This is a genomic window from Mycobacterium kyogaense (assembly GCF_003254575.1).
GTDB lineage: Bacteria > Actinomycetota > Actinomycetes > Mycobacteriales > Mycobacteriaceae > Mycobacterium > Mycobacterium kyogaense.
Window position 1 is genome coordinate 57104 of sequence record NZ_QJUA01000001.1, and the last position, 113504, is coordinate 170607.

General features: G+C 68.4%; 112 protein-coding genes and 1 pseudogene (1 of these 113 cut by a window edge). 64 read left to right on the forward strand and 49 right to left on the reverse strand.

Annotated elements, in window-relative coordinates:
• A protein-coding gene (locus DMB80_RS00285) for a 2-oxo-4-hydroxy-4-carboxy-5-ureidoimidazoline decarboxylase (protein ID WP_111508049.1) crosses the window boundary here: on the reverse strand, positions 1 to 442 show its 5' portion. It extends 80 nt beyond the left edge of the window; only the first 442 of its 522 coding nucleotides appear in the window; the start codon lies at positions 440 to 442; the stop codon falls past the left edge of the window.
• A 135-nt stretch (positions 443 to 577) separates the two neighbouring features.
• The gene (locus tag DMB80_RS00290; RefSeq protein ID WP_111508050.1) at positions 578 to 1063 is read right to left on the reverse strand and encodes an inorganic diphosphatase; all 486 of its coding nucleotides are present in this window, start codon (positions 1061 to 1063) and stop codon (positions 578 to 580) included.
• Between the two features lie 111 nt (positions 1064 to 1174).
• Here DMB80_RS00290 and dacB point away from each other — a divergent pair, with 111 nt between their 5' ends.
• From dacB to DMB80_RS00315, 5 genes are all read left to right on the forward strand, one after another.
• Entirely contained in the window at positions 1175 to 2545 is a 1371-nt protein-coding gene (gene dacB, locus DMB80_RS00295) for a D-alanyl-D-alanine carboxypeptidase/D-alanyl-D-alanine endopeptidase (RefSeq protein WP_111508051.1), read from the forward strand.
• Positions 2542 to 3621 carry a zinc-dependent metalloprotease gene (locus tag DMB80_RS00300; protein ID WP_111508311.1) on the forward strand — a complete coding sequence of 360 codons (1080 nt, stop codon included), beginning with the start codon at positions 2542 to 2544 and terminating at the stop codon, positions 3619 to 3621. The genes dacB and DMB80_RS00300 overlap by 4 nt, the downstream gene beginning before the upstream one ends.
• Positions 3600 to 4553 carry a tRNA lysidine(34) synthetase TilS gene (gene tilS / locus DMB80_RS00305; protein WP_111508052.1) on the forward strand — a complete coding sequence of 318 codons (954 nt, stop codon included), beginning with the start codon at positions 3600 to 3602 and terminating at the stop codon, positions 4551 to 4553. The genes DMB80_RS00300 and tilS overlap by 22 nt, the downstream gene beginning before the upstream one ends.
• A gap of 20 nt (positions 4554 to 4573) precedes the next feature.
• Positions 4574 to 5149, forward strand: coding sequence for a hypoxanthine phosphoribosyltransferase (hpt, locus tag DMB80_RS00310; protein ID WP_111508053.1), 576 nt, complete (start codon positions 4574 to 4576; stop codon positions 5147 to 5149).
• Between the two features lie 85 nt (positions 5150 to 5234).
• Positions 5235 to 7466, forward strand: coding sequence for a molybdopterin-dependent oxidoreductase (locus DMB80_RS00315; RefSeq protein WP_111508054.1), 2232 nt, complete (start codon positions 5235 to 5237; stop codon positions 7464 to 7466).
• Here DMB80_RS00315 and DMB80_RS00320 read toward each other — a convergent pair.
• The 3 genes from DMB80_RS00320 to DMB80_RS00340 form a co-directional block, all read right to left on the reverse strand.
• Positions 7463 to 8197 (reverse strand): SIMPL domain-containing protein, encoded by a 735-nt coding sequence (locus DMB80_RS00320; RefSeq protein ID WP_111508055.1) that lies wholly within the window; start codon positions 8195 to 8197, stop codon positions 7463 to 7465. The two genes, DMB80_RS00315 and DMB80_RS00320, sit on opposite strands and share 4 nt — an antisense overlap.
• 36 nt (positions 8198 to 8233) lie before the next feature.
• Positions 8234 to 9571: a PE-PPE domain-containing protein gene (locus DMB80_RS27935; protein ID WP_162938352.1), complete on the reverse strand. Its 1338-nt coding sequence runs from the start codon at positions 9569 to 9571 to the stop codon at positions 8234 to 8236.
• 71 nt (positions 9572 to 9642) lie between these two features.
• Positions 9643 to 10596: an alpha/beta fold hydrolase gene (locus DMB80_RS00340; RefSeq protein WP_240430957.1), complete on the reverse strand. Its 954-nt coding sequence runs from the start codon at positions 10594 to 10596 to the stop codon at positions 9643 to 9645.
• Positions 10597 to 10778: 182 nt separating this feature from the next.
• Between DMB80_RS00340 and ftsH the strand changes: the two genes are divergently transcribed.
• The 16 genes and pseudogenes from ftsH (at position 10779) to DMB80_RS00420 (ending at position 26827) form a co-directional block, all read left to right on the forward strand.
• Positions 10779 to 13103, forward strand: coding sequence for an ATP-dependent zinc metalloprotease FtsH (ftsH, locus tag DMB80_RS00345; RefSeq protein WP_111508059.1), 2325 nt, complete (start codon positions 10779 to 10781; stop codon positions 13101 to 13103).
• A gap of 14 nt (positions 13104 to 13117) precedes the next feature.
• The gene (gene folE, locus DMB80_RS00350; RefSeq protein ID WP_111508060.1) at positions 13118 to 13726 is read left to right on the forward strand and encodes a GTP cyclohydrolase I FolE; all 609 of its coding nucleotides are present in this window, start codon (positions 13118 to 13120) and stop codon (positions 13724 to 13726) included.
• Positions 13727 to 13770: 44 nt separating this feature from the next.
• Positions 13771 to 14616, forward strand: coding sequence for a dihydropteroate synthase (folP, locus tag DMB80_RS00355; protein ID WP_111508312.1), 846 nt, complete (start codon positions 13771 to 13773; stop codon positions 14614 to 14616).
• Positions 14609 to 14977, forward strand: a pseudogene (gene folB, locus DMB80_RS00360) (dihydroneopterin aldolase); the annotation flags it as partial. The gene folP and the pseudogene folB, both read left to right, overlap by 8 nt.
• A gap of 86 nt (positions 14978 to 15063) precedes the next feature.
• Complete coding sequence (folK, locus tag DMB80_RS00365; RefSeq protein WP_111508062.1) at positions 15064 to 15588, forward strand: 2-amino-4-hydroxy-6-hydroxymethyldihydropteridine diphosphokinase; 525 nt, start codon at positions 15064 to 15066, stop codon at positions 15586 to 15588.
• Entirely contained in the window at positions 15588 to 16064 is a 477-nt protein-coding gene (locus DMB80_RS00370) for a DUF3180 domain-containing protein (protein ID WP_111508063.1), read from the forward strand. The genes folK and DMB80_RS00370 overlap by 1 nt, the downstream gene beginning before the upstream one ends.
• Before the next feature lie 76 nt (positions 16065 to 16140).
• Entirely contained in the window at positions 16141 to 17358 is a 1218-nt protein-coding gene (locus DMB80_RS00375; protein WP_111508064.1) for a DUF6779 domain-containing protein, read from the forward strand.
• 84 nt (positions 17359 to 17442) lie between these two features.
• Positions 17443 to 18381, forward strand: coding sequence for a Rossmann-like and DUF2520 domain-containing protein (locus tag DMB80_RS00380; protein ID WP_111508313.1), 939 nt, complete (start codon positions 17443 to 17445; stop codon positions 18379 to 18381).
• Positions 18382 to 18383: 2 nt separating this feature from the next.
• Positions 18384 to 19325 carry a pantoate--beta-alanine ligase gene (gene panC, locus DMB80_RS00385; protein WP_111508065.1) on the forward strand — a complete coding sequence of 314 codons (942 nt, stop codon included), beginning with the start codon at positions 18384 to 18386 and terminating at the stop codon, positions 19323 to 19325.
• A complete protein-coding gene (locus DMB80_RS00390; RefSeq protein ID WP_046362845.1) occupies positions 19326 to 20141 on the forward strand; it encodes a type III pantothenate kinase in 816 nt (271 codons plus the stop codon). It begins immediately after the preceding gene.
• A 91-nt stretch (positions 20142 to 20232) separates the two neighbouring features.
• Positions 20233 to 21732, forward strand: coding sequence for a lysine--tRNA ligase (lysS, locus tag DMB80_RS00395; protein ID WP_162938375.1), 1500 nt, complete (start codon positions 20233 to 20235; stop codon positions 21730 to 21732).
• A gap of 95 nt (positions 21733 to 21827) precedes the next feature.
• Entirely contained in the window at positions 21828 to 22169 is a 342-nt protein-coding gene (gene lsr2 / locus DMB80_RS00400) for a histone-like nucleoid-structuring protein Lsr2 (RefSeq protein WP_111508067.1), read from the forward strand.
• A 299-nt stretch (positions 22170 to 22468) separates the two neighbouring features.
• Positions 22469 to 24994, forward strand: a complete 2526-nt coding sequence (gene clpC1, locus DMB80_RS00405; protein ID WP_046362847.1) for an ATP-dependent protease ATP-binding subunit ClpC — start codon at positions 22469 to 22471, stop codon at positions 24992 to 24994.
• Positions 24995 to 25278: 284 nt separating this feature from the next.
• Positions 25279 to 25494 carry a CbtB domain-containing protein gene (locus DMB80_RS00410; RefSeq protein ID WP_111508068.1) on the forward strand — a complete coding sequence of 72 codons (216 nt, stop codon included), beginning with the start codon at positions 25279 to 25281 and terminating at the stop codon, positions 25492 to 25494.
• The gene (locus DMB80_RS00415) at positions 25494 to 26282 is read left to right on the forward strand and encodes a CbtA family protein (protein WP_111508069.1); all 789 of its coding nucleotides are present in this window, start codon (positions 25494 to 25496) and stop codon (positions 26280 to 26282) included. The genes DMB80_RS00410 and DMB80_RS00415 overlap by 1 nt, the downstream gene beginning before the upstream one ends.
• Positions 26279 to 26827, forward strand: coding sequence for a histidine phosphatase family protein (locus DMB80_RS00420; protein ID WP_111508070.1), 549 nt, complete (start codon positions 26279 to 26281; stop codon positions 26825 to 26827). The genes DMB80_RS00415 and DMB80_RS00420 overlap by 4 nt, the downstream gene beginning before the upstream one ends.
• A 12-nt stretch (positions 26828 to 26839) precedes the next feature.
• Here DMB80_RS00420 and DMB80_RS00425 read toward each other — a convergent pair whose 3' ends face one another.
• Both DMB80_RS00425 and mhuD read right to left on the reverse strand, forming a co-directional pair.
• On the reverse strand, positions 26840 to 28198 hold the full coding sequence (locus DMB80_RS00425) for a serine hydrolase (protein ID WP_111508071.1): 1359 nt from the start codon (positions 28196 to 28198) through the stop codon (positions 26840 to 26842).
• Positions 28173 to 28514, reverse strand: coding sequence for a mycobilin-forming heme oxygenase MhuD (gene mhuD / locus DMB80_RS00430; RefSeq protein ID WP_111508072.1), 342 nt, complete (start codon positions 28512 to 28514; stop codon positions 28173 to 28175). Before mhuD ends, DMB80_RS00425 begins: the two co-directional genes overlap by 26 nt.
• Positions 28515 to 28554: 40 nt before the next feature.
• On the opposite strand from mhuD, the gene DMB80_RS00435 reads away from it, so the two are divergent.
• Positions 28555 to 29319, forward strand: a complete 765-nt coding sequence (locus DMB80_RS00435) for an alpha/beta fold hydrolase (RefSeq protein WP_111508073.1) — start codon at positions 28555 to 28557, stop codon at positions 29317 to 29319.
• On the opposite strand, the gene DMB80_RS00440 is transcribed toward DMB80_RS00435, so the two are convergent.
• Entirely contained in the window at positions 29293 to 29547 is a 255-nt protein-coding gene (locus tag DMB80_RS00440) for a hypothetical protein (protein ID WP_046362854.1), read from the reverse strand. The genes DMB80_RS00435 and DMB80_RS00440 overlap by 27 nt on opposite strands.
• Positions 29548 to 29619: 72 nt before the next feature.
• Between DMB80_RS00440 and DMB80_RS00445 the strand changes: the two genes are divergently transcribed.
• Positions 29620 to 30600 (forward strand): helix-turn-helix domain-containing protein, encoded by a 981-nt coding sequence (locus DMB80_RS00445; protein WP_111508074.1) that lies wholly within the window; start codon positions 29620 to 29622, stop codon positions 30598 to 30600.
• Here DMB80_RS00445 and DMB80_RS00450 read toward each other — a convergent pair.
• Positions 30543 to 31496, reverse strand: a complete 954-nt coding sequence (locus DMB80_RS00450) for an HhH-GPD family protein (RefSeq protein WP_111508075.1) — start codon at positions 31494 to 31496, stop codon at positions 30543 to 30545. The two genes, DMB80_RS00445 and DMB80_RS00450, sit on opposite strands and share 58 nt — an antisense overlap.
• Between DMB80_RS00450 and DMB80_RS00455 the strand changes: the two genes are divergently transcribed.
• Together DMB80_RS00455 and DMB80_RS00460 are read left to right on the forward strand one after the other, a co-directional pair.
• Positions 31495 to 32115 (forward strand): carbonic anhydrase, encoded by a 621-nt coding sequence (locus tag DMB80_RS00455; RefSeq protein ID WP_046362857.1) that lies wholly within the window; start codon positions 31495 to 31497, stop codon positions 32113 to 32115. The two genes, DMB80_RS00450 and DMB80_RS00455, sit on opposite strands and share 2 nt — an antisense overlap.
• Before the next feature lie 59 nt (positions 32116 to 32174).
• Complete coding sequence (locus tag DMB80_RS00460; RefSeq protein ID WP_198529206.1) at positions 32175 to 32945, forward strand: hypothetical protein; 771 nt, start codon at positions 32175 to 32177, stop codon at positions 32943 to 32945.
• Between the two features lie 2 nt (positions 32946 to 32947).
• On the opposite strand, the gene disA is transcribed toward DMB80_RS00460, so the two are convergent.
• Genes disA through DMB80_RS00475 form a run of 3 tightly spaced genes read right to left on the reverse strand, consistent with a single transcriptional unit; the run spans position 32948 to position 36132 of the window.
• Positions 32948 to 34066 (reverse strand): DNA integrity scanning diadenylate cyclase DisA, encoded by a 1119-nt coding sequence (disA, locus tag DMB80_RS00465; RefSeq protein WP_046362858.1) that lies wholly within the window; start codon positions 34064 to 34066, stop codon positions 32948 to 32950.
• Positions 34067 to 34087: 21 nt separating this feature from the next.
• Positions 34088 to 35473 carry a DNA repair protein RadA gene (gene radA / locus DMB80_RS00470; RefSeq protein ID WP_111508076.1) on the reverse strand — a complete coding sequence of 462 codons (1386 nt, stop codon included), beginning with the start codon at positions 35471 to 35473 and terminating at the stop codon, positions 34088 to 34090.
• 59 nt (positions 35474 to 35532) lie between these two features.
• The gene (locus DMB80_RS00475) at positions 35533 to 36132 is read right to left on the reverse strand and encodes a copper chaperone PCu(A)C domain-containing protein (protein ID WP_111508077.1); all 600 of its coding nucleotides are present in this window, start codon (positions 36130 to 36132) and stop codon (positions 35533 to 35535) included.
• A 230-nt stretch (positions 36133 to 36362) separates the two neighbouring features.
• Here DMB80_RS00475 and carD point away from each other — a divergent pair, with 230 nt between their 5' ends.
• The 4 genes from carD to rlmB are packed head-to-tail and all read left to right on the forward strand — an operon-like array spanning position 36363 to position 39716.
• The gene (gene carD, locus DMB80_RS00480) at positions 36363 to 36851 is read left to right on the forward strand and encodes an RNA polymerase-binding transcription factor CarD (RefSeq protein WP_046362860.1); all 489 of its coding nucleotides are present in this window, start codon (positions 36363 to 36365) and stop codon (positions 36849 to 36851) included.
• Between the two features lies 1 nt (position 36852).
• Positions 36853 to 37335 (forward strand): 2-C-methyl-D-erythritol 2,4-cyclodiphosphate synthase, encoded by a 483-nt coding sequence (gene ispF, locus DMB80_RS00485; RefSeq protein WP_048421885.1) that lies wholly within the window; start codon positions 36853 to 36855, stop codon positions 37333 to 37335.
• A gap of 47 nt (positions 37336 to 37382) precedes the next feature.
• The gene (cysS, locus tag DMB80_RS00490; protein WP_111508078.1) at positions 37383 to 38774 is read left to right on the forward strand and encodes a cysteine--tRNA ligase; all 1392 of its coding nucleotides are present in this window, start codon (positions 37383 to 37385) and stop codon (positions 38772 to 38774) included.
• Entirely contained in the window at positions 38775 to 39716 is a 942-nt protein-coding gene (gene rlmB, locus DMB80_RS00495; RefSeq protein WP_111508079.1) for a 23S rRNA (guanosine(2251)-2'-O)-methyltransferase RlmB, read from the forward strand. It begins immediately after the preceding gene.
• Here rlmB and DMB80_RS00500 read toward each other — a convergent pair.
• On the reverse strand, positions 39713 to 40951 hold the full coding sequence (locus tag DMB80_RS00500; protein ID WP_111508080.1) for an SLC13 family permease: 1239 nt from the start codon (positions 40949 to 40951) through the stop codon (positions 39713 to 39715). The genes rlmB and DMB80_RS00500 overlap by 4 nt on opposite strands.
• Positions 40942 to 41856, reverse strand: a complete 915-nt coding sequence (locus DMB80_RS00505) for an MBL fold metallo-hydrolase (RefSeq protein WP_111508314.1) — start codon at positions 41854 to 41856, stop codon at positions 40942 to 40944. The genes DMB80_RS00500 and DMB80_RS00505 overlap by 10 nt, the downstream gene beginning before the upstream one ends.
• A gap of 110 nt (positions 41857 to 41966) precedes the next feature.
• Here DMB80_RS00505 and DMB80_RS00510 point away from each other — a divergent pair, with 110 nt between their 5' ends.
• Positions 41967 to 42242 carry a type B 50S ribosomal protein L31 gene (locus tag DMB80_RS00510; RefSeq protein ID WP_111508081.1) on the forward strand — a complete coding sequence of 92 codons (276 nt, stop codon included), beginning with the start codon at positions 41967 to 41969 and terminating at the stop codon, positions 42240 to 42242.
• Here DMB80_RS00510 and DMB80_RS00515 read toward each other — a convergent pair.
• Positions 42206 to 42940 carry a TIGR03943 family putative permease subunit gene (locus tag DMB80_RS00515; RefSeq protein ID WP_111508082.1) on the reverse strand — a complete coding sequence of 245 codons (735 nt, stop codon included), beginning with the start codon at positions 42938 to 42940 and terminating at the stop codon, positions 42206 to 42208. The two genes, DMB80_RS00510 and DMB80_RS00515, sit on opposite strands and share 37 nt — an antisense overlap.
• Positions 42937 to 43884 carry a permease gene (locus tag DMB80_RS00520; RefSeq protein ID WP_111508315.1) on the reverse strand — a complete coding sequence of 316 codons (948 nt, stop codon included), beginning with the start codon at positions 43882 to 43884 and terminating at the stop codon, positions 42937 to 42939. The genes DMB80_RS00515 and DMB80_RS00520 overlap by 4 nt, the downstream gene beginning before the upstream one ends.
• 114 nt (positions 43885 to 43998) lie before the next feature.
• Between DMB80_RS00520 and DMB80_RS00525 the strand changes: the two genes are divergently transcribed.
• Together DMB80_RS00525 and DMB80_RS00530 are read left to right on the forward strand one after the other, a co-directional pair.
• Positions 43999 to 44283, forward strand: coding sequence for a DUF1490 family protein (locus DMB80_RS00525; protein WP_111508083.1), 285 nt, complete (start codon positions 43999 to 44001; stop codon positions 44281 to 44283).
• A gap of 4 nt (positions 44284 to 44287) precedes the next feature.
• Positions 44288 to 46441 (forward strand): heavy metal translocating P-type ATPase, encoded by a 2154-nt coding sequence (locus tag DMB80_RS00530; RefSeq protein ID WP_111508084.1) that lies wholly within the window; start codon positions 44288 to 44290, stop codon positions 46439 to 46441.
• Here the strand turns inward: DMB80_RS00530 and DMB80_RS00535 are convergent.
• A complete protein-coding gene (locus DMB80_RS00535) occupies positions 46427 to 47623 on the reverse strand; it encodes an MFS transporter (RefSeq protein WP_048421880.1) in 1197 nt (398 codons plus the stop codon). The two genes, DMB80_RS00530 and DMB80_RS00535, sit on opposite strands and share 15 nt — an antisense overlap.
• A gap of 103 nt (positions 47624 to 47726) precedes the next feature.
• Between DMB80_RS00535 and DMB80_RS00540 the strand changes: the two genes are divergently transcribed.
• The gene (locus DMB80_RS00540) at positions 47727 to 48047 is read left to right on the forward strand and encodes an ArsR/SmtB family transcription factor (protein WP_111508085.1); all 321 of its coding nucleotides are present in this window, start codon (positions 47727 to 47729) and stop codon (positions 48045 to 48047) included.
• A 5-nt stretch (positions 48048 to 48052) separates the two neighbouring features.
• On the opposite strand, the gene DMB80_RS00545 is transcribed toward DMB80_RS00540, so the two are convergent.
• Both DMB80_RS00545 and DMB80_RS00550 read right to left on the reverse strand, forming a co-directional pair.
• Complete coding sequence (locus DMB80_RS00545) at positions 48053 to 48817, reverse strand: LamB/YcsF family protein (RefSeq protein WP_111508086.1); 765 nt, start codon at positions 48815 to 48817, stop codon at positions 48053 to 48055.
• A 38-nt stretch (positions 48818 to 48855) separates the two neighbouring features.
• Positions 48856 to 50004: a GTP-binding protein gene (locus DMB80_RS00550; RefSeq protein WP_240430942.1), complete on the reverse strand. Its 1149-nt coding sequence runs from the start codon at positions 50002 to 50004 to the stop codon at positions 48856 to 48858.
• Positions 50005 to 50078: 74 nt separating this feature from the next.
• Here DMB80_RS00550 and DMB80_RS00555 point away from each other — a divergent pair, with 74 nt between their 5' ends.
• The 4 genes from DMB80_RS00555 to DMB80_RS00570 all read left to right on the forward strand — a co-directional run bounded on the left by DMB80_RS00555 (position 50079) and on the right by DMB80_RS00570 (position 53808).
• Complete coding sequence (locus DMB80_RS00555) at positions 50079 to 51050, forward strand: metal ABC transporter solute-binding protein, Zn/Mn family (RefSeq protein ID WP_111508087.1); 972 nt, start codon at positions 50079 to 50081, stop codon at positions 51048 to 51050.
• Positions 51037 to 51822: a metal ABC transporter ATP-binding protein gene (locus DMB80_RS00560; RefSeq protein ID WP_111508088.1), complete on the forward strand. Its 786-nt coding sequence runs from the start codon at positions 51037 to 51039 to the stop codon at positions 51820 to 51822. The genes DMB80_RS00555 and DMB80_RS00560 overlap by 14 nt, the downstream gene beginning before the upstream one ends.
• Before the next feature lie 62 nt (positions 51823 to 51884).
• Positions 51885 to 52763, forward strand: coding sequence for a metal ABC transporter permease (locus tag DMB80_RS00565; protein WP_240430959.1), 879 nt, complete (start codon positions 51885 to 51887; stop codon positions 52761 to 52763).
• A complete protein-coding gene (locus DMB80_RS00570; RefSeq protein WP_111508090.1) occupies positions 52708 to 53808 on the forward strand; it encodes an Rv3575c family transcriptional regulator in 1101 nt (366 codons plus the stop codon). Before DMB80_RS00565 ends, DMB80_RS00570 begins: the two co-directional genes overlap by 56 nt.
• A gap of 3 nt (positions 53809 to 53811) precedes the next feature.
• Here the strand turns inward: DMB80_RS00570 and DMB80_RS00575 are convergent, their stop codons facing one another.
• From DMB80_RS00575 to kstR, 3 genes are read right to left on the reverse strand one after another with little or no spacing between them, the layout of a single operon-like run.
• The gene (locus tag DMB80_RS00575; RefSeq protein ID WP_111508091.1) at positions 53812 to 54693 is read right to left on the reverse strand and encodes a metal ABC transporter solute-binding protein, Zn/Mn family; all 882 of its coding nucleotides are present in this window, start codon (positions 54691 to 54693) and stop codon (positions 53812 to 53814) included.
• A gap of 5 nt (positions 54694 to 54698) precedes the next feature.
• Positions 54699 to 55442: a trehalose-phosphatase gene (gene otsB / locus DMB80_RS00580; protein WP_111508092.1), complete on the reverse strand. Its 744-nt coding sequence runs from the start codon at positions 55440 to 55442 to the stop codon at positions 54699 to 54701.
• A 19-nt stretch (positions 55443 to 55461) separates the two neighbouring features.
• Entirely contained in the window at positions 55462 to 56076 is a 615-nt protein-coding gene (gene kstR / locus DMB80_RS00585) for a cholesterol catabolism transcriptional regulator KstR (protein ID WP_172835681.1), read from the reverse strand.
• A 297-nt stretch (positions 56077 to 56373) separates the two neighbouring features.
• Here kstR and DMB80_RS00590 point away from each other — a divergent pair, with 297 nt between their 5' ends.
• Positions 56374 to 58485 carry an acyl-CoA dehydrogenase family protein gene (locus DMB80_RS00590; protein WP_111508094.1) on the forward strand — a complete coding sequence of 704 codons (2112 nt, stop codon included), beginning with the start codon at positions 56374 to 56376 and terminating at the stop codon, positions 58483 to 58485.
• Here DMB80_RS00590 and DMB80_RS00595 read toward each other — a convergent pair.
• Together DMB80_RS00595 and DMB80_RS00600 are read right to left on the reverse strand one after the other, a co-directional pair.
• Entirely contained in the window at positions 58482 to 59060 is a 579-nt protein-coding gene (locus DMB80_RS00595; protein WP_111508095.1) for a hypothetical protein, read from the reverse strand. The two genes, DMB80_RS00590 and DMB80_RS00595, sit on opposite strands and share 4 nt — an antisense overlap.
• Before the next feature lie 22 nt (positions 59061 to 59082).
• Positions 59083 to 60138 carry a ferredoxin--NADP reductase gene (locus DMB80_RS00600; RefSeq protein ID WP_111508096.1) on the reverse strand — a complete coding sequence of 352 codons (1056 nt, stop codon included), beginning with the start codon at positions 60136 to 60138 and terminating at the stop codon, positions 59083 to 59085.
• 158 nt (positions 60139 to 60296) lie between these two features.
• Between DMB80_RS00600 and hsaA the strand changes: the two genes are divergently transcribed.
• Genes hsaA through hsaB form a run of 4 tightly spaced genes read left to right on the forward strand, consistent with a single transcriptional unit; the run spans position 60297 to position 63838 of the window.
• A complete protein-coding gene (hsaA, locus tag DMB80_RS00605; protein WP_111508097.1) occupies positions 60297 to 61481 on the forward strand; it encodes a 3-hydroxy-9,10-secoandrosta-1,3,5(10)-triene-9,17-dione monooxygenase oxygenase subunit in 1185 nt (394 codons plus the stop codon).
• Positions 61481 to 62365, forward strand: a complete 885-nt coding sequence (gene hsaD, locus DMB80_RS00610; RefSeq protein WP_111508098.1) for a 4,5:9,10-diseco-3-hydroxy-5,9,17-trioxoandrosta-1(10),2-diene-4-oate hydrolase — start codon at positions 61481 to 61483, stop codon at positions 62363 to 62365. Before hsaA ends, hsaD begins: the two co-directional genes overlap by 1 nt.
• A 4-nt stretch (positions 62366 to 62369) precedes the next feature.
• Positions 62370 to 63269, forward strand: a complete 900-nt coding sequence (gene hsaC, locus DMB80_RS00615) for an iron-dependent extradiol dioxygenase HsaC (protein ID WP_111508099.1) — start codon at positions 62370 to 62372, stop codon at positions 63267 to 63269.
• Between the two features lie 2 nt (positions 63270 to 63271).
• Complete coding sequence (hsaB, locus tag DMB80_RS00620; RefSeq protein WP_111508100.1) at positions 63272 to 63838, forward strand: 3-hydroxy-9,10-secoandrosta-1,3,5(10)-triene-9,17-dione monooxygenase reductase subunit; 567 nt, start codon at positions 63272 to 63274, stop codon at positions 63836 to 63838.
• A 24-nt stretch (positions 63839 to 63862) separates the two neighbouring features.
• Here the strand turns inward: hsaB and DMB80_RS00625 are convergent, their stop codons facing one another.
• Positions 63863 to 64645: an alpha/beta fold hydrolase gene (locus tag DMB80_RS00625; RefSeq protein WP_111508101.1), complete on the reverse strand. Its 783-nt coding sequence runs from the start codon at positions 64643 to 64645 to the stop codon at positions 63863 to 63865.
• Positions 64646 to 64653: 8 nt separating this feature from the next.
• The gene (locus DMB80_RS00630) at positions 64654 to 65613 is read right to left on the reverse strand and encodes a LysR family transcriptional regulator (RefSeq protein ID WP_111508102.1); all 960 of its coding nucleotides are present in this window, start codon (positions 65611 to 65613) and stop codon (positions 64654 to 64656) included.
• Positions 65614 to 65681: 68 nt separating this feature from the next.
• Between DMB80_RS00630 and DMB80_RS00635 the strand changes: the two genes are divergently transcribed.
• From DMB80_RS00635 to DMB80_RS00645, 3 genes are read left to right on the forward strand one after another with little or no spacing between them, the layout of a single operon-like run.
• Complete coding sequence (locus DMB80_RS00635) at positions 65682 to 67037, forward strand: MFS transporter (protein WP_111508317.1); 1356 nt, start codon at positions 65682 to 65684, stop codon at positions 67035 to 67037.
• On the forward strand, positions 67034 to 67795 hold the full coding sequence (locus DMB80_RS00640; protein WP_111508103.1) for a 3-hydroxybutyrate dehydrogenase: 762 nt from the start codon (positions 67034 to 67036) through the stop codon (positions 67793 to 67795). The genes DMB80_RS00635 and DMB80_RS00640 overlap by 4 nt, the downstream gene beginning before the upstream one ends.
• Complete coding sequence (locus DMB80_RS00645) at positions 67792 to 69693, forward strand: acetoacetate--CoA ligase (RefSeq protein ID WP_240430943.1); 1902 nt, start codon at positions 67792 to 67794, stop codon at positions 69691 to 69693. The genes DMB80_RS00640 and DMB80_RS00645 overlap by 4 nt, the downstream gene beginning before the upstream one ends.
• Here DMB80_RS00645 and DMB80_RS00650 read toward each other — a convergent pair.
• Positions 69674 to 70957, reverse strand: coding sequence for an HNH endonuclease (locus tag DMB80_RS00650; protein ID WP_111508105.1), 1284 nt, complete (start codon positions 70955 to 70957; stop codon positions 69674 to 69676). The two genes, DMB80_RS00645 and DMB80_RS00650, sit on opposite strands and share 20 nt — an antisense overlap.
• Positions 70958 to 71095: 138 nt before the next feature.
• On the opposite strand from DMB80_RS00650, the gene DMB80_RS00655 reads away from it, so the two are divergent.
• Entirely contained in the window at positions 71096 to 71353 is a 258-nt protein-coding gene (locus tag DMB80_RS00655) for a hypothetical protein (protein WP_111508106.1), read from the forward strand.
• A gap of 11 nt (positions 71354 to 71364) precedes the next feature.
• On the opposite strand, the gene DMB80_RS00660 is transcribed toward DMB80_RS00655, so the two are convergent.
• Positions 71365 to 72525, reverse strand: a complete 1161-nt coding sequence (locus DMB80_RS00660; RefSeq protein WP_240430944.1) for an ROK family transcriptional regulator — start codon at positions 72523 to 72525, stop codon at positions 71365 to 71367.
• A gap of 86 nt (positions 72526 to 72611) precedes the next feature.
• Between DMB80_RS00660 and xylA the strand changes: the two genes are divergently transcribed.
• From xylA to DMB80_RS00680, 4 genes are all read left to right on the forward strand, one after another.
• Complete coding sequence (gene xylA / locus DMB80_RS00665) at positions 72612 to 73847, forward strand: xylose isomerase (RefSeq protein WP_111508318.1); 1236 nt, start codon at positions 72612 to 72614, stop codon at positions 73845 to 73847.
• A 70-nt stretch (positions 73848 to 73917) separates the two neighbouring features.
• Positions 73918 to 74997, forward strand: a complete 1080-nt coding sequence (locus DMB80_RS00670; RefSeq protein WP_111508108.1) for a sugar ABC transporter substrate-binding protein — start codon at positions 73918 to 73920, stop codon at positions 74995 to 74997.
• Positions 74998 to 75003: 6 nt separating this feature from the next.
• Positions 75004 to 75798, forward strand: a complete 795-nt coding sequence (locus tag DMB80_RS00675) for an ATP-binding cassette domain-containing protein (protein ID WP_111508109.1) — start codon at positions 75004 to 75006, stop codon at positions 75796 to 75798.
• 23 nt (positions 75799 to 75821) lie between these two features.
• On the forward strand, positions 75822 to 77087 hold the full coding sequence (locus tag DMB80_RS00680) for a sugar ABC transporter permease (RefSeq protein WP_111508110.1): 1266 nt from the start codon (positions 75822 to 75824) through the stop codon (positions 77085 to 77087).
• A 3-nt stretch (positions 77088 to 77090) separates the two neighbouring features.
• Here the strand turns inward: DMB80_RS00680 and DMB80_RS00685 are convergent, their stop codons facing one another.
• Genes DMB80_RS00685 through fadD3 form a run of 5 tightly spaced genes read right to left on the reverse strand, consistent with a single transcriptional unit; the run spans position 77091 to position 82816 of the window.
• Positions 77091 to 78245, reverse strand: coding sequence for a pyridoxal phosphate-dependent aminotransferase (locus tag DMB80_RS00685; protein WP_111508111.1), 1155 nt, complete (start codon positions 78243 to 78245; stop codon positions 77091 to 77093).
• A 9-nt stretch (positions 78246 to 78254) separates the two neighbouring features.
• On the reverse strand, positions 78255 to 79214 hold the full coding sequence (gene ipdE2 / locus DMB80_RS00690; protein WP_111508112.1) for an acyl-CoA dehydrogenase IpdE2: 960 nt from the start codon (positions 79212 to 79214) through the stop codon (positions 78255 to 78257).
• A complete protein-coding gene (locus DMB80_RS00695; RefSeq protein ID WP_111508113.1) occupies positions 79211 to 80164 on the reverse strand; it encodes an acyl-CoA dehydrogenase family protein in 954 nt (317 codons plus the stop codon). The genes ipdE2 and DMB80_RS00695 overlap by 4 nt, the downstream gene beginning before the upstream one ends.
• 7 nt (positions 80165 to 80171) lie before the next feature.
• Positions 80172 to 81296, reverse strand: coding sequence for an acyl-CoA dehydrogenase family protein (locus DMB80_RS00700; RefSeq protein ID WP_111508114.1), 1125 nt, complete (start codon positions 81294 to 81296; stop codon positions 80172 to 80174).
• Positions 81296 to 82816 carry a 3-((3aS,4S,7aS)-7a-methyl-1,5-dioxo-octahydro-1H-inden-4-yl)propanoate--CoA ligase FadD3 gene (gene fadD3, locus DMB80_RS00705; protein ID WP_111508115.1) on the reverse strand — a complete coding sequence of 507 codons (1521 nt, stop codon included), beginning with the start codon at positions 82814 to 82816 and terminating at the stop codon, positions 81296 to 81298. Before fadD3 ends, DMB80_RS00700 begins: the two co-directional genes overlap by 1 nt.
• A 56-nt stretch (positions 82817 to 82872) precedes the next feature.
• On the opposite strand from fadD3, the gene ipdE1 reads away from it, so the two are divergent.
• Genes ipdE1 through fadA6 form a run of 4 tightly spaced genes read left to right on the forward strand, consistent with a single transcriptional unit; the run spans position 82873 to position 86590 of the window.
• Entirely contained in the window at positions 82873 to 84021 is a 1149-nt protein-coding gene (ipdE1, locus tag DMB80_RS00710; protein WP_111508116.1) for an acyl-CoA dehydrogenase IpdE1, read from the forward strand.
• 31 nt (positions 84022 to 84052) lie between these two features.
• Complete coding sequence (ipdF, locus tag DMB80_RS00715) at positions 84053 to 84844, forward strand: (5R,7aS)-5-hydroxy-7a-methyl-1-oxo-2,3,5,6,7,7a-hexahydro-1H-indene-carboxyl-CoA reductase (protein WP_111508319.1); 792 nt, start codon at positions 84053 to 84055, stop codon at positions 84842 to 84844.
• Positions 84841 to 85449: a TetR family transcriptional regulator KstR2 gene (kstR2, locus tag DMB80_RS00720; RefSeq protein ID WP_073682833.1), complete on the forward strand. Its 609-nt coding sequence runs from the start codon at positions 84841 to 84843 to the stop codon at positions 85447 to 85449. Before ipdF ends, kstR2 begins: the two co-directional genes overlap by 4 nt.
• A complete protein-coding gene (gene fadA6, locus DMB80_RS00725) occupies positions 85442 to 86590 on the forward strand; it encodes a steroid 3-ketoacyl-CoA thiolase FadA6 (RefSeq protein WP_073682832.1) in 1149 nt (382 codons plus the stop codon). Before kstR2 ends, fadA6 begins: the two co-directional genes overlap by 8 nt.
• A gap of 55 nt (positions 86591 to 86645) precedes the next feature.
• Here fadA6 and DMB80_RS00730 read toward each other — a convergent pair whose 3' ends face one another.
• Together DMB80_RS00730 and DMB80_RS00735 are read right to left on the reverse strand one after the other, a co-directional pair.
• A complete protein-coding gene (locus tag DMB80_RS00730; RefSeq protein ID WP_111508117.1) occupies positions 86646 to 89354 on the reverse strand; it encodes a molybdopterin-dependent oxidoreductase in 2709 nt (902 codons plus the stop codon).
• Positions 89351 to 90175 (reverse strand): FAD binding domain-containing protein, encoded by an 825-nt coding sequence (locus DMB80_RS00735; protein ID WP_111508118.1) that lies wholly within the window; start codon positions 90173 to 90175, stop codon positions 89351 to 89353. Before DMB80_RS00735 ends, DMB80_RS00730 begins: the two co-directional genes overlap by 4 nt.
• An 84-nt stretch (positions 90176 to 90259) precedes the next feature.
• On the opposite strand from DMB80_RS00735, the gene DMB80_RS00740 reads away from it, so the two are divergent.
• Entirely contained in the window at positions 90260 to 91606 is a 1347-nt protein-coding gene (locus tag DMB80_RS00740; protein ID WP_111508119.1) for a guanine deaminase, read from the forward strand.
• Here DMB80_RS00740 and hpxO read toward each other — a convergent pair.
• From hpxO to echA20, 11 genes are all read right to left on the reverse strand, one after another.
• Positions 91593 to 92753: an FAD-dependent urate hydroxylase HpxO gene (gene hpxO / locus DMB80_RS00745; protein ID WP_111508120.1), complete on the reverse strand. Its 1161-nt coding sequence runs from the start codon at positions 92751 to 92753 to the stop codon at positions 91593 to 91595. The two genes, DMB80_RS00740 and hpxO, sit on opposite strands and share 14 nt — an antisense overlap.
• Before the next feature lie 5 nt (positions 92754 to 92758).
• Positions 92759 to 93076 carry a hydroxyisourate hydrolase gene (gene uraH, locus DMB80_RS00750; RefSeq protein ID WP_111508121.1) on the reverse strand — a complete coding sequence of 106 codons (318 nt, stop codon included), beginning with the start codon at positions 93074 to 93076 and terminating at the stop codon, positions 92759 to 92761.
• Between the two features lie 24 nt (positions 93077 to 93100).
• Entirely contained in the window at positions 93101 to 93601 is a 501-nt protein-coding gene (gene uraD, locus DMB80_RS00755) for a 2-oxo-4-hydroxy-4-carboxy-5-ureidoimidazoline decarboxylase (RefSeq protein WP_111508122.1), read from the reverse strand.
• Positions 93598 to 95502 (reverse strand): solute carrier family 23 protein, encoded by a 1905-nt coding sequence (locus DMB80_RS00760; protein WP_111508123.1) that lies wholly within the window; start codon positions 95500 to 95502, stop codon positions 93598 to 93600. The genes uraD and DMB80_RS00760 overlap by 4 nt, the downstream gene beginning before the upstream one ends.
• Positions 95503 to 95650: 148 nt before the next feature.
• Complete coding sequence (locus DMB80_RS00765) at positions 95651 to 96763, reverse strand: NDMA-dependent alcohol dehydrogenase (RefSeq protein ID WP_111508124.1); 1113 nt, start codon at positions 96761 to 96763, stop codon at positions 95651 to 95653.
• Between the two features lie 56 nt (positions 96764 to 96819).
• Complete coding sequence (locus tag DMB80_RS00770) at positions 96820 to 97566, reverse strand: hypothetical protein (RefSeq protein ID WP_111508125.1); 747 nt, start codon at positions 97564 to 97566, stop codon at positions 96820 to 96822.
• Positions 97566 to 98213: a SatD family protein gene (locus DMB80_RS00775; RefSeq protein ID WP_111508126.1), complete on the reverse strand. Its 648-nt coding sequence runs from the start codon at positions 98211 to 98213 to the stop codon at positions 97566 to 97568. The genes DMB80_RS00770 and DMB80_RS00775 overlap by 1 nt, the downstream gene beginning before the upstream one ends.
• Before the next feature lie 90 nt (positions 98214 to 98303).
• Positions 98304 to 99377 (reverse strand): (3aS,4S,5R,7aS)-5-hydroxy-7a-methyl-1-oxo-octahydro-1H-indene-4-carboxyl-CoA dehydrogenase, encoded by a 1074-nt coding sequence (gene ipdC / locus DMB80_RS00780; protein ID WP_111508127.1) that lies wholly within the window; start codon positions 99375 to 99377, stop codon positions 98304 to 98306.
• Positions 99374 to 100120: a cholesterol ring-cleaving hydrolase subunit IpdB gene (gene ipdB, locus DMB80_RS00785; protein WP_111508128.1), complete on the reverse strand. Its 747-nt coding sequence runs from the start codon at positions 100118 to 100120 to the stop codon at positions 99374 to 99376. Before ipdB ends, ipdC begins: the two co-directional genes overlap by 4 nt.
• Positions 100117 to 100995, reverse strand: a complete 879-nt coding sequence (ipdA, locus tag DMB80_RS00790) for a cholesterol ring-cleaving hydrolase subunit IpdA (RefSeq protein ID WP_111508129.1) — start codon at positions 100993 to 100995, stop codon at positions 100117 to 100119. Before ipdA ends, ipdB begins: the two co-directional genes overlap by 4 nt.
• A 58-nt stretch (positions 100996 to 101053) precedes the next feature.
• Entirely contained in the window at positions 101054 to 101809 is a 756-nt protein-coding gene (echA20, locus tag DMB80_RS00795; protein WP_111508130.1) for a (7aS)-7a-methyl-1,5-dioxo-2,3,5,6,7,7a-hexahydro-1H-indene-carboxyl-CoA hydrolase, read from the reverse strand.
• Between the two features lie 53 nt (positions 101810 to 101862).
• On the opposite strand from echA20, the gene DMB80_RS00800 reads away from it, so the two are divergent.
• Both DMB80_RS00800 and DMB80_RS00805 read left to right on the forward strand, forming a co-directional pair.
• Positions 101863 to 102645, forward strand: a complete 783-nt coding sequence (locus DMB80_RS00800) for an SDR family oxidoreductase (protein WP_111508131.1) — start codon at positions 101863 to 101865, stop codon at positions 102643 to 102645.
• A 14-nt stretch (positions 102646 to 102659) separates the two neighbouring features.
• Positions 102660 to 103565 carry an SDR family oxidoreductase gene (locus DMB80_RS00805; RefSeq protein WP_111508132.1) on the forward strand — a complete coding sequence of 302 codons (906 nt, stop codon included), beginning with the start codon at positions 102660 to 102662 and terminating at the stop codon, positions 103563 to 103565.
• Positions 103566 to 103578: 13 nt separating this feature from the next.
• Here DMB80_RS00805 and DMB80_RS00810 read toward each other — a convergent pair whose 3' ends face one another.
• Genes DMB80_RS00810 through DMB80_RS00820 form a run of 3 tightly spaced genes read right to left on the reverse strand, consistent with a single transcriptional unit; the run spans position 103579 to position 105639 of the window.
• A complete protein-coding gene (locus tag DMB80_RS00810) occupies positions 103579 to 104079 on the reverse strand; it encodes a nitroreductase family deazaflavin-dependent oxidoreductase (protein ID WP_111508320.1) in 501 nt (166 codons plus the stop codon).
• Positions 104080 to 104089: 10 nt separating this feature from the next.
• On the reverse strand, positions 104090 to 104476 hold the full coding sequence (locus DMB80_RS00815) for a DUF8021 domain-containing protein (protein WP_073683861.1): 387 nt from the start codon (positions 104474 to 104476) through the stop codon (positions 104090 to 104092).
• Positions 104476 to 105639: a steroid 3-ketoacyl-CoA thiolase gene (locus tag DMB80_RS00820; RefSeq protein WP_046365914.1), complete on the reverse strand. Its 1164-nt coding sequence runs from the start codon at positions 105637 to 105639 to the stop codon at positions 104476 to 104478. Before DMB80_RS00820 ends, DMB80_RS00815 begins: the two co-directional genes overlap by 1 nt.
• Before the next feature lie 121 nt (positions 105640 to 105760).
• On the opposite strand from DMB80_RS00820, the gene DMB80_RS00825 reads away from it, so the two are divergent.
• From DMB80_RS00825 to DMB80_RS00855, 7 genes are all read left to right on the forward strand, one after another.
• Complete coding sequence (locus DMB80_RS00825) at positions 105761 to 107023, forward strand: cytochrome P450 (RefSeq protein ID WP_111508133.1); 1263 nt, start codon at positions 105761 to 105763, stop codon at positions 107021 to 107023.
• Between the two features lie 27 nt (positions 107024 to 107050).
• Positions 107051 to 108052, forward strand: a complete 1002-nt coding sequence (locus DMB80_RS00830; protein ID WP_111508134.1) for an acyl-CoA dehydrogenase family protein — start codon at positions 107051 to 107053, stop codon at positions 108050 to 108052.
• Complete coding sequence (gene fadE29 / locus DMB80_RS00835; RefSeq protein ID WP_111508135.1) at positions 108053 to 109216, forward strand: acyl-CoA dehydrogenase FadE29; 1164 nt, start codon at positions 108053 to 108055, stop codon at positions 109214 to 109216.
• Positions 109213 to 110163, forward strand: coding sequence for a bifunctional MaoC family dehydratase N-terminal/OB-fold nucleic acid binding domain-containing protein (locus DMB80_RS00840; protein ID WP_111508136.1), 951 nt, complete (start codon positions 109213 to 109215; stop codon positions 110161 to 110163). The genes fadE29 and DMB80_RS00840 overlap by 4 nt, the downstream gene beginning before the upstream one ends.
• Positions 110160 to 110573, forward strand: coding sequence for a MaoC family dehydratase (locus DMB80_RS00845; protein WP_111508321.1), 414 nt, complete (start codon positions 110160 to 110162; stop codon positions 110571 to 110573). Before DMB80_RS00840 ends, DMB80_RS00845 begins: the two co-directional genes overlap by 4 nt.
• Positions 110570 to 111736: a lipid-transfer protein gene (locus DMB80_RS00850; RefSeq protein ID WP_111508137.1), complete on the forward strand. Its 1167-nt coding sequence runs from the start codon at positions 110570 to 110572 to the stop codon at positions 111734 to 111736. Before DMB80_RS00845 ends, DMB80_RS00850 begins: the two co-directional genes overlap by 4 nt.
• A 545-nt stretch (positions 111737 to 112281) precedes the next feature.
• Complete coding sequence (locus DMB80_RS00855) at positions 112282 to 112995, forward strand: LuxR C-terminal-related transcriptional regulator (RefSeq protein ID WP_240430945.1); 714 nt, start codon at positions 112282 to 112284, stop codon at positions 112993 to 112995.
• The last annotated feature ends 509 nt before the right edge of the window (positions 112996 to 113504 follow it).

Consider the following 113504-nt stretch of genomic DNA (forward strand, 5'->3'; position numbering starts at 1 on the left):
CGATCTTGCGTTCGGTCTCGTAGTCGTTGAGCAGCCGGTCACCCATCGTGGCCAGCACGGTGTCGGCGCTGTAGCCGTTGACGTACATGACGAAGCCGAAGCCGAAGTGGTCCAGGTAGGTCTTCGAGGCGTCGGCCAGTCGCGCCATCATCTCGGGCCGCGCGTCGGCGATCGCGCACTGCTCTGCCTGGGACTTCTCGCTGCCGGGCCGGCGGCCGATGTCGGGGTAGGCCTGCAGGATCGAGTCGATCGAGTCCTCGCCGAGGGCGAAGAGCAGCGAGTCGGCGCAGCGGAACAGCTGGTCGTGGGTGGTGAAGGGGCGCTGTCGGGCCAGGTCGGCGGCCAGCGGCACGCTGGAGCAGCATTCGTAGACGGCGTGCACGGCGCGGCGCATCGGCAGCGCGTTGAACGCGTCCAGTCCGATTCCCTGATGCAGTAGCACACCGCCATGATCGAACGGTCAAACGGCGAGCACGTAACGCCGTGTTACAGGCAGGTCAATTCCCGCGAGCAGACGCAATCTCGAGTGTTCTCACGGCGTGTCCGCTCGAGTTCGCGTCTGGTCGCGGGGAGAAAACTAGTGGCCCTCGGTCTTGAAGCGCTCGATCGACCGGTTCACCTCGGCCTCGGCTTCCTCGCGGCCCACCCAGTCCGCGGCGTGCACGAACTTGCCCGGCTCGAGGTCCTTGTAGTGCACGAAGAAGTGCTTGATCGCGTCGAGCTCGAACTCCGACACGTCGCCGATGTCCTGGATGTGGTCCCACCGCGGATCGGCGAGCACGCACAGCACCTTGTCGTCGCCGCCCTTCTCGTCGGTCATACGGAACATGCCGACGGGGCGGGCCTCGACGATGCAGCCGGGGAACACCGACTCGGGCAGCAGCACCAGCGCATCCAGCGGATCGCCGTCCTCGCCGAGGGTGTCCTCGATGTAGCCGTAGTCGGTCGGATAGCCGAACGCGGTGAACAGGTAGCGGTCCAGCTTCACCTTGCCGCTGTCGTGGTCGACCTCGTACTTGTTGCGGGAACCCTTCGGGATCTCGATGAGAACGTCGAACTGCACCGGGGAGGCTCCTTCGCATGACGGGCGATCAACAGGCCGGAACCACCTTAGTGGGGAGCGATACCCTGCACTACAGGGGTGGCGTCGGAGTAATCGAGTGACAGGGGAACTATGCGGCCGACTCGGTGGCGGCGGTCCACCTATGTCCTGGTCGGCCTCGCCGTGGTCGTCGTGGTGGCCGGTCTGGTTCTGACGGCGGCGCTGATCGCAGGCCGTCAGCCGTCGGCGGCGGTGGCCGTCAAGCCTGCACCGGCGCCTGCGACCGCTGACCCCGGCGTCGTCCCGGTGCCCGACACCGCCGACATGCCGACCGCCGCCGGGCTGGCCAACGCATTGCGCGGGGTGGTGGCCGATCCGAACCTCGGTCAGTTCACCGGGCGTATCACCGACGCCCTCACCGGCGACGAGCTGTGGTCGCAGGGCCCGCATGTGCCGATGCAGCCCGCCTCGGTGAACAAGATGCTGACCACCGCCGCGGCGTTGCTGACGCTGGACCGCGACGCCCGCCTGACGACGCGGGTGGTGGCCACGTCGCCCGGGACCGTGGTGCTCGTCGGCGGCGGCGATCCGACGCTGTCGGCAGCCCCGCGCGGCACCGACACCTGGTACCGCGACGCCGCCCGGATCGTCGACCTCGCCGACCAGGTGCGCCGCAGCGGGACCACTGTTCGCACGGTCGCGGTCGACGTCAGCGCCTACAACGGCCCGACGATGGCGCCGGGCTGGGACCCGCTGGACATCGACGGCGGCGACATCGCCCCGATGGAGGCGGTGATGCTCGACGGCGGCCGCACCCAGCCCGTCACCGTGGACTCGGCGCGCTCGCGCACTCCGGCACTCGACGCCGGGCGTGCGCTGGCGATCGCGCTCGGCGTCGACCCGCAGAAGGTGACGGTGCTGCCGTCGGCTGCGCGGGGCCGCGAGATCGCCTCGGTGCAGTCTCCGCCGCTGATCCAGCGGCTGCGCGACATGATGAACGCCTCGGACAACGTGATGGCCGAGTCGACGGGCCGGGAGGTCGCCGACGCGACGGGCCGACCGCAGAGCTTCGCCGGCGCGGTCAGCGCGGTGCTCGCCGCCCTCGACGACGCCGGGATCGACACCGGCGAGGCGCGGCTGCTGGATTCCAGCGGCCTGTCGGTCGACGACCGGCTGACCGCCGAGACCCTCGACGAGGTCGTCGGCGCGGCCGCCGGCGATGACCACCCCAAGCTGCGGCCGCTGGTGGATCTGCTGCCGATCGCCGGTGGCAGTGGCACGCTGTCGAATCGCTACCTCGACAGCGCCGGCCGCGGCGCCGCCGGCTACCTGCGCGCCAAGACGGGATCGTTGACCGCGACCAACTCGCTGGCCGGCATCGTGACCGACACCAGCGGCCGGGTGCTGACCTTCGCGCTGCTGTCCAACCAGGCCGGCCCCAGCGGGCGTACCGCGCTCGACGCGTTCGCCGCGACCCTGCGCACGTGCGGGTGCCGCACATGAACCAGACGTTCTCGGTCGGCAGCGCGGTGGATTGGAACCTGGCGGCCTCGTTCGGCGGCAAGCTGGCCCGCCCCGAGCCGCCGTCCACCGACTACACCCGCGACCAGGTGATCGCACAGCTCGCCGACTCGGCGCGGGCGGCCGAGGTGCCGGTGCGCGAGGTGACCGGTCTCGCCGAAGGGGCGGACATCCCCGAGGCGCGGATCGTGAACCGGCCGGAGTGGATCCGCGCGGCCGCCGGTTCGATGCGGGCGATGACGGGCGGGGGTGACGGCGCGAAACCCCGTGCCATCAGCGGGCGCATCGCCGGCGTGCAGACAGGCGCGGTGCTGGCGTTCGTGTCGTCGGGGATTCTGGGGCAATACGATCCGTTCGCTTCCGGTGGGCAGGAGCGAAGCGACCCGGGAAATGACACAGCCGGCGGTGAGCTGCTGCTGGTCTACCCGAACGTCATCGCGGTGGAGCGGCAGTTGCACGTGCAACCGGCCGACTTCCGGATGTGGGTCTGCCTGCACGAGGTCACCCATCGGGTGCAGTTCCGCGCCAACCCGTGGCTGGCCGGCCACATGTCCGACGCCCTCGGCGTGCTCACCCAGGACGCCGGCGACGACGTGACGCAGGTGGTGGGGCGGCTGGCGGAGTACGTCCGCGAGAAGCGTTCCGGCCATGTTGCAGACGCCAATTCGGCGGGCATCCTCGGGCTGGTGCGCGCGGTGCAGTCCGAGGCGCAGAGCGAAGCGCTGGACCGGCTGCTGGTGTTGGGCACGCTGCTCGAAGGGCACGCCGACCACGTGATGGATGCCGTGGGGCCCGCGGTGGTCCCGTCGGTGGCCACCATCCGTCACCGGTTCGACCAGCGCAGGCACCGCCGCCAGCCCCCGGTGCAGCGGCTGCTGCGGGCACTCCTGGGGATCGACGCAAAGATGGACCAGTACACGCGCGGCAAGGCGTTCGTCGACGCCGTGGTGTCGACGGTCGGGATGGCGCGGTTCAACACGATCTGGACCGGCCCGCACACCCTGCCGCTGCCCGACGAGATCGACGAGCCGCAGCGATGGATCGACCGGGTGCTGTAGCGCAGCTGCGCGCGGCACTGCGCCGGTTCGCAGCCGAGTACGGGCTCGACGGGCCCTGGTGCGTCGCGCTGTCGGGCGGGCCGGACTCGCTGGCCTTGACCGCGGTCGCCGCAGCGCTGCGGCCGACGACGGCGCTGATCGTCGACCATCGGCTCCAAGCCGGCTCCGGGACCGTCGCAGCGACCGCCAAAGAGCAGGCGCTTGCGCTGGGATGCGTTGACGCTCAAGTGCTTTCGGTGGACGTCGGCACTCAGGGCGGGCCCGAGGCGGCCGCCCGCGCGGCGCGCTACGGCGCTCTGAAGCAGGCTCGCGACGGGTCACCGGTGCTGCTCGGGCACACGCTCGACGACCAGGCGGAGACGGTGCTGCTGGGCCTGGGCCGTGGATCGGGCGCACGCTCGCTCGCCGGGATGCGGCCCCACGATCCGCCGTGGTGCCGGCCCCTGCTGGGGGTGCGACGCAGCGTCACCCACGCCGCATGCGCCGAACTCGAGCTGACCCCGTGGCGCGATCCGCACAACGAGGACCCGCGCTTCACCCGGGTGCGGCTGCGCGCCGAAGTGCTGCCGCTGCTCGAGGATGTGCTGGCCGGCGGCGTCGCGGAGGCGCTGGCACGCACCGCCGCGGCGCTGCGGGAGGACACCGACGCGCTCGACGGGATCGCCGCCGAGATCGTCGTCACTCCCGAGCTGGCGGTGGCGACACTCACAGCACTGCCCGCCGCGGTGCGCCGCCGCGTGCTCCGGCGGTGGCTGCTCGACGGCGGCGCCGTGGGCCTGACCGATGCGCAGATCCGGTCGGTCGACGCGCTGGTGACGGCGTGGCGCGGGCAGGGCGCAGTGGCGGTACCGAGCGCGATGGCGCGGCGCCGGCTCTTCGCCGGCCGGCGCGGCGCGGTGCTGACGCTCTACCGGGAGCCGGTCGCCGACTGAGCACCAGTAGGCTCTAGGGCGTGCCTGCGCATGGGGAGTTGTATCCCGGGGACATCAAGTCGGTGTTGCTGTCGGAGGAGCAGATCCGCTCCAAGACAGCTGAGCTCGCCGGCCTCATCGCCGCCGACTACCCGACGCCGGGGGAGGGGCAGCAGGATCTGCTGCTGATCACGGTGCTCAAGGGCGCGGTCATGTTCGTCACCGACCTGGCCCGGGCCATCCCGCTGCCCACGCAGCTGGAGTTCATGGCGGTCAGTTCGTACGGCTCGTCGACGTCGTCGTCGGGGGTGGTGCGCATCCTCAAAGACCTCGATCGCGACATCAACGATCGCGATGTGCTGATCGTCGAGGACATCGTCGATTCTGGGCTGACGCTGTCGTGGCTGCTGCGCAACCTGGCCACCCGCCGGCCCCGGTCGCTGCGGGTGTGCACGCTGCTGCGCAAGCCCGAGGCGGTGCGTGCCGACGTCGACATCGAATACATCGGCTTCGACATCCCCAACGAGTTCGTCGTCGGCTACGGCCTGGACTACGCCGAGCGTTATCGCGATCTGCCCTTCATCGGCACGCTCGACCCCAAGGTCTACACGGACTGACGTCTCACCCGCCCATACCGACGTTTGGGCGCGAAAGCGCGAGAAGTTCTCGCCATTTCGTCGATCTGGACGCAGGATCGAAGCCATGACCGAGACCGCGCTCCGCATCTGCCCCTTCTGCGAGGCCACCTGCGGCCTGACGCTGACCATCGACGCCGGCCGAGTGGTCGGTGCGCGGGGCGATCGTGACGACGTGTTCAGCGCCGGGTTCATCTGCCCCAAGGGCGCCAGCTTCGCCGAGCTCGACAACGATCCCGACCGGTTGCAGGCTCCGCTGGTCCGCCGTGACGGCGTGCTGACCGAGGCGACGTGGGAGGAGGCGTTCGCGGCGGCCGCCGACGGCCTCGGCGCGGTGATCCGCGAGCACGGGGGCGCCGCCGTCGGGGCGTACCTGGGAAATCCCAACGCGCACACGGTCGCCGGTGCCCTGTACCCGCCGCTGATCATCCGCGGCCTGGGCACCCGCCAGGTCTTCTCGGCGAGCACGCTGGACCAGATGCCCAAGCACGTGTCGCTGGGTCTGATGTTCGGCAGTCCGGTCGCGTTCACGGTGCCCGACCTCGACCGGACCGACTACCTCGTCATCATCGGGGCCAATCCGCTGGTCTCCAACGGCAGCGTGACCACCGCCCCCGACTTCGGCGGCAAGATGCGCGACATCCGCAAGCGCGGCGGCCGGATCGTGGTCATCGACCCGGCCCGCACCCGCACCGCGGAGCTCGCCGACCGGCATCTGGCGCCACGCCCCGGCACGGACGCGGCGCTGCTGTTCGCCGTCGTCCACGTGCTGTTCGACGAGAACCTGGTCACCCTCGGTGACCTGGCGGAGCATGTCGCCGGTCTCGACGAGGTGCGCGCGGCGGCGCGCGACTTCACCCCCGCCGCCGTCGCCGAGTACTGCGGCGTCGACGCCGCTGAGATCGAGACGCTGGCGCGGGAGCTCGCCGCGGCATCCAGCGCGGCCGTCTACGGCCGTATCGGGACGTCGACGGTCGAGTTCGGCACGTTGGGCAGCTGGCTCGTCGACGTCGTGAACATCCTGACCGGCAACCTGGACCGGCCCGGCGGTGCGATGTTCCCCTGCTCGCCGGTGGCGCCGGCGCCGCGCGGGCACCGGCCCGGCAAGGGGTTCCGCACCGGCCGCTGGCACAGCCGGGTGTCGGGCCGTCCCGAGGTGCTCTCCGAACTGCCGACCCCAGTACTGGCCGAGGAGATCGAGACGCCGGGCGACGGTCAGATCACCGCCATGATCACGATCGCGGGCAACCCGGTGCTGTCCGCCCCCGACGGCGACCGGCTGGACAAGGCATTGGACAGCGTCGCGTTCATGATCAGCGTCGACCCCTACCTGAACGAGACGACCCGCCACGCCGACGTCATCCTGCCCCCGCCCCCGCCGTCGCGCTCGCCCCATTTCGACGTCGCGCTGAACGCGCTCGCGATCCGCAACAACGCCCGCTACTCGCCGCCGGCGCTGCCGCTGGACGGCAGGCCCAGTGAGGCCGAGATCCTGTCCCGGTTGGCGCTGGTCGTGTTCGGCATGGGCCAGGACGCCGATCCGGCGCTGGTCGACGAGCAGGTCATCGCCACCACCCTGGCCAAGGAGACTGCCGACCCCTCGTCGCCGGTCGCCGGCCGCGCCGTCGACGAACTGACGGCGATGCTGCCCGCAGGGCCCGGTTACGAGCGCCGGCTCGACATGATGCTGCGCCTCGGTGCGTACGGCGACGCGTTCGGGGCGCGCCCCGACGGGTTGACGTTGCAGCGGCTCAAGGACGCACCGCACGGCGTCGATCTGGGTCCGCTGCAGCCCCGGCTGCTCGAGGTGCTGCGCACGCCGTCAGGCCAGGTCGAGCTCGCGCCGCCCGCCCTGATCGACGACGCGGCGCGGCTGCTGGAGGCGATGGCGCGGCCCGCCGAGGGTTTCGTGCTGATCGGGCGTCGGCACCTGCGCAGCAACAACAGCTGGATGCACAACCTGCCCGCGCTCGCGGGCGGCACCAACCAGTGCACGCTGCGGATGCACCCTGACGACGCCGCCGATCTGGGCGTCACCGACACCGCCGTCGTCAAGGGCGCCGGCGGCGAGCTGGTGGTGCCCGTCGAGATCACCGACGGCATCCGGCGCGGGGTGCTGTCCCTGCCGCACGGCTGGGGTCATGACCGGCCCGGCACCGGGCAGCACCTGGCCGCCGGTCAGCCGGGTGTCAACGTCAACCAGCTCAACGACGGCTCCCTGCTCGATCCGCTGTCGGGCACCGCGGTGCTCAACGGCGTCCCGGTCACCGTCGGGCCCACCGGCTCTGATTCGGCCTAGCCGAGCTGCCACACCACCGTCACCGAGAACCCGACGGTTTGCTGACCCGGCTCCAGCGGCACCGCGGCCTCCATCGCGCGCGGCATCGCGGGCATCGGCACCGGCGGCGTGGGGGAGGCCGTCTCGGAGATCGAGATCACGTCGCCGAGGTCGAGTCCGGACAGTTGCGCGTACTGGTTGGCGCGGTCCTTGGCGTCGTTGAACGCGCGGGCGCGGGCATCACGGACCAGTTGGGAATCGTCGTCGATCGAGTAGTTGATCGAGTTGATGCGGGAAGCATTTCCTCCGGTGCTGACGATCAGACCGATCGCGTCCGATGCCTTGGCCAGATCGCGGATCGTGACGGTGATCGAGTTGGTGGCGCGATACGCCGAGATCGTGGTGCTGTCGCTGCCGTACTGCGGCTGCAGATCGGCTGCGGTGGTGGCGATGTCCTTGCGGTCCACGCCGGCGCCGACGAGCGCGTCGATGACGGCCTGCTGGCGCTCGTTGGTCTGGCTCATCGCGCCGGTGGCGTCGGCGGCCTGGAATTCCATGGATGCGTTGACGGTCAACGTGTCCGGGGTGCCCTTGACCTGACCTTCACCGACGACGGTGACCTGACGGGCGTCCGTGCCTGGCGACGCGGTGGGTCCCGACTGTGCGTCGCAGGCGGCTGCCGAGGCCGCGACGACGCCGGCGGCGGCCACGGCCAGAGCGATGCGGACGGGTCTGCGGGGTGAATGAGGCATGGCTGGCACAGTAACCCGCCGCGCCCGGCAATCGGGTCACTCGGCGCGGTGGCGTCCCCAGCCCTTGTGGGTCTTCTTCGCCGGCTTCGGTGTGCTCGCTGCGGCCCCGTCGTCTGCGGGCGGCGCGGTGACGGTCGGTGTGTCGGCCTGCTGCCGGTCGTCGTCGGACCGGGCCGCGTTCCGTGCCGGCGTCGTGTCTGAGTCCTCTTCGGCGACAGTGCGTTTCGAGAACAGGGTGCGACGTTCGGGCGTGGCTTGCTCGGTCTCCTGGGTCGACGCCGCGAGTACCTTCTGCTCGGGTTCGGGCGCGACGGCCGGCGCGGGGGCGGGCGAGTCCAGATACGGCCGGTCGTAGGCCTTTTCGATGATGTCGGTGAGCGGACCGTTCAGCTTCGCGGCCAGCTCGTCGAACCCCAGGGCGCGCAGGGGTTTGAGCAGCGGGAGCTCCGTCGTCGGGACGAACACGTAGGTGGTGTTGCCCTCGGTCCACACCACGTTGTTCGGATCGTCGAGGTCCACGCCGCGGTAGTCCAGATGCATCGGCGAGAGCATGCCGGCCGCGACGTTGGCCAGCGCCAACAGGTTCAGCGGCCGGTCGGGGAAGTCGGCCATCGGATCGTATTGGCGGACCACGTCGATCACGTGATAGTCGGTCGGCTCGATCGGCGGCATGAGACCGCCGTAGGCCCGCCGCGGGTTGCCGATCAGGACGAAGGACACCTCGTCGGGCGAGGGTGCGCCGGCGACCCCGGAGTGCTGGGCCATCCACTCCTCGGCCACGCCGGCGCCGTTGCTGAAGCCCAGCACGACGGTGGGTCCGCTGCCGATGGCCTGCGCTCCGGTCGTGATGTGCGACAGGCGCCTGTCCAGGGCACGCACCCCGTTGCCCGTCGCGAACGGCACGTAGTCCAGCCGGGAACATTCGCCGGTGGCGCAGAGAGATCCCTGCAGTGCGGTGTCCAGGGACCACACCGGCCAGAGCGGGCTGATCGTCACCACGGAGCTCGCTGGGGGCGGGTCCGCCGCGGCGGCGGACGACGGGGGTGCGGTGCCCAACGACAGCACCGCGCTCGCCGCGACCACCGGCGGGACGAGGTACCGCGCAGACAACCGCGGCAGGCCGAGCGACGGCCGGGCTATAGGTTCGGGCTCACGCAGGGAGTGTTCGAGGTCGTCGAGAACCGCGACGAGCAGTCCGTCCCGGTCGCCGAAGTGGCCGTACAGGTCGTCGGCGCTCACGCCTGCCGCCTCGGCGACGTCGGCCATGCTGGCGGTCGGCCCGAGATCGGCGAACGTCTGACGCGCTGACGTCACCAGGACATCGCGATCGGACCGGCCCTCAGACGCGCAGCGACGCTTTGCTGTGAAGTTCACGTCAATTTCCCCCCGGTCGCGTGCCGCCCCAACCCGCAGCAAACGTACCCGGGAATGGTCCGAATCACACCTCAAACCGCGAGGAACTCGATCAACAATCGGCTCAGCTCCTCCGGCCGCTCCTCGGTCAGCCAATGCCCGGCATCCTCGAGCAGCACCTCCTGGTATGGCCCGCTGACCAGTTCGCTGGCGCGGTGCCGCGGGGTGTAGGCCAGAGTTGCGTCGGCGGTGCCGCCGATGAACAGTGCCGGCACGCTGATCGTGGCCGCCGCAGGGTCTGCGGTGAGCTCCCAGTTGCGGTCGAAACAGCGGTACCAGTTCAGCGGCGCCGTGAACCCGCCTCGCGTGAACGCCGCGACGTAGACGTCGAAGTCCTCGGGGGAGATCCAGTCCGGCAGAGCGCCCGGATCGCCGATGCGGTCGAGGAACCCGGCCGGGTCCGGGGCGAGCATCCGCAGAGCCGCAGCCTCGTCTCCGGCGGGCGGTGTGGCGAACAGTGTGCGCAGCGTGGTCGCGGGATCGCGGTCGAGCTCGTCGTCGGCGGGACCCGGCTCCTGGAAGTAGAGAATGTAGAAGAAGTGGTCGCCGAACAGTTTCCGGAACGCCTGCGTGGTCGGCACCCGGGGGCGCGGCACCGGGGGCAGGCTCACGCCGGCCACCGCGCTGAACCGGTCCGGCGCGAGCAGCGGCGCCGCCCAGGCCACTACTGCGCCGAAGTCGTGGCCCACCACTGCGGCCTGTTCGGCACCGACCGCATCGAGCAGGCCCACCACATCGCCGACCAACGCGTCGACGGCGTAGGCCTCGACGGCGGCAGGCTTGTCCGAGTCGCCGTACCCGCGCTGATCGGGCGCCAGGACGTGGAAGCCGGCGTCGGCCAGCGCTCGCACCTGATGCCGCCAGGAGTGGGCCAGCTCGGGAAACCCGTGCAGGAGCACGACGGCGGGCGCGCCCGGTTCCCCGGCCTCGGTCACCTGCAGCGTCACCCCGTTGGTCCGGACTCTTCGCGTGCGCACGGCGTCCAGTGTGAGTCTGGATCGCGAGTTCGGCGGCGATTCCGATCTGCGCGCACACCAGCCCGGGAACTCCAGAGGCCGCCGAACGTTGGTCTAGCGGTAGCCTTGAGGTTTCCAGCTGCGCGTATTGGAAGGATTTTGGCCGGGGTTCTCTCGCCCAGGCCGCACACATCGATGAACCGGACCGATGCATGAACCGTAAAAATGTGATCCGCACGCTCACGGTGATCGCCGTGGTCCTGTTGCTGGGGTGGTCCTTCTTCTACTTCAGCGACGACACCCGCGGCTACAAGCCCGTCGACACGTCGGTGGCGATGTCGCAGATCACCAGCGGCAACGTGACCAGCGCGCAGATCGACGACCGCGAGCAGCAGCTGCGGCTGGAACTCAAAGACGGCAACGGCGACACCGAGAACAGCGACAAGATCATCACCAAGTACCCGACCGGGTACGGCGTGACGCTGTTCGAGGCGCTGCAGGGCAAGAACGTCAAGACCAACACCGTGGTCAACCAGTCCAGCGTGCTGGGCTCGCTGCTGATCTACATGCTGCCGCTGCTGTTGCTGGTCGGCCTGTTCGTGCTGTTCTCCCGGATGCAGACGGGCGGCCGGATGGGGTTCGGCTTCGGCAAGTCGCGCGCCAAGCAGCTGTCCAAGGACATGCCCAAGACCACGTTCGCCGACGTCGCCGGCGTCGACGAGGCGGTCGAGGAGCTCTACGAGATCAAGGACTTCCTGCAGAACCCGAGCCGCTATCAGGCGCTCGGCGCCAAGATCCCCAAGGGCGTGCTGCTCTACGGCCCACCCGGCACCGGCAAGACGCTGCTCGCCCGCGCCGTGGCCGGCGAGGCCGGGGTGCCGTTCTTCACGATCTCCGGCTCTGACTTCGTCGAGATGTTCGTCGGCGTCGGCGCCTCTCGCGTGCGTGATCTGTTCGAGCAGGCCAAGCAGAACAGCCCGTGCATCATCTTCGTCGACGAGATCGACGCGGTCGGCCGCCAGCGCGGCGCCGGCCTGGGCGGCGGGCACGATGAGCGCGAGCAGACGCTGAACCAGCTGTTGGTCGAGATGGACGGCTTCGGCGATCGCCAGGGCGTCATCCTGATCGCCGCGACCAACCGGCCCGACATCCTCGATCCCGCGCTGCTGCGGCCCGGCCGCTTCGACCGCCAGATCCCGGTCTCCAGCCCCGATCTGGCCGGCCGCCGCGCCGTGCTGAAGGTGCACTCGCAGGGCAAGCCGATCGCCCCCGACGCCGACCTCGAGGGGCTGGCCAAGCGGACCGTCGGCATGTCCGGCGCCGACCTGGCCAACGTCATCAACGAGGCCGCGCTGCTGACCGCCCGCGAGAACGGCACCGTCATCACCGGTCCGGCGCTGGAAGAGGCCGTCGACCGGGTGGTCGGCGGGCCGCGCCGCAAGAGCCGCCTGATCAGCGAGCACGAGAAGAAGATCACCGCGTACCACGAGGGCGGCCACACGCTCGCGGCATGGGCGATGCCCGACATCGAACCCATCTACAAGGTGACGATCCTGGCCCGCGGCCGCACGGGCGGCCACGCGATGGCCGTGCCCGAGGACGACAAGGGTCTGATGACCCGCTCGGAGATGATCGCGCGTCTGGTGTTCGCGATGGGCGGCCGCGCGGCCGAGGAGCTCGTGTTCCGTGAGCCCACCACCGGCGCGTCCTCGGACATCGACCAGGCGACCAAGATCGCCCGCGCGATGGTCACCGAATACGGCATGAGCTCCAAGCTGGGCGCGGTGCGTTACGGCAGCGAGCACGGCGACCCGTTCCTCGGGCGCACCATGGGCAACCAGGCCGACTACAGCCACGAGGTCGCCCAGATCATCGACGACGAGATCCGCAAGCTGATCGAGGCCGCCCACACCGAGGCGTGGGAGATCCTCACCGAGTACCGCGACGTGCTCGACGTGCTGGCCGGCGAGCTCCTGGAGAAGGAGACGCTGCACCGCAAGGAGCTGGAGCAGATCTTCGGCGACGTGAAGAAGCGCCCGCGGTTGACGATGTTCGACGACTTCGGTGGCCGCGTCCCCTCGGACAAGCCGCCGATCAAGACGCCGGGCGAGCTGGCCATCGAGCGCGGTGAGCCGTGGCCCAAGCCGGTGCCGGAGCCCGCGTTCAAGACCGCGATCGCCCAGGCGTCCAAGGCTGCCGCCGAGGCGGCCCACCGTAACGGTGGAAACGGCACCAACGGCGCGAACGGTGCGCATGGCGGCCAGACCCAGCCCGACTACGGCGCCCCGGCAGGCTGGCATGCCCCCGGTTGGCCGCCTCCGCCGCAGCAGCAGGGTGCGCCCCAGCAGCAACCGCAGCCGGGTTACTGGTACCCGCCGTCGGGTTATCAGGGCCCACCGCCAGGGCCCCAGCCGCCGTACTATCCGCCGTATCAGCAGCAGTACCCGCAGCCCGCGCCGCCGGACCACGATCGTGGTCCGGACCAGGAGAACGGCCGCGGGGACAACGGACGCGGCACCGCGCCGGGCAACGGATAACGGAGGAGACCTCGATGACGCGGTCGCAGGACGATACGGCGACGCTCACCACCCCGGAATTCGATCAGGCCCGCGCGGAGGCCGCTGTGCGCGAGCTGCTGCTCGCGGTCGGCGAGAATCCTGAGCGGCCCGGCCTGCTCGATACCCCGGCGCGCGTGGCTCGCGCGTACCGGGAGATGTTCGCGGGTCTCTACACCGACCCGGACGAGGTGCTCAACACGACGTTCGACGAGCAGCACGACGAGCTCGTGCTGGTCAGGGACATCCCGATCTACTCCACGTGTGAGCACCACCTGGTGTCCTTCCACGGTGTCGCGCACGTGGGATACATCCCGGGCAAGGACGGTCGCGTGACGGGCCTGTCGAAGCTGGCCCGCGTCGTCGATCTCTACGCCAAGCGGCCTCAGGTGCAGGAGCGGCTGACCTGCCAGGTAGCCGACGCGTTGATGCGCAAGCTGGATCCGCGCGGGGCGATCGTGGTGATCGAAGCCGAGCATCTGTGCATGGCGATGCGCGGTATCCGTAAGCCCGGGGCCCGCACCACGACGTCGGCGGTGCGCGGGGTGTTCAAGACCAACACGGCATCCCGCGCCGAAGCTCTGGACCTGATCCTGCGGAAGTGACAGCCGCCGACCTCCCGCCCTCCCCACCGGCGAGCGTGGCCGTGATGGGGGTCGTCAACGTCACCGATGACTCGTTCTCCGACGGTGGGTTGTTCCTCGATCGGGACCGTGCCGTCGCGCACGGGATCGAGCTGGTCGCCCAGGGCGCGGCGATCGTCGACGTCGGTGGGGAATCCACCCGTCCCGGTGCCACCCGCGTCGACCCGGCGGTGGAGACGGCGCGGATCCTTCCGGTGGTCGCCGAGCTGGCTGGCCGCGGCATCACCGTCAGCGTCGACACGATGCACGCCGGCGTCGCCGCCGCGGCGTTGGAGAACGGGGCCCGCATCGTCAACGACGTCTCGGGCGGTAGGGCCGATCCGGACATGGTGCGGGTGGTCGCCGAGGCGGGGGTGCCGTGGGTGTTGATGCACTGGCGCTCGGTGGACAGCGAGCGGCCACACGAGGCGCCGGTCTACCGCGACGTGGTGGCCGAGGTACGCGACGAGCTGATGGCCGGCGTGGACGCCGCCGTGGCGGCCGGGGTGGCTCCCGACCGGTTGATCCTCGATCCCGGGCTCGGTTTCGCGAAAACGGCCGAGCACAACTGGGCACTGCTGGCGGCGCTGCCGGAGTTCGTCGCCACCGGTATCCCCATCCTGGTCGGAGCGTCGCGTAAACGGTTCCTCGGGACACTGCTTGCTGACGCGCACGGATCTCCGCGGCCGCCGGGCGGCCGGGAGACCGCGACCGCGGCGATCTCGGCGCTGGCCGGCTGGCACGGGGCGTGGGGGGTGCGGGTGCACGACGTGCGCGCGTCGTGCGACGCGCTCGCGGTGGCGTCGGCTTGGAAGTCGGCGGGGCAGTCGGCGGGGCAATCGGCGGGGCAGGGAGCGGAGCGGCATGGCTGATCGAATCGAGTTGCGCGGCTTGCGGGTTCGCGGCAACCACGGGGTCTTCGAGCATGAGCGCCGGGACGGGCAGGACTTCGTCGTGGACATCACGGTGTGGATCGACCTGGCCGACGCCGCGGCCAGCGACGACCTCGCCGACACCCTCGACTACGGCGCACTCGCGCAGGGGGCCGCCAACATCGTCGCGGGCCCACCACGGCAGCTGATCGAGACCGTGGCCGGTGAGATCGCCGAGGACGTCATGGGCGACGAGCGTGTACACGCGGTCGAGGTGGTCGTGCACAAGCCGGCGGCGCCGATCCCGCTGGATTTCGCCGACGTCGCGGTGGTCGCACGCCGCTCACGCCGTGGTGGTCGCGCGGCAGAGCCGCCCACCCGTCGCGCGGCGGAGCCGCCCACCCGTCGCGCGGCGGAGCCGCCCACCCGTCGCGCGGCGGAGCCGCGATGACGTCGGTGGTGCTGTCCATCGGGTCCAACCTCGGGGACCGGCTGGCGCATCTGCAGTCGGTGCTCGACGGGCTCGGCGATGCGGTCACCGCGGTGTCGCCGGTCTACGAAACGGCCGCGTGGGGCGGCGTCGAGCAGGGTGCCTTCCTCAATGCCGTCGTGCTGGCCGACGCCGCGCACGGGCCGCACGAGTGGCTGCACCGCGCCCACGAGTTGGAGGCCGCAGCCCAGCGTGTACGCGAACAGCATTGGGGGCCAAGGACACTCGACGTCGATCTGGTGGAGGTGCGCGACGGCGGCCGGGAGGTGGCCGTCGACGACGACGTGCTGACACTGCCGCACCGCTACGCGCACGCCCGCGCGTTCGTCCTCGTCCCCTGGCTCGCCGTCGCCCCGTCGGCCACGCTGACGGTGCAGGGCCGGCCGACCCCCGTGGCGGGGCTGCTGGCCTCCCTCGACCCGGCCGAGCGTGCCGGCGTGCACCGCACCGACCACAGCTTGACGCCGCGGGTCGCGCGCTGATGGGGCTGACTCGCGCCCGCGACCTCGTCGCCGGGGCCGTCGCGGCCGCGGTGCTGGGATATCTGCTGGTGCGGGCCACCTACCGGTATTTCCCGCCGATCACGGTGTGGACGGGCATGTCGCTGCTCGGCGTCGCGGTCGCCCTCGCGGGCTGGGGCTTCTACGTGCGGGCGCGCGTGCGCGACGGCGAGATCGGGGTGGGTCGCGGGCGGCTGCATCCGCTGGCGGTGGCCCGCTCTGTGGTGATCGCCAAGGCGGCGGCGTGGATGGGCGCGGTCGTGCTGGGCTGGTGGGTGGCCGTGGCGGCGTACGTGCTGCCGCGCCGCGACGCCCTGCGGGTGGCCGCCGCCGACAGTCCCGGAGCCGTCGTCGCGGCGCTCTGTGCGCTCGCGCTGGTCGCGGCGGCGCTGTGGCTGCAGCATTGCTGCCGGTCCCCCGAGGACACCCCGCCCGACGCCGATCCGGCGACCGGCTGAGGGGCCGCGCGGCTTCGTGACCGAATCGCCGCAAGGGTCGACACGCGTGACGACCTGTGGCGGGTACAGTCGCCCCATGACCGATCCGACCCGCGGCGCCAGGATGCGTCGGGGCGGTCGGCGGCCCGGCTGGATCTTGATGTCGGCGTTGCTGGTGCTGGCCATTGCGGCCAGTTCTGCCCTGGTTTTCACCGATCGCGTCGAGTTGCTCAAGCTTGCTGTGATCCTCGCGCTGTGGGCGGCGGTGGTCGCGGCATTCGTGTCGGTGATCTATCGCAGACAGAGTGACAGCGACCAGGCCAAGGTGCGGGATCTGAAGCTGGTGTACGACCTGCAACTGGAGCGTGAGATCTCGGCGCGCCGCGAGTACGAACTGACCGTCGAGAGCCATCTGCGCCGCGAATTGGCGAGTGAACTGAAGGCCCAGTCGGCCGACGAGGTGGCTGCGCTACGTGCCGAGTTGGCTGCGCTGCGGGCGAATCTGGAGTACCTGTTCGACGCCGACCTGTCGGAGCGCCCGGCGCTGGAGCGCGATCGGGCCGCGGCGCCGTCGTTGCCCTCGGCCGGACGGGTCAGCAGCAGCCGCATCGACACCGAGGACGCCGACGCGCGCCGCGCCGCCATGGCGGTCGACAGTGACGAGCACTCCCCGGACACCGAGGAGAGCCCGATCATCGACGTGCCCGCCGAGCCCCACCCGGACGACAGCTGGCCTCAGGTGCGCGAGCCGGCCGAGCCGGCAGGTGGTGCGCACCGGCGCGCCGGGGCGCCGACCGGGCCGTGGAGTCCGACACCCACGCCTGCGACCCCTCACACTCCGCCGCAGGTGCCGTGGTTGCCACCGCAGACGGCACCACAGAGCCCGCCGCCACCGCCTCGCCCGGCGGACACTCGCAGCTCGGCGGGTTCCTGGCAGCCGGCACCTGCCGAAGGCCGTTTCATCCCTGCGGGCCAACCCGGTTCGCACTGGTCCTCGCCACCGCCGTCGCCACGGCCGGCCCCTCCGCCGCCACGCCCGGAGCCCGAGCCGACCCCGGAGCCGGAGCGTGACGCCGAGTCCGAATACGTGGGGCGTCGACGCGCTCCGGAGACGACCGAGGCGCCCGGGCCGCCTCGGGGCAAGCACTCGTCGGCATCGGAGCCGGAGCCGGAGCCGCCCGCCGAGGAGACCCCCGCCGCGCCCGACGACGAGGACGGCGGCGCGCACACCGGTGGTCAGTCGGTGGCCGAACTGCTGGCGCGGTTGCAGGCGAGCCCGTCGGGTGGTGGCGGGCGCCGCCGCCGCGAGGACTGATTTTCTCGCTGGGTTAGGCTGTGCGCGACCGGTACCCGCTCGCGGGACCGGACCGACAGAGAATCAGCGAGGGCGATGGTGGCGATGGTCCAGCCCCCGATCGGTGGGGCTCCTCACGACGGACTCCGCCCCGCTCGGCTGACCGTCGGCGTCGTCTCGGCGGGCAAAGTGGGGGCCGCGCTGGGTGCGGCGCTGGAACGGGCCGAGCACGTGGTCGCCGGGTGCAGCGCGGTGTCGCGCGCGTCCCGGGCACGGGCGGCCCGCTGGCTGCCGGACACCCCGGTACTGGCGGTCGACGAGGTCGCCGCGCGCGCCGAGTTGCTCCTGTTGGCCGTTCCCGATGCTGCGCTGGCCGAGCTCGTCGCCGGGCTCGCGGCCACCGGCGCGGTGCGGCCCAACACGATCGTCGCGCACACGTCCGGGGCCAACGGCATCGGCATCCTGGCGCCACTGGCCGAGCGCGGCTGCATCACGTTGGCGATCCATCCGGCGATGACGTTCGCCGGCACCGACGAGGACGTGGATCGGTTGCGCGGCACGTGTTTCGGGATCACCGCCGCCGACGAGATCGGTTATGCGATCGCCCAGTCGCTGGTTCTCGAAGTGGGAGGCGAGCCGTTCCGGGTGCGTGAAGACGCCCGCACGCTCTATCACGCGGCGCTCGCGCACGGCAGCAACCACGTCGTCACCGTCGTGCTCGATGCACTGGAGGCGTTGCGGGCTGCGCTGTCCGGTCAGGAGCTGCTCGGCCAGGACATCGTGGCCGACGCCCCGGGAGGGCTGGCCGAACGGATCATGGGTCCGTTGGTGCGGGCGTCGGTGGACAACGCATTGCGGGCGGGTCAGCGTGCGCTGACGGGGCCGGTGGCCCGCGGGGACGCCGCCGCGGTGGCTGGCCACCTGCACGCTTTCGAAGAGGTCAATCCTGCTCTGGCGCAGGCATATCGAACGAATTCCCACCGGACGGCGCAGCGAGCGGACGCACCCCGCGCCGTCTTCGAGGTACTGGCGGAGGCCGAGTGACGATGAACACGGGGAAACTGAAATTCGCGGCGGGCGAACTCAACGTCTACACGCGCCCGCAGGAGGTGTCCGACGTGACCCGCGCGCTGCGGACCACCGGGCGCCGCGTCATGCTCGTCCCCACGATGGGGGCGCTGCACGAGGGTCATCTGACGCTGATCCGCACCGCCAAGCGCGTGCCGGGCGCGGTGGTCGTGGTCTCGATCTTCGTCAATCCCTTGCAGTTCGGCGTCGGCGAGGACCTCGACGCCTATCCCCGCACGCTGGCCGACGACCTCGACGCGCTGCGCGCCGAAGGGGTGGAGATCGCCTACACCCCGACGGCTGCCGACATGTACCCGCAGGGCCAGCGCACCACCGTGGTGCCGGGGCCGCTGGGCGCTGAGCTCGAAGGTGCCGCGCGGACAACACATTTCGCCGGTGTGCTGACCGTCGTCGCCAAGTTGTTCAACATCGTTCGGCCTGACCGGGCGTACTTCGGCGAGAAGGACTATCAGCAATTGACGCTGATCCGGCAGATGGTCACCGACCTCGATCTGGGCGTGCAGATCCAGGGGGTGCCGATCGTGCGGGAAGCTGACGGTCTGGCCATGTCGTCGCGCAACCGCTATCTCGATGCCGTTCAGCGGGAGCAGGCCGGCGCGCTCTCGGCCGCGCTGCTGGCCGGTATGTACGCCGCGGCCACCGGGGTGCCCGCCGCGCTGGATGCGGCCCGGGCCGTGCTCGACGAGGTGCCCGCGCTGGAGGTCGACTACCTCGAGGTGCGCGACCCGATGCTGGGCCCCGCACCCGTCGAGGGTCCGGCGCGAATGCTGGTGGCAGCCAGGCTGGGAACCACCCGGTTGCTCGACAACATCGCGATCGACGTCGGCGCCAGCGCCGGCATCGACGGTCATCCGCGCACCCCGAGTGGTGAGAGCCACGAACTGCCTTGGAGAAACTGAGTGCTGCTCGTCATCGACGTTCGTAACACCCACACCGTCGTCGGGTTGATCTCGGGGGTCGGCGATCACGCGAAGGTGGTGTCGCACTGGCGTATTCGCACCGAATCCGAGGTGACCGCCGATGAACTCGCGCTCACCATCGACGGTCTGATCGGCGACGACGCCGAGCGGCTCACCGGCGCAGCGGGCCTGTCCACGGTGCCGTCGGTGCTGCACGAGGTCCGCGTGATGCTGGAGCAGTACTGGCCCGCGGTGCCTCATGTGCTGATCGAGCCCGGGGTGCGCACCGGTATCCCGCTGCTGGTCGACAATCCCAAAGAGGTGGGCGCCGACCGGATCGTCAATTGCCTTGCGGCGTATCAGAAGTTCGGTACCGCCGCGATCGTGGTCGATTTCGGGTCGTCGATCTGCGTGGATGTGGTGTCGGCCAAGGGCGAGTTCCTGGGCGGCGCGATCGCCCCCGGTGTGCAGGTGTCCTCTGACGCGGCGGCCGCCCGCTCGGCGGCGTTGCGTCGGGTGGAGCTGACCCGGCCGCGGTCGGTGATCGGCAAGAACACCGTCGAATGCATGCAGGCGGGCGCGGTGTTCGGGTTTGCCGGTCTGGTCGACGGTCTGGTCAGCCGGGTGCGCTCGGACGTCGACGGCTTCGGCGGCGACGACGTCGCGGTGGTCGCGACCGGACACGGCGCGCCGCTGGTGCTCGCCGATCTCACGACCGTGCAGCACTACGACCGTCATCTGACGCTGGACGGGCTGCGCCTGGTGTTCGAGCGCAACCGCGACGGCCAGCGCAGCAAGCCCAAGGGCGCCCGCTAGCCGCTGTGAGCGACTTCGGACCTGCTGGGCTGGTCATTTAAGCTGGCACGTCGTGACCGACGAATCCGGCAGCGCCGACTCCGACCGTGACATTTCCAGTGACATTTCGGAGGACATCCCCGAGCAGTTCCGGATCCGTCAGGCCAAGCGTCAGAAGCTGCTCGACGAGGGCCGGGAGCCCTATCCCGTCGAGGTCCCCCGCACACACAGCCTCGCCGAGGTGCGCGCCGCCTTCCCCGAGCTGGCCGCCGACGAGACGACGGGCCAGTTCGTCGGGGTGTCGGGCCGGGTCATCTTCGCCCGTAACTCCGGCAAGCTGTGCTTCGCGACGCTGCAGGACGGCGACGGCACCCAGCTGCAGGCGATGATCAGCCTGAACCAGGTCGGGCAGGAATCCCTGGACGCGTGGAAGGCCGACGTCGACCTCGGCGACATCGTGTTCGTCCACGGTGAGGTGATCAGTTCGCGGCGCGGAGAGTTGTCTGTGCTGGCGGACTCGTGGCAAATCGCCTCCAAGTCACTGCGCCCGTTGCCGGTGGCCCACAAGGAGATGAGCGAGGAATCGCGGGTCAGGCAGCGGTACGTCGACCTGATCGTGCGCCCGGAGGCCCGCACCGTCGCCCGGCAGCGCGTCGCGGTCGTGCGCGCCGTGCGCTCGGCGCTGGAGCGGCGCGGCTTCCTGGAAGTGGAGACGCCGATTCTGCAGACTCTGGCCGGTGGCGCCGCCGCGCGGCCGTTCGTCACACACTCCAACGCCCTCGATTCCGATCTGTATCTGCGGATTGCGCCGGAGCTTTTTCTCAAACGGTGTGTGGTGGGCGGATTGGACAAGGTTTTCGAGTTGAATCGGGTGTTCCGAAACGAAGGCGCCGATTCCACGCATTCTCCCGAGTTCGCGATGCTCGAGACATATCAGGCGTACGGCACTTACGACGATTCTGCGACCGTCACGCGCGAACTCATTCAAGAAGTCGCCGACGAGGCGATAGGTACGCGGCAGGTGACATTGCCGGACGGCAGCATCTATGACCTAGACGGTGAATGGGACTCGATTGCGATGTATCCCTCATTGTCGGAGGGCCTCGGTGAAGAGATCACGCCCGCGACGAGTGCGCAACAATTGTGGCAGATCGCCGACCGGCTCGGTGTGGAAATTCCGCGCGACCGCGGTTACGGACACGGGAAATTGGTCGAGGAACTGTGGGAGCACGTGGTCGGTAACACGTTGTGGGCGCCCACTTTCGTCCGCGATTTCCCGGTGGAGACCACGCCGTTGACCCGCGCGCACCGCAGCATCGAGGGCGTCACCGAGAAATGGGATCTCTACGTGCGGCATATCGAGTTGGCCACCGGATACTCCGAATTGATCGACCCGGTCATCCAGCGCGAGCGATTCGAGGCCCAAGCCCGGGCGGCCGCCGCAGGCGATGACGAGGCCATGCTGCTCGACGAGGATTTTCTCGCCGCGTTGGAGTACGGAATGCCCCCGACGACGGGGACGGGAATGGGCGTGGATCGCTTGTTGATGGCGCTGACCGGGTTGTCCATTCGCGACACAGTTTTGTTCCCCATTGTTCGGCGTCACACATAGCATCTGTGCGTTGTTGAATGAAAAGCGCATTTATGGCACATTGATGCCGGGGTTCGGGGTCAGACGAGTAGCGGGGCAGAGAAGGGCATTGGGCCATGGCGAAAAAGGTCACCGTCACTCTTGTCGATGATTTCGACGGTGAAGGCGCCGCTGACGAGACCGTCGAATTCGGTCTCGACGGAGTGACTTACGAGATCGATTTGTCGGCCAAGAACGCCGCCAAACTCCGCAATGATCTGAACAAGTGGGCCGAGGCGGGCCGTCGGGTCGGTGGCCGTCGCCGCGGCCGAGCGGCCGCCACCGGCCGGGGCCGCGCCGCCATCGACCGCGAGCAGAGTGCCGCGATCAGGGAATGGGCGCGCCGCAACGGCCACAACGTGTCCACCCGGGGTCGCATCCCGGCCGACGTCATCGACGCGTTCCACGAGGCCACCTAGCATCCTTCTGCCCGGCAATGGCGCAGGCCGTTGCCGGGCCCATCCCGGCCGGTTCGTTCGCTGTCGGCGTAGCCGCCGACCCTGCTCGCTCGAAACGATTCCGCCCGCCGCGGCGTTGCACTGGACAGCGTCAGGCCGTCACCCGCCGTTAAGCCCATGGAGAACAGACCCCGGAACCGACCGGGAACGGGCCGACAGGCGGGGCACCTGAAGCCGCCGCCCATTACAGTGGACGGCAGGTGCGGGCACGTCTTTTGCGTGCGGCACCCATCTATGCGATGGAGAGCAGGTAACCACGGATGTTCGAAAGATTCACCGACCGTGCACGTCGGGTTGTCGTCCTGGCTCAGGAAGAAGCCCGGATGCTCAACCACAACTACATCGGCACCGAGCACATCCTGCTGGGACTCATTCACGAGGGTGAGGGAGTGGCCGCCAAGTCACTCGAATCGCTGGGCATCTCCCTGGAGGGTGTGCGCAGCCAGGTCGAGGAGATCATCGGTCAGGGCCAGCAGGCGCCGTCCGGGCACATCCCCTTCACCCCGCGTGCCAAGAAGGTGCTGGAGCTGAGCCTGCGCGAGGCGCTGCAGCTCGGCCACAACTACATCGGCACCGAGCACATCCTGCTGGGGCTGATCCGCGAGGGTGAGGGTGTGGCCGCCCAGGTGCTGGTCAAGCTCGGTGCGGAACTGACCCGGGTGCGCCAGCAGGTCATCCAGCTGCTGAGCGGCTACCAGGGCAAGGAGACCGCCGAGGCGGGCACCGGCGGGCGCACCGGCGAGGCCGGCAACCCGTCGACGTCGCTCGTGCTCGACCAGTTCGGTCGCAACCTGACCGCCGCCGCGATGGAGGGCAAGCTCGATCCCGTCATCGGCCGCGAGAAGGAAATCGAGCGGGTCATGCAGGTGCTGAGCCGCCGCACCAAGAACAACCCGGTCCTCATCGGTGAGCCCGGCGTCGGCAAGACCGCCGTCGTCGAGGGGCTGGCCCAGGCGATCGTGCACGGAGACGTGCCCGAGACGCTGAAGGACAAGCAGCTCTACACGCTGGACCTCGGTTCGCTGGTCGCGGGCAGCCGCTACCGCGGTGATTTCGAGGAGCGCCTGAAGAAGGTGCTCAAGGAGATCAACACCCGCGGCGACATCATCCTGTTCATCGACGAGCTGCACACGCTCGTCGGAGCCGGTGCCGCCGAGGGCGCGATCGACGCGGCCAGCATCCTGAAGCCGAAGCTGGCCCGCGGTGAGCTGCAGACCATCGGCGCGACCACGCTCGACGAGTACCGCAAGTACATCGAGAAGGACGCCGCGCTGGAACGCCGCTTCCAGCCGGTGCAGGTCGGGGAGCCGACGGTGGCGCACACCATCGAGATCCTCAAGGGTCTGCGCGACCGCTACGAGGCGCACCACCGCGTCTCGATCACCGACGGCGCGATCGCGGCGGCCGCCACGCTGGCCGACCGCTACATCAACGACCGCTTCCTGCCGGACAAGGCGATCGATCTGATCGACGAGGCGGGCGCCCGGATGCGTATCCGCCGGATGACCGCGCCGCCGGACCTGCGCGAGTTCGACGAGAAGATCGCCGATGCGCGCCGGGAGAAGGAGTCCGCGATCGACGCGCAGGACTTCGAGAAGGCCGCGAACCTGCGCGACAAGGAGAAGCAGCTGGTCGCGCAGCGCGCCGAGCGTGAAAAGCAGTGGCGCTCAGGCGATCTCGACGTGGTTGCCGAGGTCGACGATGAGCAGATCGCCGAGGTGCTGGGCAACTGGACCGGTATCCCGGTGTTCAAGCTCACCGAGGAGGAGACCACCCGTCTGCTCCGCATGGAGGACGAGCTGCACAAGCGGATCATCGGCCAGGAGGACGCCGTCAAGGCGGTCTCGAAGGCGATCCGCCGCACGCGCGCCGGTCTGAAGGACCCCAAGCGTCCGTCGGGCTCGTTCATCTTCGCCGGTCCGTCCGGCGTCGGGAAGACCGAGCTGTCCAAGGCGCTGGCCAACTTCCTGTTCGGCGAGGACGACGCGCTCATCCAGATCGACATGGGCGAGTTCCACGACCGCTTCACCGCGTCGCGGCTCTTCGGTGCCCCTCCGGGGTACGTCGGGTACGAGGAGGGCGGCCAGCTCACCGAGAAGGTGCGCCGCAAGCCGTTCTCCGTGGTGCTGTTCGACGAGATCGAGAAGGCCCACCAGGAGATCTACAACAGCCTCCTGCAGGTCCTCGAGGACGGCCGTCTCACCGACGGTCAGGGTCGCACGGTCGACTTCAAGAACACCGTGCTGATCTTCACGTCGAACCTCGGAACGTCCGACATCTCCAAGGCGGTGGGCCTCGGCTTCACCCAGGGCGGTGGCGAGAACAACTACGAGCGGATGAAGCAGAAGGTCAACGACGAGCTGAAGAAACACTTCCGCCCGGAGTTCCTGAACCGTATCGACGACATCATCGTGTTCCACCAGCTGACACAGGACGAGATCATCAAGATGGTCGACCTGATGATCGGCCGGGTCGGCAACCAGTTGCGGGCCAAGGACATGACGATGGAGCTGACCGATCGGGCCAAGGCCCTGCTGGCCAAGCGTGGCTTCGATCCGGTGCTGGGTGCACGGCCGCTGCGGCGCACCATCCAGCGCGAGATCGAGGACCAGCTGTCGGAGAAGATCCTCTTCGAAGAGGTCGGACCCGGTCAGCACGTGACCGTCGACGTCGAGAACTGGGACGGCGAGGGTCCGGGCGAGGATGCGGTGTTCACCTTCCACGGTGGGCCGAAGCGCTCCGAGCCTGCTGAGGCTGATCTGGCGCAGGCCGGCGCAGCCGAGTAGAAGCAACCGACGAACGGGCGGTCACCTTCGGGTGGCCGCCCGTTCTGGTGTCCGGACCCCGCGAGTGTGCGGTTTCATCCGCAAATCGCCGCCCGAGGCGTATGGCGATGCACACTCGCGGCACGGTCGGCGCCCATGGCCACGCTGCGCCCTCTATGATCCGAATGCAATCGACGGTTGTCGGAATCTGGTGAGACTCCAGAACGGTCGCGCCACTGTGACAGTCAGACCCGATGCCGTCGGCACCCACCAACTGGGACGCGACATCCCGGAAAGGACCCCTCATGACCACTGGTGAATCCCGCAGAGGACGCGCGACAGCCATCGACTTCTCGGCCACCAAGGCCGCGCTGTGGCTGTCGTTGACCGCATTCCTCGCGCTCGTCGTGCTGTACTTCGTCGGCCTCGACCAAGGCGCGACGTCGGTGTTCGGTGCCAACACCGACATCCACGAGTTCGTGCACGACGCCCGCCATCTCCTCGGATTCCCCTGCCACTGATGGAACGCCAGATCATCGGGCGCGGCCTGTTGGCCGGCGCCTCTGCCGGTGTGCTCGGATTCCTGTTCGCGCGTCTGTTCGTCGAACCCCAGATCCAGAAGGCGATCGCCTACGAGGACGGGGTCGGTGAAGCCCAAGAGGCCATGAGCCATGGCGGGCACAGTCACGGTGAGGCCGGCGGCGGGTTCAGCCGCGCCATCCAGATGAACGTCGGGATGGGCCTGGGCGTGCTGCTGTTCGCGGTCGCGATCGGCGCGCTGTTCGCCGTGGTGTTCGCGGTGGCCTACGGCCGGGTGGGCGACATCTCGGCACGGATGCTGTCGCTGGCGATCGCCGGCGGCATGCTCCTGTGCCTCTACGTGGTGCCGTTCTTGAAGTATCCGGCCAGCCCGCCTGCGCTGAGCCTTGACGAGACGATCACCCAGCGCACGTTGCTCTACCTGCTGATGGTGGCCGCCTCGGCTGCTCTGCTGGTCGCTGCGGTGCTCTTGGGTCGGCGGCTCGAGGCCAGGCTGGGAGTCTGGAACGCCACGCTGGCCGCTGCCGGTGCGTACGTGGCGGCGATCGCGGTGGTGATGCTGTTGCTGCCCACCATCGACGAGACCCCCGGTCCGCTCGTCGGCGACGACGGGACGATCCTCTACGGGGGCTTCCCGGCCGACGTGCTCTACGACTTCCGGCTGTACTCGCTGGGTACGCAGGTGGTCGTGTACGCGACGCTGGGGCTGGTGTTCGGGGCGTTGACGACGCGGTTGCTCGAGCGGAAGCAGGTCGTCACCGCATCGTGAGTGAGGTCGTCCGGCTGACCCTCGTGTCGCACGGCATGACCGATGCGATGGCAGCCGGACGATTCCCCACCGACGAACCGCTGAACGCGCTCGGGCGTCGGCAGGTGGCTGATGCCCCGACGGGGGTCATGACCGCCGAGCGGGCCTACTGCGGTCCGGAGGCACGCGCCATCCAGACCGCCGATCTGCTCGGTGTGCAGGCACAGATCGAACCGAAGCTCGCTGATCTCGATCACGGGCGGTGGCGCGGCGACGTGCTGAGCCGGGTGCAGCCCGCCGAACTCGCGATCTGGCTGACCGACCCCACGCAGGCGCCTCACGGTGGCGAGAGCGTCGTCGCGCTGATCGCCCGGGTCAGGGCGTGGCTGGACACGCTGACCTCCGAGCGGGTCCGGGTCGTCGCGGCTACCCACCCGGCCGTCATCCGTGCGGCCGTCCTCGTGGTTCTCGACGCCCCACCGAAGTCGTTCTGGCGCATCGACATCGCGCCGGCAAGCCACACGGTGCTGCACTTTCGCGGGCACGCGTGGACGCTGCGGTCGTGATCGACGTCCCGATCAGGGCGCGACCAGGCCGAACATCTGCCGCGCTATCGACAGCAGCCAGGACGCCGCGGTCGGGCTGCGGTACTGCGACCAGTTGGTCTGCATGCTGACCACCCAGCCCTGACCGGTGCGGTCGGTGGCGAACCAGCTGAACGTCAGGTCGCCGGGCAGATTGCCCGCTTTGGCCGCGATGTAGGGCCACTCGGTGCGGTCCAGGTCGATGCCCGGCACCGCCGACAGGATGTCGTGCACCGGCGCGGCGTCGCCGGTCGCGTTGCGTTGCAGCGCCGCGTGCAGCCGGCAGATGTCGGCGGCGCTGGCGTACCACTCGGCACCGATGTCCGACGCCGGCATGTGGGTGCGCTGCGGATCCGGTTCGTACGGGCGCGAATTGGTCTGCTGGAGTAGCTGGGCGCGCCCGGCGTGGTTGGCCTGTTTCCACTGCTCACGCAGGTTCGGCTCGCCCCAGCCCACCGAGAACATCTCGTGCATGGTCGGGAACGGCGTCATGCTGGCCGGGTCGTGGTGGCCGGCGGCGACCAGTGCGCGCTCGATCGCTCCCGGGCCGAGCCGACCGATCAGCAGGTCGGTCGCCATGTTGTCACTGGCCGAGATCATCTGCTGGGCCGCATCGCGCACCGACACCGTCGAGCCTGGGGGCAGCTTGTCGAAGCCCGAGGAGCCGACGGCTTTCGCCTCCTTGGTGATCATCAGCGGATCGGTCCACGACACGGTGTGCGCCTTGACCGCATCGGAGAGCGCGTAAAGCACATAGAGCTTGAAGATCGACGCCAACGGCAACGACATCTCGGTGTTGGTGCCCGCGACCTTCTCGCAGCGGCCATCGACGACCTTGGCTACCTGATACGAGTACTTCGCGCCCGTCTTGGTGATTTCGGCGTCGGCGTCGCGGAAGGACGTGATTTTCGGCGGCACGAGGTCGACCGAGAAGCGATCCACCATGCCGGCGTCGTCGGTGCGCAGTTCGATGGTCTGCGAGACGCCGTACGACGTGAGGACGTGCAGCGTCGCGTTGCCGGCACCGACGTCTACCTCGGTGACGGTGAACGGGCGGTCCCACCACATCCGGTCCATGGTCACGCCGACGGCCTCGACGACCTGCGGGGCGGCCAGCGTGCGGATGCCGTTCTCCCCGATGGGCCAGTCGCTGTTGAGCATGTCCATGGTCTGCTTGGCGCGCAGACCCTGCGGGGTGTTGATCTGGATCGGAACGCCGTAGGCGGCGTCGGCTGGAGCGGGCCGGGTGGCGGCGCAGCCGTTCACCAGCGCGACGACCGCGACGAGCGCGGTCGCGCAGGTGAGCGCGCGACGTCTCCCGGCGCCCCTACGCCTGCGTGCGGGTTCCTGCAACGTCGAGCACAACCTCGAACTCCAGCAGTGATGCGCCCTTGGACACGGGGTTGGCGCGTTCCCCGGCGTGCGCCTCGATGGCGGGGCCGCTGGCCCAGGCCTGGAACGCTTCTTCGGACTCCCACTGGGTGACGACGAAGTAGCGATCCTCGCCCTTGACGGGCCGCAACAGCTGGAACCCGAGGAAGCCTGCCTGGTTGTCGACGGCGTGGGCGCGGTGGGCGAAGCGCTTCTCCAGCTCCGGTCCGGCGCCGGGCGGGACCTCGATCGCGTTGATCTTCACCACCGGTGTGGCGTTCGCGTTCTGCTCGGACATGGCGTTCAGGCTACCGCGCCGCCGATGCCATGATGACGCCATGGAGCTGCTCACGGCCCACGGCGGTGCGGGGCGCCCACTGGTCCTCGTGCACGGGCTGATGGGCCGGGGTTCCACGTGGTCGCGGCAGCTGCCCTGGCTCGCCGGTCACGGTCGGGTGTTCACCTACGACGCGCCGTGGCACCGAGGGCGGGACGTGCCCGACGCCCACCCGATCTCGACCGAGCGCTTCGTCGACGACCTCGCTGATGCGGTGTCCGGGCTCGGCGAACCGGCGGTGCTGATCGGGCATTCGATGGGTGGTCTGCATGCGTGGTGTCTGGCTGCACAGCGTCCTGAGCTCGTCGACGCGCTGGTGGTGGAGGACATGGCGCCGGACTTCCGGGGCCGCACGACCGGGGCCTGGGAGCCGTGGCTGTACGCACTGCCGGTCGAGTTCGAGTCGGAGGCGCAGGTCGTCGACGCGTTCGGGCCGGTGGCCGGGCGGTACTTCCTGGAGGCGTTCGACCGCACCTCGACCGGCTGGCGGTTGCACGGGCAGCCGGCCCGCTGGGTCGAGATCGCGGCCGAATGGGGGAGGCGGGACTACTGGGCGCAGTGGCGCTCCGTCGACGTGCCGACGCTGGTGATCGAGGCCGGCGACTCGGTGACCCCGCCCGGACAGATGGCGCAGATGGCGCGCATCGGACGGCAGACGACGTACGTGACTGTGCCCGGGGCCGGTCATCTCGTCCACGACGACGCCCCGGTGAAATATCGGGACGCCGTCGAGACGTTTCTATCGACGTTCGCCGGTGGCGGATGACCTGGGCCACGAGGGTTGGCTTTCGAAGCGGGTGCGGATCGCATCCACGTCGTGGGCGACTCGGCCCAGGTCGCGGTCGTCTTCGAACAGTCGACCCGTGAATGGGGCGGCGATGCGGAACTGGTCGCGGTGCAGGCGCAGCACGCCGGTGCGGTGAGCCGCCCAGGTCAGCGCCGCGGCCAGGGCGAACGGGGCGGACAGGATCAGGAAGGTCAGTGCGATGCTCATGGCAGTAATGCTCCGCCTATGCAAGATCGTGCCACCAGTGGCAGAAGCGACATCCGTCGATAAGATGCTGCCATGACGATTCGGACGGTGACCGCGCTGGTCCTCGACGGGTTGGCGGTGTTCGAGTTCGGCGTGATCTGCGAGGTCTTCGGTATCGACCGCTCCGCCGACGGAGTGCCGAACTTCGACTTCAAGGTGTGCGGACCCGAACCCGGCAAGCCGGTGCGCACCACGGTGGGCGCCACGATCATCCCGGACCACGGGCTCGACGATCTCGTCGGAGCGGACCTGGTGGCGATCCCCGCGATCAGCGGCAGTGACTACCTCCCCGAGGCGCTCGAGGCGATCCGCAGAGCCGCCGATTCGGGATCGATCATCGTGACCGTGTGCTCCGGGGCGTTCGTCGCAGGCGCGGCCGGCCTCCTCGACGGGCGGCCCTGCACGACGCACTGGATGCACGCCGACGAGCTCGCCCGCATGTATCCGACCGCCAAGGTGGATCGCAACGTGCTGTTCGTCGACGACGGCAACCTGATCACCAGCGCAGGCACCGCTGCGGGTATCGACGCATGCCTGCATCTGGTGCGCCGCGAGATGGGCAGCGAGATCACCAACAAGATCGCCCGCCGCATGGTGGTGCCGCCGCAGCGCGACGGCGGTCAACGCCAGTACATCGACCAGCCGATCCCGGTGCGATGTTCGGAACGCTTTGCCCCGCACCTCGATTGGATTCTGGCCAACCTCGACAAACCGCACACCGTCACGTCGCTGGCCCGCCGGGCGCACATGTCGGGTCGTACGTTCGCGCGCCGGTTCGTCGAGGAGACCGGCCGCACGCCGATGCAGTGGGTGACCGATCAGCGTGTGCTGTTCGCCCGCCGGCTGCTCGAGGAGACCACGCTGGACATCGACAACATCGCCGAGCAGTCCGGCTTCGGCAACGCCACCCTGCTGCGCCATCACTTCCGGCGGATCATCGGCGTCACCCCGTCGGACTATCGGCGTCGATTCGCCTCTGCCGCAGCCGAATCCGACTGCGCCGAGTCGGCCTGACCACCTTCGCCCGCGAGAGCAAACCTGCCGTCCTCGGTCTGTTCCACCAGCCCGTCCACCAGCAACGAGCCCAGGCACCGGTCCCGCTGTGCGGTGTCGGTCAGCCAGGCCACGTCGAGCTGCGCACGGGTGACCGGAATGTCACTGCCGCGCAACACATCCAGCAGCTTGCCTCGCACTTGGCGGTCCGTACCGGCGAACTTCTGCACCTTGCGGGCCGGTCCGGTGCCGGCGGGGAAGCCCAGCGAGCGCCACGCGCAGTGCGACAGCGGGCACACGCCGCATTTCGGAGAGCGCGCCGTGCACACGATCGCGCCGAGTTCCATCAGCGCCACCGAGAACGTCGGCGCCCTCTCGTCGTCGGGCAGTAGCGAGGCCACGTCGTCGAGGTCGCGCACCGACGCCGCGGCGGCGTCGTCACGTCCGTGCACCGCCCGCGCGACGACGCGACGCACGTTGGTGTCGACCACCGGCACCCGCTGGCGGTAGGCGAAGCACGCCACCGCCCGCGCGGTGTAGGCGCCGATTCCCGGCAGCGAGAGCAAGGTGTCGACATCGTCGGGGACCACATCGCCGTGGTCGGCGGCGATCACGATCGCGCATTCGTGCAGCCGCTTGGCCCGCCGCGGGTAACCCAGCTTGCCCCAGGCGCGCAGCACGTCGGCTGCGCTGGCCGCCGCGGTCGCCGACGGTGTGGGCCAGCGGGCGATCCAGTCCCGCCAAATCGGCTCCACTCGGGCGACCGGGGTCTGCTGCAGCATGAATTCGCTGACCAGGATCTGCCACGCCGAGACCCCCGGTTGCCGCCACGGCAGGTCGCGCTGCGCCTCGGCATACCAGTCGAGAAGCTCACCCGTGTCGATCATCGATGCAGGCTGGGGCAGAATGACGGCCATGCCGAACACGAACCCGTTGACCGCGTGGAAAGCACTCAAAGAGGGTAACGAGCGCTTCGTCGCCGGGAAGCCGGAGCACCCGAGCCAGAGCATCGAACACCGCGCCAGCCTGGCCGCTGCCCAGAAGCCGACGGCCATCGTGTTCGGGTGCGCCGACAGCCGCGTGGCCGCCGAGATCATCTTCGACCAGGGCCTCGGGGACATGTTCGTGGTCCGCACCGCCGGTCACGTCATCGACAGCGCGGTGCTCGGCTCGATCGAGTACGGGGTCGCCGTGCTCAACGTGCCGCTGGTCGTCGTGCTCGGCCACGACAGCTGTGGTGCGGTCGGGGCCACGTTGACCGCGCTCGACGACGGTTCGCTGCCCGGTGGCTACATCCGCGACGTGGTGGAGCGGGTCACCCCGTCGATCCTGGTCGGCCGTCGTGAGGGCCTCACCCGGGTGGACGAGTTCGAGGCCCGGCACGTCACCGAGACGGGCAGGCAGTTGCTGAGTCGCTCGACGATCGTCTCCAATGCGGTGTCCGAGGGCCGGCTCGCGATCGTCGGTTTGACCTATCACCTGGCCGACGGCCAGGTGGTGTTGCGCGACCACATAGGCGACATCGGCGAAAACTGAAAGGCAACACGCCGAGTGGCGTCAAACAGAGTCGCTTGAGCTGGCCTTACCGTGATGTCGTGCTGGATTTGGAACCGCATGGCCCGCTGCCCCAACAGATCTATTGGCGACGCAGGATGCTGGCGCTCGGCGTTTCCGTGCTCGTCATCGGGATCATCGCGGCGGTCGTCGCGGTCGTCGTGATGAACAGCACCAGCACCGAGCAGCCGACCGCCAACGAGAACCAGGCGTCGCAGACCGCCGCGGCTCCCACGCCGCTGCCCGGCGACAATCCGGAGGTCAAGACTCCGATTCAGGCGCCGGCCCAGCAGGCGCCGCCGCAGACCGCGACCCCGACGGCCGCCGTGGTGCCGCCGCCGATCCTCAAAGAAGGCGACGACTGCCCGGACTCGACGCTGGCGGTCAAGGGCATCACCAACCAGCCGCAGTACGTCGTCGGTGATCAGCCGAAGTTCACGATGGTGGTGACCAACATCGGGCTGGTCGCCTGCCAGCGCGACGTCGGCGCGGCAGTGTTGGCCGCGTACGTGTACTCGCTGGACAACCAGCGGCTCTGGTCGAACCTGGATTGCGCGCCGTCGAGTGAGACGCTGATCAAGACGTTCCAGCCGGGGGAGCAGGTGACCACCGAGGTGACGTGGACCGGGATGGGTTCGGCGCCGAACTGCCCGCTGCCGCGCCAGCCGATCGGGCCAGGCACCTACAACCTGGTCGTCCAGTTGGGCAACCTTCGCTCGGCGACGGTGCCGTTCATCTTGGCCCAGCCGCAGCAGGTCCCGCCGGTAGCGCCCGGCGCTGCGCCGGCGCCCGCCCCGGCACCCGCGGGCTGAGTTCAGGCCAGCCGGTCGGCGATCGTCGACTCGGCGAGCTGAGACAGGCCTTCCCGGATGTGGCGTGCCCACATCGAGCCGATACCGTCCACCGACTGCAGGTCGCTGGCGCTCGCGGCGAGCAGGCCCTGCAGGGAACCGAAGTTGCGGACCAGCAGGTCGACGTGCGCGAACTGCAGGCGGGGGATGCCGGACATGGCCCGGTAGCCGCGTGAGCTCATCGCCGAGTCCTGCGCCTCGGCCGTCGACGGATACCCGAAAACCCTTGCCAGGGTGGTGAAGTCGAGTAGCTCGCTGTCGGAGAGTCCGTCCAGCTCCTCCAGCGTCGCGGTCACCTGCGCGGGGGTGGGAGGGTCGGGGTTGGCGTGGTAGTCCCGCACGATCAGCTCGCGGTCGATGTCGTTGTCGCCCACCAGCTCGTCGAGCTGCAGCTTCAGCTGCCGGCCGTCGGTACCGAGTTCGACCACGTCGGAGTCGATCTCCAGGCTGATGCGGCGCACCATCTCGAGGCGCTGCACCACGGTCATCACGTCCCGCAGCGTCACGAAGTCCTCGATCTCGGCCATCGAGAGCTGTTTGCTCACTTCGTCGAGGCGGGTCTTGTAGCGCTCCAGCGTGTCGATGGTCTGGTTGGCGCGCGACAGGATGGTCGCCGACTCGGGCACGACGTGCCGCTCGCCGGCGACGTACACCGTCACGATGCTCATCGAGTGGCTGACGGAGATCACCGGATAGCCGGTCTGGATCGCGGTGCGCTCAGCGGAGCGATGCCGGGTTCCGGACTCCTCGGTGGGGATGGACGGGTCGGGCACCAGTTGCACGTTGGCGCGCAGGATCCTGCTCCCGTCGCTGGACAGCACCACGGCGCCGTCCATCTTCGACAGCTCACGCAGCCGGGTGGGGGCGTAGCGCACGTCCAGGGAGAAACCGCCGTCGCAGATGGCCTCGACGCTGTCGTCGAACCCGATGACGATCAGGGCGCCGGTGCGCCCGCGCAGGATGCGCTCCAGCCCGTCGCGCAGCTGCGTGCCGGGCGCCAACCGGGCGATCGTCTCCCGCAGCGTCGGACGGGCCAACGGAACGACTGTGCGCGTGCTGCGTCCCGTCGACTTCACGGCCATCCGATCCCCTCGAGAGTTGGCTCAGTTCGCGTCATTCTGGCTGATCTGGCGCAGCACCCGCAATGCCGAGGCGATGTCGTCGGCTTCGAAGGTCCGCAGCCCGGCGGGCGCCGACGTCAGGCCGGCCGGCACGACGGCGGTGGTGAACCCCAGCCGGGCAGCTTCGGCCAGCCGGCGATCCATCCCGGTGACCCGGCGCAGGTCCCCGGCCAACCCGACCTCGCCGATCGCGATCGCCGACGTCGGCATCGCCAGATCGGTGAAGGCCGAGGCGATCGCCAAGGCGACCGCGAGGTCCGACGACGAATCGGTGAGCCGCATGCCGCCGACCGTGGACAGGTAGATGTCGTTGGCGCCGACGGGCAGTCGCGCCCGCTTCTCCAGCACCGCGGTGATCATCGCGGCGCGGGAGGAGTCGATACCGCTGACGGCGCGACGCGGACTGCCGTTGGCCGGGGAGCCGATCAGGGCCTGCACCTCGCCGATCATCGGGCGTTTGCCGTCGAGCGTCACCGTCACCGAGGTGCCGGGCACCGGTTTGGGACGCTGGTCCAGAAACAACCCGGATGCGTCCGCCACGCACTCGATTCCGTTGTCGTGCAACAGGAAACACCCAACTTCATCGGCGGCGCCGAACCGGTTCTTGACACCGCGCACCATGCGCAACGCCGATGCGCGGTCGCCTTCGAAGTGCAGCACGACGTCGACGAGATGCTCCAGCGAACGTGGTCCGGCGATCGCCCCGTCCTTGGTGACATGGCCGACCAGCAGCATCGCCACGCCGGTGGTCTTCGCCGCCATCGTCAGGGCAGTGGTGATCGCGCGAACCTGCGTGACCCCGCCGGTGACACCGTCGGCCTCGGTAGTCGACATGGTCTGCACCGAGTCGACGATGACGAGCGACGGACGCACCGCATCGATGTGGCCGAGCGCGGTCTGCACATCGGATTCGGCTGCCAGGTACACCTCGTCGTGGGTGCATCCGGTACGTCCGGCACGTAGTCGGATCTGGCCGGCCGATTCCTCGCCGGAGAGGTAGAGCGCGCGGCGGCCCATCTGCGCCCAGCGGTGCGCCACCTCGAGCAGCAGCGTCGATTTCCCGACCCCGGGATCGCCGGCGAGCAGGGTGACCGATCCGGGCACCACGCCGCCGCCGAGGACGCGGTCGAATTCACCTATCCCGGTCGGGAAATGCCGTGTGGTCCCCGGGTCGATCGAGCTGATCGGCACGGCGGGGGAGGCGGGTGCGATGGCGCGCCGGGTGGCCGTCCCGCCGACGGCGGCCAAAGCCACTTCGTTGACCGTGCCCCAGGTTCCGCAGTCAGGACAGCGACCCACCCATTTGGGTGTCGTGTGGTGGCATTCCGAGCAGCGATATTGCGAACGTGTTTTCGAAGTGCGGGCCACGGGTGCGACGGTATCGGCCCGCACCGACAACTGGTGGCGCGGCGCGCCCGTGTCTGGCGCTAGTGCCCGCCGGAGTGCTCGCCCGAGCTCTCCGAGGCGGCCCCGCCGGCATCGGAAACCTCGCGCCGCGGCGCTTCACCAGCTGAGATCGGCACCGGCACCGTGGTGTCGCCCGCCTTCTCGAAGGTGAACGTGAAGTCGTATGTCAGGCCGTTGGTGATGGGCTTGGTCAGCGCGACGCGCGCCTCTGCCGCGTCGGCGGGTTCGACCGCTTCCAGCGGGGTGGTCTGGCCGTCCGGGGTGCCGACGACGAGGACGCCGTTGGCGGGCAGATCCTTGCCGCCGGTCAGCGACACCGAGCCGACGTCGGAGGTGATGCGGACCAGCTTGTCGTTGGTGTCGGGCGAGGTGTTCGCGGCGGTGAAGATCAACTCGACATCGCTGCCCGGGCGTACGTAGTCCGACGTCTGCTGGGCGCGCAGGTGGACGTTGCGCAGCGCGATCGGGCCGGCTTTGCCGCTGGTCCCGTTGATCGCCGGCTCCTGGGTCGCCGTCTGGGCCACCTGACCGGCACTGCAGCCGCTCAGCACGGCGGACAGTGCGATCGCTGCCGTCGCGACGGCGGTCGTGACAGAAGTGCGCCGATCTAAGGGGTTCACTGAGGTGCCTCCTGCTCGGCCGGCAACGCGACGTGACATGCCGGTCTCCATCGTTCGACTATGCAGAGTAGTAGGTCGCGATGACGGGCGGTAGCGCAGGGCGCGCCTTGCACGGAATCGGCGGCCTGTCAACCCCCGATGTTGCCGCTCTGTGCCCCTGACCTGCATCGTTGGCGCACCCCCGGCGAGGGCGCGTGTTAAACTCGTCATGTGAAAGGGGCTCGAAACTGATGATTTTTAAGGTCGGAGACACCGTCGTCTATCCACACCACGGTGCTGCGTTGATCGAAGCGATCGAAACCCGAACCATCAAAGGCGAGCAGAGGGAATACCTCGTCTTGAAGGTCGCCCAGGGCGATCTCACGGTCCGCGTGCCTGCGGACAACGCCGAATACGTGGGTGTGCGTGACGTCGTCGGCCAGGAGGGCCTCGACAAGGTGTTCCAGGTGCTTCGTGCCCCGCATACCGAGGAGCCGACCAACTGGTCGCGCCGGTACAAGGCCAATCTCGAGAAGCTGGCGTCCGGCGATGTGAACAAGGTCGCCGAGGTCGTTCGCGATCTGTGGCGTCGTGATCAGGAGCGTGGGCTGTCCGCGGGCGAGAAGCGGATGCTGGCCAAGGCTCGGCAGATCCTGGTCGGCGAGTTGGCTCTGGCGGAGAACACCGACGACGCCAAGGCGTCGATCATTCTCGACGAAGTTCTCGCTGCCGCATCCTGACGTGAATTTCCGCGTCGGTCTCGGTACCGACGTCCATCCGATCGAAGCGGGGCGGCCGTGTTGGCTGCTGGGTCTTCTGTTCGACGACGCCGACGGCTGTGCCGGTCACTCCGACGGTGACGTCGCCGCCCATGCTCTCTGCGATGCATTGTTGTCCGCAGCGGGCATGGGCGACATCGGCGAGGTCTTCGGTACCGACCGTCCCGAGTGGCGGGGGGTGTCGGGCGGCGACATGCTGCGGCACGTGCGCTCTCTGCTCGACGAGGCCGGGTTGCGCGTCGGCAATGCCGCGGTGCAAGTGATCGGCAATCGACCGAAGATCGGCCCTCGCCGCGCCGAAGCTCAGCAGCTGCTCTCGGAGCTGGTGGGCGCTCCGGTGTCGGTGTCGGCCACCACCACCGACGGACTGGGCCTCACGGGCCGGGGTGAGGGTCTGGCGGCGCTCGCGACGGCCCTCGTCGCAAGCGATGCGGGTTCTGCCTGATCCGGCCGGTAAGCTGGCCCGTCGTGACCGAACGCCCTGCAGCTCCGATGCGGCTGTATGACACCTTGTCTGGCGGTGTGCGCGAATTCGCGCCACTGCGGCCCGGCCACGTGTCCATCTACCTCTGTGGCGCCACTGTGCAGGGTCTGCCGCACATCGGCCATGTGCGCAGCGGTGTCGCGTTCGACGTGTTGCGCCGCTGGCTGACCGCCAAGGGCTACGACGTGGCGTTCATCCGCAACGTCACCGACATCGACGACAAGATCCTGAACAAGGCCGCCGACGCCGGCCGGCCGTGGTGGGAGTGGGCCGCCACCTACGAGCGTGCGTTCTCGGCGGCCTATGACGCGCTGGGTGTGCTGCCGCCGTCGGCCGAACCTCGGGCCACCGGGCACATCACCCAGATGGTCGAGCTGATCGAGCGGCTGATCGAGCGTGGGCACGCCTACACCGGCGCGGGAGACGTGTACTTCGATGTCGCGACGCTGCCGGATTACGGCAAGCTGTCCGGCCATCGGATCGACGACGTGCACCAGGGCGAGGGCGTCGCGATGGGTAAGCGCGACCAGCGTGACTTCACGTTGTGGAAGGGCGCCAAGCCCGGTGAGCCGTCATGGCCCACGCCGTGGGGACGCGGCCGCCCCGGTTGGCACACCGAGTGCGTGGCGATGGCGCACGAGTATCTCGGCGCCCAATTCGACATCCACGCCGGCGGTATGGACCTGGTGTTCCCGCACCACGAGAACGAGATCGCTCAGGCTGAAGCGGCCGGTGACGGCTTCGCCCGGTTCTGGCTGCACAACGGCTGGGTCACCATGGGCGGGGAGAAGATGAGCAAGTCGCTGGGCAATGTGCTCGCGATTCCCGCTGTGCTGCAACGGGTTCGGGCTGCCGAGCTGCGCTACTACCTGGGCAGCGCGCACTACCGGTCGATGCTGGAGTTCTCCGAGACCGCGCTGGCCGATGCGGCCAAGGCCTACACCGGTATCGAAGATTTCCTGCATCGGGTGCGTACCCGCGTGGGTGCGGTGGTCCCGGGCGAGTGGACGCCGAAGTTCGGTGCCGCGCTCGACGACGATCTGTCGGTGCCGATGGCGCTGGCCGAGGTGCACGCCGCCCGCGCCGAGGGCAACCGCGCGCTGGACGCCGGCGACCACGAGACGGCGCTGACCCACGCGATGTCGATCCGCGCGATGATGGGCATCCTCGGTGCCGACCCGCTCGACGAGCGCTGGGAGTCTCGCGACGAGACGTCCGCTGCGCTCGCCGCGGTGGACGTGCTGGTGCAGGCCGAGGTGCGGCGCCGCGGAGAAGCCAGGGCGCGCCGCGATTGGGCTGAGGCCGATGCGATCCGGGACCGGCTCAAAGAGGCCGGCATCGAGGTGACCGACACCGCCGACGGTCCCCAGTGGTCACTATCCGACGGAACGGACAAGTAGATGGCGGGCAACTCCCAGCGTCGCGGCGCGATACGCAAGGCAGGCACGAAGAAGGGCCCCACGGTCGGCTCCGGCGGGGTCCGGCGGCGCGGGCTGGAGGGCAAGGGCGCGACCCCACCTGCTCACGAGCGGCCCCATCATCCTGCGGCCAAGCGTGCGGCCAAGGCGGCGCGGCAGGCCCAGGGCAGGCACAAGAAGACCGACGACACCGAGACCGTCCTGGGCCGTAACCCCGTGGTGGAATGTCTGCGCGCGGGGGTGCCGGCGACGGCGCTGTACGTCGCGCTGGGTGCGGATTCCGATGAGCGCCTCACCGAGGCCGTGCAGACCGCGGCGGACCGGGGCATCGCGATCCTCGAGGTGCCGAAGCACGATCTGGACCGGATCGCCGCGAATGGTCTGCACCAGGGCATCGCGCTGCAGGTGCCGCCCTATGCCTATGCCCACCCTGACGATCTGCTCGCGCAGGCCAAGAAGGACGTCGCGCCGCCGCTGCTGGTGGCACTGGACAACATCTCCGATCCGCGCAACCTGGGGGCCATCGTGCGTTCGGTGGCCGCGTTCGGTGGGCACGGTGTGCTGATCCCGCAGCGTCGGTCGGCGTCGGTCACGGCCGTGGCGTGGCGTACCAGCGCGGGCGCGGCCGCCCGCACCCCCGTCGCCCGTGCCACCAATCTCACCCGTGCGCTGAAGCAGTATGCCGATGCGGGCATCCAGATCGTCGGGCTCGACGCCGGCGGGGACACCGCGATCGACGACATCGACGGCACCGGCCCGATCATGGTGGTGGTCGGTTCCGAGGGCAAAGGCCTGTCCCGCCTGGTGCGGGAGACCTGCGATGCCGTCGTGTCGATCCCGATGGCGGGGCCCACCGAGTCGCTGAACGCCTCGGTGGCCGCCGGGGTGGTGCTCGCCGAGATCGCCCGGCAGCGCCGCGGTTAGACGCCGATCACCTGCAGGCCCGCCCATAGCGCGGCCACGGCGGCGACCAGCGTGAGCGGTGTGGTGACCAGTCCGACGCGGCTGAAGTCGGCGAAGCTGGGGTTCATGTCGCGGCGGACGACGCTGCGCCACAGCAGGTTGGCCAGCGATCCGACGTAGGTGAGGTTGGGGCCGATGTTGACGCCGATCAGCACGGCCAGGACGGCGCCGGGGCCGAGCGGCGCCGCGAGCGGCAGCAGCACCAGGACCGCCGGCAGGTTGTTGACGATGTTCGACAGCACGGCGGCCACCGCCGCGATGCCCAGCAGCGCCAGCAGGCCCTGACCGTCGGGCAGCACCCGGTGCATGGCCGGCTCCAGCCCGTTGCGCATCACCGCCGCGACCACCACGCCCAGGCACAGCACGAACGCGAGGAACGGCAGGTCGATCGCCGCGACGATCCTGCCGACGGACGTGCGCCGGGTCACGAGGCCTCGCACGCCGAGCGTCACTGCGCCGGCCAGAGCCGCCCAGGCAGGGGAGAGGCCGACCAGCGAGGTGACTGCGAACCCGACCAGCGTGAGCCCGACGGTCACGAGTGCGAACAGCGGCAGGTCGACGGGTTCGGGCGGCGCCGGTTGTGGTTCGACGGCGAGGTCGTGGCGAAACAGCCAGCGCAGCAGCACGTACTCGACGGCGATGGCGACCAGCCAAGGCAGCGACATCAGGGCAGCGAAATGCAGGAAGGTCAGTCCGGCGGCACTGAACGCCAGCAGGTTGGTCAGGTTGGACACCGGCAGGAGCAGCGAGGCGCTGTTGGACAGGTGCGCTGTCGCGTAGGCGTGCGGCCGTGCCGGGACGGCGAGCGTGCGCGCGGTCGCCAGGACCACCGGGGTCAGCAGCACGACAGTCGCATCGAGGCTCAGGATCGCGGTGACGGCGGCCGACACGCCGAACACCGACAGCAGCAGCCGGTGCTGGCCGCCGGAGGTGGCGCGGGCCATCAGCACGCCGATGGCGTGGAACAGGCCCTCGTCGTCGCAGAGGCGCGCCAGCACCAGGACGGCGGCGAGGAACCCGACGACCGGCGCGAGTTCGCGGACCTCGACCCACGCGCCGTGCCAGCTGATGGCGCCGGTGACGATGACGAGTGCGGCGGCGGGCACCGCCACCACCGCCTCGGGCCAGCCGTGCGGGCGCAGCAGCGCGAAACCGAGGACCGCGACGAGCGCGGCCACCGACAGGATCAGAGCCATGGGTCGGCGCGCTGCCAGAGTGTGGGCAGGTGGAGGGGGACGCCGTCCTCGGCGGCGAGCCGGCGCAGGACGCGGATGGACACGTCGAGGTCGTCGGCCGCGTAGGGCAGCGCGCGCAGTGGCTGATCGAGTGGCCGGAAGAAGTCGTCCCAGTGGATGAGCACGACGCGTCGCGCGCCGACGGTGCGGACGGTCTCGGCCCAGTACTCCACGAGATAGCTCTCCGGCTGGAGCCCGAGTTGGCCCACGCCGAGGTAGGCCACGTCGGCGCGCCGGCCGGCGAGAGCGCCGCGGCGGTAGCCCGCGCTGCCGACGATCAGGATGGTCCGTCCGGTGGGGCGATGGGTGACGAGTGTGGACCACGCCTCGCCGCAGCGGTACGCCGAAGCACGTACCGGCGGCCGGACCGGCGCGGTGATTTCACCGGGGAAACGGTCGGGCGGGCAGTGGTGTCCTTCTATCAGGGTGACGTCGAAGGTTCCGGCGGCGACGGGTTCGCCGGGCGTGACGACGTCGTCGCGATCGAGGTCGGCTCCGCGGGCGATGTGGTCGGCCGATGTTCCGCCGATGAGCCGGGCTCCGGTTCGGGCGGCGACTACGCCGGAGTCCATGGCGTGGTCGAAGTGGGTGTGCACGGGGGTGACTGCGTCGAGACGGGTGACGCCGAGCCGGGTCAGTGCCGCATCGATGCGGGATGGTGACGGCCGCAGGGGCCGGGTCGCGACGGCGAGCAGCCCCGGGCGAGAGAAGAAGCCGTCGGTCAGCACCGCGGATTGCCCGTCGTCGACGAGCAGGGTGGTGACGCCGGCCCACGCGACCGTGACCGGCGAGGCGGTCGTCGCCGTGGGTACGTCGAAGCGATCGGCGTACGCGGCGAGGTCGGGCCTGCCGAGCTTGAGACGCATGACCGACACCCTAGGGGGCGTCGGTGGGATGCCACGCGCCGCAGAGTTGCCGAAGCACCACCCTTCTGATGATAATGACAATCGTTTTCATTAACCCATCGGAGGCGAACGTGAAGCGCGGCATACATCCCGACTACCACCCGGTGGTCTTCCAGGACGCCAACACGGGGAAGACTTTCCTGACCCGTTCGACTGCGACGAGCGAGACGACGATCGACTGGCCGACCCCGGGTGGTGTTCAGCGATATCCCCTCATCGTCGTCGAGGTGTCGGCGGACTCGCACCCGTTCTGGACGGGGAGTCATCGGATCGTCGACGCCGCAGGCCAGGTCGAGAAGTTCAATCGTCGCTACGGGCGGCGCGAAGCGCCGACGGCTGGTCGGTAGCTGTAGGTGTTCTTCGGTTGCGGGATCTGCTCGACCTGATAGACCGCCAACGTCGGACGGGACGAATCATCGCGCGCCGTGGCGACTTTGCCCTCGACGCGGATCCACGCGCCATCGGGCAGGCGGCCGGCAGCGGCGGCGGCGGGCCCGGTCAGGTCTATCCGCGCGAGCTGAGCGTCGGCGGCACAGCAGATGATCACCACGCGCCCCAGGTCCAGGTGGTCACCGTCGCGCATCGTGAAACCGGTGACGGTGACCAGCCGATCGTGCACTGTGCCGGCAGAGTCCTGGGCGAGGCGGATCAACAGGTCGGGCAGCGACAGTTCGGGGGCGCGGCCGTCGGGCAGTGGCGGAAACGGCCGCCGCGCAGCGGTATTCGCCGTCTCCTGCATCTGCGGCCGGACGGTCTGCGGGCCGATGGCGGGCGGAACGACGATGGCCAGCAACGCAATCGGCACGAGCAGCAGCCACGCCATCGCCGGACGGTGTCCGTGGTGGTCCGGCTCGGCGGCGGTGGGCCCGCGTCGGATGTCGCGGACGATCGACACCAGGGCCAAGAGCGCGAGCAGGATGCCGGCTGTCATCAGCCAAGGCTGCAGGGAGGGTTTGACGTAGCGCGCATAGGCCCCGCCGGCGGTGATCATCACGGTGCTGACTCCGACGAGGAGCAGCAGTGCGTTCTCGGTTTCGCGGCTCACCGGTTGCCCACGATCAGCAGGCCCACCCCGGACGCCATCAGCGTGGCGACGACGAAGGTCAACGGAGCGAAGCGCACCGCGAACGCGCGGCCGAACATGCCGACCTGCATCGCGAACAGTTTGAGGTCGACGGCCGGCCCGACGACCAGGAAGACCAGGCGCGGAAGCAGCGGCAGCATCGACAGGCTCGCAGCCACGAAAGCGTCTGCCTCCGAACACAACGAGAGCACGACGGCCAGCACGGCCATGACGGCGATGCCGAGGATCAGGTGGCCGGCGAGGTGGTCGTACATCCAACTGGGCACCACGATGTGCAGCAGTGCGGCCGCGGCGGCCCCGAGGACGAGGAACGACGCCGCCTGCATGAAGTCATGACGCGCCGCCTCGGTGAACACCGCCCAGCGCGACCCACCGTGGGCGTGCAGGTCCGGCATTCTCCGCGTGATCCATCGGGGTTGCCCGAAGCGGATCCACAGCGCTCCCACAGTCAGCGCAGTGAGAAAGGAAGCGGCGCAACGGGCGAACACCATCGCAGGCTCACCGGGAAACGCGACTGCGGTCGCCACCAGCACCACTGGGTTGATCGCCGGGGCAGCCAGCATGAACGTCACCGCGGCCGCACCGACGGCGCCGTCGGAGTAGAGCCGCCGCGCGATCGGCACGGATCCGCATTCGCATCCCGGCAGTGCCGCGCCGCCGACCCCGGCGACGACCACCGCCGCCGCTGGATGGTGCGGCACCCACCGCGTCAGGCGCTCCGGCGTCACCACGGCCGCCACCAGGCCGCTGATCAGCACCCCGAGAACCAGAAAAGGCAACGCCTGCACGAAGATCCCGCAGAAGACGGTGGCCGCCGTGGCGACAACGGGGGTGCCGGCCACTGCACTGCGCACCGTGGTTCCTGCCAGTGTCAGTGCAAGGACGGCGATGACGAGCACGTGCATCGACGTGATGCGCCGATGTGTTGCCTGTGTCTCGACGGCCACCACGCCATTGTGCCATCGGCGATCTTGATCACCCTGAGAGTCGCTGGTGCATCGGCCCGCTAGGGTGGGGCCATGGTTTTTCAGGCGCTCGTGGTCAAGGCGGCATCGACGGTGGTGACAGGTGCTGTCGGAGTGGCGGCATACCAGGGGGTACGCAAGGCGATCGCCAAGGCCCCGCTGCACGAGATGTCAGTCTCGGCAACCGCATTGGCCCTGCGCGGCGCACGCAGAGCCGAAGAGGGTGCCGAGTCGGCGAGGCTGAAGGTCGCCGACGTGGTGGCCGAGGCGCGCGAGCGCATCGGAGAGGAAGCGCCGCCGCCGGCGGTGTCCGACACCGGTCACGACCACGAACACTGATCCGGTGGCGTCCACCGTCGTCTCCGACGCGGCGGGGCGGCTGCGGCTGCACGTGCCGTGGTTCCGCCACGATGCCTGCCGCGCGGTGGCGATCGAGGATGCCGTCGAGCGGATAGCCGGTGTCCGTGCCGTGCACGCCTATCCGCGGACGGCATCGGTGGTCGTGTGGTTCTCCCCGAAGCGGTGTGAACGCGCCGCTGTTCTCGAGGCGATCGAGTCCGCCGCGGCGGTGTCTCGCGATCTCGTGCCGGCCCGCGCGCCCCACTCGGCCGACGTCGCCAACGCCGACGTGCTGCGGATGACCGTGGGCGGAGTCGCGCTGGCGCTACTGGGGATTCGGCGCTACGTGTTCGCGCGTCCGCCGCTGCTCGGACCGAGCAGCCGGCTGGTGGCCTCGGGAGTCACGATCTTCACCGGCTACCCGTTCCTGCGCGGCGCGCTGCGCACACTGCGGGGCGGTCGCTCCGCCGGCACCGACGTGTTGGTGAGCGCAGCGACGGTGGCGAGTCTGATGCTGCGGGAGAACGTCGTCGCGCTGACGGTTCTCTGGCTGCTGAACATCGGTGAGTACCTCCAGGATCTGACACTGCGGCGAACCCGGCGGGCGATCACGAGGTTGCTGCAGGGCAATCAGGACACCGTGTGGGTGCGGATGGCTGACGGTGTCGAAGTGGAGATGGCCACTGCGGAGTTGCGAGTCGGTGACGAGGTGGTGATCCACGATCAGGTCGCGCTGCCCGTCGATGGTGTCGCGGTCGACGGTGAGGCGATCGTGGACCAATCGGCCATCACCGGGGAGAACCTTCCGGTGGCGGTGTCCCCAGGCGCTCGGGTGTACGCGGGTTCGGTGGTGGTGCGCGGGCGGCTTGTGGTCCGCGCGGAGGCTGTCGGAGCCGAGACGACGATCGGCCGCATCATCGCGAGGGTCGAGGAAGCGCAGCACCACCGTGCCCCCATCCAGACCGTCGGGGAGAGCTTCTCCCGCCGTTTCGTGCCGGCGTCGTTCCTGCTGTCCGCGGCCACCCTGGTACTGACCCGCGATGTGCGGCGAGCGATGACGATGCTGCTGGTCGCCTGCCCGTGCGCGGTGGGCCTGTCGACCCCGACGGCGATCAGCGCCGCGATCGGCAACGGCGCCCGGCGCGGCATCCTGATCAAGGGCGGGTCACACCTCGAGGAGGCGGGTCGAGTCGACGCCGTCGTCTTCGACAAGACCGGGACGCTGACCGTCGGCCGCCCGGTCGTCACCAATCTCATTGCGTTCCACAAGGACTGGGAGCCCGAGCAGGTACTCGCCTACGCCGCCAGTTCTGAGATCCATGCGCGGCATCCTCTGGCCGAGGCGGTGATCCGGTCCACTCAGGAACGCCACATCGAGATCCCCCCGCACGAGGAGTGTGAGGTGCTGGTCGGCCTCGGCATGCGGATGCGAGCCGACGGGCGGACCCTGCTGCTGGGCAGCCCGTCGCTGCTGCGCCAGGAGAAGGTGCGGGTGACGAAGAAGGCGACCGAGTGGGTCGACACCTTGCGCCGTCAGGCGGAGACCCCCCTGCTGCTCGCCGTGGATGGTCGGCTCGTCGGCCTGATCAGCCTGCGCGACGAGATCCGCCCGGAGGCTCTTGGAGTCCTGACACGATTGCGCGCCAACGGAGTTCGCCGCATCGTCATGCTCACCGGGGATCATCCCGATACCGCAGCCGTCGTGGCGCAGCAGCTCGGCATCACCGAGTGGCAGGCGGAGGTCCTGCCCGACGACAAGCTCGCGATGGTGCGTCAGCTCCGAGAGGAGGGGCACACCGTCGCGATGGTGGGCGACGGTGTCAACGACGCTCCTGCCCTCGCCGAGGCCGACATCGGCATCGCGATGGGGCTCGGCGGTACGGACGTCGCGGTGGAGACGGCCGATGTGGCGCTGTCGAGCGACGACCTGACGCGGCTGCTGGACGTCCGCGATCTGGGCGGCCGCGCTGTCGACGTGATCCGGCAGAACTACGCGATGTCGATCGCGGTCAACGCGCTCGGTCTGGCGATCGGCGCCGGTGGGGCGCTCTCGCCTGTGCTGGCCGCGGTCCTGCACAATGCCTCGTCGGTTGCGGTGGTCGCCAACAGTTCCCGGCTCATCCGCTACCAGTTGGCCGAGGAGTCAGCGGCGCGCTGACTGCTGGCGCAGACCGGCGACCGCAGCCGCCAGGCACGCGGCCGCGACTGCGCCGGCGAACCACGGGAACACTGCGGCCAGATCCCACTCGGTGGCGGCCCAGCCGGCGACCAGTGTGGGCACGGCCATGGCGGTGTAGGCCGCCAGATAGAACGCCGACATGGTCTCGCCGCGCCGGCCCGCGGGCACGACGTCGGACAGGTGACGCAGTGAGCCGCCGAAGCCGAGCCCGAAGGTGGCGCCGAGCAGCGCCGCGGCCACGAACACCAGCTGCGGCTGATGGGTCAGCAGCACCGGGATCGTCAGCAGCAGCGACACCGCCATCCCGATGTCGCCGATGATCGCCGAGTACCTGGCCGGCAGCCGTGTCGCGGCGAGTTGAGCCAGGGCCGCGGCGAAGGCGGTGCTGCCGACGACCGCGCCACCGAACACCAGGTTGTCGATGTGGGTCTGGCGCGCGGCCAGCGACGGGTAGAGCGACAGCAGCACGCCGAGCACCGACCAGGACGCCATCGCGCCCATCGCGGAGAACCAGAAGTCGCCTCGGATCTCCTCCGGCACAGCGGGCTTGGCAATCCGGATCGGACCGGCGCTGCGGGCGGTGTGTGGTTCGCGCAGGGCCAGCACGCCCACGCCGACGATCAGGCACACCACTGCGACCACCGCATAGGGGGTGCGCAGAGGGTGCGGCGCGTACTGGGCGAGCAGCGCGGAGCCGAGGATCGCCACGGTCATGCCGACGTTGAAGCTGACCCCGGACAGCTGCCCACTGCGCACGCCGTGGTCGGGGCGCAGGTCCAGCAGCGCGGCTGCTCCGGCGACGACGATCGAGCCGACGGCAGCGCCGTGGATGGCCCGGGCGAGCAGGAGCAGGGGCATGGTGTCGGCGATGAGGAAAACGCCCAGCCCGACGAGCAGCGCGATCAGGGCGCCGACGAGCACCGGCTTGCGGCCCACCACGTCGGAGATGCGCCCGGACACGAGCACCGCGCCCAGGGCGGCGACCGCGTAGACGGCGAACACGATCGTGGTGGCCAGCGGGGAGAGGTGCCAGGTCGACTCGTAGATGCCGTAGAGCGGCGCGGGAACGCCGGAGACGCCGAGCGCCACTCCGCTGAGCACCAGCAGCAGCGGATACGCCCAGCGCTGGGTTTCGGTGATCGGACGGTCGATCGCCACCATCTGAGAACCCTTCCGCGTCGAGTACAGTACGACGGACATCGAACCTGCTCGAGCGTACGCTGGGTTCGACGATCATCAAACTCAGCGTGGTGAAGGACACTCCATGGTCGACGACGCCCACCCGGTGGCGCCAGTCCAGCAGGTGCTGGCTGCCCTGCACGATCCGGTTCGTCTGGAGATCGTGCGGCGCCTGCACAACGCGGGCACATCGCTGCAGTGTGGCGCTCTCTACGACGGCATCAACAAGTCGACGGCGACGCACCACTTCAAGATCCTGCGTGAGGCCGGGTTGACCGAGCGGCTGGTCGTGGACGGTCTGACCTACCAGCGGCTCAGGGTCGACGAAGTCGAGGCCGCGCTACCCGGCCTGCTGGGCAGCGTCGTGTCGGGCGCCAATCGGGCCGCCGGCGTCCCGGTCGGCTGAATCGGTCAGCTGAACGCGCTCAGCGCCACACCCTCGGCTTCCAGGCGCCCTCGCACCGCGGTGGCGATCTGCACTGCGCCTGGCGAATCACCGTGCACGCACACTGATTTCACCGAGATCGGGATCGTCGACCCGTCGACGGCGCCGACCCGCCCCCGGGTCACCATCGAGATCACCCGTTCGGCGATCTCGTCCGGATCATGCAGCACCGCGTTGCGCTCGCGCCGCGACACCAGCGCTCCGTCCGGCCGGTAGGCGCGGTCGGCGAATGCCTCGGGCACCGTGCGCACACCCAGTTCCTCGGCTTCGGCGAACAGCACCGACCCGGCGAGCCCCAGCACGGGCAGCGCAGGGTTCACGGTGTGCACCGCCGCGATCACCGCACGCGCCTGATCTCGATGGCTGACCACCGAGTTGTACAGAGCGCCATGTGGTTTGACGTAGGACACGGTCGAGCCGGCGGCAGCGGCGAGTGCACTGAGTGCACCGATCTGATAGATCACGTCGGCCGTCAGATCCTCGGGAGGCATGTCGATGAAGCGGCGGCCGAAGCCGGCCAGATCGCGGTAGCTCACCTGGGCACCGATCTGCACGCCGCGCTCGGCCGCCAGCCGGCACGTCCGGGCCAGGGTGGCCGCGTCGCCGGCGTGGAAACCGCACGCGACGTTGGCGCTGGTGACGATGCCGAGCATCGCGTCGTCGTCACCGAGCTGCCACACCCCGAAGCTCTCGCCGAGATCGGCGTTGAGGTCGACCGTGCGGGTGGTCACGTGCGCCAGCGTAACCGCGCACGGGACCGTCGCCGGGTTCAGTGTGAATGGCTCTGCGTCACGCCCCACCCCGGAAGGGGATCGGTGAACGTCAGCCAGTGGTTCTGGCCCGCCGCGAACTCCTCGTCGGTCAGCAGGGCCTCGGTCAGCAGCCGCTGCACCGACTCTCGGTCGAGCCTGACTCCGATGAACACCACCTCCTGGCCGGGCGCGATGTCGGTCGACGACCAGTACTGGGCCGGCTCGATGACCAGATTCGGCCCCGCCTGGGACCAGATCGCGGCGATGGTCGGTCGGGTGGCGATCCAGCAGAATCCCTTGCTACGCACGATGCGCGTCATCTTTCCCAACGACTCGGCCAACCGCTGGGGGTGGAACGGCCGGTCGGACCGGAAGGTCATCGAGCTGATGCCGTACTCCTCGGTCTCCGGGGTGTGACCGTCGGCGATCTCCTCGTCCCAGCCGGGCGCCTCGGCGGCGAGGACTGGGTCGAACAGCCCGGTGTCGAGTACTTCGCAGGTGTCCACGATGCCGTGATCGGTGTGGATCAGCTTGGCCCGGGGATTGAGCCGCTTCACCAGGGTCTCGACGGTGCGGAGCGTGGCGGCGCTGACCAGGTCGGTCTTGTTCAGCAGGATCACGTCCGCGAACTCCACCTGATCGACGAGCAGGTCGGAGATGCTACGGGCGTCGCCGTCACCGGCGCTCATGGCACGGTCGGCCAACGCTTCGCCCCTGGCGATCTCGACGAGGAAGGTCGACACGTCGACGACCGTGACGAGAGTGTCGAGGCGTGCGAGTTGCCCGAGGCTCGAACCGTCGTCGAATTCCCAGCTGAAGGTCGCGGCGACCGGCATCGGCTCGGAGATTCCGGTGGATTCGATGACCAGGTGGTCGAACTTGCGCTGACGGGCCAGCGCGCCGACCGCTTCGATCAGGTCTTCGCGCAGTGTGCAGCAGATGCAGCCGTTGGTGAGCTCGACGAGCTTCTCCTCGGTGCGGTCGAGGTGGCCCTGCCCCGCGATCAGTGCCGCGTCGATGTTGATCTCGCTCATGTCGTTGACGATCACCGCGACGCGCCTGCCGTCCCGGTTGGCGAGGATGTGATTGAGCACGGTGGTCTTGCCGGCGCCCAGGAAGCCGGAGAGGACCGTGACGGGCAGGGTGGCGGAGGGGGAAGAGGTCACTCCTTAATGGTAATCATTTCCAATAAGCGTGGGCCAGTTGGGCGGAGGTTAATGGAAACGGTTATCGTTACCGCGTGACCACTCCGAACTTGACGGCCCGCCTGGCCGCCGCCGCGATTGCCCTCGCCTCGCCGATCGCCGTGGCCGCCTGCGGAAGCAGCAGTGAACCCGCTGCATCCTCGACCACCGCCTCGGCTGCGGGAGGTACCTGCCCCACCGCACCGGTCAAGGTCGTCGTCAGCGTCGACCAGTGGGGTGACGTCGTCTCACAGCTCGGTGGTGCCTGCGCCACCGTCACCACGGTGCTCGCCGGATCGTCGGTCGACCCCCACGACTACGAGCCCGCGCCGTCGGACGCCACCCTCTTCGACGGCGCGCAACTGGTGGTGCTCAACGGCGGGCACTACGACGAATGGGCCGCCAAACTCGCCGCCTCGTCGGACCCGGACGCACCCGTCATCAACGCCGTGGACCTCAGCGGGGGCGGCGATCACGGTGCTGATCATGTCGAGGAGGGCAACCCACACGTCTGGTACAGCCCGGCCGTCGTAGGAGAGGTCGCCAAGGCAGTCACCGCAGAGTTCAAGAAGCTCTCACCCGGCGCTTCGGCGTACTTCGACGAGCGGTACACGGGCTTCACCAACGTCATGAAGCCCTACGACAGCGAGATCGCCGCGATCAAAGCCGGCGCCACCGGCAAGAGCTACGCTGCCACCGAGAGTGTGTTCGACGACATGGCGGCGGCACTGGGACTCGAGAATCGGACGCCCGAGGGCTACCGGCTCGCCTCGGCGAACGAGAGTGAGCCGGCCCCGGCCGATCTCGACGCCTTCCTGCGGCTGCTCGGCGACCGGAAAGTGGATGTGCTGATCTACAACACCCAGACCGAGGGATCGGTGGTCGAACAGATTCGTGCGGCCGCCGAACAGGCAGGGGTCCCGGTCGTCGACGTCACGGAGACCGTTCCGCCGAACACCGAATCGTTCCAGACGTGGCAGGTCGAACAGCTGACCTCGCTGGCCAAGGCGCTCGGTGTCCGCGAATGACGCGGTAGCCGACCCGGCGCTGTCGTTCATCGATGTCAGCGTGGTCCGCGGTGGGCGCACCATCTGGTCGCAGTCGACGTTGCAGGTCGACGCCGGCCGGTTCGTCGCCGTGATCGGTGCCAACGGCGCCGGCAAGACCACCCTGCTCAACGTGATCCTCGGGCTGGTGCCCGCCGCCACGGGCACCGTCCGGATCTTCGGTGAGCAACCGGGCGCGCGCAACGACCTGATCGGGTACGTGCCCCAGGATTACGACGTCAACGCCACTGAGGCCATTCGCGCTCGCGATGCGGTGCTGCTCGGCCTGACCGGGCACCGCTGGGGCTTCGCTCGGCCGACCGCCCAGGACCGTCGACGCGTCGATGACGCGCTGCGCCAGGTGGAGGCGACGTCGTTCGGGAACAGGCGGCTCTCCGAGCTGTCGGGCGGGCAGCGGCAACGCATCGCGCTCGCCGGTGCACTGGTCTCCGCGCCGCGGATGCTCATCCTCGACGAGCCGCTGGCGTCGCTGGACCTGCGCAACCAGCACGAGATCGTCGAGTTGCTCGCACGCTTGCGGCGGGAGCTCGGGGTGACGGTCATCGTCGTCGCCCACGACCTGAACCCGCTGCTGGCCACGCTGGACAGCGCGATCTACCTGCTCGACGGTCACGCCCACCACGCAGCGATCGACCAGGTGGTGGAAGCCGATCTGCTCACCCACATGTACGGCACCCCGATCAAGGTCGCGCACACCCTGCAGGGTGACCTCTACATGCGGAGTTCGGAATGAGACAGACCGTCCTCGCGGTGGGTTACCAGCACAACTGGGTGGACATCCTCAGCTCGTCGTTCATGCGCAACGCCTGGCTGGGCGGCACCATCGTGGCGCTGGCCGCCGGCCTGATGGGCTATTTCATCGTGGTGCGCAACTCGTCGTTCGCCGCTCACGCTCTGGCCCACATCGGGTTGCCAGGGGCCACGGGGGCCGTGCTGCTGGGAGTGCCCGCCGCGTTCGGTCTCGGGGTGTTCTGCGTGGGGGGTGCGCTGGTGATCGGGGCGCTCGGCAAACGAGCCTCCGATCGCGACGTGGCCACGGGCACTGTGCTCGCGTTCGCCACCGGGCTCGGTCTGCTCTTCAATTCGTTGGCCACCCGGAATTCGTCGACGCTGACGAACGTGCTCTTCGGGAACCTGTTGGCGATCACCGCAGAGCAACTGGCCGGGTTCTTGGCCCTCCTGGTGGTGTTGGGCGCGAGCATCGCGTTCATCTATCGCCCGCTGCTGTTCACCTCGGTCAACAGTCAGGTGGCCGAGGCCAGGGGCGTGCCGGTGCGGAGCCTGTCGATCGTGTTCATGGTGCTGCTCGGGATCACCGTCACCATGGCCGTGCAGGCGGTGGGCACGCTGCTGCTCTTCGCGCTGGTGGTCACGCCCGCGGCGACCGCCCTCACTCTGACCGCCCGGCCGGTGCTCGCGATGGCGGTCTCGGCGGCCATCGGTCTGCTGTCGGTGTGGGTGGGCCTGGCCGTTTCGGCGATGTTCAACCTCCCGCCGAGCTTCGTGGTCGTCTCGATCGCCTGTGGCATCTGGTTGGTGACCTGGAGTCTTCACCGGCTGCCGCGCCGGAATCAGATGTCTGCTGCGGATCGCTCACAGTCCACTAACCTCTCGGAACATGTCCAGAAGTCCGACGCCGAGACGGCGCGCGACCCTGGCCTCACTCGCCGCTGAACTGAAGGTCTCGCGGACCACCGTCTCCAATGCCTACAACCGGCCGGATCAGCTGTCGGCCGAATTGCGGGAGCGGGTGCTCTCCACGGCCAAGCGATTGGGATATCCCGGACCCGATCCGGTGGCCCGATCGCTGCGGACGCGCAAAGCCGGAGCCGTCGGGTTGATGATCACCGAGCCGCTGAACTACTCCTTCTCCGATCCTGCGGCCTTGGATTTCGTCGCCGGCCTCGCCGAGTCGTGCGAGGCGGTGGGGCAGGGCCTGCTCCTGGTGGCGGTCGGGCCCAACCGCAGTGTGAGCGAGGGCTCGGCAGCGGTGTTGGCCGCGGGGGTCGACGGTTTCGTCGTCTACTCGGCCTCAGATGACGACCCCTACCTGCCGTTGGTACTTCAGCGCCATCTGCCCGTGGTGGTCGTCGACCAACCCCGGGATGTACCCGGTGCGTCGATCGTGTGCATCGATGACCGCGCGGCCATGCGGCGGCTCACCGAGTACGTGCTCGAACTCGGCCACCGGGAGATCGGCTTGCTCACCATGCGGCTGGGTCGGGACTGGCCGCACAGCGGTCGCGGTCCGGCTCTGGCCGATCCCGACCGGGTGAGAAACCCGCAGTTCCACGTACAGAGTCAGCGCATCCTCGGAGTGTCCGACGCGTTGGCCGAGGCGGGCCTGAATCCCGATGCGCTGACCGTCGTGGAGAGCTACGAGCATCTGCCGACCTCCGGCGGAGTCGGCGCGGACGTCGCGCTGGAGGCGAATCCGCGAATCACCGCGCTGATGTGCACCGCCGACGTGCTGGCGCTGTCCGCGATGGATCGGCTGCGCGCCCGCGGGGTGTACGTGCCCGGTCAGATGACGGTGACAGGGTTCGACGGAGTGCCCGAGGCGTTGTCGCGCGGGCTGACCACGGTTCGCCAGCCCAGCATCGAAAAGGGCCGGCGCGCAGGACAATTGCTGCACAACCCGCCGCGGTCGGGGCTGTCGGTGGTCGAGGTTCTCGACACCGAGTTGGTGCGGGGCCGCACCTCCGGTCCGCCCGCGTAGCCGTCAGCTCGCAGGGCTGAGCGCCGCGGCAATGCGATCGACGGTCGCGCGCTGCCACTGCAGGTAACTCATCCCGTCGGGGAGCGTGGAGCTGATCGAGATGATCGGCAGGGCGACCCCGCGAGCGGCCGCGGTGATCGTGTCGAGGACCCCGCCCGTGGCCTGATCGTCGACGACGAGCGCCGAGACGCGGCGGGCAGTGATCGCGTCGCGCACCGCGGCGACGTCGGCGGGGGTGGGCGTGCGGCCCTGCTCCAGCGCGTCGGCGAACGCGGGCGGCGTCTTGTCGGCGATGCCGGCGTTGCGCACTGCGTAGGTCGCGACGGGCGCGATCGAGACCACCGACGCGCCGGGGTGTGCCTGGCCGATCGCGTGCTGGGCCAAGGCGAGCGTGTCGAGGTCCTCGTCGAATTGCTGTGCGGCCCCCGTGTAGTCCGCAGCGTGTTCGGCATCGGACTCTGCGAGGGTCTCGGCGATGCGGTCGGCCACCGCCTTGGCGGTCAGCACGTCGTAGAAGACGTGGTCGTCGGCCGGCGGCTGCAGAGGCGTCAGCGACAGCGCATCGATGCGGGGGATGTCAGGTGCGTCTTTCAGGATCGGGGCGATCCACTGGTCGTACCGGCCGCCGTTGTAGACGACCAGCGACGCGTCGGCGACCTCGGAGACGGCGGCGGTGCCGGGAGTGAATGCTCGCGGGTCGGCGTCGGCCGGCATCAGCGAGCGCACAGTCGCGTGTTTCCCGACGACGGCCGCGGCGACACTGGCCCACGCCCCGGTGGAGGCGACGATGTTGGCGGTGCCGTGTTCGGCGTTCGGCGGGGTCTGCGAGCACGCGCACAGCGTGCTCACCAGCAGCGCGGTGACCAGGGGAACGGAGAAGCGCACTGTCGTCAGCCCCCGCGCGTCGTCAGCAGGTGTGCCAGCGCGGCGGCCACGCCCTCGGGCGCATCGACCCGGTACTCCGCGGCAGTGTCGCCGGGCCCGACCTTGACCCCCACATCGGCGTCGCTCAGTCGTCGGAACGCTTTCTCGTCGGTCACGTCGTCGCCGAAGAACACCACGGCGCCGGCGCGGTGCTCGGCGCGCAGGATGTCCAGCGCCTCACCCTTGTCGGTGGAGATGACCGCGAACTCCAGCACCGCCTTGCCGGTCGTGGCGTGGGCGTCCCAGTCCGCGGCGGCGTCCCACGCCGCGGCGAGTGCCGCCTCGCCGTCGGCGGTCGACGCATTGCGGACGTGCAGTGCGACGCTCGCCGGTTTGGTCTCGACGGTGACCCCCGGCTTGTCCGCGGCGATCTCCGAGAGCGTCTCGGTGATGCGGGCCAGCAGGTCGGTGTCGATGTCGTGGGCGAACCCGGAGTCGAACTCTGCGCCGTGGCTGCCGACGAGGTGCACGGTCGCGGGCATCGAGGACAACGTGCGCAGATCGCGCAGGGCGCGGCCGGAGATCAGCGCGACCTCGGTGTCGGGGAGCTCGGCGAGCGCGAGCAGCGCATCGCCGGCGGCGGGCAGCGGGCGGGCGTCGGCGGGATTCGACACGATCGGCGACAGCGTGCCGTCGAAGTCCGAGGTGACGAGCAGTCGCGGGACCTGCGCGACGGCGGCGAGGGCGGCAGACAGCTCCGGCGGCAGCACGCATCCGATCCTAGGCGGGTCAGATCTTGGGTTGTTCGCCGTCGCCGATGAGCAGTCGCATCGCGAGGTCCAGTCGCTTGCTCACGTCGGTGGCCGAGGCGCGGCGGGTGAGCCAGGCCAGCAGATTCGACAGCCACACATCGGAGATCACGCGGGCGATGTGGTACTGATCCTCGGTCGGTTCACCCTCGCTCATCGCCCGGGCGAACATCGAGTCCATCAGCTTGCCCACGTAGTCGACCTCGCCGGCGGCCGACGCGTCGGCGAACACGAACGCGCGCGTCATCGCTTCGGTGAGCAGGGGATTGCGCTGCATGGCGCGGTTGAGCTTGCCGACCATGATGTTGAGCCGCTGATACGGCGTCGCGCCGGCGGCCAGCACAGAGCGGTCGGTCTTGGCGTCGATGCGTTCGAATTCGCGGCCCAGTGCGGAGACCAGCAGGTGGACCTTCGACGGGAAGTAGCGGTACAGGGTGCCGACCGCGACGTCGGCGCGTTCGGCCACCGCCCGCATCTGAACGGCCTCGTAGCCGCCCTTCGACGCGATCGCCAGCGTCGCGTCGAGGATGCGCTTGCGGCGTTCCCGCTGTGCTTCGGAGCCGAGTTCCGATTCCGCCAGCACGGCGACGTTCATCACCTGCCGGGGGCGGGCGTCCGCTCCCGCGCCGTCGGCGCGCGCCGACGACCCTGTTGCGGACTGAGACGACCCGGACATGCGGTGTGGCTCCTTCGGTGCGCTGCGGCAGATGCATGGGTATGCAACCGAAGGAAAACGATACGCATTCCGGTCGCGACTTTCTCGCCACCCTCTGCGCGTCACCGACGATCTGGTCTGCTGCGATGGCGTTCGACTTGACGTTCGAACACTGGCACTATTAGAACACGTTCTAGTGGGAAGCACGGGGTTCTCACCCAAAGCCTAGGAGTCACGGTGCCGGCAACCATCAGCGACGAGCAGTCCGCCGCACGCGAGCTGGTCCGCGATTGGGCGGCGGGCTCCACGTCGCTCGAGGCTGTGCGTGACGTCGAGCAGGGCGCCCCCGATGCGTGGCGCGCCCCGTTCGACGCGCTGGCCGCACTGGGCATTTTCGGCGTCGCGCTGCCCGAGGAGCTCGGCGGCGCCGACGGCACGGTCGCTGATCTGTGCGCGATGCTCGAGGAGGCGGCGGGAGGTCTGATTCCCGGTCCGGTGGCCACCACGGCGCTGGCCACGCTGGTGCTCGACGGCGCCCAGGGCGATCTGGTGGAAGCCCTGGCCTCGGGGCAGCGGACGGCCGGTGTCGCGCTGCGCGCCGAGCTGACGCTCACCGGGGAGACGGTGTCGGGGACGGCCGCGACGGTGCTCGGTGCGACCGCCGACGGGGTGCTGCTTCTGCCGGCCGGGGACACGTGGGTGCTGGTCGACGCGACGGCCGACGGGGTCGTGGTCGAACGCCGCAAGGCCACCGACTTCTCGCGCCCGCTGGCCCGGGTGACTGTCGACGGTGCGCCCGCGACGACGCTGGACGTGCCGGCTCAACGCGTGGTGGACCTCGCGGCCACGGTTGCGGCGGCCGAGGCCGCGGGGGTGGCCCGCTGGCTGCTGACGACCGCGACCGAGTACGCCAAGGTGCGCGAACAGTTCGGCAAGCCGATCGGCAGCTTCCAGGCGATCAAGCACATGTGCGCCGAGATGCTGCTGCGCAGTGAACAGGCGTCGGTGGCCGCGGCGGATGCGGCGCGCGCTGCGGGCGAGTCCGATGACCAGCAGTTGTCGATCGCTGCGGCCTTGGCCGCGTCGGTGGGGATCGAGGCGGCCACAGCCAACGCCAAGGACTGCATTCAGGTGCTGGGCGGTATCGGCATCACCTGGGAGCACGACGCGCACCTGTATCTGCGCCGCGCCTACGGCATCGGGCAGTTCCTGGGCGGGCGGTCGCACTGGCTGCGCCGGGTGGCCGCGCTGACGCAGCAGGGGGTACGCCGCGATCTGCACATCGATCTCGCCTCGGTCGCGGATCTGCGGCCCGAGATCGCCTCGGCGGTGGCCGAGGTGGCCGCCGCTCCGCAGGACCGTCGGCAGGTCGTGATGGCCGAGACGGGTCTGCTGGCACCGCACTGGCCGCGGCCGCACGGCCGGGATGCAGGGCCGGCCGAGCAGCTGCTCATCGACCAGGAGCTCGCGGCGGCCGGGGTCACCCGCCCGGATCTGGTGATCGGCTGGTGGGCGGTCCCGACGATCCTGGAGCACGGCAGCGCCGCGCAGGTCGAGCAGTTCGTCCCGCCGACGTTGCGCGGCGAGCTGCAGTGGTGTCAGCTGTTCAGCGAGCCGGGAGCCGGGTCCGATCTGGCCGCGCTGCGGACGAAAGCTGTTCGCGCAGAGGGTGGTTGGAAGCTCACCGGGCAGAAGGTGTGGACGTCGGCGGCGCAGAAGGCGCACTGGGGCGTGGCGTTGGCGCGTACCGACCCGGACGCCCCGAAACACAAGGGCATCACGTACTTCCTGATCGACATGACCAGTCCCGGCATCGTGATCCGGCCGCTGCGGGAGATCACCGGCGACGAGCTGTTCAACGAGGTGTTCTTCGACGACGTCTTCGTGCCCGACGAGATGGTTGTCGGTGCGGTCGACGACGGCTGGAAGCTGGCGCGCACGACGCTGGCGAACGAGCGGGTCGCGATGGCCCAGGGCACCGCGCTGGGCAACCCGATGGAAGAGCTGCTGCGCGCGCTGTCGGAAGCCGATGTCGATGACGCGCAACAGGATCGGCTCGGCGCACTGATCTGCATCGCCCAGGTGGGGTCACTGCTGGATCAGCGCATCGCACAGCTCGCGGTCGGTGGCCGGGATCCCGGCCCGCAGGCCAGTGCCCGCAAGCTCATCGGGGTGCGGTACCGCCAGGCGCTCGCTGAGTTCCGGATGGAGCTGTCCGACGGTGCCGGTGCGGTGGAGAACCAGCAGGTGCACGACTTCCTCAACACGCGGTGCCTGACCATCGCCGGGGGTACCGAGCAGATCCTGCTGACGATGGCGGGGGAGCGGCTGCTCGGGCTGCCGCGTTAGCCGAAGCGGGTCTGCGCGCAGGCCGTCGGCGTGGTCAGGTTGACCCCGCCGTAGACCACCTGGATTTGCGAGCACGCGATGAAATCGGCGCCCGTCGCCGGCAATCCGTTGCGCCACTGCGTGGGCACGGAGTCGCCGTCCGAGGTGAACCGCGCGATGTCGCCGCCGCCGAAGTAGGTGATGGACAACTCGACGTCGCTGAGCGAGCGGTACATCTTGGAGAGCACGTTCTCGTGGTTGGCGCCCTTGAGTTCGCGGGGGTTGCCCGACGGGGCGCTGTAGGTCGCCTGCTGCCAGACGTCGCGGTCCGAGCTACGCAGCGTCACGGTCTGGCGGGCCCACGTGTCCTGGGGGAAGCCGGTGGGGCCGCCCGGTGTCAGCAGGCTCGCGGTGGTGGTGAAGAAGCACCGGGCTTGGGCTGAGTCGCAGTTGGCCGAGACCTGCATCTGGATGGACGTGGCGGGGTCGACGGCGATCGAGCTGGTCTTGGTGTCCGATGCGGCGGCCGCAGTGCCCGAGGGGATGAGGGCCGCCATCGCCAGGGTCGTCGCACCTATCACCGCGAGCCGCTTCATTCTGGCGAACCTAGCGCGCTGCTCACTCGTCATAGGTCACTTCGACAGAATCCGAGAGCGGATGCGCTTGGCACGCCAGGATCAGGCCCTCGTCGAGGTCTTGTTGCTCGAGCACGTCGTTGATCTCCATCTCGATGTCACCGGATTTCTTGACCACCGCGCAGGCGCCGCAGTGCCCCTCGCGGCAGGAGAACGGGGCATCGAGGCCCTTGTCGAGCAGCACGTCGAGCAACTTCGCGCGCCGCGGCCAGGTCAGTTCGTGGGTGGTGCCGTCGAGGGTCACGACCGCGGTCGCGGGGCCCTCGTCGCCGTCATCGGTGTCGTCGAGGACGACGGCGGCGAACGGGTCGGAGTCCAGCGACTTGAACACCTCGATGTGCACGCGTTCGGGAGCCGAGCCGCACGCGGTGAGCGCCTCCTGCGCGGCGGTCATGAACGGGCCGGGCCCGCAGAGGAACGCCTCGCGGTCGCGGTACGGCGCGAGCAGTGCGGCCAGCGCCGAGGCGGTGGGCAGCCCCTGCACCGACTCGAGCCAGTGCACCGTGGTCAGCCGGTCGGGGTGTGCAGCGGCGAGTTCGCGCAGCGCGGCAGCGAAGATCACCGAGTCCTGGTCGCGGTTGGCGTAGACGAGAGTGACCTGTCCGCTGCCCTGGGCGAGAGCTGACTTCAGGATCGCCATCATCGGCGTGATGCCGCTGCCGGCGGCCAGGAGCAGGAAGTCACTGTCGAGGTCGGCGGGCACGAAGGTGCCCGAGGGCGCGAGCACGTGGACCCGCATACCGGGGTGCGCGTTGTCGCAGAGCCAGTTGGACGCGTATCCGTCGGCGGTGCGCTTGACCGTGACGGTGAGGGGGTCGCCGGTGAACGGCGAGCTGCACAGCGAGTAGCAGCGGGCCACCGAGCCGGTCCGGTCGCTGGGCACCCGCAGGGTCAGGAACTGCCCGGGCGAGTACCGCAGTCTGTCGGCGGGCACCTCGTCGGGAGCGGTGAAGACCAGCGAGCGGGCGTCGGCCGTCTCGTCGATCACCTTCGCGATCTCCAGCTCGAGCACGTGCGCACCCAATGGCTCGTCGGTCACAGGCGGCTCTCTCTTCCACACCGTCGGGGGTTCATAACTAGAACAGGTTACAGAAATGCAAGTGTGCAGGTCCAGCAGCTACAGCGCACCGCTGCTCGACACAAATCGTAACGTGTTCTAATCTTTGTCCAGGTCCCTACTCCTGGGAGGCAAAACCAGTGACGTCCATTGAACAGCGCGACGTGCAGTCGGTTCTCGCCGGCATCGACGATCTGCTGCCACGCATCGCCAAGCGCGCCGCCGCCGCCGAGGAACTGCGGCGTCTGCCCGACGACACCGTCGCCGATCTCGACGAGGTCGGCTTCTTCAAGCTGCTGCAGCCCGAACAGTGGGGCGGTCTGCAGTGCGATCCGACGCAGTTCTACGAGGCAGTGCGCCGCATCGCGAGCGCCTGCGGGTCGACGGGCTGGGTGTCCTCGATCATCGGTGTGCACAACTGGCATCTCGCGCTCTTCGATCAGCAGGCCCAGGAAGACGTGTGGGGCGATGACCCCACGGTCCGGGTCTCGTCGTCGTATGCGCCGATGGGGGCGGGCACCGTCGTCGACGGGGGTTACCTGGTCAGCGGCGCGTGGCAGTGGTCCTCGGGCTGCGACCACGCCACCTGGGCGTTCCTGGGCGGCCCGGTGATCAAGGATGGCCGCCCGGTCGATTTCGGCAGCTTCCTGATCCCGCGTTCGGACTACCGCATCGACGATGTGTGGAATGTGGTGGGGCTCAAGGCCACCGGCAGCAATACCGTCGTCGTCAAGGACGTCTTCGTCCCGCGGCACCGGTTCCTGTCGTACAAGTCGATGAATGACGGCACCGCCGGCGGGTACGAGACCAATTCTGCGCCGGTCTACAAGATGCCGTGGGGCACCATGCATCCGACGACGATCAGCGCGCCGATCATGGGTATGGCCTACGGTGCGTACGACGCTCACGTCGAGCATCAGGGCAAGCGGGTGCGCGCCGCGTTCGCCGGCGAAAAGTCCAAAGAGGATCCGTTCGCCAAGATCCGGATCGCCGAGGCGGCCAGCGACATCGACGCTGGCTGGCGTCAGTTGATCGGCAATGTCGGCGAGGAGTACCAGCTGCTCCAGTCCGGTCAGGAGATACCGTTCTCGCTGCGCGCCCGGGCTCGCCGCGACCAGGTGCGCGCCACCAAGCGGGCCATCGAGTCGATCGATCTGCTGTTCGAGGCCTCCGGTGCCACTGCCCTGAACTCGGACCAGCCGGTGCAGCGGTTCTGGCGGGATGCACACGCCGGCCGTGTGCACGCGGCCAACGAGCCCGAGCGCGCCTACCTGATCTTCGGTAACGACGCGTTCGGTCTTCCGCCCCAGGACACGATGGTCTAGTGACGTCGTTCGCCGCCGAAGCTGCTCAGCAGCAGGAGATCACGTTCGAGTCGACCTCGCGGTACGCCCAGGTTCGAGACGACATGCGGCTGCACTACCACGAGGCCGGTGACCCGGCCTCGCCGACGGTGGTGCTGCTGCATGGCGGCGGGCCCGGCGCGTCGAGCTGGTCGAACTTCAGTCGGAACATCGGTGTGCTGGCCCGGCACTTTCACGTGCTGGCTGTGGACCAGCCCGGCTACGGGCACTCCGACAAGCACACCGAGCACGAGCAGTACAACCGCTACAGCGCCACCGCGCTGCTCGGACTGTTCGATCATCTGGGCATCGAACGTGCTGCACTGGTGGGTAATTCGCTCGGTGGCGGCACCGCGGTGCGGTTCGCGTTGGACAACCCCAAGAGGGCCGGTCGGCTGGTGCTGATGGGTCCGGGCGGGTTGAGCGTCAACCTGTTCGCCCCGGATCCGACCGAGGGGGTGAAGCTGCTCGGTCGCTTCGCCAACGATCCGACCCGGGAGAACATCGAGAAGTTCCTGCGCATCATGGTGTTCGATCAGTCGTTGATCACACCGGAGCTGGTCGAGGAGCGCTTCCAGATCGCCAGCACCCCCGAATCGCTGGCTGCCACCAAGGCGATGGGAAAGTCGTTCGCCGGCGCGGACTTCGAGCTCGGCATGATGTGGCGCGATGTGTACAAGCTGCGGCAGCCGGTGCTGTTGATCTGGGGCCGGGAGGATCGGGTCAATCCGCTCGACGGCGCGCTGGTGGCGCTCAAACAGATCCCGCGCGTGCAGCTGCACGTGTTCGGGCAGTGCGGGCACTGGGCGCAGCTGGAGAAGTTCGACGAGTTCAACAAGCTGACCATCGATTTCCTCGGAGGGTGACGTCGTGACGATCCGTTCGCTCGGATACCTGCGTATCGAGAGCACCGACGTCGCCGCGTGGCGGGAGTACGGGCTCAAGGTGCTCGGCATGGTGGAGGGCTCCGGCGCCACCGAGGGCGCGCTCTATCTGCGGATGGACGAGTTCCCCGCCCGGCTGGTCATCGTCCCCGGTGAGCACGACCGGCTCCTCGTCTCCGGCTGGGAGACGTCGAATGCGGCTGCGCTGCACGAGGTTCGGCAGCGACTCGACGTGCAGGGGGTGCCGTACAAGGAGGGCACCGCCACCGAGCTCGCTGAGCGTCGCGTCGACGAGATGATCACGTTCGACGATCCGTCCGGTAACACGCTCGAGGTGTTCCACGGGGTCGCGTTGGAGCACCGCCGCGTGGTGAGCCCGTACGGCCACAAGTTCGTCACGGAGGAGCAGGGGCTGGGGCACGTCGTGCTCACCACCCGGGACGACGTCGAGACGCTGCACTTCTACCGCGACGTGCTCGGCTTCAGTCTGCGCGACTCGATGAAGCTGCCGCCGCAGCTGGTCGGCCGCCCGGCCGACGGGCCGCCGGCGTGGTTGCGCTTCCTCGGGGTGAACCCCCGGCACCACAGCCTGGCGTTCATGCCCGGCGAAACCCCCAGCGGCATCGTGCATCTGATGGTCGAGGTGGAGAACGCCGACGACGTCGGGCTGTGCCTGGACCGGGCCCTGCGCCGCAAGGTCAAGATGTCGGCGACTCTCGGCAGGCACGTCAACGACAAGATGCTGTCGTTCTACATGAAGACTCCGGGCGGGTTCGACATCGAATTCGGTTGCGAGGGGCTCGAAGTCGACGACCACAGCTGGGTGGCGCGGGAGAGCACCGCGGTCTCGCTGTGGGGGCACGACTTCAGCGTGGGCTTCAAGTAGCAGTGTCCGGCGCACCGATCGACCCGCGCACCTTCCGCACTGTGCTGGGGCAGTTCTGTACGGGCATCACGGTGATCACGACCGTGCACGAGGACGTTCCGGTGGGCTTCGCCTGCCAGTCGTTCGCCGCGCTGTCGCTGGACCCGCCGCTGGTGCTGTTCTGTCCCACGAAGGTCAGCCGGTCCTGGCAGGCGATCGAGGCCAGCGGGAAGTTCTGCGTGAACGTCCTGCACGAGAACCAGAAGGACGTGTCGGCGCGATTCGGGTCTCGCGAACCCGACAAATTCGCCGAGATCGAGTGGTCGCCCTCGCCGCTGGGGTCGCCGATCATCGGGGACACGCTGGCCCACATCGACTGCACGGTCGCGTCGGTGCACGACGGGGGAGACCACTTCGTGGTGTTCGGCGCCGTGCATTCGCTCTCCGATGTGCCGCACAAGAAGCCGCGGCCGCTGCTGTTCTATCAGGGCCAGTACACGGGCATCGAACCCGACAAGACCACGCCGGCTGATTGGCGCAACGACCTCGAGGCGTTCCTGACGGCGACCACCGACGACACCTGGCTCTGATTTTCGGGCTGAATCACACGCGTGTCATTCATCCCCAATGTGGATAACCCTGTGGATGAACGACACGATCGTGTCCGCGACCTCCCGATGGACGGTCTCGTTGAGGATGTCGTGCCGAGCGCCCGGGAACTCGACGATCTCGAGCGCAGCGATGGTTTCGGCGTAGGCCCGCACCGCGCTGACCGGTGCGATCGGGTCCTGGCCGCCGTGGACGGCAAGTGTCGGCACGGCGAGCGCCGGGAGGTCTGCGCCGAACCGGTCCCACGCCCGATCCAGCTCGCGGGCCACGGCGCGACTGTCGGCTTCGACGAAAGCCAGCGGGTCGTTGACCATCGCGTCGAGATAGAACGGATCGGCCGACAGCCACGCGGGGTCCAGATCCAGCGACGTGTCGACGTCGAGCAGTTCGGGCACCGGAACCAGCGGCGCGCCGGAGATGACCGTGCCGGCGTACCGGTCACCGTGCTCCAGGGCGCGCGCCAGTGTGACGACGGCACCGTACGAATGCCCCTGGGCGATCACCGGGATACCCCGGTGTGCCTGGCCGGCGAGTTCGGTCAGGCTCTCGGCAAGTGCCGAGCTGTCCTCGAGGGTGCCGACGTCACCGCGGTCGCCACCGGTGAGGCCGTGGCCGAACTGGTCCACCGCCCATAGGTCGATGCCGGCGGCGTTCAGCGCGAAGCCGTAGCGGTGATACACCCCGGTGTGTTCGCCGAAGCCGTGGAGGAAGACGACCGAGGCACTCGGTTCGGGAACCGCCCAGTGGCGGTAGTAGGCGGGTCCGCGGGGATGGTCGAGGAAGGGCATGGCTCACGCTAAACGGCGCCGAGCAGGACGTCGCGTTGCTCGGTCATCTGGGTCTGGATCGCGTCCACGAGGGCGGCCACCTCGGGGCGTCGCCGCGTCTCGGGCCGGGCGACGAGCCAGTACGCCAGCCGGACCGACACGGTGTCGGTCAGCACCCGGATCAGATCGTCGTGCCGGTCGGCCATGAAGCACGGCAGCAGCCCCAGGCCTGCGGCCGCTCTGGTGGCTTCGACGTGGACGAACACATTCGTCGAGGTCACCGATTCGCGCATCGCTGGGGCGAAGCTGGTCGCCAGGTCCAGATCGTCGACCTGCAGCATCGAGTCGATGAAGTAGACGAGCGGGAAGCGTGCGAGGTCGGCGATGTCGGCGGGCGGCCCGTGTTCGGCGAGGTAGCCGCGCGAGCCGTAAAGGCCCAGGCAGTAGTCGCCCAAGCGCAGTGCGGTGGCCCGGTGGACGCGGGGATCGCTCCCGGGTTCGGCGACCACCACCTCGAGGTCGAGTCCCGAGCGCTGCTGGGTGGCGCGCCGGGTCGCGGCCACGATCTCGACCGCGACCTTCGGGTGCCGGCGTTGCACCGCGGCGGCGGCGGGTGCGGCGATGTAGGCGGAGAACCCGTCGGTGGCCGAGAGTCGGACGACGCCTTCGAGAGTGCGGTTGCCCGACGGGTCGACGGTGAGCGAGCGCACCGCTGATTCGACCGCCTCGGCCGCCGCGAGGGCGTCGCGGCCCAGCTCGGTGAGCTCCCAGCCGCCCGCGACCCGAGCCAGAACTCGTCCGCCCATCGCCTGCTCGAGCGCGGTGATGCGGCGGCTGATCGTCGTGTGGTTGAGGCCGAGTTCCTCGGCTGCGGTGGTGAAGCGGCCCGTACGCCCGACGGCCAGCAGCACGAGCAGGTCGTCAGGGCTGGGCCGGCGCGCTGAGGTCACTTCTGCATTTTTGCAGATTAGCGGTGCGGTTTTGGCCATTGCTGTGATGGGTAGCTGCAGGAATACTCATTGCGATCTGTGGTGGACGTCACAACGAAGGGGTGTGGATGAGTACGCAACAGGACGGCGGGTCGGTCACGACCGGCCTCAAGCGCGTCGTCGCGGCGTCGATGGCCGGCACTGTCGTGGAGTGGTACGAGTTCTTCCTCTACGCCACCGCCGCCACGCTGGTGTTCAACAAGGTGTTCTTCGCCGAGGGCACGAGTGAGGCGGCGGGACTGATCGCAGCGCTGCTGACCTACGCGGTCGGCTTCATCGCGCGTCCGCTCGGCGGGGTGGTGTTCGGGCACTTCGGCGACAAGCACGGCCGCAAGAAACTGCTTCAGTTCGCGATCCTGCTCGTCGGCGTGGTCACGTTCCTGATGGGCTGCCTGCCCACCTATGCGCATATCGGGGTGTGGGCACCGATCCTGTTGGTGCTGCTGCGCTTCCTGCAGGGCTTCGCGGTCGGCGGGGAGTGGGGCGGCGCGGTGCTGCTGGTCGCCGAGCACAGCCCGAGCAAGGATCGCGCGTTCTGGGCGAGCTGGCCGCAGGCCGCGGTGCCGGTCGGCAACATGCTGGCCACCGTCGTGCTGTTGGTGCTCACCGGCACGCTGTCCGACGAGGCGTTCCTGTCGTGGGGTTGGCGCGTCGCGTTCTGGCTGTCGGCAGTGGTCGTGCTGATCGGCTACTACATCCGGACGAAGGTGACCGACGCGCCGATCTTCGTGGAGGCGCAGAACGAGGTCGAGCGAGTCAAGGCTGTGTCCTACGGCGTGTTCGAGGTGCTGAAGCGTTATCCCCGTGGGGTTTTCACGGCCATGGGCCTGCGGTTCGCCGAGAACATCATGTACTACCTCGTCGTCACGTTCTCGATCGTCTACCTCAAGACGCACGTGGGCGCCGACACCGGCGACATCCTGTGGTGGCTTCTGGCTGCGCACTTCGTGCACTTCCTGGTGATCCCTCAGGTGGGCAAGCTCTCGGACCGATTCGGCCGTCGCCCGGTGTACATGGTCGGTGCCGCGCTGGCCGCCACATGGGGCTTCTTCGCCTTCCCGATGATGAACAGCGGTGACTACCTGTTGATCATGGCGGCGATCATCCTGGGCCTGATGATCCACTCGCTGATGTACGCGCCTCAGCCGGCGATCATGGCCGAGATGTTCCCGACGCGGATGCGCTATTCGGGTGTCTCGCTGGGCTATCAGGTGACCTCGATCGTGGCGGGCTCACTCGCCCCGGCGATCGCGACCTGGCTGCTCGACGACTTCGGGACATGGATACCGATCGCGGTGTATCTCGCCGCTGCCGCGGTCATCACGTTCATCGCCGCGTGGTTCACCCGAGAAACCAATGGTCTCGACCTGAAGTCGCTCGACGAGGCTGACCGAGAGCAGCTCGCCAAGGCGGGCATCGCATGAGCGGGCCGGGGACGAACGAGCTGCAGGGTCGCACCGCCCTGGTGACGGGAGGGGCGAGCGGTATCGGCGCGGCGTGCGCCCGCGAACTCGCTTCCCGCGGGGTGTCCGTCACGGTGGCCGACATCGACGATGTCGGCGCCAAGACGCTGGCCCAGGAGATCGGTGGCACGGCATGGTCGCTGGACCTGTCGGATGTCTCGGCGCTGGAGGACCTGCAGCTCGAGGTCGACATCCTGGTCAACAACGCCGGCATCCAGAGCATCAGCGAGATCGAAGAGTTTCCCCCGGACCGCTTCCGCGTGATGTTGGCGCTGATGGTCGAGGCGCCGTTCCTGTTGATCCGGGCGGCGCTGCCGCACATGTACCGCGAGGGCTATGGACGCATCGTCAACATCTCGTCCATCCACGGGCTGCGGGCGTCACCCTTCAAGGTGGCCTATGTGACGGCCAAGCATGCGCTCGAAGGGCTGTCCAAGGTCACGGCGCTGGAGGGCGGGCCCCACGGCGTCACCAGCAACTGCGTGAATCCGGGCTACGTTCGAACCCCGTTGGTGACAAAGCAGATCGCCGACCAGGCGCGAACACATAACATCCCTGAGGATCAAGTGATCACCGACATCCTCCTCAAGGAGAGTGCGGTCAAGCGGCTCGTCGAGCCGGAGGAGGTCAGCGCATTGGTGGCATGGCTGGCGACACCCGCGGCAGGGATGGTCACCGGGGCGTCGTACACGATGGACGGCGGGTGGAGCGCCCGTTGACGACGACGACCGAGACGCCGCAGTGGGTGCCCTCCGAGGACGACATCGCCCGCGCGCGGGTCACGGATTTCGCGCGGTTCGCCGAGCAGCGGACCGGCGGTGCCTATCCCGACTACCACGCCCTGTGGCAGTGGTCGGTCGACGACCTCGAAGCGTTCTGGTCGGCGCTGTGGGACTACTTCGACCTCGGTGACCGCGGTTCGACCGTCCTCGAGAGCACCGAGATGCCTGGCGCGCAGTGGTTTCCGCGAACCACCTGCAACTACGTCGACGCGATCGTGCGCAACGCCCGCTCCGACCGCCCCGCGATCATCTCGGTCAGCGAGAGCGGACCGGACCGCGAGATGTCGTGGGACGAACTGCTCGGGCGCACCGCGGCGTTCGCGGAGAAACTTCGTGCCAGCGGCGTGGCTGCCGGCGATCGCGTGGTGGGCTACCTGCCCAACATCGCAGAGGCGGTCATCGCGTTCCTCGCGACCGCCAGCATCGGCGCGGTGTGGAGTGCCTGCGGTCAGGACTACTCGGCCAAGGCTGCGCTGGATCGGCTCGGCCAGCTGGAACCCACTGTGCTCGTGGCTGCCGATGGCTATCACTTCGCCGGCAAGTACCGCGACAAGCGTGCTGACGTCGCGGCACTGCGCGAGGGACTGCCCACGCTGAAAGCCACATTCACGCTGACCGATCTCGAGGAGGTCAGCGCGCGTGGCCTCGACAGCGTGGCCGTGCCGTTCGATCATCCGCTGTGGATCCTGTTCTCCTCGGGCACCACCGGACTGCCGAAGGGAATCATGCACGGCCACGGCGGGGTCGTGGTCGAACACCTGAAAGCCGTTGCGCTGCAGTCTGACATCGGTTCCGAGGACACGTTCTTCTGGTACACCAGTCCCAGTTGGATGATGTGGAACTTCCAGGTCGCCGGTCTTCTGGTCGGCGCCACGATCGTCTGCTACGACGGCAGCCCCAATGCTCCAACCCCTGACGCCCTCTGGGGGATCGCGGCGCGCGTCGGTGCGACGGTCCTGGGCACCAGCCCCGGATACGTGCTGGGCTGCATCAAGGCTGACGCCGACCCCGCGCAGACCCACGACCTGTCGGCGCTGCGCAGCATCGGCATCACCGGCTCGTCGCTGCCGGCGTCGTCGTCGCAGTGGCTGGCAGACCATGTCGGAGTCCATGTCGCCTCGATCAGTGGGGGCACCGATGTGGTGTCGGCATTCATCGGTGGCGTGCCCACCGTGCCGGTGTGGCCCGGCGAGCTGTCGGCGCCGTTCCTCGGCGTGGCACTCGATTCCTGGGACGAGGCGGGCACGCCGGTCCGCGGCGAGGTCGGTGAGCTCGTCGTCACCAAGCCGATGCCCTCGATGCCGATCGCGTTCTGGAACGATCCTGATCAAAGCCGTTACCGTGACGCTTATTTCGACACCTATCCGGGGGTGTGGCGGCATGGTGACTGGATCACGATCACCGATCACGGCAGCGTGATCGTGCACGGCAGATCCGACTCCACCCTGAACCGCCATGGCATCCGCATGGGAAGTTCCGACATCTACCAGGCCGTCGAGGGTCTCCCCGAGATCGCCGAGGCGCTGGTGATCGGCGCAGAACAACCGGACGGCGGATACTGGATGCCGTTGTTCGTGGTCCTCGCTGAGGGGGTCGAGCTCGATGACGCTCTGCGGCAACGCATCAACGACGTCATCCGCACCGAGGTCTCGCCGCGTCACGTGCCCGACGAGATCATCGTCGCGCCGGGCGTGCCGCACACCCGCACCGGCAAGAAGCTCGAGGTCCCGATCAAGAAACTGTTCCAGGGCCGCGACGCAGCCACGGTCGTGGACCGCAGCGCCATCGACGATCCCGATCTCCTGGACTGGTACGTCACGCAGCGTCGCGACTGACCAGATCGATCGCGAGTATTCCCTCGACCACGCTGTAGCGACGGGCCGGCGGTGGTCCGGGGAGTGGTGGTGCGGTGGAGTGGTAGGTCGCGCCGGTGGGGGTGGTGTAGTCGGCGGTGTGGCGGCCCTCGGCCTCGCGGGTGGTGACGGTCCAGCCGGGGGCTTCTTTGGCGTAGTTGCAGGCTTCGCAGGTGCCGAGCCCGTTGAGCGCTGAGGTTTCGCCTCCCCGGCGGGCGGGGGTGGCGTGGTCGTGGTGGCGGATCGGCGCGTCGCAGTAGGGGGTGCGGCAGGTCTGATCGCGCAGCCCGATGAACGCCGCCAACCCTTTCGGGAACCGGCGGGTCCGGGATTCCATCGCGACCAGTTGTCCGGAACTCGGATGTCGGTAGAGCTTCCGCAGGGTGGCCTTTGCCGACTCGTCGGTGACGGTGTCGGACATAAGGTTCCGTACCACCGCGGCCGGGACGGGGCCGTAGCCGTCGATCCAGCCGGGGCTGTCGTCGTCACCGACGAGGGTGGTGTCGGCCATGACGAGGTTCACTGCGATCGGCGCCGGTGTCTCGGCCGGGCGGGCGGTGACCCGGTGGTAGAGGGTGTCGGTCATGACCTGCCCGCGGGGGCGCCCATCCCCGCACAGATCGGCTTCGCGCTTCAATGCGGCGTACACCCCGATGCCGTGCGACAGCGGCATCAGCGCGGTCAGGTACACCATGCCGTTCGGCGCGGGCCGGGTGGAGACCCGCGCCGACGCCGCCGCGCGTTCTTTGCGTTGCACCACCGCGGCGGCGTCGAGGCGGGCGGCGATCGCTGCGGCCGCGGCCTCGATGCGCGCATTGCCCAACCCGACCAGGGCCTGCCGGTCGGCGCACAGCTCCTCATCGAGGGTCCGGCGGTCTTCGACGGTGAGGCAGGCCGATTGTTTGACGATGAGGGTGGCCCGGTATTCGGTCAACACCCCGGCTTCGAGCGCGGCCAGCGTGTAGGGCATCTCGTGCACCAGCGCCTGGGCGAAGCCGAGGTGCTGATTGCCGCGGGCCGGCGAATCCGCCCGTGCCAGCGCGACTTCGGAGGCCAACCCCCGGCCCCGTTTGGCCACGGGCATCCCCGCCTGAGCTTCGGCGGCGCGGCGTTTCTCGGCCCATAGCGCGGTCGCGCGGGCCTGCGCCGCAGCAGCCTGGGCCTTGAGTTGTTCGCAGCGGGTCACGACCTCGCGCAGCTCAGCCTCCGAGGCCGAACCATCGAAATCGAACACTTGTGCGAACATGATCCCGACGCTACAACACGCCACCGACACGTTCCTTCCAGCTAGCGCTACCTCGCAATTGGTGGCCAGCCATGGCGACTCGGACGCGCTGGCGGATGAGGATCGAAGAGGAAATACCCGCACAGCGAGGAGAACGACATGACCACCACCAAGACCGCCGGGATCACCGGCCTCGCCGCCGCACTGACAGGCCTGCTGATCGCATTCGCACCTGCCACACCTGCCGACACCATCGCCCTCGCCGACGGCCGTGTGATGGCGACCGGCCAGAGCAGCGGCGCCGACCCGCTGATCCCGTTCGGCACCGAACCCATGTCACCGGTGCGGCTGGGCTACGTCGACAGCAACCATGACGAGGCCAACACCTCCAGCGGCGGAGTCGACGTGCCGTTCTGATCCCCGTCCCGTCAGGCCCTCGCCGGATCGGCTAACACCGGTGCGAACGCGAGTTCGGCGGCGCCGATCACGACCGTCTCGCTACCCAGCGTCGCGGGCACAATCCGCACGAGATCGCGTGGCCCACCCATGCTCCGCCGGCTCAACTCCTCCCGCAGGATCGCACCGGCGTAGGCGGGGAAGGCGCGAAGAAATCCACCCAACACCACCAGTCGTGGGTTCAGCATGTTGATCGCATTGCCCAGCGCGATCGCCAACGCGCGAGCCTGGCGATGGAGGACGTCGCGCTCGGCGTCCGTCGGGCACGGTTGTGCGTCACCGGGTTCGACGCTGTCCAACTCGGCGATCAACCGTGCCAGCGGCGCCTGCGTCACCTCGGTCTCCAGGCACCCCGTGCTGCCGCAGTGGCAGCTCGCGGCGCCGCCGACGAAGGTGTGGCCGAGTTCTCCGGCATAACCCGCCACGCCGTCGAGAAGGCCACCGGCGACCACGAATCCGGCACCGATACCCGTCGTCCCCCCGTTGACGTAGATGAGGTGATCGGCGCCTTGATGGCGACCGAAGAGATGTTCCGCGATGGCGCCGGCATTGGCGTCATTGGCGGCGTACACCGGCAAACCGGTTGCAGTGCTCAGTAATTCGCCGATTTTGACGTCGTGCCAGTCGAGATTCGGTGCGAGCTGCACCGTCGATTCCGGGCTGTGCACCAAACCTGGCACGGCAACCCCGATCGCGGTGAGCCTGCTGGTATCGGGCAGGGTCCGCGCCACGCGCGCCACCACATCGGCTGCCACCAAAACGGTTTCGGCGGGGGTCGGCACGCTCTGCGTGGGGCACCGGACCACCTCCAGCACCGCGCCTCCCATCGCCACCACGCCCACAGTGACGGCGTCCACTTCCGGGATCACGGTCGCGGCCACGACTCGCCGACCGGGCCGGACGATGGGGCTTGGACGGCCCACCTGTGAGATCTGGGCCGCCGGCAGCTCCTCGGCCAACCCCCGTGCCACCAGCTCCTCGACGAGATCCTTGATGGTCGACCTCGACAACGCTGTGCGGCGCGTCAGCTCGGCCCGGCTCAGCGCGCCGTGCTGGTGCACCAGAGTCAACACCTTCGACAGGTTCCGGCGGCGCACACCGTCAACGGCCGCGCCGGAGCGGCTTGACGTCACGGGTCACCTCCAGGTCTTGACAGTGGTTTGGAACACATCTTATGTTCGCGCAGAGAACAAACTACAGCTTCCGGAGGTTTTCCGACATGACCATGGTGGAGCCCGGGGCCAGTCCCGTCCAAGAAGCGACCCAGCACCTCACGCCGACGCCGGCGGACAGGTTCTCCTTCGGCCTCTGGACGATCGGCTGGACGGCCAGCGATCCGTTCGGTGTCGCGACGCGTCCAGCGCTCGACGTGGCGGAGGCTGTCGAGCGACTCGCTGAACTCGGCGCGTACGGTCTGACCTTCCACGATGACGACCTGTTCGCCTTCGGCAGTTCCGATGCCGAACGCCGGCGCATGATCGAACGCCTCCGTTCTGCGCTGGCGGCGACCGGGATGACGGTGCCCATGGTGACGACGAACCTGTTCAGCCAGCCGGTGTTCAAGGACGGCGGGTTCACGAGCAACGACAGGCGAGTGCGTCGCTTCGCGCTGCGCAAGGTGTTACGCAACCTCGACCTGGCAGCCGAGCTCGGGGCGGAGACATTCGTGCTGTGGGGCGGACGCGAGGGCAGTGAGTACGATTCCGCAAAGGACGTCCAAGCTGCTTTCGAGCGCTACCGCGAAGCACTGGACCTGTTGTGCCAGTATGTGATCGACCAGAAGATCGATATCAGATTCGCCATCGAGCCGAAGCCGAACGAGCCGCGCGGCGACATTCTGCTCCCCACCGTCGGGCATGCGCTCGCCTTCATCGACACGCTGGCCCATCCAGAGATGGTCGGCGTCAATCCCGAGGTGGGCCACGAACAGATGGCTGGCCTGAACTTCGTTCACGGGATCAGTCAGGCGCTCTACAGCGGCAAACTGTTCCACATCGACCTGAACGGACAGCAGGGCATCAAGTTCGACCAGGATCTGGTCTTCGGCCACGGCGATCTGGCCAACGCATTCGCCCTCGTCGACCTCCTCGAGCACGGGGGCGTCGACGGCGGCCCCGCGTACACCGGTCCACGTCACTTCGACTACAAACCCAGTCGGACAGAGGACATCGACGGGGTATGGGCATCCGCGGCAGCCAACATGCGGATGTACCTCCTACTGAAGGAACGCGCGAAGGCCTTTCGGGCCGATCCGGCGGTTGCCGAGGCACTGGCCACGGCCAAAGTCGGTGAGTTGCGGACGCCGACACTGGGGCCGGGCGAAACCTACGCGAACCTGCTGGCGGACCGCTCGGCCTACGAGGATTTCGACGCCGACTCCTACTTCGGCGCACAGGGATTCGGGTTCGTCACGCTCAATCAACTCGCCCTCGAACACCTGATGGGCGCGCGCTGACAGGCTGGACGTGACGTGCGTCACGTTATAAGTTGCCCACCATAACAAAACTGCACCGGAGGCGAATCCCGTGAAACGATCGAGCACCCTGTTATCCGCCCTGCTCACGACGACCGTGGTGGCGGCCACCCTCAGCGGATGTAGCAGCTCCGATTCCGGAGGCAACAACGCCCAGGGCGGCGCCGGCAAGATCGGCGTCATCCTGCCCGACACCAAATCCTCGGTCCGGTGGGAATCCAAGGACCGCCCCGCGCTCGAGGCTGCCTTCAAACAGGCCGGGGTGCAGTACAACATCCAGAACGCCGAGGGGTCGGCCGATCAGATGGCCACCATCGCCGACGGCATGATCGCCGACGGGGTGACCGTGTTGGCGATCGTGAATCTCGACTCCGACAGCGGGGCCTCCATTCAGCAGAAGGCCGCCGCCCAGGGCGTCAAGACCATCGACTACGACCGGCTCACTCTCGGCGGATCGGCGGACGCCTACGTCTCGTTCGACAACACCAAAGTCGGTCAGCTGCAGGGTCAAGGGCTCGTGGATTGCCTGGGCGGCAAGCCCGCCAACGTGGTGTTCCTCAACGGCTCGCCGACCGACAACAACGCCACCCTGTTCTCCACCGGTGCGCATTCGGTCATCGATGCCACGCCGACCATCACCAATGTCGGCGAACAGGCGGTGCCCGACTGGGACAACGACAAAGCGGTGACGATCTTCGAGCAGCTCTACACCGCGGCCGGCGGCAAGGTCGACGGGGTGTACGCCGCGAACGACGGCCTGGCCGGTTCGGTGATCTCGATCCTGGACAAGAACCGACGGGCCGGACAGGTACCGGTCACTGGTCAGGACGCCACGGTCGAGGGCCTGCAGAACATCCTCGCCGGCACGCAGTGCATGACGGTCTACAAGTCCGCCACCGAGGAGGCCGGCGCCCTGGCAAAGGTGGCGATCGCCCTGGCGGGCGGGCAGAAGCCGGAGACCAACAGCACCTCGCGCGACGACCAGGGCAACCGCGACGTCCCATCGGTGCTGCTGACCCCGAAATCGATCACCAAGGACAACGTCGACGTCGTGTTCACCGACGGGGGCCAGTCCAAGGACGAGGTGTGCGCGGACCAGTTCGCGGCGATGTGCTCGGCGGCAGGGGTCTGAGCTCAGATGAGTGACAGAGCTGCGCAGCCCGAGCCGATCCTCGAACTGCGCGGTGTGAACAAGAGTTTCGGCGTCGTGCACGTCCTGCACGACATCGACTTCCGGGTCTATCCGGGCCAGGTCACCGCGCTCGTCGGTGACAACGGCGCCGGCAAGTCGACACTGGTGAAGGCGATCGCCGGAATCCACCCCATCGACAGCGGCACCTATCTCTTCGACGGCAATCCCGTCACCGTGCACGGTCCCACCGATGTGTCAGCGCTCGGGGTCGAGGTGGTCTATCAGGATCTTGCGCTGTGCGACAACCTCGACATCGTCGAGAACATGTTCCTGGGAAGAGAACTCACGCGGCGCGGGATGCTGGACGAAGCCCGGATGGAGACCATGGCCCGCGATGCGCTCACGTCGCTGTCGGTGCGTACGGTCACCTCGGTACGGCAGACGGTGTCGAGCCTGTCGGGCGGTCAGCGGCAGACCGTGGCGATCGCGAAGTCTGTGCTATGGAACTCGAAAGTCGTTCTGCTGGACGAGCCCACGGCCGCACTCGGGGTCGCGCAGACCCAGCAGGTGATCGAATTGGTGCGTCGCCTCGCCGACCAGGGGGTGGGCGTGGTGCTGATCTCCCACAACCTGGCGGACGTGTTCGCCGTCGCCGATCGGATCTGCGCGCTGTACCTCGGCCGGGTTGCCGCCGACGTCAAGGCCGGCGAGGTCACCCACGGTCAAGTGGTCGAGTTGATCACGGCCGGCCGGTCCGGCTCCCTCGGGCTGGCCCCGGCCGAAGCCGCCGAATCCCTGTGACACCCGGGAAGGACACCACCCCCATGGCGACAGTCACCGGCGCCACCGCGCAATCGGACTTCGCGATCGACGCCCGTTCGGATGCGGGTTTCGCGGACGCAGTGCGGTCCTACGTGCGTCGAGTCCGCGGCGGCGACATGGGTTCTTTGCCTGCGGTTCTTGGCTTGATCGTGCTGTTCGTCGTGTTCGGTCTCGCCAACGACCGATTCATGTCGGCGCTGAACCTGGCCAACCTGATCACCCAGGCCGGTGCCATCTGCGTGCTGGCGATGGGCCTGGTGTTCGTGCTGTTGCTCGGCGACATCGACCTGTCCGCCGGTGTCGCGGGTGGGGTGTCGGCCTGTGTGATGGCGCTGACGATCGTGGACCTGAGCTGGCCGTGGTGGGCGGCCGTGCTCGCCGGCGTCGCGTGCGGTGCGGTGATCGGACTGTGCATCGGTGTGTTGCGGGCCAGGCTCGGTATCCCGTCGTTCGTGGTGACGTTGGCGTTCTTCCTCGGCTTGCAGGGCGTGACGCTGAAGCTGATCGGGGAGGGCGGGTCGGTGCGGGTCGACGATCCGGTGATCCGTGGGCTGACGATCAGCAATCTGGCGGTGCCGGTGGGCTGGACCATCGCGGGGCTCGTGGTGGTGGGTTTCGCCGCGCTCGAGGTGGTGCAGTTTCAGCGCAAGCGCGCGCTGGGTCTGGCGCATGCGCCGCTCGGTGTGGTGGCGGCGCGAGTCGGAGCGGTCGCGGCCGTGGTGCTCGGCGTGACGTTCATCATGAGCGTCAACCGCAGCGTCAACCCGAATGTGCAGATCCGCGGGGTGCCCTACGTGCTGCCACTGATCGTGGTGCTGCTCATCGTGATGACGGTCGTGCTCACCCGCACCTCGTACGGCAGACATGTCTACGCCGTCGGCGGCAACGCCGAAGCTGCTCGCCGCGCAGGCATTTCGGTGAACCGCATCCGGGTCTCGGTGTTCGTGGTGTGCTCGTCGATGGCGGCGCTGAGCGGGATCATCGCGGCCTCCTACGCGGGCAAGGTGTCGGCGTCCTCCGGTGCAGGCAACACGCTGCTGTATGCGGTCGGCGCCGCCGTCATCGGCGGCACCAGCCTGTTCGGCGGGCGCGGCCGTGCCGTCGACGCGGTGATCGGCGGGGTCGTGGTGGCGACGATCGCCAACGGCCTGGGCTTGCTCAACCAGTCGTCGTACATCAACTTCCTGGTCACCGGCGGTGTGCTGCTGCTGGCTGCCAGTGTGGATGCGATCTCGCGGCGGCGCCGCTCGTCTACCGGATTGGGTTGAGCCTCAACGTAACCACGCACCGATACGCCGCAGCGCCTCATCGATGTCGGAGGTCGGGCCGGCGAAGGACAGTCGCACCGACGCGCCACCGCGCACCGTGTCGAAGTCGACCCCCGGCGCGATCGCGACGCCGGTGTCGGAGAGCAGTGTCGAGCAGAAACGCAGCGAGTCAGTGGTCAGATGCGAGACGTCGGCGTAGACGTAGAACGCCCCGTCGGCCGGCGCGAGTCGATCGATGCCCATCCCTCGCAGCCCGTCCAGCAGCAGTGTGCGGTTGGCGCCGTAGCCGTCGAGCAGCGCTTCCGCCTCGGCGATGGACTGGTCGGTGAAGGCGGCAACAGCCGCCATCTGAGGCAGTACCGGTGGGCAGATGGTGAAGTTCCCCGTCAGCCGGTCCACCGCCCTGCGCAAGTCCTGCGGAACCAGCAGCCAGCCCAGCCGCCAGCCCGTCATCGCGAAGTATTTCGAAAAGCTGTTCGCCACAACGGCTTCTCGTGAGGTCTCCCACGCGCAGCTGGTCTCGGGCGCACCCGGGTAGACCAGGCCGTGGTAGACCTCGTCACTGATCAGGCGCACACCGGACTCGGCGCACCACGTCGCGATCGCCGCCAACTCGGCGGGCGGGATCACGGTTCCGGTGGGGTTCGCGGGACTCGCCACGATCACGCCGGCAATCGGCGGGTCGAGGGCGGTGAGCATGTCCAGGGTCGGCTGGAAGCGCGTGTCGGGGCCGCAGGGCAACTCCACGACGTCGCAACCCAGCGCGGTGAGGATGTTGCGATAGCAGGGGTACCCGGGGCTCGCGATCGCGATACGGTCACCTGCGTCGAAACAGGCCAGGAATGCGAGCAGGAATCCGCCCGAGGAGCCGGTGGTGATCACGACGTCGTCGGGGTCGACAGCCAGGCCGTGCCGATGGTCGTAGGTCGCGGCGATCGCAGCACGGAGCTCGGGGATGCCGAGTGCGACGGTGTAGCCGAGACGATCGTTGTTCAGCGCGGCGACGGCCGCCTCGCGAACCGCTGCCGGCGCGCCCGCGCTGGGCTGCCCGGCGGACAGGTTGACCAGATCGCCGTGCGTGCGTTGCCGCTCCGCCGCGGCGAGCCAGACATCCATCACGTAGAACGGCGGGATGCCGGACCGCAGCGAAACGCTCATCCCGCCAGGCTAGAACAGTTCCGATTCGAGGCGGCGTACCTGTTCACGCGGAGCTCCGAGTAGCTGCGCGCTGCCGTGGGCGCGTTTGAAATAGAGCTGGATGTCGCTCTCCCAGGTGATCGCGATACCACCGTGCATCTGCACCGCCTCGGCGGCGACTCCGGACAGCGCCTCGCTGGCGGCCAGCCGCGCCCGCGCCGCCGACACCGGTGAGGGTGCCGCGGTGTACTCGGAGACGGCCTCGTCGACGATCGCGCGTGCCGTCTCGACCGCGACGTACTGATCGGCCATCCGGTGCTTGAGCGCTTGGAAGCTTCCGATCGGCCGGCCGAACTGGACCCGGTCTTTGGTGTAGGCGACCGTCAGATCCAGGCAGCGCGTCGCCGCACCCACCTGCTCGGCCGCAATGAGGATCGCCGCCATGTCGGCCAGCCCGGGGTCGGGTCCGAGCACCGTGGTGTCGGAGGGCTCCAGCGCTGCGAGCGGGCGGGTGATGTCCATCGCCGTCGCTGAGGTGGTGGTGAAAGTCCGCCAGTGCGTGAGGTTTTCCCCATCGGCGGCGATCACGACGTCGGCGGTGTCGCCGTTGATCACGTACCCGGGATCGAAGACGACGGTGCCGATCGAACGACCTTCGGTGAGCGCCTCGAGTAGATCTGCCGGTGGTTCGGGCAGCGAGAGCAGCGCGAGTTCGGCGAGCGTGGTCCCCAGCAGCGGCGTCGGCACCAGCCGCTTGCCGAGTTCGCCGAGCACCACGGCCGCGTCGGCGAATTCACCGCCCGCGCCGCCGAGTTCCTCGGGGACCACCAGGGCTGCGGCACCGACCTGTTCGCACAGCATCGACCACAGAGCCTCGTCGTACCCCCGTTCTGACGCGGCCGCCGCGCGTACCGCCTCAGGTGAGGCGTGTTTGTCGACGAGCGCTGCGACGGTGTCGCGCAACAACTCCCGTTCGTCGGTCGATGTCACAGTGCCTCCAGAACTCGTCGACGGTGCCACGTGGGGTCGCCCCAGGCGGGCCGCAGGGCCTGAGCCCGGAGCAGCAACAGCGACAGGTCGTGTTCCTGGGTGTATCCGATCGCGCCGTGGGTCTGCAGCGCCGAGCGGGCGGCGAGCAACGCCGCGTCGGCGGCGGCGACTTTGGCGGCGCTGACGTCACGCGCGGTGTCGGGGGAGCCATCGGCCAGTGCGAGCGCGGCCCCGTGCACCAGGGGTCGCGCCATCTCGACGGCGATCAGCACGTCGGCGAGCTTGTGCTTGATCGCCTGGTAGGTACCGATGACAGTCCCGAACTGGCTGCGCTGCTTGGCATAGGAGACCGACGCATCCAGCATGGCCTGCGCGGCCCCCACCAGTTGTGCGGCGGTGGCGAGCGCTCCGAACTCGAATGCGCGTGACACGTCGGCGGGGCGCGTGTCACCGCTCGCGGTCACCTCGAACAGGTGGCGGGCGGGGTCGACGGAGGCGTGCCGCTCGCCGGGCGTGGCCTCGCCGACCGCGCCGTCGGCGACCAGCAGTACCAGCCCGGCGGTGTCCGCGTCCACGGCGCGGGGCACCTGTGGAGGTGCGGCGACGGTGGCGATCACCTCGCCCGCGGCCAGTGCGCCGGATCGCTCGTCGTCGGCGAGCAGAACCGGTGCGACCGCTATCGATTCGGTGACCGGCCCGGGAACGTTCCACCGGCCCAGCCGCTCCAGTGCGACCACGAGGTCGACGGGGTGAGCGTCGATGCCGTCGAATTGTTCGGACACCATCAGAGCGGTCACGCCCAGGTCGGACAACTGCGCCCAGATCTTGCGGCCGGGCGCGGTGTCACCGGCCGCCCACGCGCGCACGGCGTCGGGAATGTCGGCCGCGCCCAGGGCGGCGTCGATGCTCGCGGCGAAGTCCCGCTGCTGTTCGTCGATCTCGAAGTTCACGTCTCGTCTACTTTCGGGGCAGGCCCAGCAGCCGCTCGGCGATGATGTTGCGCTGGATTTCGTTGGTGCCCGCATAGATCGGGCCGCCGAGTGCGAACAACAGACCCTCGGTCACGCTATCCATCAGCTCGCCGTCGGCGCCTCGGAGATCCAGTGCGGTCTGATGCAGTGCGACGTCCAGATCGGACCAGAACACCTTGGTGATCGACGACTCGGCGCCGAGTTCGCCGCCGGCGGTCACTCTCGTCACGGTGCCGAACGTGTGCAGCCGGTAGGCCTGGGCTTTGATCCACGCATCGGCCACGCGATCGGTGAACTCGGGCTTCGGATCGTTCTTCCATTGCTGCACAAGCCGTTCGGCGGGAGCGAGGAAACGTGCCGGGCTGCGCAGCGACATGCCGCGTTCGTTGCTCGACGTGCTCATCGCCGCCCGCCAGCCGTCGTGCACACCGCCGATGACGTCCTCGTCGGGCACGAACACGTCGTCGAGGAAGATCTCCCCGAAGCCGGTCGCGCCGCCGAGTTGGGCGATCGGTCGCACCGTCACGCCGTCGGCTTTCAGGTCGAACATCACGTAGGTCAGGCCCTTGTGCCGCTGCGCCTCCGGATCAGAGCGGAACAGTCCGAACGCGCGCTCCCCGAACACCGCACGCGAACTCCAGATTTTCTGCCCGTTGAGCAGCCAGCCGCCGTCGGTGCGCGTCGCGGTCGAGCGCAGCGACGCCAGGTCGCTGCCCGACTCGGGCTCCGACCACGCCTGCGCCCAGATCTCCTCGCCGCTGGCCATCTTCGGCAGGATTCGGTCGCGTTGCTCCTCGGTACCGTGCGCGAACAGCGTGGGCGCGAGCATCGAGGTGCCGTTGGCGCTCGCTCGCCCCGGCGCACCGGCACGAAAGTACTCCTCCTCGAACACAATCCACTGCAACAGCGTGGCGTCGCGGCCGCCGTAGCTCTGCGGCCAGGTGATCACCGACAGGCCGGCGTCGAAGAGGATCTTGTCCCAGCGCCGGTGCTGCTCGAACCCCTCGGCGGTGTCGTAGGACTCGGTGGGGAAGTCCGCGGTGTGGGCGGTCAGGAACTCGCGCACCTCGGCGCGGAACGCCTCGGTGTCGTCGTCGATGTTGAGGTCCATCAGTTCCTCTCTCGCAGTTGTGGTTTGACGACCTTGCCACCCGGGTTGCGCGGCAGCGCGTCGAGGAACTCGACCGAGCGCGGGGTCTTGAAGTTGGCGAGGTGGGCGCGCGCGTGGTCGATCACCGTCTGGGCGTCCAGCTCGGTTCCTGGCAGCGTCACGACGAAGGCCTTGCCGACTTCGCCGAGCCGCTCGTCGGGCACTCCGATGACGGCGACCTCGGCGACGCCGGGCAGCCGCGCGAGGACCTGCTCGATCTCGGCCGGATAGACGTTGAAGCCGCCGCAGATGTACATGTCCTTGAGCCGGTCGGTGATCTTCAGATTGCCCGCCTCGTCGAGTTCGCCGACGTCACCGGTGTGCAGCCAGCCCTCGGCGTCGATCGCCGCCGCTGTCGCCTCCGGGTCGTCGAGGTAGCCGAGCATCACGTTGGGCCCGCGGAGCAAGACTTCTCCTTGGTCGCCAATCCGCAGGTCGAAGTCGGCGATGGGGCGGCCCGACGTGGTCGCGACGGTCACCGCGTCGTCGTCGGCCCGGCACATCGTCCCGAACCCGGCCGCCTCGGTGAGCCCGTACGCGGTGAGCACGATGTCGATGTCGAGCTCGTTCTGCATCCGTTCGATCAGCACGACCGGAATGGTGGCGGCACCGGTGACCGCGAAACATAGTGAGCTGAGGTCGAATTCGGCGCGACGGGGGTGGTCGAGAAGAGTCTGGTAGATGGTCGGCGGTCCGGGTAGCACGGTGATGCGGTGCTCCTCGACCGCCCGCATCGCGGTCTCGGGGTCGAAGGTCAGGGCCGGGAACAACGTGGCGCCGGTCTGCAGGCAGGCCAGAATGCCGGCCTTGTAACCGAAGTTGTGGAAGAACGGGTTGATGCAGAGGTAGCGGTCGGCGCTGGTGAGCTGGCCGCACGCCGCCCACGCCGCCGACGCGTCCAGGGATTGCCGGTGCGCGCAGCGCACGCCCTTGCTCCGTCCGGTGGTGCCGGAGGTGAATAGGATGTCGGAGACGTCGTCGGCGCCGACGGCGGCCGCGCGGGCGTCGACCGCGGCCAGATCCGTCCCGGTGGCGACGAACTCCGCCCACGTCCCGTCCTCGGCGTCGACCGGGATGCGCACGATGTCCCGCAGCTCCGGAAGGGCCGAGCGCTCGATGCTTGCGGCCTTGTCCGAGCCGAGGAAGTCGCCGGAGGCGAACAGCAGCGGCGCGGCGGTGCGCGCCAGGATATCGGTGGCCTCACTGGTGGTGTAGCGGGTGTTCAGTGGGACGAGGACCCCACCGGCATGGTGGATGGCCAGGCAGGCCACCACCCAGTGCCAGGTGTTCGGCGACCAGATCGCGACGCGATCGCCGGGGGCGATGCCTGCTGCGAGCAGGGCGGCCGCGGCCTGCCGGACCTCGGCTCGCAGTTGCGCGAACGTCAGTGTCTTGGTGGGTGTGACCACGGCGGGATGGTCGGGGAGTTCGCGAGCGATGTGGTCCAGAACCGCGGGAGTGGTTCTCGCGGCGGTGGTCATGGAACTCCTTGGGGATCGGTTACCCGAGCAAGTGCTTGGTAGGTTAGCCTACAGGGGTGATCGAGGTCCAGGAGTTCAGGGCGCAGGTCCGCGACTGGCTGGCGGAGAACCTGGTCGGCGACTACGCGGCACTCAAGGGGTTGGGTGGCCCCGGTCGGGAGCACGAGGCCTTCGAGGAGCGGCTCGCGTGGAATCGCCATCTGGCGGCCGCGGGTCTGACGTGTCTGGGCTGGCCGGAAGAGCATGGTGGCCGCGGGTTGTCGGTGGCGCACCGCGTCGCGTTCTACGAGGAATACGCGAAGGCCGATGCGCCCGACAAGGTCAACCACCTCGGCGAGGAACTGCTCGGGCCCACACTGATCGCGTACGGCACGCCCGAGCAGCAGAAGCGGTTCCTGCCGAAGATCCTCGACGTCACCGAATTGTGGTCGCAGGGCTACTCCGAACCCGGTGCGGGCAGCGATCTGGCCAACGTGTCGACCACGGCCGTGCTCGACGGTGACCAGTGGATCCTCAACGGACAGAAGGTGTGGACGTCGCTGGCGCACTGGGCGCAGTGGTGTTTCGTGGTGGCGCGCAGCGAGAAGGGCTCGAAGCGGCACGCCGGCCTGTCCTTCCTGCTGGTGCCGCTGGACCAGCCCGGCGTCGAGATTCGCCCGATCATCCAGCTCACCGGCGACTCGGAGTTCAACGAGGTGTTCTTCACCGACGCCCGCACCGATGCCGACCTCGTGGTCGGGGAACCGGGTGACGGGTGGCGCGTGGCGATGGGACTGCTGACCTTCGAACGTGGCGTGTCGACACTCGGCCAGCAGATCCGTTATGCGCGTGAGCATTCGAACCTCGTCGAGCTCGCCAAGAAGGTCGGTGCCGCAGACGATCCACTGATCCGGGAGCGGCTCACCCGGTCGTGGGCGGGGCTGCGGGCGATGCGCTCATTCGCCTTGGCGACGATGGACGAAGAACGCCCGGGACAAGATTCGGTGTCGAAGTTGCTGTGGGCCAATTGGCATCGCGAGCTGGGGGAGATCGCGATGGACGTGCTCGGTGTGGCGGGCCTGACGCTGCCCGAGGGAGAATTCAGCGAATGGCAACGGCTGTTCCTGTTCTCCCGCTCCGACACCATCTACGGCGGCTCGAACGAGGTGCAGCGCAACATCATCGCCGAGCGGGTGCTCGGCCTACCGAGAGAAGGGCGGCCCTGATGAGCGCTTGCGCGAAGAAGAGACGATCAGCGTGACCGATTTGTCCGTCGCCCCGGCGGAGATCGAGGGGCACAACCTGCTGGCCGGCAAGGTGGTCCTGGTCACCGCCGCCGCGGGCACCGGGATCGGGTCGACGACGGCGCGGCGCGCACTGGCCGAAGGTGCCGACGTCGTGGTCTCCGACTATCACGAACGCCGCCTGGGCGAGACGCGCGACGAGCTCGCCGGGCTCGGTCTGGGCACGGTCCACGCCGTGGTGTGTGACGTCACCTCGACCGCGGCGGTCGACGGGTTGTTCGCAGAGGCGGTCGAAAAAGCCGGCCGGCTCGACGTGCTGGTCAACAACGCAGGGCTCGGCGGTCAGACCCCGGTGATCGACATGACCGACGACGAGTGGGACCGGGTGCTCAACGTGACGCTGACCTCGGTGATGCGGTCGACGCGCGCAGCGCTGCGGTACTTCCGCGACGCCGGCCACGGCGGCGTGATCGTCAACAACGCCAGTGTGCTGGGCTGGCGCGCGCAGCACTCTCAATCCCATTACGCCGCAGCCAAAGCCGGGGTCATGGCGCTGACGCGGTGCAGCGCGATAGAGGCGGTCGAGTACGGCGTGCGCATCAACGCGGTGTCGCCGAGCATCGCCCGGCACAAGTTCCTGGAGAAGACGTCGAGCTCTGAGCTGCTCGACCGGCTGGCCCAGGGTGAGGCGTTCGGCCGGGCGGCAGAACCGTGGGAGGTCGCGGCCACGATCGCGTTCCTGGCCAGTGACTACTCCAGTTACCTCACCGGTGAGGTGATCTCGGTGTCGAGCCAGCACCCATGAGCGCCGGGGCCACGAACACCCGTCGCGACGAGCTTCTCGCACTCGCCGCGACGATGTTCGCCGAGCGCGGGTTGCGCGCCACCACCGTGCGCGACATCGCCGACTCCGCCGGAATCCTCTCGGGCAGCCTCTACCACCACTTCTCGTCGAAGGAGGAGATGGTCGACGAGGTGCTGCGCGGCTTCCTCGACTGGCTCTTCGAGCGCTACCGGCAGATCGTCGAGACCGAACCGAATCCGCTCGAACGGCTCAAGGGCCTGTTCATGGCGTCCTTCGAGGCCATCGCCACCCGGCACGCGGAGGTCGTGATCTACCAGGACGAGGCCAAGCGGCTCTCGGCGCAGCCCCGGTTCGCTTACGTCGAGGAGCGCAACAAAGAGCAGCGCAAGATGTGGGTCGACGTCCTCACCCAGGGCATCGAGGAGGGGCATTTCCGTCCCGACGTCGACGTCGACCTCGTCTACCGATTCATCCGCGACACCACCTGGGTGTCGGTCCGGTGGTACCAGCCGGGCGGTCCGCTGACCGCCGAGGAGGTTGGCCGGCAATACCTTTCGATCGTTCTCGGTGGCATCACCCCGACAGAAGGAGTCCACAATGGCTGAAGCGTTCGTCATCGACGCGGTCCGCACCGCGATCGGCAAGCGCAACGGATCGCTGGCCGGTGTGCACCCGGTCGATCTCGGTGCCGCCGGATGGCGCGGCCTGTTCGACCGCAACGACGTCGACCCGGGTGCCGTCGACGACGTGATCGCCGGATGTGTCGACGCGATCGGCCCGCAGGCCGGCAACATCGCGCGGCTGTCGTGGCTGGCGGCCGGCTTCCCCGAGGAAGTCCCCGGTGTGACCGTCGACCGCCAGTGCGGATCCAGCCAGCAGGCCATCTCTTTCGGCGCGCAGGCGATCATGTCCGGCACCGCGGACCTCATCGTCGCCGGCGGCATGCAGAACATGAGCCAGATCCCGATCAGCTCGGCGATGACCGTCGCAGAACAGTTCGGGTTCACCTCGCCTACCAACGAATCCAAGAGCTGGCTGCATCGTTATGGCGATCAGGAGATCTCCCAGTTCCGCGGGGCCGAGCTGATCGCCGAGAAGTGGGACATCAGCCGTGAGGACATGGAGCAGTTCGCGCTGACCAGTCATCAGCGCGCGCAGGCCGCGATCCGGGCCGGCCACTTCGACAACGAGATCCTGGAGGTGGACGGCTTCCGGGTGGACGAGGGACCACGCGACACGTCGCTGGAGAAGATGGCGACGCTCAAGACGCTCGTCGACGGCGGGCGGCTGACGGCGGCGATGGCCAGCCAGATCTCCGACGGCGCCAGCGCGGTGCTGCTCGCCTCAGAGCAAGCGGTCAAGGACCATGGTCTCAAGCCCCGCGCCCGCATCCACCACATCAGCGCCCGCGGTGCAGATCCGGTGTTCATGCTGACCGGTCCGATTCCCGCCACCCGCTACGCGCTCGACAAGGCCGGGCTGACGATCGACGACATCGATACGGTCGAGATCAACGAGGCGTTCGCGCCGGTGGTGCAGGCCTGGCTGAAGGAGACCAAGGCCGACCCCGAGAAGGTCAACCCCAGCGGCGGGGCGATCGCGCTCGGTCACCCGCTCGGTGCAACGGGGGCAAAGCTTTTCGCCACCATGCTGAACACGCTGGAACGTACCGGCGGTCGTTACGGTCTGCAGACGATGTGCGAGGGCGGCGGCACGGCCAACGTCACCATCATCGAGCGGCTCTAGTTTCTTCCGTGAGCAGACACAATCTCGAGTGATTCCGCGGCGTGTCCGCTCGAGTTCATGTCTTGTCGCGGGAAGAACTGAGCGCTCGCCAGATCCGCGCCGGCGTCATCGGGAGGCGGTACACCCGCGCACCGGTGGCCCGCGCGATGGCGTTCGCCAGCGCGGGAGCCACCGGGTTGTAGGGCGATTCGCTCATCGACTTGGCGCCGAAGGGCCCCAACGTGTCGTAGGTGTCGGCGAAGTAGACCTCGGTCACCGGTACGTCGGCCAGCTGCGGCAGATGGTAGTTGCGCAAGGTGTTGGTCCACACCGCACCGTCGGGGCCGACGTGCATTTCCTCGTACAACGCCGAGCCGATGCCCTGTGCCACACCGCCTTCCACCTGGCCACGGCACTGCTGCGGGTTCATCACCACCCCGGCATCGGCGGCCTGCACGCTCTGCAGGATGCGGACTTCGCCGCTCTCCACGTCGACGGCGACCCGTACGGCGTGCACGTTGAACGCTACTGAGCGGGGGGTGCCGCCGTGCGTGCCGCGGCCGATCAGCGGTACGGGTAGATCGGCGAAGTCGATCAGCTGGCCCGCGCAGTGCACCCCGTTGCGGGTCAGCTGGCACGCACCGCGAGGAGCGCCGGTCAGCTCCGAGGCGGCCGCCTCGAGCTGGGACCGCAGCTTCTGCGCGGCCTCCAGGGTGGCCTGGCCGGCGACCACCGTGCCGGCGGAACCGAATGCGCCTGTGTCGTAACCCGTTGCTGCGGTGTCAGATTGGGTGATCTGGATGTTGTCGACGACGGTGTTCAGGGCGGTCGCCGCGATCTGGGCGTGCACCGTGGTGGTCCCGTTGCCGAACTCAGCCGTTCCGACACGCAGGGTGTACAGGCCGTCGGCGTCGATGCTGACGGCAGCCTCGGCGAGATGGCCGCGCGGCGGGATGGTGGCGATCATCGCGACCGCCATACCCTCACCGGTGCGCCACTGCGGCCCGGGCGGTGCGGGGACGTCGTTGCCCCGGCGCAGCGCGGCCTGCGCGAGATCGAGGCACTGGTCCAACCCGTAGCTGCCGAACGTCAGATCGTCGTCGAGCACGTGGGCGTCGACGAAGTCGTCACCCGGTACGACCACGTTGCGGCGACGGAAATCGAATGGATCGATCCCGAGTTGCTCGGCGAGCTGGTCGAGAGCGGATTCGATCGCGAAGATCAGCTGCCCGAGTCCGTAGCCGCGGAAGGCCCCGGAAGGCAGGTTGTTGGTGTACACGGCGCGAGCGTCGACGCGCTTGTTCGCACACCGGTACACCGACATCGATTCCCCGCACCCGTGGAACATCACCCCCGGGCTGTGGTTGCCGTAGGCGCCCGCGTCGACGAGCACGTCGACGGCGAGTGCGGTCAACACTCCCGATGCGTCGGCGGCCGCGGTGACGTCCACCCGGAACGGATGCCGGCACGGCGCGGTGGTGAACTCGTCGCTCCGGCTGAACTCGTAGCGCACCGGCTCGCCCAACCGCAGCACCGCCAGTGCGACCAGGTCCTCGACGAGCATCTCCTGTTTACCGCCGAAACCACCGCCGATGCGTTTGGTGAACACCTGCACCTCGTCAGTGGACAGGCCGAACAGGTGGCACAACTCGTCGCGCACCAGGAACGGGACCTGTGTACTGGTGCGGATCACCAACCGCCCCGCATCGTCGCGCCACCCCGTGCAGCCGTGAGTTTCCAAGTGCACGTGTTGAACTCGTTGGGTGTGCCAGCGGCCCCGCACCACTGCACCCTCCTGCGCCGCGGCCAGACCCTGCTCGATGTCCCCCACCCCGCCGTGGAGTTCGGCGATCAGATTGCCGGCCGGATCGGCGATCCTGGCGTCGGCGCCCTTGTCCGCGTGCAGCAGTGGGGCATCGGCCGCCGTGGCCTCCTCGGGATCGAAGACGGCAGGCAGCTCGTCGTACGTGACGACGATTGCACGGCAAGCCTTTTCGGCAACGGCAAGGGACTCAGCGACCACCGCCGCCACGCGCTGCCCGACGAAGCGGACGACGTCGTCGAGGATCGCCGTGTCGTCCGGGTCGTCCTCGCGGTTCTGGTGGCGCGCGGTGGAGAACCGGGCCTCGGGACTGTCGGCGTGGGTCAGCACCAGCCGCACACCGGGAAGGGCGACGGCGGCCGAGGTGTCGATGGACACGATGCGGGCATGGGCCACCGGACTGGTCAGCACCGCCAGGTGCAGCAGCCCCGGCGGCGCGAAATCCATGGTGTATTCCTCGGTTCCGGTCACCACCCGCACGGCGGCCGGTGCGCCGATCGACCGTCCCGCGTCCTGACCGTCGGACTTCTCGACGTTCACGGTGCCCGACAGGGCATCGGTGATGGCCCGGTATCCGGTGCATCGGCACAGGTTGTTCTTCAACTGCTGGGGAAGATGCTCTGGTTCGACGTTCGGTAGCGATGCGGCGGTGGTCACCATGCCGGCCGTGCAGAAACCGCACTGGAATCCAGCAGCCTCGACGAAGCGACGCTGCACCGGATGCAGATCATCGGGGTCGCCGAGACCCGCCGCGGTGGTCACCTGTCGACCGGCCGCTCGGAACGCCGGATACACGCACGAGTGCACGGCTGCGCCGTCGACCAGCACCGAGCAGGCGCCACAATCGCCGGCATCGCATCCCTTCTTGACCTCGAAGTGACCCAGTTCCCGCAGGTATGTGCGAAGGCACTGGCCGGGGCGCGGATCGTCCTCGCGCGCAGTGCCGTTGACGGTCACCCTCATGTCAGCTCGGCGACGATCTGCTCGGCCAACCGGAGCGTCATCGCGGCCCGCCAGTCGGGATCACCGTGGGCGTCGCGCGTCCAGGCCTGGTCCGGAATGGCGGCCAGAGCCTCCCGCAGCGCGTCGAGGGAGGGCGGGACGGGGAACCGCACGACGTACGGGCGGACCGTGGCCGCGGTCACCGAGATCGTGAGCGCGCCACCGTCGGCGGCGGTGTCGCGACGACCGATGACCACCACACCTGAGCGGCCCAGCGGCGACTTCGCCAGCTTCCGGTAGGCGATCCGACCCCGTAACGCCGCCGCTGGGAGGTGCACGGAGCGCAGTACCTCGCCGGCCGCGAGCACATTGGTGGTGACGCCGGTGACGAAGTCGGCGACCGGCACGGTGCGCGCCTCGCCGTCAGGCCGCCAGATCAGCGCCGTACCGTCCAGCGCTGTGGCCAGCGAGATCATCGAGCCCGCAGGCAGGGACAGGCAGATGTTGCCCCCTACGGTGGCGGTGCGCCAGATCTTGAACCCGGCCACCAGCGCGGTGCAGCACTGCGCGAACAGCGGCGCCGCGGTCCAGTCCCGGGGCAGGGTGGTCGACAGCTCGGAGAGGTCGGCCAGGGTGCACGTGGCCGCGATCTCGATACCGTTGTCCGACAGCATGATCGGCGGCCAGTTCAGCGTGGTGATGTCGACCAGACGGGTGACGTGCGGCTGGGGCTCGGAGAACAGCCAGGTGCCGCCGGCCAGGATCGCGTCCGTGGGCCCCAGCGGCCACACCTCGTCGCGGGACTGCGGGGTGTGCACCGCCTCGACGGTGTTGAGGTCCATCACTGCACCGTAGATCGCGGGCGGTCGCGGTGCAGGGCAAGCCGCCGAACTGCAGGGTTGCCGCAACGCTGGGACAATCGACGGGTGCGTGCCTACCGCGGTCACCTGCTGCACATCGGTGGTGCGCCCCAGCTCGCACAGGCGGGTGACCATCTCGTGTCGGTGCCCGACGGGGTACTGGTGGTGGACGACGACGGCGTCATCGCGTTCAGCGGCGCTCACGAGCGGCTGCCGGCGGACATGGCCGACGCTGAGGTGATCGACTGCCGGCCCGGCTACCTGTTGCCCGGGTTCATCGACACCCACCTGCACTTTCCCCAGACCTACTGCACAGACTCCTACGGGGGTGGGCAGCTGCTGGACTGGTTGCAGCGGTGCATCTTTCCCGCCGAGGCGATGCTCGCGGACCCGGACCTGGCCCAGCGCACGGCACGCGACTTCTGCCGGCGCAGGATCGAGGTCGGCACCACCACCGCGCTCGTGTTCGGGTCCGCCTTTCCCGACGCGCAGGACGCGTTGTTCACCGAATCGCTGCGCGTCGGCCTGCGCACCGTCTCCGGTCGCGGCATCCAGACGGTGGGTCCGGAGGCGGCCGAGCCCCTGCTCACCGATGAGACCACCGCGATCGAACTGTCGGCCGGAGAGATCGACCGGTGGCACGCGGCCGATCCGCTGCTGCAGGTGGCCCTGGTGCCCCGCTTCGCTCTGTCGGTGACCGCGCGGACGCTGACGGCGCTGGGGGAGCTCTACGACTCGGTGCGCGCCGACGGGGTGTATTTCCACAGTCACCTGTCCGAGAATCTCCGCGAAATCGAGGCGGTCCGAGACTCGTTGGGCGTCTCGTGTTACCTCGACGCGTACGACGGGCGGATCGGCGGCGCGGATGCGCCGACGCTGCTCGGGCGGCGCAGCGTGCTCGCGCACGCCGTGCACTGCACCGACCGCGAGCTGGCTCGGCTGGCCGACACGGGGACCTCGATCTCCCACTGTCCGACGTCACAGCAGTTTCTCGGCTCGGGCACCATGCCGTGGCGGCGGACGACCGCCAGCGGCGTGACGGTGGCGCTGGGCAGCGATGTGGGCGCCGGCGACGAGTGGTTGATGGCACGCGTGGCCAACGACTGCTTCAAGGTGCACATCAGCGAGCCAGGCGCCGCGGGGCTCTCGATCCCACCGGCCCAGCTGCTGTTCACCGCCACCCTGGCGGGCGCCAGAGCGCTGGACATCGAGGACCGGGTCGGCAATCTGGACGCAGGCAAGCAGGCCGACTTCCTGGTGGTCGACCCGCAGCGTCAGCGGCTACTGCCCGAACTGCTCGAGCGGGTGGCGCCCGAGGATGCAGACCGGCTGCTGTTCACGCTGCTGCTGGGCATGCGGGAGACCGCGATCGCCCAGGTGTACGTGCAGGGCCGTGAACTCACGGGGGAGTGAGCGGACCGCCCAAGATGTTTCCGACGATCCCGCGAATGATGTTGCTGCCGTCTTCTTTTCGCAGCTCCCCGTACCAGTCTGCGGTGACGCCGGGATCTTTGGCATGTGTCACGTCGCAGCGGCGGCGGGCGCGCAGCACCAGATCGCCGGCCCGCTCGGAGCGCGCGTTCTGGTAGGACAGCAGCGCGGCGTGCACGTCGCCCGGATGGTCCCGCAGGGCCCACTGCAGCGCCACCGCGTCCTCCATCGCGGAACAGCCACCCTGCCCGATGTCGGGGGTGGTGTTGTGGGCGGCATCGCCGAGCACCGCGACGCGCCCCTTGACCCAGGTGTCGAACGGGTCGAGGTCCAGGATCTCCACGCGATTGGTGGTGCCGGGATCGAGGATGTCGATCAGCCGGTGCACCCCGGGCGCCCAGCCGTCGAAGTGGTGCCGCAGCGTCTCCTTGACGTCGCCGCCGACGATCCCGGCCGGGTCCCCGACGATGTCGAAGAAGAAGTAGAACCTGCCGCCGGCCACCGGCATGACCGAAACGCGTTGCCCGTCAGCGACATAGGTGGTCCACTCGGTGGCCGGGCCGATCCCGTCGTCGACCGGTACGAGTCCGTTGACGTTCACGTACCCCGCGTACCGGCGGGTGACCGGACTTCCCAGTACGTACTCGCGCGTGATCGAGTTCGCGCCGTCGGCGCCGATGATCAGGTCCGCGGACACGGTGGTCCCGTCGGCGAACGTCGCGACCGCGGCGTCGGGCCCGTCCTCGACCGCCACCATCTTCATGCCGAAGTGGATCTTGTCCATGCCGTAGTGGTTCATCAGCATCGATTGCAGCTCCGCACGCGCGATCGGGTAGGGGCGTTGGCCCACCTGATCGATCAGCGGCTGCATCGAGAACCGGCACATCGTCGCCCCGGTGTGCCCGTCGACGTAGCTCATCGTCTCGACGATGCCGCCCAGGGCGGCCGTCTCCTCGGCCAGACCGAGGTAGTTCAGGCATTTGACGCCGTTGGACCACACCGAGATCGCCGCGCCGACGGGCTTGTTCTCGGTGACCCGCTCGTACACGTGGGTCTCGACACCGATCTGCGCCAACGCGATCGCCGCGCTCATACCTCCCATGCCGGCACCGATGATCACGGCTTTCACGACAGTCAGCTCCCTCGGTAGGTGGAGTAGGCATACGGCGACAGCAGCAGCGGAACGTGGTGGTGTGCCGAGGCGTCGGTGACCTCGAAGGTGATCAGGACCTCGGGGTAGAACCCGGTGATGCCCTGGGCCGCGAAATAGCCTGCGGTGTCGAACCGTATCTGATAGGTGTCCACCTCGAGCTCGGCGGCCAGCGCGCCGATGCGGCCGTCGGGGTCCGTCACACCGGCGGACACCTCGCTACCGGATCTGCTGAGAATCACCGCGACCCCGGCGGCGGGGCGACCCGTGGTGGCGTCGAGGACATGGGTGGACAGGCTCATGGGATCAGCATCCCCGATCGGAGCTCATTCGTGCGGCTCGCTGAGCAGACGTTCCAGCCGCAACCGATTGATCTTCGCCAGTTCACTGCGCATGACCCGCCGTTCGGTGTCCGGGTCGTTGTGCAGACGCTCGGTCAGGATGTCCAGCAGCTCCTCCGCCGATCGCCCGCTGGCGCACACCAGATACACGTAACCGAAGCGGTCCTCGTACTCGCGGTTCTTGGCCGCCAGCGCCGCTTTGATGTCGGCGTCGGCGCCGGCGACACGGGCCTGCTCACGCGCCGACGACGGATTGTCCGCGGTGGCGCCGATCCGTGGGTGGCCGTCGAGGGCGGCGTCGAGTTCGGCGTCGGGCAGCTCGGCCAGCACCCGGTCGGCCCGGTCGTAGAGGGCGTCGGCGTCGCGGAACGGCGCGGCGGCCAGCACCCGTCGCGCCCAGATCGGCGATGAGCACACCTCGTACAGCAGATGCATCTGCTGGCGCTCGGAGGCGGCGTTGAACCGCGTCAGCCCGACGGCTCTCACGAGAGTTCGTTGAGCCTGCTGAAGCGGGCAGCAGCAACAGGATTGGCGTCGGCGACCAGATCGGTGAACCGGTGGTTGACGATCTTGGCGACTTCGATCAGGGCGAACGCCTTCTCCGCTGCGGGGGAGTTGTCCATCCGGGACCACCCGTTGCGCAGCACCCGGTCGAAGCGCTCCGTCTCCTTCGCGCAGATGATCAGCGGGAAGCCGAAGTGGCTTCGATAGGCGGTGGCCAGCTCCACGACGTCATTGTGGTCGGCGTCGTCGAGGTTGGACAGGGCCACGTGGTCCACGGCGAGCACCTGACCGGTCTCGTCTTCGGCGCCCAGATCGGGGAACGCCTCGAGCAGTTCGGCCTGCTGCTCGGACGTGCCGGTGAGCACGGCGTCCTGGAACGCCTCGCGCAACGCGGCGGTGTCGGCGAACGGCCGTTGCTCGTAGGCGCGCTCGACAGCCCACGGCACGTCCTGCAGCACATGGCCGAACACCTCGGTGAACCGTTCCTTCGTCATCGCGTTGACCTCACCGAGGGTGATGGAGCCGTTGCCCGCCACCCGCGGGCCACCCGAACCGGTGTGGAAGAACACGATGTTCAGCAGGATCGCGCTCACCGCGCCGATGCTGATACCGCTGCCGAAGATCAGGTCCAGGCCGGTGGGCATGGCCTTGGCGATGTCCGGGTAGGCCGTCACCCACAGCGCCAGCGCGAGGCTCGTGGTCACGATGATGAGGTTGCGGTGATCGGTGAAGTCGACCTTGCCCAGCGTCTGGATTCCGACCACGGCGACGGTGGCGAACAGCGTCAGCGCGGCGCCGCCCAGCACGGGGTTCGGGATCGACGCGACGACAGCTGCGACCTTGGGCAGGAAGCCGAGCAGGATCATGAACACCCCGGCCGCCGCGACCACCCAGCGGCTCTTGACCCCGGTGAGCCGCACGAGGCCGACGTTCTCGGAGAACGCGGTGTAGGGGAAGGAGTTGAAGACGCCGCCGATGGTGGTCGCCAACCCGTCGGCCCGCAGCACGTTGCCGATGTCCGACGCCTTCACCCGCTTGCCGACGATCTCGCCGGTGGCGATGGTCGACCCCGTCGATTCGACGGCGGTGATCATCAGCACGATGATCATCGTCAGACAGGCCACGAAGTCGAACTTGGGCAGCCCGAACAGGAACGGCGGGGTGAAGCCGATGGCCGAAGCCTCGCCGACTCGCGCGAAGTCCATGTCCCCCAATGCGAATGCGACCGCGCAGCCGATCACCAGACCGAGCAGCACGGCGATCGTCGCCAGGAAGCCGCGGAAGATGCGCTGGATCGCGACGATGATCGCGATGGTGCCGACGGCGTAGAGGAACCACCGGATGTTCGTGGGATCGGTTTCGTGAGTGTGCGGATTGGTGACCGCGTCCATGGCGCCGACGGGGACCAGGCACAGCCCGATGATCGTGATCAGGGTGCCGGTGACGACGGGCGGGAAGAACCTCAGCAGTTTGATGAACACCGGCGCGATCAGGAACGTGAAGATGCCGGCGACGATCACCGCGCCGTACACGTAGAGCATGCTCGCCGCGCCCCCACCGTGAGCGAGGCCGATGGCGATGATCGGCGAGACCCCCGCGAACGTGACGCCCTGCAGCAGCGGCAGCCGCACACCGACGTTGCGGAACCCGACCGCCTGGATGATCGAGGCGATGCCGCAGGTGAACAGGTCGGCGGTGATCAGCTTGACGAGTTCGGCCTGGGACAGTCCGACCGCGCCGGCGATGATGATCGGCACGAGGACGGCGCCGGCGTAGAACGCGACGACGTGTTGGAACCCGTAGGTGGCCAGCTTCGGGACGGGCAGCACCTCGTCGACGGGGTGTGTGCGCTTGCTCGTGCCGCGGGCGGTCGGTGTCGACATCGGTTCAGAATCCGACAGCTGCGCGCACTTCCGGTGACGCACACGTTTCCGCGATGTTGCAGCTCCCGTTTTCTCCGCGACCAGACACGAACTCGAGTGTTTCAGCGGCGTGTCCGCTCGAGTTCGCGTCTTTTCGCCGAGAGAACTGTCAGTGGTCGTGCAGGATCACGCCGCGGATGTTGCGTCCCGCGCGCATGTCCTCGTAGCCCTCGTTGACCTCGGCCAGCTTGTATTCGTGGGTGACGGTCTCGTCCAGCAGCAGCTTGCCCTCGCGGTACAGCGAGAGCAGCCGCGGGATGTCGGCGCGCGGATTCGCCTCGCCGTAGAGACTGCCCAGCAATCTCTTCTGGAACAGCGTGAACATCATCATCGACAGTGTCGGCTGGTTGTCGGCCATCGGCGCCAGCGCCGTCATCACCACCGCGCCGCCTTTGCGGATGATGTTCGAGGCATCCTCGAGCATCGATCCCTCGAGCACTCCGACGGTCAGGATCGCCGAGTCGGCCATCACGCCGCGGGTCAGTTCGGCGACGAGCGCGGTCGCCTCCGGCATAGACGTGACGAAGTGCGTGGCGCCGAATCGAAACGCCAACTCGCGCTTGCTCTCCACCGGCTCGATCACGACGATCTTCTCGGCCCCGGCCAGCCGCGCACCTTGGACGGCGCCGCTGCCGATGCCACCGAGGCCGATGACCACGACGGTGTCGCCCGGCGACACGGCGGCGGTGTTGACCGCAGAGCCCCATCCGGTCGTCACACCACAGCCGAGCAGGCACGCCCGCGCCAAGGGGATGTCGTCATCGATCTTGACGATGGAGGCCTCCGGCACGGAGCCATACTGAGAGAACGTCCCGACGAACGCCATCGCCCCGACGTTCTGGCCGCGGGCGCGGCGCCGATAGGTGCCGTCCACCTGGGTGCCGGCCATGATCAGCGCCCCGAGGTCGCACAGGTTCTGATGACCGGTCGAGCAGAACCGGCACCTGCCACACGCCGGCAGGAACGATGCGACGACGTGGTCGCCGGGGGCCAGGCCGACGACGCCCGGTCCGACCTCGCGCACGACGCCGGCGCCCTCGTGGCCGCCGATCAGAGGCAGCGGGGCCGGCAGGTCACCGGTGCGGATGTGCTCGTCGGAGTGGCACAGGCCGGTGGCCTCCCAGGACACCAGCACCTCGCCGTCACCGGGCGGGTCGAGGTCGATCTCTTCGACGGTCCAGTCCGAGCCGTACTCCCACAAAATCGCGGCGTTGGTCTTCATCGGCCGAGTCTAAGAAGCGCTTCGGTCCGCCCGCGGCGGTTTCGCCTCGACTGGTGTCAAACGGTGGTGAGCGCCAGGCCCACCAATGCGATCAACCAGCTCGCGAAGCTGCCGACCAAGAAGTACTCGGTCACCTCGTCGATACCGGGGATCTTCGGATCGGCGATTTCCGTCGACTCCCTGCGGGCGGCAGTGAGCTCGGGGAAGCGGATGATGCCCTTAGCTGCGATCACCGCCGAGGCTGCGCCGAACTGGCCTCCGAGCGCCAGCCCGACGATCAGCAGCCGCTCCATCGGGCCGAGCAACCGGCCGCCCTTGAGGCGATCCGACGGCTGGGGCACGCCGACCGGGCGGACGGCGCCGACCGCGCCGAGGATCAGCCGCACCAACTGGTTCGCGGTGACCAGCTGCAGCAGGACGACCCCGACGACCATCAGCGCCCGCTGCGGCTCGACCTCATCCAGCCCGATCCAGGGCAGCCACCAACCGAGCGGGCCGGCCACCGGGGAGGCCCAGCCGCCGAGCGCGACGATCAGTGTGGAGCCCAGGCCGAACGCCGTGAGTGCGCGACCCTGCCGCGTGCCCGTGCGTTCCGCGGCGTCGCCGAGGACCATCCAGACGACGGAGACCGTGGCGGCGATGACGAGCAGAACGATGTCGCCGGGATGCCAGAGCCCCGCCACCGCGGCGCCGACCATCACGGTGAGCGGACCCGCGAGCAGCGCCGGCCATCGCCGGGTGCCGAGCTTGCGGCAGATGTCGGCGACGCCGATGGCGATCAGGTACACCGCCAGCGCGCCCATCACAGCTCCCGCAGTTCGGCGGCGACGGCGAGGAGCAGGTCGAGCCCGGACCGGCCGGCGCGCTGAGAGACGGCCGATGCGCTGATGCCCTCCTCCATCGCCAGCTCCTTCTTGGTTCGTCCCGCACGCATCCCCGCGAGTATGCGCAGGGAGCGCTCATCGAGTGAGCCAAGCAGATGGTCCCGACACATCAGGGCGGCATTGACGGCGCGGGGGTCGGCGCCTGCGCCGGTGTCGTTGCGGAACGCGGTGCGTACGTGCGTCATTCCCGGTTGCTGCTGGGTGGCCGCCGTCCACTCGATGGCGGCCCGCGCCGCCCACCAACCCGGCCCGTCCTGGATTCCGGACTCCTCGTCGAGTGCGGTGACGGCGCCCCAACCGAGTCCGAACCGGACGTCGACGTGCGGTGCCAGCGTGAGACGCAGCGTGAGCGTCGCGTCGATCGCCAGCCCGACAGTCGGGTATGCGCCCTGAAACTCATCGCCCACCGTGAGCGCGGGCGCGTCGACGGCGTTCTCGGCCACGGATGCCAGCGCCGCAGTGACCCTGCGGTGTAGGGCGCGTCTATCAGCGAACGTGCGAGAACCCACGACGTCGCCGATCAGCGTCGCGCGTAGCGCTGAAGGCCTGCGCTTCATCGTGGCCATATGAAGACTATAGCTTCATATCGTCAAAATGAAGCCAGACACTTCAGTAACGGCGCTAGCGCAACGGCTCGATAACGACGGTGGTGCCGCTCACTGCGTGATGTAGCCGGTGGCCTTCTGTAGGTGTTCGATCGCCTCGGCGACGATCGCAGGAACCAGGTCCGCGCAGGACGGTAGGTCGTCGATGATCCCGGTGACCTGACCAGAGGCCAGCACGCCTGCGTCGGTGTTTCCCTCCACCAGACCGGCTTTCAACAGCATCGGGGTGTTGGCGGCCATCACCACCTGAGCCCAGGTGAGGTCCTTGCCATGCCGCATCGCCATGCCGTCCCGAAGCATCGACCGCCACGACATCCCGCTCATCTTCTTGAACTTCTGCGCATTGCCGACCGCGGCGGCGAGGCCGCGAACCGGCGACCCGCCCTCCAGTTTCTCGACCAGGCCCGTGCGCAGCACCCGGTGGGGCATGCCGTCGACGCGCGTGGAGACGACCGTTCCATCGAGAGCGGCCTGCAGGTAACGCTGCTTGACCGCATCCGGCACGGTCGAGTCGGTGGTGAGCAGGAACCGTGTGCCCATGGCCACCCCTGCAGCACCGTAGGACAGCGCAGCGGCAAGGCCCCGGCCGTCGAAGAAGCCGCCCGCCGCGATCACCGGCATCCCGGTGTCGGCGACGGCGTCGAGCACCGAGGGCAGCAGCAGCGTGGTCGCGATCGGACCGGTGTGTCCGCCGCCCTCGCCGCCCTGCACGATCACCGCGTCGGCACCCCAGGCCGCGACCTTCTTGGCGTGCTTGGCCAATCCGACCGACGGGATCACCACCACACCAGCGTCTTTGAGCTTGGCGATCAGATCGGGTTTCGGGGCAAGGGCGAAGGAGGCGACTTTGACTCCTTCGCTGATCAGGAGGTCGACGCGGTCATTCGCGTCGCCGGCGTCGGCGCGGATGTTGATACCGAACGGTTTGTCGGTCGAGCCCTTGACCTTGGCCACCGCAGTCTTGAGCTCGTCGAGCGTCATCGTCGCCGAGGCCAGGATGCCCAGCCCTCCGGCGTTCGACGTCGCCGACACCAGGCGGGCACCGGCGACCCAGCCCATGCCGGTCTGGACGACGGGATGCTCGATGCCGACGAGATCGGTCAGCGGCGTGCGCAGCGTGCTCACTTGACTTCCTTGTCGCGCAGCGACTTCGGGTCGATCACCTCGCGCAGGATGCGCAGCTCGTCTTCGGTGGGGAGCCGGGTCGTGTCGGCCTCCTCGAGACCGTGCACCTCGAAGGACGTGTTCTCGGCGACCTGGTCGGCTTCGATTCCCGGATGCAGCGAGAGGGCGCGCATCTGGTGATCGGGGCCGTTGAAGTCGAAGACGCCGAGGTTCGTCACGACCCGGAAGACGTTGACGAATCGGTAGGCGGGGTTGTCGGGATCGAGCTTGTCCCAGCCGATTCCCGAGACGATGTCGACGGACTCGCCGAACACCCGTGTGGAGTGATTGCCCACCCAGTAACTGGTCGCGTGGTTGATCGTGTTGCCCGGCGCGCCGCGCACGCCGAACATCTGGCGCTTCGGGTGCTGGATCGGACCGAACGCCGACAGGTTCTGGTTGCCGTAGCGGTCGATCTGGTTGGCGCCCATCACCACATGACGACGCCCCCACGCCAGCGTCTCGAACACGCGGCCGAAGGGCATCCATCCCTCTATGGTTGCCGCCGCTCCGATGGCGGGGGTGTCCGCGATCAGCCGGGCCTCACCATCGCTGAGCACGATATCGGGTGAGAATGTCAGTCGGGCGAGTCGCGCTCCGATCGAGACGATCGTGGTCATGGGGCTCACCATGATCTCGCCTGCATCACGGAACAATTCGGCGCACGCGACGGCGCACACCTCTGCGCGGGTTGCCGAAATCACTGGGCCGCCTCCTGGAACGTGCGCACTGCCGCCTGGTAGTCGGATTCGCTGCCGGACAGATACCTGTCGACGAACGCCGACCATGTCTCCCCAGACCCGGCAGCCTCTGCGTAGTGCCGTTGGAACTTCTCGTCACGCCGGTAGTCGGGTTCGGCCGTGGTGAAGTGCGCTCCGTTGGGCGCCTCGACGACGCTGTCGACCATCATCCGGTTGATCAGTAGCGCCTGCGGCGGAACCGACTTCACCAGTTCCTCCGTCGAGACCACCTTCTCCACCGACAGCAAGCGGCGCTGTGCCGACATCAGGAACAGATCGTCGAAGTAGGGGTCGATTCCGGTGTAGGCCGCATTGCCCTGCGCGTCACCGAGATTCATGTGCACGAACGCCGCGTCGAGGTTCAGGGCGGGCATCGCGATGAGCTCTTCGTAGCCTCCGCCCGTCGGGTACGGCGACCGCACGGTCTTGAGCTCGTCGCCCCAGAAGGCGCGCACATCGCTGCCCAGTCCGGCGCGGATCGGCAGGAACGGCAGGCGCTGCGCGGCGGCCTGCAGCCCGCAGCGGAGCATGCCCTCGTCCATCTCGCGCGCCTCGATCGTGCCGGAGGTGCGTGCCTTCGCGAACCACGGATCGTAGAACGGCGGCGAGTCCAGCGATACGAAGCCGTAGTAGGCCCGCTTGACCTTGCCCGCCGAACACAGCAGGCCGAGATCCGGTCCGCCGTAGGTGACCACGGTGAGATCGGTGACACCGGTGCGCAGCAGCGCCCGTACGAAAGCCATCGGCTTGCGCCGCGACCCCCAGCCGCCGATGCCGATCGTCATGCCGCTCTCGATGCCGGCCACGGCCTCGTCGAGAGTGGTTCTTTTGTCTTTCACTCTTTCCCCGCTCGTCCCCTGTGCTGCGCCCGTGGGCCCATCGCTCGTGCCCGCCGCATCACGACTTTCCCTTCTCCGTGCCCGCGAACGCATCCCGGTGTTCGTCGGACACGCCGGCCAGGTTGAGCTCGAAGGTGAAGCCCTGCTCCATCCGGTAGCGGGCGGTGACCGGCTGCACGTCGATGAAGTTCAGCGCCTCCTTCGCCGCGCGGATCACCCGGGTGTCCTTGCTCGCGATGTCGCGGGCCACCCGCAGGGCGGCTTCGTCGAGGTCGGCGCGAGGCACGACCTCGTGCACAGAACCGAAGTGGTGCAGCGTGTTCGCATCGACGGTCGCGGCGGTGAAGAACAGCCGACGCATCATGTGCTGGGGCACAAGACGTGACAGATGGGTCGCTGCGCCGAGAGCGCCGCGTTCGACCTCGGGTAGCCCGAACTTCGCGTCGTCGGAGGCGACGATGACATCAGAGTTGCCGACCAGCCCGATGCCGCCGCCGACGCAGAAGCCGTTGACCGCAGCCACGACCGGGACCGCGCATTCGTAGACGGCCCGGAATGCCTCGTAGCATCCGCGGTTTGCGTCGATCAGCGCGGTGAAGCCCTCGGTGTTCTGCATCTCTTTGATGTCGACGCCGGCGTTGAAGCCGCGCCCCTCGGCCCGCAAGATCACCACGTGCGTGCTCTGATCACGCCCGGCCGCGGTGATCGCATCGGCGAGTTCGAACCAGCCTCGCGACGGAATCGCGTTGACGGGTGGGTAGTTGACGGTCACCGAGACGATTCCCGGCTCCACCGTCGCGGTGGTGATCGGCATGCGCAACTCCTGGGTGGCTACCTAAGCAAGCACTTGCTTGGTACGCTAGCACAGTGACCGACGCCCCCGACAGCGCCATCAACCTCGCTCTCACCGGCCGTGTCGTGCTGGTGACCGGTGGCGTCCGCGGCGTCGGAGCGGGTATCAGCACGGTCTTCGCCGATCAAGGGGCTGTCGTCGTCACCTGCGCCCGCCGTCCGGTGGAGGGGTCACCGTTCGAGTTCCGGCCCTGCGACATCCGTGACGACGATGCCGTAGCCGCGCTGATCGCCGGCATCGTCGCCGATCACGGACAGCTCGATGTCGTGGTGAACAACGCCGGGGGGTCGCCGTACGTGCCGGCCGCCGAAGCGTCAGCGAAGTTCAGCCGCAAGATCGTGGAGCTCAACCTCCTCGGCGCACTATCGGTGGCGACCCACGCGAATGCGGTCATGCAGCAACAGGATTCGGGCGGTTCGATCGTGAACATCTCCAGCGTCAGCGGTCGGCGGCCCACCCCCGGCACCGTCGCATACGGTGCTGCCAAAGCCGGGATCGAGAACATCACGTCCACACTCGCGGTCGAGTGGGCGCCCAGAGTCCGGGTGAACTCGGTGGTGGTCGGCATGGTGGAGACCGAGCAGGCCGACCTCTTCTACGGTGATGCCGACTCGATCGCCGCGATCTCCCGCAACGTACCTCTGGGCAGGCTCGCCCGACCAGAAGACATTGGTTGGGCGACGGCATTCCTCGCCTCGCCCGCAGCCTCCTACATCAGTGGAGCCTCGCTGGAGGTGCACGGTGGCGGGGAGCCGCCGCACTACCTGTCCACCACCACCGCCGACATCAAAAAGTAGAGGAGACAACGAGAATGGGATTGCTCGACGGCCGTGTGGTCATCGTGACGGGTGCAGGCGGCGGCATCGGCCGAGCGCACGCACTGGCGTTCGCCGCCGAGGGGGCCCGAGTCGTGGTCAACGACATCGGTGTCGGTTTGGACGGTTCGCCGGCCGGGGGTGGCAGCGCCGCCCAGACCGTCGTGGACGAGATCACCGCTGCCGGAGGCGAAGCCGTCACCAGCGGGGCGAATGTCGCCGACTGGGCGCAGGCCGAGGGACTGATCCAGACCGCCGTCGGCGCCTTCGGAGGGCTCGACGTGCTGGTGAACAACGCCGGAATCGTCCGTGATCGGATGTTCGCCAACACCAGCGAAGAAGAGTTCGACGCGGTCACCGCGGTGCACCTCAAGGGCCACTTCGCCACCATGAAACATGCTGCGGCGTACTGGCGCGCGAAGTCGAAGGCCGGCGAGTCAGTGGACGCCCGCATCATCAACACCAGTTCTGGCGCGGGCCTGCAGGGTAGCGTCGGGCAGGCGAATTACAGCGCAGCCAAGGCCGGCATCGCGGCGCTCACGCTCGTCGCCGCCGCCGAAATGGGACGCTACGGCGTCACCGTCAACGCGATCGCGCCGTCAGCGCGCACCCGGATGACCGAGACGGTGTTCGCCGACATGATGTCCACGCAGGGGCAGGATTTCGACGCGATGGCACCGGAGAACATCTCGCCGCTCGTGGTGTGGTTGGGCAGTGTGGAATCCCGGGACATCACCGGGAAGATGTTCGAGGTCGAAGGCGGCAAGATCCGCGTCGCCGAAGGATGGGCGCACGGTCCGGAGATCGACAAGGGTGCCAAGTGGGATCCGGCGGAGCTGGGTCCCGTCGTCGCCGACCTGCTCGGCAAGGCCCGCCCTCCGGTATCGGTCTACGGGGCCTGAGAGGAGGCCCGGCTCAGGCCGGGTCGCAGAGCAGGATCGGGATCTCGCGGTCGGTGTAGGACCGGTAGTTGACGAAGTCGGGGTACATGGCGTCGAGCTTCGGCCAGTACTCGGCGCGTTCCTCGGGTGTCGCATCACGTGCGACGAGGTCCAGCGTCTCGTTCTTGATCTGGAACGTCACGCGGGGATTCGCCTGGATATTGAGGTACCACATCGGGTTCGTCGCGCGCCCACCCTGCGAGGCGACCAGTACGACCCGGTTCCCCTCGCGCAGGAACAACAGCGGGCTCTCCCGCGGCTGGCCAGACTTGCGGCCGATCGTGGTCAGGATGCCGACCGGCGGGGGAGCGCTGAATCGGTTCGACCCACCGCGCCACTTGTAGCCGAGGCGGCCTCCGGTCGCCTTGTACGCCAGCGTGTTCAGCTTCGACATCCATTTGATCGCGACGCCGGCCTGCTTGGAGTTGAGGTTCTTGAGCTGCTTGTCCGACAGTGGGCGGGAGGGCTGAGACACGGGGTGCACCTTATCGCGTCAGGAAGGGCCGGATCGAAGCGTTGATGTGGTGAATCTGCGCGCGGCCCGACGGGTCGTCGGCAGGGATCACGAACGTCTCGTCGATGCGGGCGCCGACACTGCGGCCGCCCAGTTTCGGTGTGGTCGAGAGCTCGAACTGCGCGCGCACGGTGTCGCCGTCGATGGTGAACTCCGGGGTGGAGACCTTTTCAATCACGCGGTACTGCAGACCGCGATTGAGGCTGCGCCGCAGATGATTACCCGAGAAGCCGGTCTTGAGGCCGACCTCGACCCGGGTGCAACCGGGCGCGAACGGCACGTCGTCGGCCTTGTGGCTGGCCAGGGCGCTGATGTATGCCTGCGCCGCGGCGATCCGCTCGGAGTCCGGGACGGCCATCAGATGCGCTCGATGATGGTCCCGGTCGACAGCGCGCCGCCGGCGCACATCGTGATCAGCGCCGTCGTCTTGTCGGTGCGCTCCAACTCATGCAGCGCGGTGGTGATGAGCCGACTGCCGGTGCTGCCCACCGGGTGGCCCAGCGCGATCGCCCCACCACTGACGTTGACGGTGTCCATATCGGGCTCGTGGACCCGGGCCCAGGACAGCACGACGGACGCGAACGCCTCGTTGATCTCCGTGATGTCGATGTCGCCCATCTTCATTCCGGCCTTCTCGAGCACCTTTGCAGTCGACTGCACCGGCCCGTCGAGGTGGTAATACGGTTCGGCGCCCACGAGCGCCTGGCTGACGATGCGTGCCCGGGGTCGCAGACCGTGGGCCTTGGCGACGTCTTCGTCCATCCAGAGCACTGCCGCCGCCCCGTCAGAGATCTGCGACGAGGTGCCCGCGGTGTGAATACCGCCCTCCATCACAGGGTTCAGCGATGCCAATGCCTCCAGCGTGGTGTCCCGCAGACCCTGGTCGCGGGTGACCGGAGCCCTCTCGGAGGTGGGCTGCTTGTTCTCGTCGAGCACCGGCGCCTCGATCGGGCTGATCTCGCGGTCGAACCGTCCTTCGGCCCACGCTTGCTTGGCCTTGCGCTGCGAGTCGAACCCGAAGCGGTCGATGTCCTCGCGGGTGATGCCGCGGCGCTTGGCGATTCGTTCGGCGGCCTCGAACTGGTTGGGCATGTCGATGTCCCAGGACTGCGCGCGGATCTTCGATCGGTCGGGCCCGGCATTGGCGCCCAGACCGACCCGGCTCATCGCCTCGACTCCGCAGGCGATCCCCATGTCGATCGCCCCGGCGGCGATCAGCCCGGCGATGAGATGGTTGGCCTGCTGGCCGCTGCCGCACTGGCAGTCCACCGTGGTGGCCCCGACGTGGTCGGGCAGCCCGGCGGTCAACCAGGCCACCCGGGTGATGTTGTTGGACTGTTCGCCGTACTGGGTGACGCAGCCGCCGATCACCTGTTCGACGTCGCCTGCGTCGATGCCCGCCTTGTCGACCAGCGCCTTCTGCACGGCGCCCAGCAGCTCGGTGGCATGCAGACCGGACAGCCAGCCGTTGCGTTTGCCGATGGGGCTCCGGGTGGCTTCGACGAGGACAGGGTTACCCATGGCGTCAGGCTAGAACACGTTTCATTACTCTGACAAGCGGCGATGCCGCTGTGCCTTTTATCTGCGGTAGAGGCATGTTTTACTGGCACTAGAACACGTTGCAATTGAGGAGCGCTTTCCTATGCCAGGCCCGAATACCTGTCCGATCAGCCCCCACTTCGATTTCCTCGACGCGAGCCTGAATCTCGAGCGTCTGCCGGTCGAAGAGTTGGCGGAGCTCCGCAAGTCCGAGCCCGTGCACTGGGTCGACATCCCCGGCGGTGCCGGCGGCTTCGGTGACAAGGGCTACTGGCTCGTGACCAAGCACGCCGATGTCAAGGAGGTGTCGAAGCGCAACGACATCTTCGGCAGCTCCCCCGATGGTGCGATCCCGACGTGGCCCGCGGACATGACCCGCGATGCGATCGACCTCCAGAAGGCTGTCCTGCTCAACATGGATGCGCCGCAACACACGCGGTTGCGCAAGATCATCTCCCGCGGTTTCACTCCGCGGGCCATCGGGCGTCTCGAGGACGAACTGCGGGCCCGGGCGCACAAGATCGCCGAGAGCGCCCGGGCCGAGGGCGCCGGTGACTTCGTCGAGCAGGTGTCCTGCGAACTGCCGCTGCAGGCGATCGCCGAGTTGCTCGGCGTCCCGCAGGACGACCGCGACAAGATCTTCCGCTGGTCCAACGAGATGACGGCGGGGGAGGACCCGGAGTACGCCGACGTCGACCCCGCGATGTCGTCGTTCGAGCTGATCACGTACGCGATGAAGATGGCCGAGGAGCGGGCCAAGAACCCGACCGAGGACATCGTGACCAAGCTGATCCAGGCCGACTTCGACGGGGAGAAGCTCTCTGACGACGAGTTCGGTTTCTTCGTGGTGATGCTGGCGGTCGCCGGTAACGAGACCACCCGTAATTCGATCACGCACGGCATGATCGCGTTCTCGCAGAACCCCGATCAGTGGGAGCTCTACAAGAAGGAGCGTCCGGAGAGCGCCGCCGACGAGATCGTGCGCTGGGCGACGCCGGTGTCGGCGTTCCAGCGCACCGCGCTGGAGGACACCGAGCTCGGCGGGGTCTCCATCAAGAAGGGTGAGCGCGTGGTGATGTCCTACCGCTCAGCCAACTTCGACGAGGACGTCTTCCCCGAGGCGCACAAGTTCGACATCATGCGCACCCCCAATCCGCATGTCGGTTTCGGCGGCACGGGTGCCCACTACTGCATCGGTGCCAACCTGGCGAAGATGACGATCAATCTGATCTTCAACGCCGTCGCCGACCACATGCCGGACCTGCAGCCGATCGGGGAACCGGAGCGGTTGAAGTCGGGCTGGCTCAACGGCATCAAGCACTGGCAGGTGGACTACACCGGCCAGGGTTGTCCGGTCAAGCACTGACGCGTCGAAGACTCGAGGAGGAGTCGGGTGGATTTCACTCCAGATGAGGGTCAGCAGGCGGTCGCCGACGTGGTGACGTCCGTGCTCGACCGAGACAACACCTGGGAGGCACTGGTTTCCGGCGGCGTACTCGCGCTGGCGGCTCCCGAGCGCCTGGGGGGTGACGGTCTCGGCATCGCCGAGATCGCCACCGCGCTGACCGAGATCGGTAGGCACGGCACCGTCAGTCCGGCGCCGGTGGTCTTGGCCTCGGCCGCAGTGCTTCTCAGCCTCGCGTCCGAGGAGCAACAGGACCGCTATCTCTCCGGGCTGGCCAAGGGGTCGGTGCTCACCGTCGCGCTGAACGAACCCGGTTCGTCTCAGCCAGACCGGCCGGCCACCACTCTGGCGGGCGGTGTGCTCAACGGCACCAAGCTCGCCGTCGGATACGCCGCCGATGCCGAATGGCTTGTCGTCACCGCAGATTCGGGTGTGGCGGTGGTGCGCGGGGACGCCGACGGGATCTCGATGACGAAGACACCGTCGGCCACCGGTGCCGACGAGTTCGTGGTGACCTTCCGCGACGTCGCGGTCGCCGACGACGACGTGCTGGCAGACGCGGCCCCACATCAGGTGAACGAAGTCGTCCTGGCCACCTCGGGCGCCTTCGCGGCGGGACTGGTGGCCGGAGCGTTGCGGTTGACCGCGGACTATGTCGCCACCCGCGAGCAGTTCGGCCGGCCTCTGTCGACGTTCCAGACCGTGGCCGCGCAGTTGTCGGAGGTGTACATCGCCTCCCGCACGATCTCGCTGGTGTCGACGTCTGCGGCGTGGCTGCTGTCTCAGGGCCTCGACGCCGATGATGACCTGGCGATCTTCGGATACTGGCTGACCTCGCAGGCGCCGCCTGCCATGCGACTGTGCCACCATCTGCACGGCGGTATGGGTATGGACATCACCTACCCGATGGATCGCTATTTCTCCTCGATCAAGGACCTGACCCGGATACTGGGTGGTCCGACGCACCGTCTCGATCTGGTGGGAGCGTAAATGTACATCGAACTGAACCCTGAGCAGCGGGCTCTGCAAGCCGAACTGCGCCAGTACTTCTCGACGCTCATCACACCCGATGAAGCCGAGGCGATGCAGTCGAATCGGCACAACGAGGCCTACCGCGCCGTCATCAAGCGGATGGGTACGGACGGCAAGCTCGGCATGGGCTGGCCCAAGGAGTACGGCGGTCTCGGCCTCGGCCCCATCGAGCAGCAGATTTTCGTCAACGAGGCCAATCGCGCCGACGTCCCGCTGCCGCTGGTGACCTTGCAGACCGTCGGACCGACGCTGCAGGTGTACGGCACCGAGGAACAGAAGAAGAAGTTCCTGCCCGGAATCCTCTCCGGTGACATCCATTTCGCGATCGGCTACTCCGAACCGGACGCTGGTACCGATCTCGCGTCGCTGCGCACCTCTGCGGTCCGCCACGGTGACGAATACATCGTGAACGGGCAGAAGATGTGGACCACCGGCGCACACGATGCCGACTACATCTGGCTCGCGTGCCGCACCGATCCGGAAGCCGCCAAGCACAAGGGCATTTCGATCCTGATCGTCGACACCAAGGATCCCGGTTTCTCCTGGACGCCGATCATCCTGTCCGACGGGGCGCACCACACCAACGCGTCGTACTACAACGACGTCCGGGTGCCCGCCGACATGCTCGTCGGTGAGGAGAACGGCGGCTGGAAGCTCATCACCACCCAGCTCAACCACGAGCGCGTCGGCCTCGGCCCGGCCGGGCGCATCGCCGGCATCTACGACCGGGTGCACGCCTGGGCCTCGAAGCCCGGTTCGGACGGCGTCACGCCGGTCGACCAGCCGGACGTCCGCCGGCTGCTCGGGCAGATCAAAGCCATCTGGCGCGTGAACGAGCTGCTGAACTGGCAGGTCGCCTCGTCCGGAGAGACCATCGCCGTCGCCGACGCAGCAGCCACGAAAGTGTTCTCCACCGAACGGGTTCAGGATGTGGGCCGGCTGGCCGAGGAGATCGTCGGTGCCTACGGCAACCCGGCCGATCCGGAGACCGGTGAGCTGCTCGACTGGCTGGACAAGATGACCAAGCGCAACCTGGTCATTACATTCGGAGGCGGTGTCAACGAGGTGATGCGCGAGCAGATCGCGGCGTCGGGACTCAAGGTCCCGAGGGTCTCACGGTGAGCGATCTTCGCGCCGCGATCGACGAGATCACGGCTACCGGTAAGAGCGAAGCGCGCCGTGGCCCGGATCCGGTGAATCTCCCGATGATCCACCACTGGGTGGACGCGATCGGCGACAAGAACCCGGTCTACGTCAACGAGGAGGCGGCCGTCGCTGCCGGCCACCCCGGCATCGTCGCGCCGCCGGCCATGATCCAGGTGTGGACGATGGGCGGGCTCGGCGAGGGGCGCTCTGACGACGACCCGCTGTCGAAGATGATGGCGCTGTTCGACGAAGCCGGCTTCGTCGGCGTGGTCGCCACCAACTGCGAACAGACCTATCACCGGTATCTGCGACCGGGCGAGGAAGTCGAGATCCACGCCGAGATCACCGATGTCGTCGGACCGAAGCAGACCGCGCTGGGCGAGGGTTACTTCATCAACCAGCTCATCACCTGGACTGTCGGCGACGGTGAGACGGTGGCCGAGATGAATTGGCGCATCATGAAGTTCGCGCCCCGAGCGGCGGACGGTCCGGCCGTGCCCGAGGATCTGGATCCGGACAAGCTGATGCGCCCAGCATCGTCGCGGGACACCAAGTTCTTCTGGGACGGCGTCAACGCCCACGAGTTGCGCATCCAGCGGCGGCCCGACGGGAGCCTGCAGCATCCACCGGTGCCTGCGGTGTGGGCCGACAAGGACGAGCCCGTCGACTACGTCGTGGCCAGTGGTGAGGGCACGGTGTACAGCTTCGTCGTCCACCACGCCCCCAAGGTGCCGGGTCGGACGCTGCCGTTCGTCATCGCGCTCGTCGAATTGGAGGAGGGGGTGCGCATGCTCGGGGAACTCCGCGGTGTCGATCCCGCCGACGTGAAGATCGGAATGTCAGTTCGGGCAACGTATCTCGATTTCCCAGACAGCGACATCAGCCCCGCCTGGACCCTGTACGCATGGGAGCCGCGATCATGAGTGCACCGACCGTGCCGTCCTTCGAGGTGGGCACCGCCTTGCCGGAGCTGACGCTTTACGCCGACCCGACCTTCATCGTGTCGACCGCCATCGCCACGCGCGACTACCAGGATGTTCACCACGACCGGGACAAGGCCCAGGCCAAGGGCTCCAAGGACATCTTCGTCAACATCCTCACCGACACCGGGCTGGTGCAGCGCTACCTCACCGACTGGGCCGGCCCCACCGCGATGATCCGGTCGATCTCGCTACGTCTCGGCGTGCCGTGGTACGCCTACGACACGGTCACGTTCCGCGGTGAGGTGACCGCCGTCGACGGTGACCTCGTCACGGCCAAGGTCACCGGGAGCAACAGCCTGGGAGATCATGTGATCGCAACAGCCATCATGACTTTCGGTGGTGCACGATGAGCGGCGGTCTGTCGGGGCGAGCGGCGATCGCGGGGATCGGCGCCACCGACTTCTCCAAGAACTCCGGGCGCAGTGAGCTGCGGCTGGCGGCCGAGGCGGTGCTCGACGCACTCGATGACGCGGGGTTGGCGCCGTCGGATGTCGACGGCCTGGTGACGTTCACGATGGACTCGAACCTGGAGACCGCCGTGGCGCGGGCCACCGGGATCGGCGACCTGAGTTTCTTCAGCCAGATCGGATACGGCGGAGGGGCCGCGGCTGCGACGGTGCAGCAGGCGGCGCTGGCTGTTGCCACCGGTGTGGCAGAGGTCGTGGTCGCTTACCGCGCCTTCAACGAGCGCTCTGAGTTCCGCTTCGGCCAGGTGATGACGGGCCTGACCGTCAACGCCGATTCCCGCGGCGTCGAGTACAGCTGGTCCTATCCGCACGGTCTGAGCACTCCCGCTGCCTCAGTGGCGATGATCGCGCAGCGCTACATGCACGAATATGGCGCCACCAGTAGGGATTTCGGTGCCATCTCAGTGGCCGATCGTAAGCACGCCGCCAACAACCCCAAGGCGCACTTCTACGGCAAGCCGATCACGATCGAAGACCATCAGAACTCCCGGTGGATCGCAGAACCGTTGCGCCTGTTGGACTGCTGCCAGGAGACCGACGGCGGCGTGGCGATCGTGGTCACCACGCCGGAACGGGCGAAGGACCTCAAGCATCGGCCTGCCGTCATCGAGGCCGCCGCCCAGGGCGCCGGCGCCGATCAGTTCACGATGTACTCCTACTATCGCGACGAGCTCGGCCTGCCCGAGATGGGGCTGGTCGGCAAGCAACTGTGGGGGCAGAGTGGTCTCGCTCCAGACGATATCCAGACGGCCATCCTGTACGACCACTTCACCCCGTACACGCTGGTCCAGCTGGAGGAACTCGGTTTCTGCGGCAAGGGTGAGGCGAAGGACTTCATCGCCGACGGTGCGATCGAGATCGGCGGCAGATTGCCGATCAACACCCACGGCGGACAGCTGGGGGAGGCCTACATCCATGGCATGAACGGGATCGCCGAGGGGGTACGTCAGCTTCGCGGCACGTCGGTCAACCAGGTTCCCGACGTCGAGCACGTGCTGGTGACCGCGGGTACCGGCGTGCCGACCTCAGGCCTGATCCTCGGCTGAGGTCAGCGCGCAGCAAATTCTAACGCCACCGACGTGTGTAACGATGGGATTTCCGGCGTCGCTGCGGCATCGGATGGTTGCGACATTTTTGACAGAAATCTTTCCAGTCACGCACGTCGCTGGCCAAGAGCCGTTCCCGGCGGCGAGCCCGTCATCAGGCAAAACGGCGAGAGTTTGCTCCGCAGACAGCACGGTGGGTATTTTCCCGCGCAACCATCAGAGACGCACTCGCAAATTCGCACTTGACTGCAAATCTAGCAAACTTACATAATAGATGGTGTCAGTGCGTGACATGAGCGTCGGGGATTGCATGGTCCGTCGGCATCTGGACAACGGGGGGCAGGTATGGGGTCGGCGGTGGATATCGGCGATGTGGTGTCGACTCGGCGGGGACCGGCGGTGACCCGCGCGGTCCGAAAACGCTAGGCGGGTCGATGACTCAGGCCTGGGACGCGCTCGGCAGGGTACCGGCCGAGATCGCGGCACATCTCAGCGGCGAAGACGGACGTCATGGTGTCTCACCATTTCGCACCGCGACATTCCCGATGAGCTCGCCGATCACTGAGCACGAACGACGCCGGGTTCGTCTCGACGGACGCCACTTCGCCGACGGGGCGCATCTCGAGTTGCCGGTCGAGGACATCCTGATCGTCGATGACTCGCGCCTCCAGCGCGACAACCTCGCGACCATCCTTGCCGACGAAACGGCGGCGCGGCCCGCCATGGCATGGAGTGTCGATTCACTGAGCGCCGCCGTCTCCACACCGCCACGCATCGTGCTGCTCAATCTGTTGACACACCAGAGCATCTCGTTGCTGCATTGCGTACGGCAGATGTGCCCAACAGCCAAAGTCATTGTCATTGGGGTCGACGATGACGATGAGGCCGTTGTGATCGCGTGCGCTGAGGCCGGCGTCGCTGCTTATCATCTGCGGTCCGAGTCTCTGAGTGAGCTGCGCAATCTCATCGCCAAGGTCGCACACGGAGAGTATGTCTGCTCGCCACGGATATCGGCGATCCTGCTCAGGTACCTGTCAACCGTGGCATCCGAGCGGCGAACCGTTCCCGGTGATCCAGATCTGACCGCGCGCGAGATGCAGATCCTCCGAATGCTCGAACAAGGTCTGTCCAACAGGGACATCGCCGACGAGCTGTGCATCGCGGTGCACACGGTGAAGAACCACGTGCACAGCGTTCTCGGCAAGCTCGGTGTCCGTACGCGTGCTGAGGCGGCAGCCTTCTGTCGGTCACTCCGATGACCGTTTCAGATGTGGGATCTAGACAGGTCTCTAGATGAAAGATCGCTCCAAAGAGCCATGTACGCGTGCCCCCTCGATGTCGATAGTTGACGTGCGGGGAGTCCGTTAACTCGAGTTCGTTGGCGTCGCCGGCTCTTCCCCGGAGCTGCTAGGGGGAGGTGGCATGTCTGCCCGTCGGAACGACAAGCGTTGCTCGACAGCCGCATTACGTCCAGGGATGTGTCGCGGTGACAGCGGCGATCGGTCGGCGCGGTCACCAGCAGTGGCAGCGATGCCACCTCACGAACAGGTGCCGACCTCGGCGCCCGCCCAGTCGGCCATCCCCCGATCGGTCGACTCGCCGGGGTCGGCACCCTCTACGGGTGTGACTGCGCTGCGTTCGAGGCCGTCAGGGTCATCGGCCGATGATGCGGTAGTGCTCGCGCCGTCGACCCGTGTACTTCACATGTGGCTCGAGGAGTCATACAGCGCCGACATCGCATACGTAGGTGAGCTCGATTGCGCTCGGA

Bases quoted from the DNA above. Each gene is read 5' to 3' on its own strand.
- dacB (WP_111508051.1), top strand. From the start codon at position 1,175: ATGCGGCCGACTCGGTGGCGGCGGTCCACCTATGTCCTGGTCGGCCTC.
- DMB80_RS00300 (WP_111508311.1), top strand. From the start codon at position 2,542: ATGAACCAGACGTTCTCGGTCGGCAGCGCGGTGGATTGGAACCTGGCG.
- tilS (WP_111508052.1), top strand. From the start codon at position 3,600: ATGGATCGACCGGGTGCTGTAGCGCAGCTGCGCGCGGCACTGCGCCGG.
- DMB80_RS00315 (WP_111508054.1), top strand. From the start codon at position 5,235: ATGACCGAGACCGCGCTCCGCATCTGCCCCTTCTGCGAGGCCACCTGC.
- DMB80_RS00320 (WP_111508055.1), bottom strand. From the start codon at position 8,197: ATGCCTCATTCACCCCGCAGACCCGTCCGCATCGCTCTGGCCGTGGCC.
- ftsH (WP_111508059.1), top strand. From the start codon at position 10,779: ATGAACCGTAAAAATGTGATCCGCACGCTCACGGTGATCGCCGTGGTC.
- folE (WP_111508060.1), top strand. From the start codon at position 13,118: ATGACGCGGTCGCAGGACGATACGGCGACGCTCACCACCCCGGAATTC.
- folP (WP_111508312.1), top strand. From the start codon at position 13,771: ATGGGGGTCGTCAACGTCACCGATGACTCGTTCTCCGACGGTGGGTTG.
- folK (WP_111508062.1), top strand. From the start codon at position 15,064: ATGACGTCGGTGGTGCTGTCCATCGGGTCCAACCTCGGGGACCGGCTG.
- DMB80_RS00370 (WP_111508063.1), top strand. From the start codon at position 15,588: ATGGGGCTGACTCGCGCCCGCGACCTCGTCGCCGGGGCCGTCGCGGCC.
- DMB80_RS00375 (WP_111508064.1), top strand. From the start codon at position 16,141: ATGACCGATCCGACCCGCGGCGCCAGGATGCGTCGGGGCGGTCGGCGG.
- DMB80_RS00380 (WP_111508313.1), top strand. From the start codon at position 17,443: ATGGTCCAGCCCCCGATCGGTGGGGCTCCTCACGACGGACTCCGCCCC.
- panC (WP_111508065.1), top strand. From the start codon at position 18,384: ATGAACACGGGGAAACTGAAATTCGCGGCGGGCGAACTCAACGTCTAC.
- lsr2 (WP_111508067.1), top strand. From the start codon at position 21,828: ATGGCGAAAAAGGTCACCGTCACTCTTGTCGATGATTTCGACGGTGAA.
- clpC1 (WP_046362847.1), top strand. From the start codon at position 22,469: ATGTTCGAAAGATTCACCGACCGTGCACGTCGGGTTGTCGTCCTGGCT.
- DMB80_RS00410 (WP_111508068.1), top strand. From the start codon at position 25,279: ATGACCACTGGTGAATCCCGCAGAGGACGCGCGACAGCCATCGACTTC.
- DMB80_RS00415 (WP_111508069.1), top strand. From the start codon at position 25,494: ATGGAACGCCAGATCATCGGGCGCGGCCTGTTGGCCGGCGCCTCTGCC.
- mhuD (WP_111508072.1), bottom strand. From the start codon at position 28,514: ATGTCCGAGCAGAACGCGAACGCCACACCGGTGGTGAAGATCAACGCG.
- DMB80_RS00435 (WP_111508073.1), top strand. From the start codon at position 28,555: ATGGAGCTGCTCACGGCCCACGGCGGTGCGGGGCGCCCACTGGTCCTC.
- DMB80_RS00440 (WP_046362854.1), bottom strand. From the start codon at position 29,547: ATGAGCATCGCACTGACCTTCCTGATCCTGTCCGCCCCGTTCGCCCTG.
- DMB80_RS00445 (WP_111508074.1), top strand. From the start codon at position 29,620: ATGACGATTCGGACGGTGACCGCGCTGGTCCTCGACGGGTTGGCGGTG.
- DMB80_RS00455 (WP_046362857.1), top strand. From the start codon at position 31,495: ATGCCGAACACGAACCCGTTGACCGCGTGGAAAGCACTCAAAGAGGGT.
- DMB80_RS00450 (WP_111508075.1), bottom strand. From the start codon at position 31,496: ATGGCCGTCATTCTGCCCCAGCCTGCATCGATGATCGACACGGGTGAG.
- disA (WP_046362858.1), bottom strand. From the start codon at position 34,066: ATGGCCGTGAAGTCGACGGGACGCAGCACGCGCACAGTCGTTCCGTTG.
- carD (WP_046362860.1), top strand. From the start codon at position 36,363: ATGATTTTTAAGGTCGGAGACACCGTCGTCTATCCACACCACGGTGCT.
- cysS (WP_111508078.1), top strand. From the start codon at position 37,383: ATGCGGCTGTATGACACCTTGTCTGGCGGTGTGCGCGAATTCGCGCCA.
- rlmB (WP_111508079.1), top strand. From the start codon at position 38,775: ATGGCGGGCAACTCCCAGCGTCGCGGCGCGATACGCAAGGCAGGCACG.
- DMB80_RS00500 (WP_111508080.1), bottom strand. From the start codon at position 40,951: ATGGCTCTGATCCTGTCGGTGGCCGCGCTCGTCGCGGTCCTCGGTTTC.
- DMB80_RS00505 (WP_111508314.1), bottom strand. From the start codon at position 41,856: ATGCGTCTCAAGCTCGGCAGGCCCGACCTCGCCGCGTACGCCGATCGC.
- DMB80_RS00520 (WP_111508315.1), bottom strand. From the start codon at position 43,884: ATGCACGTGCTCGTCATCGCCGTCCTTGCACTGACACTGGCAGGAACC.
- DMB80_RS00525 (WP_111508083.1), top strand. From the start codon at position 43,999: ATGGTTTTTCAGGCGCTCGTGGTCAAGGCGGCATCGACGGTGGTGACA.
- DMB80_RS00535 (WP_048421880.1), bottom strand. From the start codon at position 47,623: ATGGTGGCGATCGACCGTCCGATCACCGAAACCCAGCGCTGGGCGTAT.
- DMB80_RS00540 (WP_111508085.1), top strand. From the start codon at position 47,727: ATGGTCGACGACGCCCACCCGGTGGCGCCAGTCCAGCAGGTGCTGGCT.
- DMB80_RS00565 (WP_240430959.1), top strand. From the start codon at position 51,885: ATGCGCAACGCCTGGCTGGGCGGCACCATCGTGGCGCTGGCCGCCGGC.
- DMB80_RS00570 (WP_111508090.1), top strand. From the start codon at position 52,708: ATGTCCAGAAGTCCGACGCCGAGACGGCGCGCGACCCTGGCCTCACTC.
- kstR (WP_172835681.1), bottom strand. From the start codon at position 56,076: ATGAACGTCGCCGTGCTGGCGGAATCGGAACTCGGCTCCGAAGCACAG.
- DMB80_RS00595 (WP_111508095.1), bottom strand. From the start codon at position 59,060: ATGAAGCGGCTCGCGGTGATAGGTGCGACGACCCTGGCGATGGCGGCC.
- DMB80_RS00625 (WP_111508101.1), bottom strand. From the start codon at position 64,645: ATGCCCTTCCTCGACCATCCCCGCGGACCCGCCTACTACCGCCACTGG.
- DMB80_RS00630 (WP_111508102.1), bottom strand. From the start codon at position 65,613: ATGGCCAAAACCGCACCGCTAATCTGCAAAAATGCAGAAGTGACCTCA.
- DMB80_RS00635 (WP_111508317.1), top strand. From the start codon at position 65,682: ATGAGTACGCAACAGGACGGCGGGTCGGTCACGACCGGCCTCAAGCGC.
- DMB80_RS00640 (WP_111508103.1), top strand. From the start codon at position 67,034: ATGAGCGGGCCGGGGACGAACGAGCTGCAGGGTCGCACCGCCCTGGTG.
- DMB80_RS00650 (WP_111508105.1), bottom strand. From the start codon at position 70,957: ATGTTCGCACAAGTGTTCGATTTCGATGGTTCGGCCTCGGAGGCTGAG.
- DMB80_RS00655 (WP_111508106.1), top strand. From the start codon at position 71,096: ATGACCACCACCAAGACCGCCGGGATCACCGGCCTCGCCGCCGCACTG.
- xylA (WP_111508318.1), top strand. From the start codon at position 72,612: ATGACCATGGTGGAGCCCGGGGCCAGTCCCGTCCAAGAAGCGACCCAG.
- DMB80_RS00675 (WP_111508109.1), top strand. From the start codon at position 75,004: ATGAGTGACAGAGCTGCGCAGCCCGAGCCGATCCTCGAACTGCGCGGT.
- DMB80_RS00680 (WP_111508110.1), top strand. From the start codon at position 75,822: ATGGCGACAGTCACCGGCGCCACCGCGCAATCGGACTTCGCGATCGAC.
- DMB80_RS00685 (WP_111508111.1), bottom strand. From the start codon at position 78,245: ATGAGCGTTTCGCTGCGGTCCGGCATCCCGCCGTTCTACGTGATGGAT.
- DMB80_RS00700 (WP_111508114.1), bottom strand. From the start codon at position 81,296: ATGGACCTCAACATCGACGACGACACCGAGGCGTTCCGCGCCGAGGTG.
- fadD3 (WP_111508115.1), bottom strand. From the start codon at position 82,816: ATGACCACCGCCGCGAGAACCACTCCCGCGGTTCTGGACCACATCGCT.
- kstR2 (WP_073682833.1), top strand. From the start codon at position 84,841: ATGAGCGCCGGGGCCACGAACACCCGTCGCGACGAGCTTCTCGCACTC.
- fadA6 (WP_073682832.1), top strand. From the start codon at position 85,442: ATGGCTGAAGCGTTCGTCATCGACGCGGTCCGCACCGCGATCGGCAAG.
- DMB80_RS00730 (WP_111508117.1), bottom strand. From the start codon at position 89,354: ATGAGGGTGACCGTCAACGGCACTGCGCGCGAGGACGATCCGCGCCCC.
- DMB80_RS00735 (WP_111508118.1), bottom strand. From the start codon at position 90,175: ATGGACCTCAACACCGTCGAGGCGGTGCACACCCCGCAGTCCCGCGAC.
- uraH (WP_111508121.1), bottom strand. From the start codon at position 93,076: ATGAGCCTGTCCACCCATGTCCTCGACGCCACCACGGGTCGCCCCGCC.
- DMB80_RS00760 (WP_111508123.1), bottom strand. From the start codon at position 95,502: ATGTCGACACCGACCGCCCGCGGCACGAGCAAGCGCACACACCCCGTC.
- DMB80_RS00765 (WP_111508124.1), bottom strand. From the start codon at position 96,763: ATGAAGACCAACGCCGCGATTTTGTGGGAGTACGGCTCGGACTGGACC.
- DMB80_RS00770 (WP_111508125.1), bottom strand. From the start codon at position 97,566: ATGGGCGCGCTGGCGGTGTACCTGATCGCCATCGGCGTCGCCGACATC.
- DMB80_RS00775 (WP_111508126.1), bottom strand. From the start codon at position 98,213: ATGGCCACGATGAAGCGCAGGCCTTCAGCGCTACGCGCGACGCTGATC.
- echA20 (WP_111508130.1), bottom strand. From the start codon at position 101,809: ATGCCGATCACCACCGCGACGGTGGAGCCGGGAATCGTCTCGGTGACC.
- DMB80_RS00805 (WP_111508132.1), top strand. From the start codon at position 102,660: ATGGGATTGCTCGACGGCCGTGTGGTCATCGTGACGGGTGCAGGCGGC.
- DMB80_RS00815 (WP_073683861.1), bottom strand. From the start codon at position 104,476: ATGGCCGTCCCGGACTCCGAGCGGATCGCCGCGGCGCAGGCATACATC.
- DMB80_RS00820 (WP_046365914.1), bottom strand. From the start codon at position 105,639: ATGGGTAACCCTGTCCTCGTCGAAGCCACCCGGAGCCCCATCGGCAAA.
- DMB80_RS00825 (WP_111508133.1), top strand. From the start codon at position 105,761: ATGCCAGGCCCGAATACCTGTCCGATCAGCCCCCACTTCGATTTCCTC.
- fadE29 (WP_111508135.1), top strand. From the start codon at position 108,053: ATGTACATCGAACTGAACCCTGAGCAGCGGGCTCTGCAAGCCGAACTG.
- DMB80_RS00845 (WP_111508321.1), top strand. From the start codon at position 110,160: ATGAGTGCACCGACCGTGCCGTCCTTCGAGGTGGGCACCGCCTTGCCG.
- DMB80_RS00850 (WP_111508137.1), top strand. From the start codon at position 110,570: ATGAGCGGCGGTCTGTCGGGGCGAGCGGCGATCGCGGGGATCGGCGCC.
- DMB80_RS00855 (WP_240430945.1), top strand. From the start codon at position 112,282: ATGAGCTCGCCGATCACTGAGCACGAACGACGCCGGGTTCGTCTCGAC.